We start from the raw sequence: 115,343 nt of genomic DNA, 5'->3' as shown, positions 1-115,343 counted from the left end.
CGAAAAACCCCGGGCAGATCGTCACCAACGGTCTGGGCGTCCAAGGCCAGCGCTATAGCCCGCTCGATACCCTGAATGTGGACAACGTCAAGGACCTGCGCCCGGTCTGGGCGTTCTCCTTTGGCGGCGAGAAACAGCGCGGCCAGCAGGCGCAGCCGATGATCAAGGACGGGGTGATGTACCTCACCGGGTCCTACTCGCGGGTGTTCGCGGTGGACGCACGCACCGGCAAGAAGCTCTGGCAGTACGATGCGCGTCTGCCCGATGACATCCGCCCGTGCTGTGACGTGATCAACCGCGGCGTGGCGCTGTACGGCGACCTGGTGTTCTTCGGCACCCTCGACGCCAAGCTGGTGGCCCTGAACAAAGACACCGGCAAAGTGGTGTGGAGCAAGAAAGTCGCCGACCACAAGGAAGGCTACTCGATCAGCGCCGCGCCCCTGGTGATCAACGGCAAGCTGATTACCGGCGTGGCCGGCGGCGAATTCGGCGTGGTGGGCAAGATCGAAGCCTACGACCCGAAAAACGGTGACCTGCTGTGGACCCGTCCGACTGTCGAAGGTCACATGGGCTACGTCTACAAGGACGGTAAAGCCGTGGAAAACGGCATTTCCGGCGGCGAGGCGGGCAAGACCTGGCCTGGCGACTTGTGGAAAACCGGCGGCGCGGCACCGTGGCTGGGCGGCTACTACGACCCGGAAACCAACCTGCTGCTGTTCGGCACCGGCAACCCGGCACCGTGGAACTCGCACCTGCGCCCTGGCGACAACCTCTACTCGTCCTCGCGTCTGGCGCTGAACCCGGATGACGGCACCATCAAGTGGCACTTCCAGACCACGCCCCATGACGGCTGGGACTACGACGGCGTGAACGAACTGGTCTCCTTCAACTACACCGAAGGCGGCAAAGAGATCAAAGCGGCGGCCACCGCCGACCGTAACGGTTTCTTCTACGTGCTCGACCGCACCAACGGCAAGTTCATCCGCGGCTTCCCGTTCGTCGACAAGATCACCTGGGCCACCGGCCTGGATAAAGACGGTCGGCCAATCTACAACGAAGCCAGCCGCCCAGGCGCGCCAGGCAGCGAAGCCAAGGGCACCTCGGTGTTCGTCGCTCCGGCGTTCCTCGGCGCGAAGAACTGGATGCCGATGGCCTATAACCGCGACACCGGGTTGTTCTACGTGCCGTCCAACGAATGGGGCATGGACATGTGGAACGAAGGCATCACCTACAAAAAAGGTGCGGCGTTCCTCGGTGCGGGCTTCACCATCAAGCCGTTGAACGAAGACTACATCGGCGTGCTGCGCGCCATCGACCCGAAAACCGGCAAGGAAGTCTGGCGCCACAAGAACTTCGCGCCGCTGTGGGGCGGGGTCCTGACCACCAAGGGCAACCTGGTGTTCACCGGTACGCCGGAAGGCTTCCTGCAGGCCTTCAACGCCAAGACCGGCGAGAAGGTCTGGGAATTCCAGACCGGCTCCGGCGTGCTCGGCTCGCCTGTGACCTGGGAAATGGACGGCGAACAGTACGTCTCGGTGCTCTCCGGCTGGGGCGGCGCGGTGCCGTTGTGGGGCGGTGAAGTGGCCAAACGCATCAAGGACTTCAACCAGGGCGGCATGCTCTGGACCTTCAAATTGCCTAAAGAACTGGTCGCCAAACACTGAATCTACGACCAAATGACAAGAGCCCTCCTGCCAACGGCGCATTCGCCCGGCAGCGGGGGTTCTTTACTATCGGGTCATCGCCTGTTGACCGACAGGCCCGGACCCAGACAGAGGCTTTAACATGATCTACGCACAACCTGGCACCCCTGGCGCCATCGTCAGCTTCAAGTCACGCTACGGCAACTTCATCGGCGGCGAATTCGTCGCGCCGATCAGCGGTGAATACTTCACCAACACCTCGCCGGTGACCGGTGAAGTGATCGCCGAATTCCCGCGTTCCAACGCCGCCGACATCGACAAGGCCCTCGACGCGGCCCACGCCGCCGCCGACGCCTGGGGCAAGACCTCGGCCCAGGATCGCGCCCTGGTGCTGCTGAAAATCGCCGACCGCATCGAACAGAACCTCGAAGTGCTGGCCGTCACCGAAAGCTGGGACAACGGCAAAGCCGTGCGTGAAACCCTCAACGCCGACGTGCCGCTGGCCGCCGACCACTTCCGTTACTTCGCCGGCTGCATCCGCGCCCAGGAAGGCGGCGCCGCCGAGATCAACGAACACACCGCCGCCTACCACTTCCACGAGCCGCTGGGTGTGGTCGGGCAGATCATTCCGTGGAACTTCCCACTGCTGATGGCCGCCTGGAAACTCGCCCCGGCCCTGGCCGCCGGTAACTGCATCGTGCTCAAGCCGGCCGAGCAGACGCCGCTGTCGATCATGGTGTTTGCCGAGCTGATCAACGACCTGCTGCCCGCGGGCGTGCTGAACATCGTCCAGGGCTTTGGCCGTGAAGCCGGCGAAGCGCTGGCCACCAGCAAGCGCATCGCCAAAATCGCCTTTACCGGCTCTACCCCAATCGGCGCGCACATCATGCATTGCGCGGCCGAGAACATCATTCCGTCGACCGTGGAGCTGGGCGGCAAGTCGCCGAACATCTTCTTCGAAGACATCATGAATGCAGAGCCGCAGTTCATCGAGAAAGCCGCCGAAGGCCTGGTGCTGGCGTTCTTCAACCAGGGCGAAGTGTGTACCTGCCCGTCGCGGGCGCTGGTGCAGGAGTCGATCTACGACGACTTCATGAAAGTGGTGATGAAAAAGATCGTCAAGATCAAGCGCGGCAACCCGCTGGACACCGAAACCATGGTCGGCGCCCAGGCGTCCGAGCAGCAATACGACAAGATCCTGTCCTACCTCAAAATCGCCCAGGAAGAGGGCGCCGAACTGCTCACCGGCGGCGCGGCCGAGCGTTTGGAGGGTGACCTGTCCAGCGGTTACTACATCCAGCCGACCCTGCTCAAGGGCCATAACAAAATGCGCGTGTTCCAGGAAGAAATCTTCGGCCCGGTGGTGGGTATCACCACCTTCAAGGACGAAGCCGAAGCCCTGGCCATTGCCAACGACAGCGAGTTCGGCCTGGGTGCCGGCCTGTGGACCCGCGACATCAACCGCGCCTACCGCATGGGCCGGGCGATCAAGGCCGGCCGCGTGTGGACCAACTGCTACCACCTGTACCCGGCGCACGCCGCGTTTGGCGGCTACAAAAAGTCCGGCGTGGGGCGTGAGAACCACAAGATGATGCTCGATCACTACCAACAGACCAAGAACCTGCTGGTGAGCTACGACATCAACCCACTGGGCTTCTTCTAGCCCCGACTTGAAATACAACCCAATGTGGGAGGGGGCTTGCCCCCGATAGCGGTGGATCAGTCAGGCATGTATTGGCTGACACACTGCCATCGGGGGCAAGCCCCCTCCCACATTTTGATCGGCGTACACCCGTTTCGGCACAACAAGAGGGCTTTGCCTGTTGGATCACTACCCAACCCCCTGGGCAACCCCGACTGTATTGGCTGACAAGCCGCCATCGGGGGCAAGCCCCCTCCCACATGTTGATCGGCGTACACCCGTTTCGGCACAGCAAGAGGGCTTTGCCTGTTGGATCACTACCCGCAGACCAACCCCCTGGGCCTCTTCTAACCCCGACTTGAAATGCAACCAACTGTGGGAATGCAAGTCAGGCATGTCTTGGCTGAGGGGGCAAGCCCCCTCCCACATGTTGATCGGCGTACACCCGTTTCGGCACAGCAAGAGGGCTTTGCCTGTTGGATCACTACCCGCAGACCAACCCCCTGGGCCTCTTCTAACCCCGACTTGAAATGCAACCAACTGTGGGAGGGGGCTTGGATCTGACAGCAAGAGGCTTTGCATCACTACCCGCAGACCAACCCCTGGCATGTCTTGCCCCTGGCTGACAAGCCGCCATCGGGGGCAAGCCCCCTCCCACATTTTGATCGGCGTACATCTGCTACCAAGGCATGCTTCAGGCTCGTTCGAAAGTAGCATTCGCACCCCCATCCCCCCATGCATTAATGCCATTACCGGAATCTTCCGGCACAACAAGAGGATCGCCCCATGTGGACTAAACCCGCGTTTACCGACCTGCGTATCGGCTTTGAAGTGACCATGTACTTCGCCAGCCGCTGATTCACCCCCGGCCAGCCTCGCGCTGGCCGGGGTCGTTTGGGGAATGACTCTTTGGTCTGATTGCATTCGCGCGCGGATGGGTTAGTGTGGAGCGCATCTCTCAAAAATAATAAAAACAGGCTTTCCAATGAGCCCAAATCTCAGCCTTCTGCGTAAGTTCGTTTCGCCTGAAATCATCTTTGGTGCCGGCTGCCGGCACAACGTCGGTAATTACGCCAAGACCTTCGGTGCGCGCAAAGTGCTGGTGGTCAGCGACCCCGGTGTGATCGCCGCCGGCTGGGTCGCCGACGTGGAAGCCAGCCTGCAGGCCATCGGCATCGATTACTGCCTGTACAGCGGCGTCTCACCCAACCCCCGCGTCGAAGAAGTCATGCTCGGTGCCGAGGTGTACCGCGACAACCATTGCGACGTGATCGTGGCCATCGGCGGCGGCAGCCCGATGGACTGCGGCAAGGCCATCGGCATCGTGGTCGCCCATGGGCGCAACATCCTCGAATTCGAAGGCGTGGACACCATTCGCGTGCCCAGCCCCCCGCTGATCCTGATCCCCACCACCGCCGGCACTTCGGCGGATGTCTCGCAGTTCGTGATCATTTCCAACCAGCAGGAGCGCATGAAGTTCTCCATCGTCAGCAAGGCGGTGGTGCCGGACGTGTCGCTGATCGACCCGGAAACCACGGCGAGCATGGACCCGTTCCTGTCCGCCTGCACCGGCATCGATGCGCTGGTGCATGCGATCGAGGCGTTCGTCTCCACCGGCCACGGCCCGCTGACCGACCCCCACGCGCTGGAAGCCATGCGCCTGATCAACGGTAACCTGGTGCAGATGATCGCCAACCCGGCGGACATCGCCCTGCGCGAGAAGATCATGCTCGGCAGCATGCAGGCGGGGCTGGCGTTCTCCAATGCGATCCTCGGCGCGGTGCATGCCATGTCCCACAGCCTCGGCGGCTTCCTCGACCTGCCTCACGGCCTGTGCAACGCGGTGCTGGTGGAGCATGTGGTGGCGTTCAACTACAACTCGGCGCCGGAGCGCTTCAAGGTGATTGCCGAGACGTTCGGCATCGACTGCCGCGGCCTGACTCATCCGCAGATCCGCGGGCGGCTGGTCGAGCATCTGATCGCGCTGAAGCGTGCCATCGGCTTCCACGAAACCCTCGGCCTGCACGGCGTGCGGGTGGCGGACATTCCGTTCCTGTCCCAGCACGCCATGCACGACCCGTGCATCCTCACCAACCCCCGTGAATCGAGCCAGCGTGACGTCGAGGTCGTCTATGGCGAAGCTCTCTGACGACCAGCAGCGCGCCCTGGCCGGGCTGCTGGGGCTGGGCGACCAGTCGGCGCGCAAGAGCCACTACCCGGAACTCACGGCCCGCCTCGATGAGCTGGAGGCCGAGCGCAACCGCTACATCCGCCTCAACGATGAGCTGGAGCAGCGGGTGGCGGCGCGCACTGATGAACTGCTCGAAGCCAACCGCAACCTGCAACAGCAGGTCGCCCAGCGCGAACAGGTCGAACAGGAGCTGCGCGACGCCCGCGACGCCGCCGAGGCCGCCAACCGCAGCAAGGACAAGTACCTCGCCGCCGCCAGCCATGACCTGTTGCAGCCGCTCAACGCCGCACGGCTGTTGATCGCCACCCTGCGCGAACGGTCGTTGCCGAGCGTCGAACAGGTGCTGGTGGAGCGCACGCACCAGGCCCTGGAAGGTGCCGAGGATTTACTCACCGACTTGCTCGATATCTCGCGGCTCGACCAGGCAGCGGTCAAGCCGGACGTGGCGCTGTATCGCCTGGATGAGTTGTTTGCGCCGCTGGTCTCCGAGTTCCAGTCCGTCGCCCTGGCCGCCGGACTGAATCTGCGCGCACACACCGGCCATTACGCGATCCGGACCGACCTGCGCCTGGTGACGCGGATTTTGCGCAATTTCCTCAGCAACGCCTGCCGCTACACCGACGACGGCTGCATCCTGCTCGGCGCCCGTCGTCGCGGCGATCACCTGCGCCTGGAAGTGTGGGACACCGGGCGCGGCATCCCGGCCGACCGGCTCGACGCGATCTTCCTCGAATTCAACCAACTGGACGTCGGCCGCGCCTCGGACCGCAAGGGCGTGGGCCTGGGGCTGGCGATTGTCGAGCGGATCGCTGAGATCCTCGGTTACCCGGTGGCGGTGCGCTCGTGGCCGGGACGCGGGTCGATGTTCAGCCTCGAAGTGCCGATCAGCGAAGAAATGCCGTTGGCTATCAGCCAACTGCCCACGCAACCGACCACCGGCAACCCGCTGCCGGGGCGGCGTTTGCTGGTGCTGGACAACGAAGTCAGCATCCTCGAAAGCATGAGCGCGCTGCTCGGGCAGTGGGGCTGCGAGGTGGTCACGGCCACCGACCAGGCCGGCGCGTTGCTGGCATTGCAGGGCAGGGCGCCGGAATTGATCCTGGCGGACTATCACCTGGACCACGGCGTGGTGGGCTGTGAGGTGGTCAAGTACCTGCGCGAGCATTTTGCCCAGACGATTCCCGCCGTGATCATCAGCGCCGACCGCACCGACCAGTGCCGGCGCATCCTGCGGCGGCTGGACGCACCGTTGTTGAACAAACCGGTCAAGCCCGGGAAGTTGCGGGCGGTGTTGAGTCAGTTATTGGCCTAGAGGTTTGATACCTGTCAACACCGCGTGCGGCATTTTGCGCCATGCTCCCAGCCTGATTTGACGCCGACGGAGACTCCCCCATGAGCGCCCCCGCAACAACCGCTGCATCATTCAAGTTGCCCTTGGGCCTGGTCGTCGCTGTACTGGTGATGGTCGGGGTGCTGCTGTTACCGCTGCCCGCGGATTTGCCGGTGGCCGGGCATCGCATGCTGGCGATCCTCGCGTTTGCGGTGGTGGTGTGGATCAGCGAGGCAGTGTCCTATGAGGCCAGCGCGATCATGATCACCTCGCTCATGGCGTTCTTGCTCGGCACCGCGCCGTCGCTGCAAGACCCCGCGCACCTGATCGGCTCCAGCCCGGCCATCGGCATGGCGCTGACCGGCTTCTCCAACCCGGCGCTGGCCCTGGTGGCGGGGGCGTTGTTCATCGCCGCCGCCATGACCCACACCGGCCTGGATCGGCGCATCGCCTTGGTCACGCTGACCCGGGTCGGCACCAGCACCCGCGGCATTCTGCTGGGGGCGATCGCGGTGACTATTCTCCTGAGCCTCGTCGTACCCAGCGCCACCGCGCGCAGTGCCTGCGTGGTGCCGATCATGATGGGCGTGGTGGCGGCGTTTGGCGTCGATAAACGCTCCAACATCGCCGCCGGCCTGATGATCGTGGTGGCCCAGGGCACCAGCATCTGGAACGTCGGCATCCAGACTGCCGCCGCGCAGAACCTGCTGACCGTCGGGTTCATGGACAAGATGCTCGGCCAGCGCGTGTCGTGGATCGACTGGCTGATTGCCGGCGCACCATGGGCGCTGATCATGTCGGCGGTGTTGCTGTTCCTGGTGATCAAACTGCTGCCGCCGGAAAGCGACAGCATCCCCGGCGGCAAAGAAGCCGTGGCCCAGTCGCTGGTGGACATCGGCCCGATGACCGGCCCGCAAAAACGCCTGCTCGCCGTGTCGGTGCTGTTGCTGTTGGCGTGGGCTACCGAAGGGCGCCTGCACAATTTCGACACCACCTCGACCACCTATGCCGGGCTGGTGTTCCTGCTGTTGCCGGGGATCGGCGTGATGACCTGGAAGGATGTGCAGTCGCGGATTCCGTGGGGCACGGTGATTGTGTTTGGCGTCGGCATCAGCCTCGGCACGGCGTTGCTGACCACCCAGGCCGGGCAGTGGCTGGGTTCGCAAGTGGTGGCGCACACCGGGCTGGACCAGGTCGGGCCGTTGGGCGTGTTTGCCATCCTCGGGGCGTTTTTGATCTTGATCCACTTGGGGTTTGCCAGTGCGACCGCGTTGACCTCGGCGTTGTTGCCGATCCTGATTGCGGTGTTGCAGACCTTGCCGGGGGAGTTCAACCGGTTGGGGATGACCATGCTGTTGGGGTTTGTGGTGAGCTACGGGTTTATCCTGCCGATCAATGCGCCGCAGAACATGGTGTGCCTGGGGACCGGGACGTTTACGGCGCGGCAGTTTGCCAAGGTGGGGGTGTTGGTGACGCTGATGGGTTACTTGTTGATGTTGGTGTTTGCGGCGACCTACTGGAGCTGGCTTGGCTGGATCTGATAGGGCGTGTCATGGGGTCGCCAATGCAAAGGAGATCCAATGTGGGAGGGGGCTTGCCCCCGATGGCGGTCTCTGGGCTGACCAGCTTTTTGGGTTGGGTTGAGTACATATCCATTGTTGCGGTCACGGCTGCTATGGGTTCCGCCCTTACGGCGGGTCACTTTGGAAAAGCCCCAAAGTAACCAAAGGGCTCTTGCCCCACCACTCGGTGCCTCGCCTAGGCTCGGCATGCCCTCACTCCGGCTTGAATCCGTGGGCCGCCGTCATGGGCCATCCCTGGCCCAGGACGGCTAACCCGGCGTCCTGCCGGGTTGCCCACGGATTCAAGCCTGCGTTCGGCCAGCGTGGTTTTACGGGGCGCCTAAGATCAAAAGCCAAAGCCAAAGCGAGGCTGCCTTATAGCCGACCTGATCCTGGAAGCCGAACCGAGTCAAAAATGTGGGAGGGGGCTTGCCCCCGATGGCAGTGGGTCAGTCATGCATGTAGTGGCTGACACACTGCCATCGGGGGCAAGCCCCCTCCCACAGTTGGAATGTATTTCAGGGTGAAATTGAGTTGGGTCGACTGGTTGTGCTCCAGCAGTTTCAGGCCCGGCCTGCCCGGCAAGTGATGGGCATTCACCGGATGGCTCACCGGCTCGATGCAGAAGAACCCCAGCCCCGGCGGGCAGTACAGCAAGAAGTAATCGGCGCCGGTGGCCTGGCATTCCAGGGCATAACCCAGCTCCGGCTGTTCGATCCGGCAATGCCCGTCCCATTGGCAAAAACCGTTGTCGACCAACGCTTGGGGCAATCCCTTGAGCTGTTGGAAATCCCAATCGGCGTGTACGGGTGCCAGCGCCGTCGGCAGCTTGGACGCATCACTCATCCATACCTGCCCAGCCTTGGCCTGCAACCGCGTACCCGCCCGGCGCGGGAAGTAAGGATGCAAGCCCAAACCGTGCCACGCGGCGGCTTCGGCCAGATGCGTCACGCTCAGCCCGATACTCAACACGCCGTTGCTCAACCCAAACCGCTGCTCGGCGCGATAGGCGAACGGCGTGGCGCATTCCAGCGCAAGCAGCACTTCATCCGCCGACTGGCTGACCACGCGCCACGCCTGTTGCCAGGCCGAACCGTGAATCGGCAGCGGATCGGTCGCGCTGTTGGGCGTGAGTGCCAGCCAGCCGGCGGGCGTGTCGAAACCGCCGTTGGCAATGCGATTGGACCACGGCGCGAGGGGATAGCAGCCCAGTTTGCCGGGCAGGCCGCTGTCCAGCGCCGCTTGATCGCTAGGCCGCAGCAGGGGCTGGCCGCTGGCGCGCACGCGCCAGTTGACGATGCTGCCGCCCACGGCCGGGGCGAGGGTGAGGTGGGTCAGGTGATCTTCCAGTTCAATCAGCATCACAGCACCAGCCCTGGCAGCCACAGCGATAACGCCGGAATGTAAGTCACCGCGATCAGCACCAAAAACAGCACGCCATAGAACGGCAGCAGCGCCTTCACGGTGTTCTCGATACTCACCTTGCCCACCGCCGCCCCCACGAACAGCACCGCGCCGACCGGTGGAGTGATCAGGCCGATGCCGAGGTTGACCAGCATGATCATGCCGAAGTGAACCGGGTCGACGCCGATGCCGAGCACCACCGGCAGCAGGATCGGCGTGAGGATCAAAATCAGCGGCGCCATGTCCATCACCGTGCCGAGCAACAGCAGCATGACGTTGATGCACATCAGGATCACGTAGCGGTTGTCCGACAGGGTCAGAAACAGCGTGGTGATCTTCGCCGGGATCTGCATCAGGGTCATGATGTAGCCGAAGCTGGCCGCGAAGGCGATCAGGATCATCACGATGGAAATGGTGCGTACCGTGCGGTGCATCAGCTTGGGCAGCTCGTTCCATTTGTAGTCGCGGTAGATGAACATGGTCACGAAGAATGCCCACAGCACCGCGATCGCGGCGGACTCGGTGGCGGTGAAGATGCCCGACAGGATGCCGCCGAGGATGATCACCATGGCCATCAGGCCCCACAGTGCGTCGGCGCAGATTTTCAGCGCTTGCTTGAGCGGGATGACTTCGCCCTTGGGGTAGTCGCGCTTCTTCGCGAAGATCAGGCACAGCACCATCAGGCACGCGCTCATCAGCAGGCCCGGGACCACGCCGGCCATGAACAGCGAGGCGATCGACACCGTGCCGCCCGCCGCCAGGGAGTAGAGCACCGAGTTGTGGCTGGGCGGGGTCAACAGTGCTTGCACCGAACCGCTGATGGTCACCGCCGTGGCGAACTCCCGGGGGTAGCCACGGCGCTCCATTTCCGGGATCAGCACCGAGCCGACCGAGGCGGTGTCGGCCACCGAGGAGCCGGAGATCGCACCGAAAAACGTCGAGGCCATGATGTTCACCAGGGACAAACCGCCGCGCACAAAACCCACCAGCACCCCGGCGAACGCCACCAGTCGCCGCGACATGCCGCCCTCGGCCATGATTGCGCCGGCCAGCACGAAGAACGGAATCGCCATCAGCGAAAACTTGTTCACCCCGCCAGCGATCTGAATCATCAGGGCCTGGTACGGAATGTCGATCCACCACGCGCCGATCAACGCCGACAGGCCCAGGGCATAGGCCACTGGCATGCCGATCAGGATCAAGCCGACAAAGCTGCCCAACAGAATCAATGCGTCCATATCAGGCAGCCCCTTCGCTTTCTTCAACCAGATCGAAGCGCACGACCCGTCGGTTGCTCTGGTCACCGAGCACGAGTTTTTCCACCACGAAGACCAGGGTCAGCAACCCGCCGATCGGGATCGGCATGTAGGTGATGCCCACGCGCAGGGTGGGGATGGCGCTCATGAACTGGTTCCAGGTGGACAGGCACAGCTTGCTGCCCCAAATGGTCATGAACAGGCAGATGGTGCCCATCAGCAGTTGCGAGAGGATGCCGACGACCTGGCGTTGGCGCGCAGGCAGGCGGTCGGTGACCATTGCCACCGACATATGCGCCCCGGCGCGGTAGCTGGCGGCGGCGCCGATAAAGGTGAACACCAGCATCAGCAGGATGGCGGTGGGCTCCGGCCAGCTGGAGCCGGTGCCGAGGATGTAGCGGGCGAAGATGCCCCAGGGGATGATCAGCGCGACCCCGAGGACCGAGAGGCCGGCGACCCAGATGCAGGTCATGTAGAGGCGGTCGTTGATGCGCAGCACTAGATTCTTCATGGCGTTCACCGTGACCGGGCGCGTCGATGCCGACCGCGCCGGGCCTTATGCGAGAGGCAGGGCGGGTTATTGAACGGCGTCGATGCGCGCGATGATATCGGCGTAAGGCGCGCCGTACTTGGCGCGAACCGCGGCGGTGGCGTCGTAGAAGGGCTGTTTGTCGACGCGGATGAACTCCACGCCGGCCGCCTTGAGTTTTTCCTCGCTGCTGGCGGATTTTTTATCCCACAGCACACGCTCATCGGCCTGGGCGGCCTTGGCGGCGTTTTTCACCATGAGCTGTTGCGCGGGGGTGAGCTTGTTCCAGGTGATTTTCGACATCACGATCGGCTCGGGCAGGATCAGGTGCTCGGTGAGGGTGTAGTACTTGGCGTTCTGAAAGTGGTTGTGTTCCAGCAGGGTGGGTGGGTTGTTCTCGGCACCGTCGATCACCCCGGTCTGCAAGGCACTGAAGATCTCGCCGGTGTCCATGGCGATACCGTTGGCACCCATGGCGTTGAAGGCATCGATGAACAGCGGGTTGCCCTGCACGCGAATCTTCATGCCCTTGAGGTCTTCGATCTTGCGCACCGGTTTTTTGCTGTAGAGGTTGCGCGTGCCGCCGTCCATCCAGGCCAGGGCGACCAGGCCGAATTCGGAGTCGGTGATCTTGGCGAGGATTTCATCGCCGATCTCGCCGTCGATGACTTTGCGCATATGCGCCTGGTCGCGGAACACGAATGGCAGGTTGAACACGTTCACGTCCGGCACCACCGGGCCGACGATGCCGAGGCTGACCCGGGTCATCTGGATCGCACCGACCTGGGCTTGTTCGACGACTTCTTTTTCCGAACCCAGGACGCCCCCGGGGAAGTACTTGAAGGTCAGTTCGCCGTTGCTTTCTTGGGTGAGGGCCTTGCCCATGTTCTCTTCGGCCACGACGGTGGGGTAGCCGGCGGGGTGGATGTCGGCGAATTTGATTTCCAGCGCGTGGGCGGCGCTGCTGAGGGTGAAGATTGCGGCGGCGAGCAAGGTGCGTTTGAAGTCCATGAGCGGTCACTCCTGTCTTGTTATTGTTGTATTCAAGGCACAGCGATGCAGCTAGAGGGCGAAGCGGGGTTCGGGCAGTCCTGTCGTGCCGGGGTTGAGGGCGAATACGCCGCCGGACAGCGACTGCTCGCTCTGGTCGTCACGGATCGAGGTGACGAACAGGGTGTCCAGGCGACTGCCGCCAAAGGCGCACATGCTGGGTTTTTTCACCGGCACGCGCAGGGAGCGGTCCAGGCGACCGTCGGGGGTGAAGCGGTGGATCAGGCCGGCGTCGTTGGCGCAGATCCAGTAGCCGCCGTCGACATCCACGGCCGCGCCGTCAGGGCGGCCTTGGTGTAGCTGCATGTCGACAAACACGCGGCGGTTGGACGGTGTGCCGGTGTCGGTGTCGTAGTCGAAAGCCCAGATCTGTTGCACCAACGGGTGCGAGTCCGAGACATACATCGTGCGGCCATCGGGGCTGAAGGCCAGGCCATTGAGGGTGATAAAGCCGTCCAACTGCGCATGCGGCGCGGCGCCCGACGCGTAACGGTAGAGGATGCCTGCGGGCGCATTTGCGCTCATGTCCCGCACCATGCTGCCGGCCCAGAACCGGCCCTGGCGATCGCAGCGCCCATCGTTCAGGCGCATGCCCGCGCGCGGGTGCGCGACCTCGGCCAGGGGCGTGGTGTCGAGGCTGCCGTCGTTGTGCGCGGTGAGCTGGAAAAAGCCGCTTTCCATCCCGGCGACCCAGTTGCCCGCATCGGTGCGGGCAATGCAAGCGAGCATCTGCGGGGCTTTCCACGCGTCGATATGGCCGGTGGCGGCGCTCCAGCGTTGCAGGCCGCCGTTGGGAATATCCACCCAATACAGGGCGTTTTCTTCGGGCACCCACACCGGGCATTCGCCTACGGCGTTGCGGGCGTCGACAATCAATTCAGCGGTCATGGCAACTCACTCCCTTGGGTTAGTGTGACGTCAGTCACCGAACGGCCCGGCGGCGCAGAACGCACCGCCCTGGTAGACCTTGGCCGGGTCGTCGGCGGCCAGCGGCGGCTGGCGCTCGACCTGGGCGCGGAATACTTCGGAGCTGTCTTTGGGGGTGAAGCCCAGGTGCGCGGCGTAGCGGTTGTCCCACCAGGTGTCGAGGTTGGCCGACATGCCGTAGACCACGGTGTGGCCGACGTTCGGCGTGTACAGCGCGCGTTCGAGCAGTTGGGTCAGGTCATCGAAGCTCAGCCAGGTGTGCATCATCCGGCGGTTCTGCGGCTCGGGGAACGACGAGCCGATACGGATGCTCACGGTCTCGATGCCGTAGCGGTCGAAGTAGAAGCTGGCCATGTCTTCGCCGTAGGACTTGGACAGCCCGTAGTAACTGTCCGGGCGACGCGGCGAGTGGGCGTCGAGGTGCTCGCCCTGTTGATAGAAGCCGATCACATGGTTGGAGCTGGCGAAAATCACGCGCTTGACGCCATGGCGGCGGGCGGCTTCGTAGATGTGAAAAATCCCGCAGATATTGGCGCCGAGGACTTCTTCGAACGAGCGCTCCACGGATACGCCACCGAAATGCAGGATGGCGTCGACGCCTTCGACCAGATGGTGTACCGCGTGTTTGTCGGACAGGTCGCAGGGCTGCACTTCTTCATTGGCGCTGGCGGGGGCCATGTCGGCGATATCCGACAGGCGCAGCACCTGGGCATACGGCCGCAGGCGTTCGCGCAGCACTTTGCCGAGGCCGCCGGCGGCACCGGTGAGGAGGAGGCGGTTGAAGGGCGCTGGGGTAGTGGTGGTCATCTGGATTCCAGTTTTTGTTGTAGGTTGTCGTATGACTGTGCCGAAGTATTGTTAGAGAGTCCCCGCTTGTCAATGTGGGAGGGGGCTTGCCCCCGATGGCTGTGGGTCAGTCACAGAGACATTGCCTGATACACCGTCATCGGGAGCAAGCCCCCTCCCACAATGGATGTGCCCGGGTTTTAGATCTTTAAAGCAACGAAATCGGGTAGCTGACGAAGACCCGGTTCTCATCGAACTCGTTATTGCTGAAGTCCCGGCGCATGGTCGAATTGCGCCAGCGCACGTTGAGGTTCTTCAAGACACCGCTCTGCACCGTGTAGGCCAGTTCCGATTCGCGGCCCCATTCCTTGCCATCGGTGATCGTGCCGGTGTGGACGTTACTGCCGCTGATGTAGCGGTTCATCAGGGTCAGGCCCGGAACGCCGAGCGCCGCGAAGTTGAAGTCGTGGCGCAGTTGCCAGGATTTCTCCTTGGCGTTGTCGTAGCTGGCGTTGTAGCTGTCGTTGGCCAGGGTGCCGCCGCTGGTGCCGTTGACCCGCATCCATGCGCTGTCGCCGCTGAGTTTCTGCAGGCCGACGTAGAAGGTGTTAGCGCCGTATTTGGCCGAGAGCAGGGCGAACGCGGTTTTGTTGTCGAGGTCGCCGGCCAGGGCGCTGCCGTCTTCCTTGCCGTTGAAGAAGCCGAGGTTGGCGCCCAGGGTCCAGTCGCCCAGCGGCTGGCTGTGGGTCAGGTTGAGGTACTGCTGTTGGTAGATGTCGGTCAGTTCGGCGTACCACAGGCCGACCTGGGTGCGCTTGTCGTTGAAGGTGTATTCGGCGCCGCCGAAGTTGAAGCGGTCTGAGGTGAAGGCGGCTTTGCCGTTCATGAACATGTCTTCCATGCTCGCATCGTTGCGCGGGCTGTTGCCGCGAAACTGCCCGCCGTAGAGGGTCAGGCCGGCGATTTCATTGGAGGTGACCTGGCCGCCCTGGAAGGTTTGCGGCAGGGAGCGGCCATCGTCGGAACGCAAAATCGGCAGCACGGGCATCCATTCGCCGACTTTCAGTTCGGTCTTCGACAGCTTGGTTTTCAGCGCCACGCCCAGGCGCCCGAAGTTGTCGGCGGGGCGACCGTCGTCGTGAACCGGCAGCAACTGGGTGCCAGCGGTACCTTTGCCGCCGTCGAGCTTTTGCGAGTACAGGCCCAGCACATCAATCCCGAAGCCCACGGTGCCCTGGGTGTAGCCGGATTTGGCGTCGAGGATGAAGTTCTGCGTCCACTCTTGGGCCTTGGCCTGGGGGTTGGACGGGTTGGTGAAATTGCGGTTGAAGTAGGCGTTGCGTAAGTTGAGCGTAGCCTTGGCGTCGTCGACAAACCCTTCGGCCTGGGCGATGAGGGGCAGGGTGAAAGCCAGGCTGCCGAGGCCGATAAGGCCGAGACGCGAGGAGGAATTGCGGGCGGATGGACGCACAGTGACGCTCCCTTGGGTTTGTTGTTTTTATTATTTGTCATACGTCGTCGTACAACATTGTGGCGATATTTGCGGGGTTTTTGTGGCTTGTCAATCAGAAGTTATACGATGACTACGCTTCACTGAGCAGAAGTGGTCGTGGTCCAGTGGGGAAGCTGACTATGGATTCAACCGGCCATGGCCATTGGGGGCAGGGTGCCGAGGAGGGAGACGGCGGCTACCGCTGAAATACCTAGTAACCATTCAGCCGTCACACTGGCCTTCAAGGTCTCCAGTCGTTGTTCGCAGCGCTCGATACGCAAGCGGTTCAGCAGCGCCAGGGCCAACATGCCCAGCACCAGCATCGCCTTGATCAGCAGAATCAGGGCGAAACCGTTGAACAGCGGGGTGGGCCACAGTTGCCCGGTCAATACACGCACGTTGATCAAGCCGGTGACCAGTAAGCCGGCGACCAGGCCATAACCCGCGCCGCTGAAACGCCGCAGAATCGGCTCCAGCCCATGGCGCTGCGGTTGGCGCAGGATCAATACCAACAGCAGCAGACCGCCAAGCCAGGCGCCCACGCACGCCAGGTGGACGACCTGATTGAGGATCAGCAACTGGCCGCTGAGCCCGTTGAGCATGGCGCCGTGACCGACTGGGGCCAGGGTCGCCAGCAGCAGGCCGATCAAGGGCAGGCGCAACGCCGACCAGGGTTTGATCAAGGCGATCAACAGCAGCACGTTGAGCAGCAGATGCCAGAGCCACACTTGGCCGAAAAAGGTCTTGCCCAGCACCAATTGCACAGTGGCCGGTTGCAGTGCGGCGTCCCAACTGCCGGCCATGCTGACCGTGATCAGCAGCAACCAGGCCACGCCGGAGCCGAGCCCGAGCCAGGCCAGTGCTCGGCTGATACGCAGCACTTGCCGGTCCAGCGCCAACTGCGGTGCATTGCCCATCAGCCAGGGCCTGAATACACAGGCCCCGAACATCAACAAGACGACGATGAAATGCAGGAAACGGCACAGCACCAGCAGCGTCGCCATAGGTTATTGGCCGACCTTGAAGCTGTATTCACCGTTGCTCTTGTGGGTGTCGACCGAGACCGCGTTCCACACCACTTTGTAGGTACCGGCTGCGAGGGGCGCAGCGGGCGTCACCACCAGGGTTTTCTTGTCGGCATCCGGCGTTGCCAGGCCCTTGATTGCGATTTCGGTGCCGTCCTTGCTCAGGGAAACCTTGGAAAAGGTCGCCTCCACGCCTTCGCTGAAGGTCAGGCGCACATCGTTCGGTGCCGCGACGCTGCTGTCTGCCGCAGGCGTCGCGCTCTTGAGGTGAGCATGGGCAAACGCCGCCGAGGCGCCCAGCAGCGAGGCCAGCAGAGCGACGGTGGTCAGGGTTTTCTTGATCAACATTGAACAATACCAATCAAAGGATAGGACGGGCAGTGTACGAAGTTTCGGCTCCTCCTGTCGCCCCGATCTAGAGCGGGTGGTAGTCTTTCCGTTATGTCTTTGTCGGGGAGCCCTTATGGGCAAGCACAAGATCGGAATTCGTCGGGTCAACGTCGAAAAAATCCTGCTGGCGGCGGAAAAAATCTTCGCCGAGAAGGGCTATGGCAGCACCGCCATGGCCGATATTGCCGCCGAAGTGCAACTGCCGCGTTCCAACCTGCATTACTACTTCACCACCAAGAGCGAGCTGTACAGCGCAGTGCTGTTCGATCTGTTGGAAGTGTGGAAGCAGGATGCCCTGAGCTTCGAAACCTTCGATGACCCGCGAGTGGTGCTCAGCAGCTACATCCGCGCCAAGATGCAACGCTCGCGCACGCGGCCGTATGGGTCGAAAGTCTGGGCCAACGAAATCATCCACGGCGCGCCGACGCTCGGTGAGGCGCTGGATGAAAGCCTGTACGACTGGGCCAAGATGAAGGAAGCGAAGATTCGCCAATGGGTGGAAGACAAACGCATCCTGCCGGTCGAGCCGGCGAGCCTGCTGTATATGATCTGGGCCTCGACCCAGCACTACGCTGACTTTGATCATCAGGTGAAGATTCTGAACGATCACCAGCCGTTGTCGGATATGCAGTTCGAGAGGGCGATTCAGACGGTGACCAGTGTGATTTTGCGCGGGATTGGGTTGGAGCCTTGAGGCTTGAGCCTTGAGGCTTGTGGTGAGGCTGAGGGCCTCATCGGGGGCAAGCCCCCTCCCACATTGACTGCATTTTGTCTGAAAGAATGCGGTCAACTGTTTGAGCCTTGAGTTTTTGTGGTGAGGCTGAGGGCCTCATCGGGGGCAAGCCCCCTCCCACATTGACTGCATTTTGTCTGAAAGAATGCGGTCAACTGTTTGAGCCTTGAGTTTTTGTGGTGAGGCTGAGGGCCTCATCGGGGGCAAGCCCCCTCCCACATTGACTGCATTTTGTCTGAAAGAATGCGGTCAACTGTTTGAGCCTTGAGTTTTTGTGGTGAGGCTGAGGGCCTCATCGGGGGCAAGCCCCCTCCCACATTGACTGCATTTTGTCTGAAAGAATGCGGTCAACTGTTGGAGTCTTGAGTTTTGTGGTGAGGCTGAGGGCCTCATCGGGGGCAAGCCCCCTCCCACATTGACTGCATTTTGTCTGAAAGAATGCGGTCAACTGTGGGAGGGGGCTTGCCCCCGATAGCGCTCTACAGGACTACACCGCTTCCCGGTACGGATTACGCGGATCCTGGGTCCAGTTCAAGAACGGCTTGCCGGTGTCCACCGGCACCATCTCGATGCAATCGGCCACCGGGCAGGTGATCTGGCACAGGTTGCAGCCCACGCATTCGTCATCGATCACTTCGTACTTATGCGTGCCGTCCGCCTGTTTCAAACTGGCGATGGCCTGGTGCGACGTATCTTCGCAGGCAATGTGGCAACGCCCGCAGCCGATGCAGGCGGCCTGATCGATCTTGGCGATCACCTGGTAGTTGATATCCAGGTACTTCCAGTCCGTAGTATTGCCCACGGCGCGCCCGGAAAAATCCTGCAGACTGGTGTAGCCCTGACTGTCCATCCAGCGCGACAGGCCGTCCTTCATTTCTTCGACGATGCGAAAGCCATGCAGCATCGCCGCCGTACACACCTGCACGGCACCGCAGCCGAGGGCGACGAATTCCGCCGCATCGCGCCAGTTGCCGATGCCGCCAATGCCGCAGATCGGCAGGCCGTGGGTCTGCGGGTCGCGGGCGATTTCGGCGACCATGTTCAGCGCGATCGGCTTGACCGCCGAGCCGCAGTAACCGCCGTGGGTGCTCTGGGTGCCGACCGTCGGCAGGGCGACCATGCGTTCCAGGTCCACGCTGGTGATGGAGTTGATGGTGTTGATCAGCGACACCGCATCCGCACCGCCGCGATACGCCGCACGCGCCGCCACCCGGATGTCGGTGATATTCGGCGTGAGCTTGACGATCACCGGCAGCGAACAGTACGTCTTGCACCAGCGCGTCACCTGTTCCACATACTCCGGCACCTGGCCGACCGCCGCGCCCATGCCGCGCTCCGGCATGCCATGGGGGCAGCCGAAGTTCAGCTCGATGCCGTCGCAGCCGGTGGCTTCCACCAGCGGCAGGATGTTTTTCCAGGACTCTTCGACGCACGGCACCATCAGCGACACGATCAGCGCGCGGTCCGGCCAGTCCTTTTTGACCTGGGTGATTTCGCGCAGGTTGATCTCCAAAGAGCGGTCGGTGATCAGCTCGATGTTGTTGATGCCCAGCACTTCGCGGTTGGCGCCGTAATGCGCCGAGTAACGCGACGAAACGTTGACCGCCGCCGGGTCTTCCCCGAGGGTTTTCCAGACCACGCCGCCCCAGCCCGCTTCAAAGGCGCGGACCACGTTGTAGGCTTTGTCGGTGGGCGGCGCGGAGGCCAGCCAGAACGGGTTGGGGGCTTTGATACCGGCGAAGACAATCGAGAGATCGGCCATTACGCAGCCTCCACGTTGAGTATGAGTTGGGCGTGCATGGCTTCTGCCGCCAGCTTGCCGTGTTGCACCGCCTGTACGGTGAGGTCCTGGCCGAGGCTGACGCAGTCGCCGCCGGCATACACGCCGGGGATGCTGGTGCGCAGCTGCTCGTCGACGAAGATGCGTTCGCCGACCCGCTGCAGTTGCTGGGCCAGCGGGTCGTGCAGTGCGGCGTTGTCGAAACCTTGGCCGATGGCCTTGAAGATCGCATCGGCGGCCAGTTCGAAGGTTTCGCCGGTGGGTTGCAGGCGCCCGTTGTCCAGGTGCGTGCGGGCGAAACGCATGCCGCGCACATGGCCTTGCTCGTCCAGCAGCACTTCCTCCGGCTGGGCCCAGGTCAGCAGGCGAACCTGATTGGCCTTGGCGATGTCCTGCTCATGGCTGGTGGCGCCCATGTCCGCCAGGCCCCGGCGGTACACCAGGTTGACGTCGCGGGCGCCGAGGCGGGCCATTTGCACGGCCATGTCGATGGCGGTGTTGCCGGCACCGAGCACGATGCAGCGGTCGGCCAGGGGCAATTGGGTGAGGTCGTCGGCCTGGCGCAGTTCGCGGATGTAGTCGGTGGCGGCGAGCAGGCCGGGGGCGTCCTCATGGGGCAGGCCGAGTTGCTTGCTGGCGGCCAGGCCGAGGCCGAGGAACACCGCATCGAAGTGCTGGTGCAGTTCGCTCAACGACAGGTTGTCGCCCAGGCGCTGGCCGTGACGGATCTCGATGCCGCCGATCTGCAGCAGGAACTCCAGCTCCTTCTGCGCGAAGTCATCCACCAGTTTGTACTTGGCGATCCCGTATTCATTCAGGCCGCCGGCTTTTTCCCGGGCTTCGAAGATCACCACATCGTGGCCGTGCAACGCGGCGCGATGGGCGCAGGCCAGGCCGGCCGGTCCGGCGCCGACCACGGCGATGCGCTTGCCAGTGGTGGCGGCGCGCTGGAACGGGTGTTCGCTGAAGTGCGCGTTGTCGATGGCGTAGCGTTGCAACAGGCCGATCAGCACCGGCGCGCATTCTTCGCCGTGGTTACGCACGCAGGCTTGCTGGCACAGGATCTCGGTGGGGCAGACCCGGGCGCAGCTGCCGCCGAGGATATTGGCCGAGAGAATCTTCTGCGCGGCGCCTTGCACGTTGTCGGTGTGGAGGTTGCGGATGAACGACGGGATGTCGATTTCGCTGGGGCACGCATTCACGCACGGCGCGTCGTAGCAATACAGGCAGCGCGAGGCTTCCAGTTGCGCCTGGCGAGCGTTGAGGGGCGGTGCCAGGTCGGTGAAATGGCTGGCGAGGGTCGCCCCGTCTTCATGGGGATGGGGGAGGTGGGTCAGGGTCTGGATCACGGTGTGGGCCTCACGGTTTTTTTCGGATTGCCTCTGGCGGGCATTTTTGTTGCCTGGGTTGGCCTCATCGGGGGCAAGCCCCCTCCCACAGTGATCGCATTGTGTCTGAAAGCATGCGGTCAATTGTGGGAGGGGGCTTGCCCCCGATAGCGGTCTCAGCGGTTCACCGCAACCGGCTTGGAACGCTCAGCCCGCTTGCTCAACTGCTCGAACACCGACGGATACGCCGGCCGTTCCACATACCGCCCGGCACCGCGTTCGGCGCGCAGGTCGCCGTCGGCCCAGACCAGCTTGCCCTGGCTGATGGTGTGGCTCGGCACGCCGCGCACGGTCTTGCCTTCGAAGATGTTGAAGTCGACGTTCTGGTGGTGGGTCTTGGCGGAAATCGTGCGCGTGCCCTCGGGGTCCCACAGCACCAGGTCGGCATCGGCACCGACGCGGATTGCGCCTTTGCGCGGGTAGAGGTTGAAGATCTTCGCGGTGTTGGTGGAGGTCAGCGCGACGAACGCCTGCATCGACAAGCGCCCGGTGTTGACCCCTTCATCCCACAACAGCGCCATGCGGTCTTCGATACCGGCGGTGCCGTTGGGGATCTTGCTGAAATCGTCACGCCCGGCGGCTTTCTGCTCGGCGCAGAAGCAGCAGTGGTCGGTGGCGGTGGTGTGCAGGTTGCCGGATTGCAGGCCATGCCACAGCGCCTCTTGATGCCCGCGCGGGCGGAACGGCGGGCTCATCACGTAGCCGGCGGCGGTCTGCCAGTCGGGGTGGCGGTAGACGCTGTCGTCCAGCAGCAAGTGCCCGGCGAGCACCTCGCCGTACACCGCCTGGCCTTTGCCGCGCGCATAGGTGATTTCATCCAGCGCCTCTTTGGTCGAGACGTGTACCAGGTACAACGGCGTGCCGATGGTCTCGGCGATACGGATCGCGCGGCTGGCCGCTTCGCCCTCGACCTGGGACGGACGCGACAGCGGGTGCGCTTCCGGCCCGGTGATGCCCTGGGCCATCAGTTTGCGTTGCAGGTGATACACCAACTCGCCGTTTTCCGCATGCACGGTGGGTACCGCGCCCAGCTCCAGGCAGCGTTCGAAGCTGGCCACCAGGGTATCGTCGGCCGCCATGATCGCGTTCTTGTAGGCCATGAAATGCTTGAAGCTGTTGACGCCGTGATGGCTGACCAGCTCGGCCATTTCCTCGCGCACCTGCTCGCTCCACCAGGTGATCGCCACGTGAAAGCCATAGTCGGCCGCCGACTTCTGTGCCCAGCCGCGCCATTGGTGAAAGGCTTCGAGCAAGGATTGCTGCGGGTTGGGAATCACAAAGTCGATGATCGAGGTGGTGCCCCCCGCCAGACCCGCCGCCGTGCCGCTGAAAAAATCCTCACTGGCCACGGTGCCCATGAAGGGCAGTTGCATATGGGTGTGCGGGTCGATGCCGCCGGGCATCAAATATTGGCCGCTGCCATCGAGCACTTCGGTGCCAGCGGGAATATCCAGGCCCGTGCCAATTGCGCGAATCAGACCGTCTGCGCATAAAACATCGGCGCGGTAACTTTCGTCGTGGGTAATGATGGTGGCGCCACGGATCAACAGCGACATGTCGAGTTCCTCACAGGCTTGACCGGCTGGTGCCAGTTCTAAGTGTTGTAGTTGTTTTCAGCACAGGCTTGGTAAAAACCTGTCATCGGTGACAGGAATAGAAACTAGCCGGTGTTTTTAGAATGAGCAAGAAGATTTTTCCTACGCTTAGTTGTGTTTTAACTGATTGAAATATAAGGATAAAAAATAAAAATCACCAAAATGTGGCGACTGATCACCATTTTGACGCACTTGACAGGTTCCAAATATGAACAACATTTCTTATTGCAAATCAGGCGCTTGAGACATGCCACTTGACGGCGGCGGTAAATAAAAATAATTGTGTTGCACCAGATTGAGTCCTGAACGTTCGGACAACTTGCGCGTTATCCAGCCTGCGTCACGCGGCAAGTACCGAAGGACTCATCGGCGTTTGAAATAAAGCTGATAAACATCAGCGAGTTATATATGCGGTGCAGGGTCAGGGCGGGTTGTCGGCACGTTTATTGAGTGCAGTGGCGGCTGGCCGGACCCTTGATGTCATGTTGTTTACGAGGTACTCCGGCCACCTGCACCGACCTTGCAGGTGAGCAACAATAATTCGAAAAAACCGTGGAGCGGCCATGCAACAGAACAGATCGCAAGTTATTGAACGCAACGGCCTGTACGAACTCGACGCCGGCCCCGACGTCCTCGACAGCCCTCGCTACAACCACGACATGGCACCGACCAAGGTGCATGAACGCACGTGGAACAAGTGGCACATCACCGCGCTGTGGGTCGGCATGTCGATCTGCGTGCCCACCTACACGCTGGGCGGGGTGCTTACCGCGTACTTCGGTTTGTCGGTGGGCGAGGCGCTGATGGCGATCCTCCTGGCCAATATCGTGGTGCTGATCCCGCTGACCCTCAACGCCTTCCCCGGTACCAAGTACGGCATTCCGTTCCCGGTGTTGCTGCGTTCGTCGTTCGGCATCCTCGGTTCCAACGTGCCGTGCCTGATCCGAGCGCTGGTGGCGTGCGGCTGGTTCGGCATCCAGACCATGTTCGGCGGGCTGGCGATTCACCTGTTCCTGGGCTCGATTTTCGAGGGGTGGAAGGCCTTGGGCGGCACCGGTGAGGTGATCGGCTTCATGATCTTCTGGACCCTCAACCTGTGGGTGGTGCTGCGCGGCGCCGAGTCGATCAAGCGCCTGGAAACCCTGTCGGCACCGCTGCTGGTGGCGGTGGGCATTGGCCTGCTGGTGTGGGCGATGCCGAACGTGTCCCTCAGCGAGTTGATGGCGATCCCGCCCAAACGCCCCGAAGGTGCAAGCCTGAACGGTTACTTCATGGCCGGCCTGACCGCGATGGTGGGGTTCTGGGCCACCTTGTCGCTGAATATTCCCGACTTCAGCCGCTACGCCAAGAGCCAGAAGGACCAGATCCTCGGGCAGATTTTCGGCCTGCCGCTGACCATGTTCCTGTTCGCCGCCCTCGGTGTGATCATGACCGCCGCGTCGGTGAAACTGGTGGGCGTCAGCGTGTCCGACCCGGTGACGCTGATCGGGCATATCCAGAGCCCGGTGTGGGTCGCCGTGGCCATGGCATTGATCATCGTCGCCACCTTGTCCACCAACACGGCGGCGAACATCGTGTCGCCCACCAACGACTTCCAGAACATCGCGCCCAAGCTGATCAACCGCACCACGGCAGTGATTCTCACCGGCCTGGTGGGGTTGGTGTTGATGGGCCACGAGCTGCTGAAGAAGCTCGGGCTGATCGTTTCCGATGTGAGCCTGGAGACGGTGTATTCCAACTGGTTGCTCGGCTATTCCAGCCTGCTGGGGCCGATCGCCGGGATCATGGTGGTGGACTACTTCATCACGCGCAAACAGCGCCTGGACCTCGCCGGTTTGTACCGTGACGACGTGTACCCGGCGTGGAACTGGAGCGGGTTTGTCGCGTTTGGCGTGCCGGTGGTGCTGACCTTGCTGTCATTGGGCAGCGACGTGTTCAGCTGGTTCTACAGCTATGGCTGGTTTACCGGTTCGGCGTTGGGCGGCGTGTTGTATTACGGGCTGAATGCCAGGCGTGGCCTGACGCCGATGCCGGCCAAATCCCTGCTGTAACGCGATGGAATGCAGTCAAACAGGTGGTCATTCCACCACTGCATGGGTGACTGACCCACTGCAATCGGGAGCAAGCCCCCTCCCACCTTTGAACTGCATTCCATTCATAACATGTAGCCTGAGGAGATCCCCATGAACGCTGCCCTGGACGTTCTGCAATCGACCCATCAGCACATCAACCGCGACCGTTTGTGGCAGTCGTTGATGGAGCTGGCCAAGCTCGGCGCCACCGCCAAGGGCGGCGTGTGCCGCCTGGCCCTCACCGACCTCGACCGCCAGGCCCGCGACCTGTTCGTGCAATGGTGCGAAGAGGCCGGGTGCAGCGTGACCGTCGACGGTATCGGCAACATCTTCGCCCGTCGCCCCGGGCGTAACCCCGACCTTCCGCCAGTGATGACGGGCAGCCATATCGACACCCAGCCCACCGGTGGCAAGTTCGATGGCTGCTTCGGCGTGCTGGCCGGTGTGGAAGTGTTGCGCACCCTCAACGACCTCAAGGTGCAAACCGAGGCGCCGCTGGAAGTGGTGGTGTGGACCAACGAAGAGGGCTCGCGCTTCCCGCCGTGCATGATGGGCTCGGGGGTGTTTGCCGAGAAATTCAGCCTGGCCGACACCCTCGCCAAGGTCGATGCGCAGGGTATCAGCGTCGGCGCGGCACTGAATGCGATCGGCTATGCAGGGACGCGGCCGGAGAGTGGGCACAAAGTCGGCGCCTATTTCGAGGCACATATCGAACAGGGGCCGATTCTTGAGGATGAAAAGAAAACCATCGGCGTGGTGCTCGGTGCCCTCGGGCAAAAGTGGTTCGACTTGACCCTGCGCGGCGTTGAAGCCCACGCGGGGCCGACGCCGATGCACCTGCGCAAGGACGCCCTGGTCGGCGCAGCCGCGGTGGTCGCGGCGGTGAATGCGGCGGCATTGGGGCATCAGCCGCATGCGTGTGGCACTGTCGGTTGCTTGCAGGCTTATCCGGGCTCACGCAACGTCATCCCGGGTGAGGTGCGTATGACCCTGGACTTCCGCCACCTGGAACCGGCGCGCTTGGATTCGATGATCGCCCAGGTACGCCAGGTGATCGACGAGACCTGCGCCAAGCATGGGTTGAGTTTTGAAATGACACCCACCGCCGACTTCCCGCCGCTGTATTTCGACAAGGGTTGCGTCGACGCAGTGCGCGATGCGGCGAATGGGTTGGGGTTGTCGAACATGGACATCGTCAGCGGGGCAGGGCACGACGCGATCTTCGTCGCCGAACTCGGCCCGGCGGGGATGATCTTCGTGCCATGCGAAGGCGGCATCAGCCACAACGAAATCGAAAACGCCGCGCCGGATGACCTGGCGGCGGGGTGTGCGGTGTTGTTGCGGGCGATGGTGGCCGCCTCGGCCGCCATTGCCAGCGGCAAACGCGCGGCCTGAAACGCGGTAAAACCTGTGGGAGGGGGCTTGCTCGCGATAGCAGTGGTTCAGCCGATACACATGTGATTGACCCACCGCCATCGCGAGCAAGCCCCCCTCCCACAGTTGAACTGTGTCTATACCCAAATGGCATCCCACAACGGGTAGTCGCCAATCCGGCTAACCAATCCCGCCCGCAATGGATTGGCCACCACATACCGGGCCATTTTCACCAAGTCGTCTTCCTTGCGCAGCGCCCGGTCATGGAAACTTTCCTGCCAAAGCCTCCCCTTGCGTTCGCTCGCACCGTTGACGCTCCGTGTGCTTTTGGACTTCACCTGGCGCGTCAGGTCAGCCAGCGAGCCTTTTTTCAGTTCGAGCAGCCAATGGAAATGGTCCGGCATGGTCACCCATGCCAGGGAGTTCGCCAGCCCTTGGTACTGAGCTAATCGAAACTGCCAGACCACCAAGCGACCGAGATGGAAATTCTTGAATATCGGGATGCGTTCGTGGGTGTTGGTGGTGATGAGGTAGATACGGTTGGGTTCGCTGAATCGACCGATACGCAGGCGGTGTGAAGCGGGTAAGTCGGGCATTCCCTGGCCTCTCTCTGGGTGTGTTTTGAGAGGCTAGATGGGTGAACTGCAGGTTGAAGGGCAGGCTTTTGGCAGGATGTGTCTGTGCGAACGCTATCGGGAGCAAGCTCCCTCCCACATGGGCTCTGCGGTGTTCATACATTGTGTGTCTGGCGCCGGACCAGTGTGGGGTTGGCTTGAATCCTCCCACATGGGCTCTGCGGTGTTCATACATTGAGTGTCTGGCGCCGGACCAGTGTGGGAGGGGGCTTGCCCCCGATGAGGCCGGAACTGACGCCGCCGCTATCACAGCAATACCGCGTACCGACACGCCAATGACAGTGATTACACGGCAGTGACCGTGTTTCTCAACAGTCGGCCGGAAGACTGAATATGCGCTGGATCAGTCGATGATGTTTGGCTGATCCAGCCTCATCAAAGGCAAACCAGCTCCCACCTTTGAGCTGGTTTGCACAAAAAAAGCGTCAGGCGCCAGGTTGCCAGCCGCCGCCCAGCGCGGTGACCAGCCCCACACTCGCCTGCAACTGCCGTGTCTGCACCGCCTGCAAGGTCCGCTGTGCCTGTAACGCCGCTGTCTGCGCGGTCACTACATCCAGATAGCTCACCGCGCCGGCCTGGTAGCTGTTCATCGCCAACGCTTGCGTATGCTGCGCCGCATCCGCCGCGGCTTGTTCATCCTGTGCCTCCTGCTGCAAATCCCTTAGCTGTGCCAGGTTGTCTTCGACCTCGCGCACGGCTTTCAGTACCTGGCTGCGGTACTGTGCCGAGGCTTGTTCGAACTCGGCCTTGGCCTGGCGTTCGTTGGCGCTCAAGCGACCGCCATCGAAGATCGGCAAGTTCATCAGCGGCCCCAGCGCCCAATACCGATTGCCCTCCGACAGTAAATTCCCCACGCCTTGGGTCTGCCCGCCAATCAACCCGGTCAGACTGAAATCCGGGTACCACGCGGCCTTGGCCACGCCGATATTTGCGTTGGCCGCAAACACTCGGCGCTCGGCCGCCGCAATGTCCGGGCGACGTTGCAGCAGGTGGCTCGGCAGTTGCGACGGAATCCCCGGCAGGGCGATCAGTTGTTGGCTCGCCGGCAGTGTGAAGTCGCTGGCCGCCACGCCGACCAGTTCACCGATGGCATGCTCGGTGAGGTTGCGTTGCCCGCGCACTTCATCCAGTTGCGCCTTGGCTTGGGCGAGCTGGTTTTGCGCGCGGGTCAGGTCCAGTTCCGAAGCAATCTGGCCCTCGTAGCGGCTGCGGGTCAGTTGCAGGGCCTGGCTGAAATCCTCCAGCGAGCTGTTGAGAATCCGACTTTGCGCATCCAGCCCATTGAGCTGCACGTACAAGGTCGCCAACTGATGCTGCAAGCTCAAGCGCGCCACCGCCAGATCGTCGCCCGACGCTTGCGCCTGCGCATCACCCGCCGCCACCTGGTTGCGGATTTTGCCCCACAGGTCCAAGTCGTAGCTCAATGAAAGCCCCGCCGTGTTGCTGTTGTAAACCGACGGCTGCGTGGTACTGCGCAGCGGACGCGAGTCGGATTGGCGCTGACGCAGCGGTTGTGCGCTGGCCGTGATCTGCGGGAACAGCCCGGCATGCAATTGGCTGGCATACGCCTGGGATGCATCGAAGTGCGCCAGCGCTGCCGCCAGGTCCGGGTTGGCCTTGAGCAATTGCTGTTGCAACTGATCCAGGCGCGGTTCGCGGTAGAGCGTCCACCACTGCGGCGCCAGTTGGTCGGACGGCTGCGCGCTGTGCCAGGGGCCATCGCTGGTCTGTTCGCGATAGTTGGCCGGCAGGTCGATCGCCGGCACGTTGTAGGTCGGTGCCAGCGAGCAACCTTGCAACGCCAGCAGCATCACCGCGGCAAGCGGTTTAAGCCTTGGGCGCATGGGCACCTCCGGAGGCGTCGGCCAGTTGCACGGGGTCGCCTTCGCGCAGGGCGTCGGGCGGGTTGTCGACCACGCGGTCGGCGGGTTTCAGGCCCTGGTCGATCACCAGGCGTTCACCTAGGTCCAGGCCGATATGGATGGCCTGCAGGTGTATGTGGTTTTGCGCATCCAGCACCGCTACCTGAGTGCCTTGGGCACGGAAGATCAGCGCGCTGGCCGGGATGCTCACGCCATGGGTGTCTGCCGGAATCGGCAGGGTGGCTTCGGCGTAATCGCCCGGCAGCAACTCGCCGTTGGGGTTGTCGGCGACAAACTGCGCGAGCAGGGTGCCGGAGCGGCGGTCGATGGCGGTGGAGTCGCCGATCAGGTGCGCCTTGAAGTGTTCGCCAGGGTGCTCGGGAACACTCAGCTCGGCTTCAAGCCCGGGGTGGATGACGGCCGCGTAGTTCTGCGGCACCGGCACGTAGAGGCGCAACTGGTGGGTGTCGGCGATGTTGAACAGCTCCGGGTCGCTGTCGGTATCGGCCTTGATCAACTGGCCGATGTCGGTGTTGCGCGCGGTGATGGTGCCAGCGAACGGCGCGCGGATAGTCTTGTAGCTTTCCAGCGCCGACAAGCGTGCGTAATCGGCAGCGGCGGCTTCGGCGTTGGCTTTGGCCGCTGCGGCGTTGGAGGTTTTTTCATCGGCCTCCTGGCGCGACACCGAATGGCTGGCCAGCAGGTTCTGCCAACGCGTCGCGGTGGTGGCGGCCAGCCGCGCATTGGCCTGTTGCTGCACCAGGCGCGCATGGGTCTGCGCCAGTTGTTGATCGAGATCGGGGCTGTCGATTTCGGCGAGGATTTGCCCGGCTTTGACCTGGCTGCCGATGTCGACTTTCCAGTCCTTCAAGTAGCCGCTGACCCGCGCATGGATCGGCGCCTTGCTCCAGGCTTCAAGGTGAGCGGGCAGGCGCAGGGTGTCACCGGCCACGTTCTGCTGCGGCTGGAACACCATCACCTGCGGCACGGCGGCGGTTTCGGTCCAGGCGGTGACGGAGCGCTCGTGCATTGTGCGGGCGTACAGGCCGTTGGCGACCAGCAGGGCGGCCAGGGTCAGGCCGCCGACACCCATGAGCATCAGACGCTTGCGCGAGGGTTTGTGATCAGACGACATGGAGCGTTTCTCCAACAGTTGCGCGAGTAGGCTGACGACCGTGGACCAGGCTGAAGACCACGGGAACAAATAACAGGGTGGCGGTGGTGGCGAGGATCAGACCACCGATCACGGCGCGGCCGAGCGGCGCGTTCTGCTCCTCGGACAAGGCCAGCGGCAGCATGCCGATGATCATCGCCAGGGCGGTCATGCACACCGGACGAAAGCGCGTGTAGCCGGCTTCCAGTGCGGCCTTGAGCGCATCGCCATGTTCGGCCAGGCGTTCCCGGCAGAAGCTCACCACCAGGATCGAGTTGGCGGTGGCCACGCCCATGCACAGGATGGCCCCGGTCAACGCCGGCACCGACAACGACGTGCCGCTGAGGAACAGCATCCACACGATCCCCGCCAATGCCGCCGGCAACGCGGTGATGATCACGAACGGGTCGACCCATGACTGGAAGTTGACCACGATCAGCAGGTAGATCAGCACCACCGCGCCGAGCAGGCCGACGCTCAAACCGCTGAAGGCTTCATGCAGCGCATCGATCTGCCCGTGCAGGCTGATCGTCGCGCCTTTGGGGCGCATGGACGCGGTGTCGTCCAGCACTTTTTGCACGTCGCGGGCCACGCCACCGAGGTCGCGGCCTTGCACGTTGGCGTAGAGGTCCAGGGTCGGTTCGATGTTGTAGTGGGTCACCACCGCCGGGCTTTGCACGCGGGAGATGCTGGCCACACCGCCGAGGATTTGCGATTGACCATCGGCACCGGTCACTGGCAGTGCTTCCAGCGCCGGCAGGCTGTCGAGGCGGTATTGCGGGGTGGCGGCGACGATGGAATAGGACACGCCGTTGGCCGGGTTGAGCCAGAACGTCGGTGCGGTTTGCGAGCTGCCCGCGAGGGAGGCGACCATGCTGTTGGTCACATCGCGCTCGGTGATGCCCAGGCCGTTGGCGCGCAGGCGGTCGACATTCACTTGCAGCGACGGGTAGCCGGTGGACTGCTGGATGCGCAGGTCGGCGATGCCCGGTACGTGTTGCAGACGGCGTTCCAGTTCCACGGCGTAGGCGCGGTTTTCGGCATCGCTGCGCCCGGAGATTTTCACGTCCAGCGGCGCCGGCGCGCCGAAGTTGAGGATCTGGCTGCTGATGTCCGCTGGCAGGAACGCAAAGTGGCTGCCAGGGAAACTTTGCGGCAGCGCCTCACGCAGTTTTTTCACGTAGTCGGCGGTGGGCGCGTGGTGTTGTTTCAGGCTGACCTGGATATCGCCGTCCTGCGGGCCGATGGTGCCGCTGCTGCTGTAGGCCATGTCGATGCCGCTCAGCGGAATGCCGATATTGTCGACGATGGTGTCGAGTTCGTCGGCCGGGATCACTTCGCGTATCCGCGCCTCGATCCGGTCGAACGCCGCAGCGCTTTCCTCGATCCGCGTACCCAGCGGCAAACGCACATGCAGCGCCAGCGCCCCGGCGTCGGTGGCCGGGAAGAAATCCTGGCCCAGGCTGGGCAGCAGCAAAAACGAGGCGAGCACACAGGCTAAAAAGCCGACGATGAAGCGCTTGCGATTGCCCAGGGCCAACGTCAGCAGGCCATGGTAGGTGTCGCGGATGTTCGAGAAGTGCCGCTCGAAACCCTGCTGGAAATTCAGCACCGACTGCAGCGCCGCGTTGCGTGGCTTGGTGTGCTGCTCGCCTTCGTGGTGGTTGATGAACGCATCTTCCGGGTGGTGGCCGGTGCCCGGTTCCGGCGTGTGCGGCTTGAGCAGGTACATCGCCAATGTCGGCACCAGGGTGCGCGAGAGGATGAACGAGCTGGCCATGGCGAAGATCACCGCCAGGGCCATCGGCCGGAACAGGTACCCGGCGATGCCTTGCAGCAAGAACATCGGCACGAACACGATGCAGATGCACAGCAGCGAGACGAACGCCGGGCCGACGATCTGCGCGGCGCCGTCGAGGATCGCAGCCTTCACCGCCTTGCCCTGTTCCAGGTGCCAGTTGATGTTTTCGATGGTCACCGTGGCGTCGTCCACCAGAATCCCCACCGCCAACGCCAGCCCGCCGAGGGTCATCACGTTGAGGGTTTGCCCGCTGACCGCCAGCAGCGCGATGGCCGACAGCACCGCCAGGGGGATCGAGGCGGCGATGATCAGCGTCGAGCGCCAGCTCCCGAGGAACAGCAGGATCATCGCGCTGGTCAGCAGCGCGGCGATGATGCCTTCCTGGGCCACGCTGCCCACCGATTGTTTGACGAACACCGACGCATCGCCGAGCAATGAGGTCTTCAGCGACGGCGGCAGGGTTTCGTTGATGCGCGGCAGCATCTGGCGGATGCCGTCGATGATCGACAGGGTGGAGATGCTGCCGTTTTTCAACGCTGGCATCAGCACCGCGCGATGGCCGTCGACGCGCACGATGTTGGTCTGCGGTGGCGAACCGTCACGCACGTGGGCCACCTGGCCGATGGTGATCAGCGCACCGTCGACGGTCTTGATCGGCAGGTCGTTGAGTTCATCGATGGCCTTGGGGCTGTTGTTGAGCAGGATCGTGTATTCGTTGGGGCCGAGCTTGGCGGTGCCCACCGGGATGATCTGGTTTTGCAACGCCAGGGCATTGCCCACGTCCTGCGCCGACAAGCCTTTGGCGGCCAGCGCCTGCGGGTCGAGGTCGAGGGTGATCTGCCGCTGCTTGCCACCCATGGGCGTGGGCATGGCCAGGCCGGGCAGGGCGCTGAGGGGCAGGCGGATATTGTTCTGCACCAGGTCGCGGATCTTGGCTTCCGACAGTGTCGGGCTGGAGAACGCCATTTGCAGGATCGGCACCGTCGATGCGCTGTAATTGAGGATCAGCGGCGGCGTGATGCCGGGGGGCATTTGCTTGAGCACGGTTTGTGACACCGCTGTCACCTGGGCGTTGGCGGTGCGGATGTCGACGCCGGGCTGGAAGAAGATCTTGACGATGCCCATGCCCGGCAGGGATTGCGATTCGATGTGTTCGATGTCGTTGACGGTGGTGCTCAGGGAGCGTTCGTAGGTGTAGATCACCCGCCCGGCCATGGCGTCCGGCGACAGGCCGTTGTACTGCCAGACCACTGCAACGACGGGGATGCCGATATCGGGGAATACATCAGTGGGGGTTCGCAGGGCCGCCATCGGCCCGATGATGCAGATGAATATGGCCAACACGATAAACGTGTACGGCTTTTGCAGTGCGGTCTTTACCAGCCCGAGCATGCGTGAACCTCCGAGGGAGCAGGATTGCAAACCCCGGCAGTCTTGCCCGACCCACCTAACACGCACCTTTCAGCCAGGTGAAGGAAGATTTAGGTATGGGCTGAAGATCGTTTCATGTGTATTCATTTGTTCTACAAAGGGTGGCTCTCCAAGCTTGTGACCCATCGGATGCGATGCGTCTTTTAACTGAAATCCTTTGGAGCTCTGCCATGTCACTCAAACCGTTATTGCTGATTCCCGCCTTGAGCGCTGTGTTGTTACTGTCGGCCTGCGCCGGCCCGATGCCCAAAGCCGACCCCAGCGAAGCCTGGATCGGATTGAAAGAAGAAGCGCCGAATGACCTGATGGCCGAGCGCGTCGACGGCAAGCGCGTGGATGACGGGCGCTTTTTCGAAGTGCCGCCGGGAGCCCATCGTTTGGATGTGACGTTGTTCGAGGAAGAGCCGGGCGACGATAACCAGCAGGACTGCCAGGGCCGCGTGGAGTACGAGAACTTCAAGGCGGGTGAACACTACACCCTGATCGAATCCAGCCTGGGCACCACCGTGCGCGCATCGCTCCTGGATGGTCACGGTAAGGAAGTCGCGGCAACGCAGGACTTCAATTGCATGCCTGGCTAGGCGTGATGCACCGCCGTCTTGTGCGGCTTGGCGGATGCAGCCGCTTTGACGTGGGGGTGATGGTGCCGACGGGTAATGCGCAACACCCCCCACAACATGGCGGCGGCCACTGCGAGCCAACCGCAGATCAACAGGAAAATCGTCGTTGCAAGGCTCATTCTGGCCTCCTTTCGCCCAGCAGGGCGCACACACAGTCTTCTCAATGGACAGTCTAGTCAGACGACGGTTGCCTGCTATTGACCAATGGTCGTGTCGATCCAACTTCTTTGCTCTATCCCGGGCGTTTTACTGCGGTTCAAGGCTATACCCGAGCGGAAGAGCGTCCTATGATCAGGGCCCTTACCGGCAGTTGATCAAGAGGGTAGAAAATTGCGGTTACGGTCCAACGTTACAACGTCCTTGCTGCTGGCCTGCACCCTGGGGCTCGCGGCCTGTTCCGGGCAGCCGTCGAAACTGCCGGGCCTGCCGGAGCGTGTCGAGCTCAATGGCGTGCCGACGTTTCGCAGCGACGCTTATCAAAGCGGTCCCACCGCGTTAGCCAGCATGCTGTCGCAACAAGGCATTGTCATGACACCGGGCTTGCTGGATAAGCCGCTGCACTTGCCGGGCGGCGAAGCGAACCTGGAGCGCAACATGCAGGTGCTGGCCCGTGAATACGGGTTGATGGTGTATCCGCTCGACGCCAAGCTCACCTCGGTGCTGGCGCAGGTGAGCGCGGGTTACCCGGTGATGGCGCGGATCGGCGGCGGCCTTTTGTCCAGCACGCACTACGTGGTCGTGGTGGGTTTCAACCAGCAGAAAAGCACGGTGCTGCTGCGCTCAGGCATGGATCGGCGGTTGTTGATGAGCTTCAGTGACTTTGAGTCGAAGTGGAGCAGCGCCGGTCACTGGGCAATCCTCACCCAGCGCCCGAGCCAGTTGCCGGCCAATGTGGATACGCAGCGCTGGCGCGAAGCGGCCAATGCCACCGCCCAGGCCGGGCAAGAGCAGGCTGCGGCGCAGGCACTCAAGGTATTGGCCGAAAGAAAGTAAGACACACCGCGCCCGCCACGTTGGGGCGCGGTGTGTTTTCGCGCTACACCACAGCGCCGAACAATGCCCCGACGCTGGCCGTAATGCCCATGGCCAGCACGCCCCACAGGGTTACGCGCCAGGCGCCGACGAAGACTTTCGCCCCGCCGGCCCTGGCCGCCACGGCGCCAAGGCTGGCAAGAAACAGCAGGGACATGCCGCAGATCCACGGCACCACGCTGTGCTCTGGCGCGATGAGCGTCACCGCCAGCGGCAACGCGGCACCGACCACGAAACTCGCCGCCGAGGCCAGCGCCGCTTGCAGCGGTTTGGCGGTGAGGGCTTCGCTGATGCCCAGCTCGTCCCGGGCGTGAGCCCCCAAGGCGTCGTGCGCCATCAATTGGTCGGCGACCTGATGAGCCAATTCGGGTGATACACCACGCTGCATGTAGATGTTGGCAAGTTCACGGTGTTCGGCTTTCGGGTTACTCGCCAGTTCCGCGCGTTCCCGTGCCAGGTCGGCGTGCTCGGTATCGGCCTGGGAATGCACCGAAACGTATTCGCCGGCCGCCATCGACATCGCCCCCGCCACCAGCCCGGCCATGCCGGTGACGATCAGCGAGGCGTGGCTGGCGTTGGCGGCGGCGACACCGATCAACAGGCTGGCGGTGGAGACGATGCCGTCATTGGCGCCCAGTACCGCGGCGCGCAGCCAGCCGATACGGTCGCTGCGGTGGGATTCGGTGTGCCGGTGCATGAATTTCATCGGTGTGCGGGACTCACGTTCGTGGACGGGGTTGGGGCGGACGGCTTTCAATCTGCGCCTGCAGAATACCGCCGACAATCGATATTTCTTTGAGTTGTTCACCCTCGCGCAGCACGAACAACGCGTCCACCCCGCGTGCCTGCGCCAGGCGTGGGCCTTCGACTTCGCCCAGCACCATCAACGCCGTGGCCCAGGCATCGGCGAGCATGCACGAGGCGGCCACCACCGTGACGGCGGCGACGGTATTGCACAGCGGGGCGCCGGTGGCCGGGTTCATGGTGTGAGCATAGTGTCGGTCTTTCACGTCAATCCAGTGTCGGTAGTCGCCGGAGGTGGCGATGGCGGCGTCGCTGAGTTCCATGACCCCCATCACTTCACGCTGGCCACGGCTTGGTTTTTCAATGGCCACGACCCACGGTTGAGCATCCGGCTTGACGCCGCGGGCACGCATTTCGCCATCGATGCCGACCAGGTAGCGGGTCAGCCCGAAGCCGTCCAGGCAGCGCGCCAGTTCGTCGACGCCAAAGCCTTTGGCGATCCCGTTGAGGTTGAGGTGCAGCGGCGCGCGTTTGCGCACTTGGTGGCGTTGCGTGTCCACCGTCAACGCCGCAGTGGCCGACAGACCGCTGCGTGACGGCAGGGCGTCGATGGTCTGTTCTGTGACTGAGGGTGCGCCGGGACCGAAGCCCCAGGCGTCCACCAGATCACCGACGGCGATGTCGAAAGCCCCGCCGGATTGCTGGCTGACCCGCAACGCGGCGGCCAACACCGTGGCCAGTTCCTGGGGCACCGGCAACCATGTTTGCTCGGGGCCGGCGTTGAGGCGGTTGAGGTCGGAATCGGCCTTCCAGGTGGACATCTGCTGGTCCACCCGGCCCACGGCCTGCGCCAGGCCGCGGTTGATCGCGTCGGTGTCGACGCCGGCCTCGGCATAGAACACGGCGGTATAGCGCGTGCCCATGGTCTCGCCGTTCAGGCTGTAGCGTTGGGCCTCAGTAGACATCTTCACGGTAGCGTCCTTGTGCTTTCAGGGCCAGCACACTCAGGTGGAGCGGGGCCAACACGTTATCCAGCGCTTGCATCACGCCTTTGGCCATCTCGCGGCTGCCGCACACCAGCACTTGGGCGCCGTTTTCGATCAGGGCGCGCAACGCCAGGGCATCGCCGAGCAACCGGTCTTGCACATAGCTGCGCTCCTGAACCTGGGAGAACGCCGCGCGCAATGCGGTCAGGCGGCGGTCGGCCAGGTAACGCTTGAGCTCCGGTTCATAGAGAAAATCCGAAGCCGGGTTGCGTCCGCCCCAATACAGGTGCATCGGGTGTTTGGCGGTGTTATGGCGAATAAAACCGGCCAGGGGCCCGATACCGGTGCCGGCACCGATCAGAATCACCGGGTGCGCGCCCGACGCCGGACGAAATTGCGGATTGGGCTGGATGAACGCTTCGACCGACCCGCCGATCTTCAGCTCATGCAGGAACCCCGAGCATAGGCCACCTTCGTGTTTGCGCACGCAGATTTCCAGCGTGCCGTCTTCAGAGGAACTGGCCAGCGAGTAAAAGCGCGGCACCGGGTTGTCCGGCGGCAAAATACCGACCAGATCGCCGGCCTGGAAGCTCGGTAGCGCGCCTGCGGCCTTGAAGCGCAGGACGTGGGTCGGTGCGTTCACGGCTTCGCCATAGACGATGCGTTCGGTCAATTCCAGACGACGGCTGCGCGGGCGCTGCGCCGTGTGGATCAGCGGCAGGTCGTGGCCCAGTGGCGCCGCCAACGCATCGCCCCAGCGCGCAAATTCCTGCGAGGATTGACGGTTCACGGTTTCCAGCCCCAGCAATGGCGTGCCGCCGGCTTGTACCATCGCGTCCTGCACCTGATGGGCGTACTGACAGAATCGCGGAAACTGCCGGTCGCCAAACCCGAGTACCGCAAAGGGCAGGCCGGGTTTGAGGCCCACTTGCTGCAGCCGTGCCAGGAACTGCGCGGCCGACGCCGGTGCATCGCCGTCGCCGTGGGTGGCGGTGAGGATGAACAGGCGCTGGGCAGCGCGGTACTCGCCCTTCCAATCGTTCATCGCGGCGCTGTGAACCCGGTGCCCGGCCTGGTGCAACGCCGCGTGCAAGGTATTGGCAAAACCCCAGGTGCTGTTGGTTTCACTGCCCACCAGAATCACGCTGTCGGCGGCGTGGGCCGGGCTGTTATGGCGAATCTTCGGCGCGGCCTTGCGGCGGCGCCACCACAGCAGGATGCCGGTCACGCTCATCAACGGCACGCTGAGGGCGCTAACCCCGAGGATCAAGCCCAGCCACCAGAGGCCTTCGCCGGTGTGCAATTGATAGATCAGTTGATACAGGTTGTGCATTGAATCGTGGGCCTGATACGACAACAGCGTGCCGCTGACCGGGTCCACGTAGCCGTCACCCTGGGCGGTGCGCAGGGAAAACACGTCCTCGGGGTTACCGGGGCTCGGGTAAACCAGTTCGCGCAGGTCGTTCAGATCGATGGCCTGCAAGGCTTGCAGGTTGGCCACCGGCTGCGCCGCGCCGACGCTGATATGCGCGGGGAAGGCCGGCTCAGCCTGACTGCCGTCGGCGATCAAACCGAAGGTCGTGGCGCACATGTACAGCCCAGTCAAGGCCGACAGCAGCAGCCCGAGCACGGCCAGGCGCCCGACTTCGGCGTGCCAGCGCTGGCTGAACGAGCCGCGCAGCGGCCGCAACAGGTTGCGCAGGCCACCCAGGCGGCGCGCCAGCAACAGCGCGCCGGACACGCAAAGCATCAACATGAAGAGTGCGCCGACGCCCGCGATCCCATGCCCGGTGGTACCCATGAACAGCGAGCGGTGCAGGTCTTTTACCCAGCGCGAAACAACGGATGGCTCATAGGGCCCGAGGCCCTGGCCGGTCAGTGGATCGACGGTTTGCGCACCCGCCTGGCCGTCCTGGTTGTAGTAGATGATCACTGTTCCGGAGGCGCTGCGCTGGATCTGCTCCACCCCCGGAAAGTGGTTGGCGATGCGTCCCGCCAACTGGCCGACATTGAGCTGCCCGGCCGCGGTTGACGTGCCGTGCAGGCGTTCCAAGGCCGGATTGACGGACAGCACTGCGCCGCTGATGGCCAATATCATGACCAACAGGGCGGCGATCAGACCGGGCAGTGAATGGAACTGGCGAAGCATGTTCAGCCTCCAGAAGTCGCAGGTGTTACAGGTCGTAGGTAAAGGACTCGACATAAGTGCTGCCGCTGACCGGCTTGCCCGACCCGGCCGATGTCAGCGGAACACTGACGTCGGCGCGGCTGTCGCGCTTGTCTTCCACGGCGCTGTCGATACGGATCTGATACCCGGCGTCGATCAAGGTGTCGGCCAGTTCCACGCTGACGGTGAGGCTGCGGCCGCTGCCGACACTGGCGCCGCTGAGGCCGTCAAACTCGCTCGGCTTCATGGCGCTGCCACGCGCCCAGTCGCTCAGGTGCCGGTAGTACTTGGCCTTTTTGCCGGCGACCCAGAGGGTTTTCTGGTACTGGCCGTTGGCGTCGGTAACATAGATCGCCAGGTACGCGCCGTTGCCGCTGTAGTCCTTGAGTTGGGTGGTCAGTGTCACTTCGCGGGCCTGGGCCAGCCCCGGCAGGGCAATGGCGCCGGCGAGGCAGGTTGCAGCAATGATCTTTTTCATGATGATGTCCTGGTTGAACGTTGTGGCGAGAGCCTGGACCTGCTGGCTGACAGCAACCTGAAAGCCGTGGAAAAACCGCTGATCATTCCGATCCAGGGCGGTTGAGGTAATCCCGGGCGTCGCCGTTGGCGCCGAAATGGATTTCCAGTTTGCGCAGACGAAGCGAGGCGGGTGCGTAGCTGGCTTCGATCGCATTGCCTTTGCGGTCGGTGCCCCTGAGTTCATAGCAGCCGTCGTCGACCTTGATGCGTTGCACGCTCCAGCCGTATTGCTGTTCCACTTGCTGGCGCAGGGTTTCGCGTGGTTGCCAGTCGCTGACCGGCTCGCTGCAGTCGTCGTCGGCCAAGGCGTTTGCGCCGAGCAGGACGCCCAGCAGTGCGGTGCTGACAATAAAAGCTGATTTCATGATCTGTCTCCGGCCGGATTGGCATTTGCGGCTTACCCTAAAGGGCATTCCTGACAACCAGCTGAATCTTCAGATTCACGTCAGGTAAGCTCGGTAAGGTGCGGCACGACAACCACCACAGGAGGTGCCAGATGCGGGTTTTATTGGTCGAGGATGCACCCGGGCTGGGCGAGGCGGTGCGCGAACAGATTGCCGACGACGGCCATGCGGTCGATTGGGTGCAGCGCCTGGAGCATGCGAACAACAGCGTGCGCAGCACGCCGTATGACCTGATCCTGCTGGACCTGATGCTGCCCGACGGTCGCGGGCTGGACTTTCTGCGCCAGCAGCGTTCGGCCGGCAATGTGACCCCGGTGATCATCCTCACCGCCCAGGACCAGATATCCGATCGTATCGCCGGCCTCAACGCCGGGGCCGACGATTACCTGGTCAAACCGTTCGACCTGTTCGAGCTGTCGGCCCGGGTGGCCGCCGTGGCCCGCCGTTACAGCGGCAACCCCAACCCGCAGATCAAACTCGGTGAGTTGCAGATCGATATGAACGCGCGCACCGTGCAGCGTGCCGGCGTCACCGTCGACCTGACGGCGCGCGAATGGGCGCTGTTCGAGGCGTTTGTGCAGCGCCCCACGGCGTTGCTGTCGAAGTCGCAGCTCGAAGAGCGCCTGTACGCCTTCGGTGCGGAAATCGAGAGCAACACCATCGAGGTCTATATCAGCCGCCTGCGCAAAAAACTCGGGCGCGACCTGCTGGAAACCGTGCGTGGCATGGGTTATCGGTTGATGGCCGGATGAAGTCGCCGATCAGCCTGCAAAAACGCCTCGGCCTCGGGTTGACCCTGGGCATGACCTTGCTCTGGCTGGGGGCGACCGTCGGCGCCTGGCTGGTGGTGCAACACGAATTGAACGAGGTGTTCGACAGCGCCCTGGAAGAGACCGCGCAACGCATCCTGCCCCTGGCCGTGCTGGAAATCAGCAACCGCGAAGAACCGCGCACCGCCCAGCACGTCGCCACCCTGAAGATGCACAAGGAATACCTGACGTACCTGGTGCGCGATGCCCAGGGCCAGATTCTGATGCAGTCCCATGACGCCAACCCGAAGATCTTCAGCGAACACCCGAGCGAAGGGTTTTCCACTACCCGAAAATACCGGCTGTACGGCGCGAGTGCGCTGCGCGATACGCTGTTCATTGAGATCGCCGAGCCGCTGGGGCATCGCCGTGAGGCGGCGCGGGAAGCCTTGTTGGCCCTGTTGATGCCGTTATTGGCGCTGATCCCCATCAGCCTGTTGGGCACATGGTTGTTTGTGCGCTTCAGCCTGCGCAGCGTATTGGCTTATCGCCGTGCCGTGGAAGCGCGTGGTGTGGGGGATTTGTCGCCGATCAGCGTGGCCCGGCTGCCGGCTGAAATCGACCCGTTGGCCGACGCGGTCAACCACCTGCTGGAGCGCTTGCGCAAGGCCTTGGAGGCCGAGCGCAGCTTCACCGCCAACAGCGCCCACGAGTTGCGCACGCCATTGGCGGCGACGCTGGCGCAGATCCAGCGTTTGCGCCAGGAAGCGCCGGAAGGCCCGTTGCGCGTGCGTGCGGCGAAGATCGAACACGCCTTGCGCGAACTGGCGCGGCTTTCGGAAAAACTCATGCAGTTGGCCAAGGCCGAGGGCGGCGGGTTGTTGTCCGAGGCGCCCCAGGACCTGATTCCCTTACTGGCCCATGGGGTCGATGAGTGGAACCGCAGCAGCGGGCAGCGCATCCGCTTGCAACTGCCGAGCGAGGGCAGCGTGTATTGCGCGATCGACCCGGACGCGTTCGGCATCCTGCTGCGCAACTTGATCGAGAATGCGTTGAAGTACGGCGCGGTGGATCAACCGGTCGACGTCAGCCTCACGGACGATGCGTTGCTGCGGGTGGTCAACGGCGGACCGGCCGTGCCGGCGCCGGTGTTGCAGCGCCTGACCGAACGCTTCGTGCGCGGCAGCAGCGAAGCCAGCGGCAGCGGGTTGGGCCTGGCGATTGCCAAGACCATCGTCCATGGGGTCAAGGCGCACATGACCCTGGCGTCGCCGGCCACAGGCCGGGACGACGGGTTTGAAGTGAACGTTCAGTTTTTGCGCTTGCCGGCCTGAACGTTCATCGCGCCCCGGCGGCGCTGCCGATCAGAAGTCGACGGTGACGCCGCTGTACAGCGCGCGCCCGTCGCCGGGTGAGTGCAGCGAGGCCTGGGCGCCGTCCGGGTCATACCAGACGTATTCGTAGTAGCGGTTGGTGAGGTTTTTCAACTGCAGGTCGACACTGACCGATTCGGTCACCTGGTAAGTCGCGCCGAGGTTCATCAAGACGTAGCCGCCGTAAGTGCCCTTGGTGTTCTCGCGTTCCAGGTAGTAATTCGTCTGGCCGTTCATCCACGCCGTCAACTGCAGCGCCCGCGTGGCCTTGTAGCTGACGCCGGCGTTGTACAGGTGATGCGGGATGTGGTCGATTTCCTGGCCTTTGCTGTTGGGCAAAGTCGCGCTGGGCTGGAGGATTTTCGAGTACTGCCAGGAGTAGGCCATCCAGATTTCGGTGCGTTCGTCCGGGTGCAGATTGACTTGCGCGTCGTAACCCCAGCGCCGGGTTTCGCCGACGTTGTCCGACTCGCCGCTCGGGTCGTTGAGGCGGCGACTGACTTCGCCGCTGGCCTCTTGCTGCCAATAGGCGATGCGGCCGTCGATCCAGTCCGCCGGGGTGAACTTGACCCCGGTTTCCCAGCCGTCGTTGATCGACGGCGCCAGGTTGGTATCCCGCGGTGGAATCTTATAGGCCGCCGCGCCGGTGCCGACCTGGAAGGTCCGCCCCCAGTTGGCATAGATGCTGGCCACGTCCCACGGTGAATACACCACGCTGAGCTTGGGTTGTTTGATCAGCCCATAGTCGTTGATGTCGTAGTCCATGCCGGTCATTTCGTTGGTGAAGTCGCCCTGGATCTTATCGACGCGATACGCCGGGACGATTTTCAGCGACTCGAACGGCTTGATCTCGGCCTGGACATAGGCGCCGTAGGTGTCGAAGTCGAATCGCTGGTCGCGGGTTTGGGCCAGGCGCAGGCGGTCCTTGGTGCGGTAGCGCTCGCTCTTGTTCTGCTGCTGCTGCATGTCCGCGCCGCCTTCCAGGGCGAAGTCGTACAGCCAGCTGACTTGCGGGCGCCAGGTCAGGGAGGTGAGGGCGCCATACTGGGTTTCGTAGGCGTCGCGCTCCTGCTGGGCGCTGGTGCGCCAGTATTGCGTCCAGCGCCGGTCGTCGAAGGTGTTGACGTAGGTTTTTGCCGACCAGGCCAGCGTTTCGGCCAGGTCGGTGTCGAAGTGCAGGCTGACCTGGTTCATCCGCCGCGTGCCTTTGTCGGTGGCGTTGTAGCTGTTGGTCATGGTCGGGTGCTGGTGGGCGTCCTCTTCACTCAAGTAGCCGGGTTCCTGCGCCTCGGTTTCGTAGTGACGGGCGATCAGGCCGATGCGGTAGCTGTTGTCGTCCGGGGTGTAGAACCATTTGCCGGACATGGAAAACCTGTCCGCCTCGGCGTGATCGCGGTAACCGTCGGATTTCTGGTAGGCGAAGAAGTAGTTCTGCGTCCAGTTGCTGCCTTCGATGCCTTTGGCCAGCTGGGTTTCCTGGGTGTTGTAACTGCCGTAGCGCACCCGCGCCTTGGTGTAGTCGCCGCCGGTGCGGGTCAGCATATTGACGTTGCCGGCGATGTTGTTCAGGCCGTAGCGCGCATCGCTGGTGCCGCGCACCACTTCGATGCTGTCCAGCTCCATGGGGAAAATCATGTCCATGAACGGCATGTTGCCGTCGTTGCTGTTGCTCGGGATGCCGTCGATCAGCAACTTCACTGCGTTGACTTCGCCTTCGCCGTTGAAGCCGCGAAAGGAAATCTTGCCGGAGGTGGTGCCTTGGTTGAACTCGGTGAGGATCACCCCTGGCGCGCGACTGAACAGTTCCCAGCTGTAGTTGACCGGCATTTTTTCGAGGATGTCGGCGCCGAGAATGTCCACCGAGCTGAGCACGCTGCTGGTGCTCAGCGGGCCGCTGCTGGCGCTGGCGCCCTGGACCGTGACGGTGCCCAGGGTGAGGGTGGAGTCTTCGGTTTTACCGGTTTCGGCCAGTGCCGAGGACAGCGGGTTGAGGGCGAACAGGCCGATGGACAGCAAGGGCCATAGCGGGCGGGACACAGAGACACGCTTTGCGCGAGGCAAAGTCATTCGAGCAGGCATAACGCACCATTCCTGATGATCAAGACACTTCGAGGACGCCCAGGCGGGCGGCTGACAAGCAGATCGCGCCGCCTATGGGGCGGCGCGGGTGTCGATCAAACGGTAGGGGAGGCGCGCGGGCTCAGGCTCGGCCAGCGAATTCTGGGGTGCAGCGTCGGCAACTCGGGGTTGTCGAGGGTGGTGTCGGGGGCGTATCGCGGTAGGAAATGCCTGTAGTAGTCGGACGGCAGCGCCGCCAGTCCGGCATGACCGCAGCAGCAATCGCTGTGTTTCATGGCGGATTGCGACGGCGCCGACTGGAGCGGGTCGATCAGCTTGCTCAAGTTGGGAGGCAGCGCTTGCGAGGCGCCCCCCGAGCAGAATCCGCCCCACATCAACAGTCCCATGTCCGGCGTCTGCATGGCGCGGCTGAGCGGCATGGCCAGCATGTTCAGCACGATGGCCAGGCAGGCTAGCCAGGGACTGATGCGTTTGAGACGAGCCATGAACGAAGTCGACTGAAAGGGGTGAACATTTAGCGGCAGTTCAGGCGCAAAGTAAAAGCCTGTCTGTGCGCTATTTTGCCGCAGATCGTGGGCGTGATCCGCAACCCCGGTTAGCGATGCAACGGCCTGTTTTTGCGTGGCTTATGCCGAAAAAAATGCCCCGAGCATGTCGGGGCATTGGTCAGGCGGGCGTTTTGGGGGTGGCGCCGTTCAGCGACGAACCTCTGTCGCGTTCGGGCGGTTCTTCAGGTTCTTGTCGGCCTTGTAGCGCAACGCAACGTCCGGCACCGAACCGCCCTTGCCGGTCTCGACCCAGTTGCGGATTCGGCTGGCATCGGCGAAGTGGGTGAACTTGCCGAAGGCGTCGAGGATCACCAGCGACACCGGGCGGTTACCCATGCTGGTCACCAGCACCAGGCAGTGGCCGGCCTGGTTGGTGAAGCCGGTCTTGGTCAGCTTGATGTCCCAGTTGGCGCGGTTGATCAGGTGGTCGGTGTTGGAGAAACCCAAGGTGTAGTTGGGCTTGCGGAACGCCACGGTTTTTTCCTTGGTGGTGCTCAATTGGCTCAGCATCGGGAATTTGCGCGCGTAGGCCAGCAGCTTGCTCAGGTCCCTGGCGGTCGACACGTTATGGATGGACAGGCCGGTAGGTTCGACGTAATGGGTGCTGGTCATGCCCAGCGCCTTGGCCTTGGCGTTCATCGCCGCAATGAAGGCTACGTAGCCGCCCGGGTAGTGGTGAGCCAGGCTCGCGGCGGCGCGGTTTTCCGAGGACATCAGGGCGATCAGCAACATCTCTTTGCGCGGCATCTGGCTGCCGATTTTCACCCGGGAGAACACGCCTTTCATTTCCGGCGTGTCGGTGATGTTGATGTCGATGTATTCGTCCATGTTCTGCTTGGCTTCCAGCACGATCAGGCCGGTCATGAGCTTGCTCACGGAAGCGATCGGCACCACCACGTCCGGGTTGCTGGAATAGATGACTTTGTTGGTTTGCAGATCGACCAGCATGGCGCTGCCGGAAGCGATTTGCAGTTTTGAGGTGTCACGCGGGGCCAGGGTGGTTTCGGCGGCGTGCGCAAAGGTGCCGGTGAAAGCAAATAAAAGGCTGACGAGAGAGAGACGAATTTTCACGCGGATGAACTCGCTAAAAAAAGTAAGAAATACCGTTCTGCAACGGGCTTTATGAAAAATGACGTTACATTTTAGGAGTATGGATCAGAAAACGATAGAGAGCCTTTAAATAAAGGCTGTAAGGCGATGATTGGTTAGGCTTGTAGCCCATCGCGGGCAAAAAAAGGCCCGCTATGAGGGCGGGTCTAATGGGGATTTTCAAAGGAGTAGAGGTAAGTTGCGCCCGATCCTGTCGATGGCGGGTGAAAAGGATGTCGAAGAAACGCGAAACCGGGTGCTGCGCCTGGGTGAACGAGCCGGATGTTCGGGTGCGTGTTCTATTGGGCAAGCCCGTCAGCGTCGGCAGTTCAAGGCGGCTACCTGCATTTTGCCAGCGTCCTCCACATTGACGATGCTCAGGCTGTCAGCGCCAGCCTCGGCGGCTTTATTGAATGCGGTGTTCAGAGCGTCGCCGTTGGATGAGCCCTGCACCGTGAAGGCTTTGACGACGTGGCAAGCGTGGGCGGATGAGGCCGTGACGAGGTTGACCTGTTTGCCCGCTTCAGTCAGTTGGGTGGTGCAAGCGGGGATCAATACCGCGATGAGGATCAGCAGAGGGGCGGCATGTAGGTTGCGCATGGCTAAAGCACTCCTGGGGTTCCTGCGGCATCTGGCGGGTGCCGAACATGTCAGCCGCGGATGCACGATAGCAGAGCGTGAGGTTCATCAGAAACCAAAAGCCCTGCGACAAGGCAGGGCTCTTTTCAGCGCGGCTGTCGATCAGCCGTGCAGGGTTTCCGCTGCATACAGCGTGTTTTCCAGCAGGCACGCACGGGTCATCGGGCCAACGCCACCCGGTACCGGGGTGATCCAGCCGGCACGGGGCAGGGCGGTTTCGTACACCACGTCGCCGACCAGCTTGCCGTCTGCCTGACGGTTGATGCCGACGTCGATGACGATCGCGCCTTCCTTGATCCACTCACCTTTGACCAGGCCCGGCTTGCCGGCAGCCACTACCACCAGGTCGGCGCGGCCGACGTGACCGGCGAGGTCCTTGGTGAAGCGGTGGGTCACGGTCACGGTGCAGCCGGCGAGCAGCAGTTCCATGGCCATCGGGCGCCCGACGATATTGGAGGCGCCGACGATCACGGCGTCGAGGCCGTAAAGGTTGACGCCGGTGCTTTCGAGCAGGGTCATGATGCCTTTCGGCGTGCATGGGCGCAGCAGCGGGATGCGCTGGGCCAGGCGGCCGACGTTATACGGGTGGAAACCGTCGACGTCTTTGTCCGGGCGGATGCGTTCGAGCAACTGGGAGGCGTCCAGGTGCGCGGGCAATGGCAGTTGCACCAGGATACCGTCGATGTTCGGGTCATCGTTGAGGCCGTCGATCAGGTCGGTAAGGGCCTGCTGGGTGGTCTCGGAAGGCAGGTCGTAGGCCTTGGAAATAAAGCCGACCTCTTCACAGTCTTTACGCTTGTGCGAGACATAAACCTGAGACGCAGGATCGCTGCCGACCAGGATCACCGCGAGGCCAGGCGTGCGCAAGCCTTGCTGGCTACGCTCGGTGACGCGTTTGGCGATCTGCTGGCGCAGGCTGGCGGCGATTGATTTGCCGTCGATAAGTTGTGCAGTCATTACGCGTGATTAACCATCGAGAGGGGGAAGAAAAGTGCGCGCATTCTCGCATGCCAAGACGTGGGGGCAAAGGCGCTTGGTCTGCAAATTGGCCTAACCCCTTAAATAAAATGAATTTTTTTCAAAAAAGATTTGACGGCTTTCCGGCGCGTCTATACTATTCGTCGCACTTGTCGGGCACAGCCTAGCACTGGTTAAGAAGGTCTAGCAGGATTGTTGTTCTGCAAGGCTGGAAGCACTTAGTTTGTAATCCTCCAAGAGTACAGATTAATCAGGCGCCCGTAGCTCAGCTGGATAGAGCATCCGCCTTCTAAGCGGATGGTCGCAGGTTCGAGTCCTGCCGGGTGCGCCATTAGGCAGCTTTGGCACAAGTAGCGTTAGATGGTGGGCGTAGCTCAGTTGGTAGAGCACGGGATTGTGACTCCCGTTGTCGAGGGTTCGATCCCCTTCGTCCACCCCATATTTTGAAAAGGCGCCAGATTAATCATCTGGCGCCTTTGCTTTAAGAGCTTCAAGCGCGGATGTGGTGGAATTGGTAGACACACTGGATTTAGGTTCCAGCGCCGCGAGGCGTAAGAGTTCGAGTCTCTTCATCCGCACCAATTAAAGCTTTGCCCGGCCGGAAGGCGGGGTCAGGCTCGACAAAGAAGTGGTTTGGTTTCTTTGTTAACGCAATATGGTGGGCGTAGCTCAGTTGGTAGAGCACGGGATTGTGACTCCCGTTGTCGAGGGTTCGATCCCCTTCGTCCACCCCATATTCGAAAGGCGCCAGATTTAACAGTCTGGCGCCTTTTTTGTTTTAGTGGTTCGAGTATTCCGCGGCTGCAGGTTCTGGGTCGCAAGGCAGGGCGTTTCGTCGTATTTATGTGTCTCGATGATGCCGCGCTGCCTGCCGGTCCTGTTCGCAGGGGCGGCCGTCAGGGAGATGATTGGCGACTTCTTCTATATATAGAAGGGTCGGCGCAGAGCCCTGGCGCGATTGGCTGTATTTGTCACCGGGGCGAGGCGCAACAGTGTCTTCGTACCGATAAATTGCCTGCTGTTTTTTTACCCGTTTCCAGTAGGGTGACTTCTTGAGTTTGACCCACTAGAATGCATGCCCTTGATTCTGGGGTCGGAAACGGCCGGCTAACGTCTGTGCAACGAGGAATATCCATGCAAGTTTCTGTTGAAAATACTACTGCTCTCGAGCGCCGCCTGAGCATCACCGTGCCGGCAGAGCGCATCGAGACTGCGGTCAACAAGCGTCTGCAGCAGACTGCCCAAAAGGCCAAGATCGCTGGCTTCCGTCCAGGCAAAGTGCCAATGAGCGAAATCAAGCGCCGTTTTGGTGCTGATGCGCGTCAGGAAGCGGTAGGCGACGTGATCCAGGCGTCGTTCTACGAAGCGGTTGTCGAGCAAAAGCTGAACCCGGCTGGTTCGCCTTCGATCGAGCCTAAGTCCCTGGAAGCGGGCAAGGACCTGGAATACGTTGCTGTATTCGAAGTGTTCCCAGAGTTCGAAGTTGCCGGCTTCGACGGTATCGCGATCGAGCGCCTGAGCGCCGAAGTGGCTGATGCCGACCTGGACAACATGCTGGAAATCCTGCGCAAGCAGAACACCCGTTTCGAAGTGGCCGAACGTGCTGCCCAGAACGAAGACCAGCTGAACATCGATTTCGTGGGCAAGGTTGACGGCGAAGCATTCGCTGGCGGCTCCGCCAAGGGTACTCAGCTGGTGCTGGGTTCCAACCGCATGATCCCGGGTTTCGAAGACGGCCTGGTTGGCGCAAAAGCCGGCGAAGAGCGCGTTCTGAACCTGACTTTCCCGGCTGACTACCAGAACCTGGACCTGGCCGGCAAAGCCGCCGAGTTCACCGTGACGGTCAACAGCGTGTCCGAGCCTAAGCTGCCAGAGCTGAACGAAGAGTTCTTCGCTCAATTCGGCATCAAGGAAACCGGCATCGACGGCTTCCGCACCGAAGTTCGCAAGAACATGCAGCGCGAGCTGCGTCAGGCCATCAAGTCCAAGGTCAAGAACCAGGTCATGGACGGTCTGCTGACCGCCAACCCGATCGAAGTGCCTAAGGCTTTGCTGTCCAACGAAGTGGATCGCCTGCGCGTACAAGCCGTTCAGCAGTTTGGTGGCAACATCAAACCTGACCAGCTGCCGGCCGAGCTGTTCGAAGAGCAAGCCAAGCGCCGCGTCGTGCTGGGCCTGATCGTGGCTGAAGTGGTCAAGCAGTTCGACCTCAAGCCTGACGAAGACCGCGTTCGTGAAATGATCCAGGAAATGGCTTCGGCCTACCAGGAGCCTGAGCAGGTTGTGGCTTGGTACTACAAGAACGACCAGCAACTGAACGAAGTACGTTCGGTTGTGCTGGAAGAACAAGTTGTGGATACTGTTCTGCAGAAGGCTAAGGTGACCGATAAAGCGGTCTCTTACGAAGAAGCAGTCAAGCCGGCGGAAGCAGCACAAGCCGACTGATTGTCCAACTCGTTTGAAATACAACCATAAGCCAGCCTCGCGCTGGCTTATGCGTTTTCAAGACATGACTATTTGGGAGTAACTGCAGAGCATGTTCCGTAATTCCTATATTCAGCAGAACTCTGATATCCAGGCCGCAGGCGGCCTGGTCCCGATGGTTGTCGAGCAGTCCGCTCGTGGCGAACGCGCCTACGACATCTACTCGCGCCTGCTCAAGGAGCGAGTGATCTTTTTGGTGGGGCCGGTAGAGGACTACATGGCCAACCTGATTTGTGCGCAACTGCTGTTCCTTGAAGCGGAAAACCCGGACAAGGACATCCATCTTTACATTAACTCGCCGGGCGGTTCGGTGACCGCGGGCATGTCGATCTACGACACCATGCAGTTCATCAAGCCAAACGTGTCGACCACCTGCATCGGCCAAGCCTGCAGCATGGGCGCTTTCCTGCTGACCGCAGGTGCCGAAGGCAAGCGTTACTGCCTGCCGAACTCGCGCGTGATGATTCACCAGCCACTGGGCGGTTTCCAGGGCCAGGCATCGGACATCGAAATCCATGCCAAGGAAATCCTCTTTATTCGTGAGCGTCTTAACACGCTGATGGCCAAGCACAGCGGGCACACCTTGGAAGAAATCGAGCGTGATACCAACCGTGACAATTTCATGAGCGCCGAAGCCGCGCGTGATTACGGGTTGATCGACGCAGTGATTGACAAGCGCCCCGCTTAATATAAGCAGCTCAAAATAGGCCAGGTCGGCAAGTCCGATCACCTGCGGGCTTGAAAAAGCCCGCATAAGCCTTCATCTTGTGTTGCAAGCCTATCGGATTTGGATCGAACGAATGACTGACACCCGCAACGGCGAGGACAACGGCAAGCTGCTCTATTGCTCCTTCTGTGGCAAAAGCCAGCATGAAGTACGCAAATTGATTGCCGGCCCCTCGGTCTTTATCTGCGACGAGTGCGTCGACCTGTGCAATGACATCATCCGTGAGGAGGTGCAGGAAGCCCAGGCCGAAAGCAGCGCGCATAAATTGCCTTCGCCTAAAGAAATCAGCGGCATCCTTGATCAGTACGTGATTGGTCAAGAGCGTGCAAAAAAGGTTCTGGCCGTAGCGGTGTACAACCACTACAAGCGTTTGAACCAGCGTGACAAGAAAAACGACGAAGTCGAGCTCGGCAAGAGCAACATCTTGCTGATCGGTCCTACAGGCTCGGGTAAAACCCTGCTTGCGGAAACCCTCGCTCGCCTGCTGAACGTTCCGTTCACCATCGCCGACGCCACCACCCTCACCGAGGCTGGCTACGTGGGTGAGGACGTCGAGAACATCATTCAGAAGTTGCTGCAAAAGTGCGACTACGACGTAGAGAAGGCCCAGATGGGTATCGTCTACATCGACGAAATCGATAAGATTTCGCGCAAGTCCGACAACCCGTCGATCACTCGGGATGTTTCCGGTGAAGGCGTGCAGCAAGCCTTGTTGAAACTGATCGAAGGCACGGTTGCTTCCGTACCGCCACAAGGCGGCCGCAAGCATCCACAGCAGGAATTCCTTCAGGTTGATACGCGCAATATCCTGTTCATCTGCGGCGGTGCGTTCTCCGGTCTGGAAAAGGTTATTCAAAACCGTTCCACCCGTGGCGGCATCGGCTTCAGTGCGGAAGTGCGCAGCAAGGAAGAAGGCAAGAAGGTGGGCGAGTCCCTGCGTGAAGTCGAACCTGACGATCTGGTCAAGTTTGGTCTGATCCCGGAATTCGTTGGTCGTCTGCCGGTCCTGGCGACATTGGACGAGCTGGATGAGGCTGCTCTGATTCAGATCCTCACCGAGCCGAAAAACGCCCTGACCAAACAATATGCCAAGCTGTTCGAAATGGAAGGCGTAGACCTCGAGTTCCGTACCGACGCACTCAAATCAGTGGCCAAGCGGGCACTGGAGCGCAAAACCGGTGCGCGTGGCCTGCGTTCGATCCTCGAAGGCGTATTGCTCGACACCATGTACGAAATCCCCTCGCAGTCCGAGGTGAGCAAAGTGGTGATCGACGAAAGCGTTATCGAAGGCAAGTCCAAGCCACTGTATATCTATGAAAACAGTGAGCCGGCTGCCAAGGCTGCGCCAGACGCGTAAGCGTCCGGCTGCTGCATAACAACAAGGGGCCTTTAGGGGCCCCTTTTGTTTTAAGGGCGTGTTTTTCCTGCATTTAACTGCTGGCATTGAGCTTGTTTTTTTTGCCGGCAGCCCCCATCTTGGTTTCATGCTTACTTTTCAACTGTCATAGAGGCGAAATCATGAAGACAACCATCGAATTGCCTCTCCTGCCGTTGCGTGATGTCGTCGTCTATCCGCACATGGTTATCCCGCTGTTCGTGGGGCGCGAGAAGTCTATCGAAGCCCTCGAGGCCGCGATGACGGGCGACAAGCAGATCCTGCTGTTGGCCCAGAGAAATCCTGCTGATGATGATCCAGGCGAAGATGCCCTGTATCGCGTCGGTACCGTTGCGACTGTCCTGCAATTGCTCAAGCTGCCCGACGGCACTGTCAAGGTGTTGGTGGAAGGTGAGCAGCGCGGTGCGGTCGAGCGCTTCATGGAGGTGGACGGCCACCTGCGCGCCGAAGTGGCACTGATCGACGAAGTCGAGGCCCCGGAGCGCGAGTCCGAAGTATTTGTACGCAGCCTGCTCTCGCAATTCGAGCAGTATGTGCAGTTGGGCAAGAAAGTCCCGGCTGAAGTCCTGTCTTCCCTCAACAGCATTGATGAGCCTAGCCGCCTGGTCGACACCATGGCCGCGCACATGGCGCTGAAAATCGAGCAGAAGCAAGACATCCTCGAAATCATCGACCTGCCGGCCCGTGTCGAACACGTCCTGGCGCTGCTCGATGCCGAAATCGACCTGCTGCAGGTTGAAAAGCGCATCCGTGGTCGCGTGAAGAAACAAATGGAGCGCAGCCAGCGCGAGTACTACCTGAATGAGCAGATGAAGGCCATTCAGAAGGAACTCGGCGACAGCGAGGAAGGCCACAACGAAATCGAAGAGCTGAAAAAGCGCATCGATTCCGCCGGCCTGCCGAAAGACGCCCTGACCAAGGCCAACGCCGAGCTGAACAAGCTCAAGCAAATGTCGCCGATGTCGGCCGAAGCCACCGTGGTTCGTTCCTACATCGATTGGTTGGTGCAGGTGCCGTGGAAGGCTCAGACCAAGGTGCGCCTGGACCTGGCTCGCGCCGAAGATATCCTCGATGCCGACCATTACGGCCTCGAAGAAGTCAAAGAACGCATTCTCGAATACCTCGCCGTGCAAAAGCGCGTGAAGAAAATTCGTGGCCCGGTGTTGTGCCTGGTCGGTCCGCCGGGTGTGGGTAAAACCTCCCTGGCCGAGTCGATTGCCAATGCCACCAACCGTAAATTCGTGCGAATGGCCCTTGGCGGCGTGCGTGATGAAGCGGAAATCCGTGGTCATCGCCGCACATATATCGGTTCGATGCCAGGAAGATTGATTCAAAAGATGACAAAGGTCGGCGTGCGCAACCCGCTGTTCCTGCTCGATGAAATCGACAAAATGGGCAGCGACATGCGTGGCGATCCGGCATCGGCCTTGCTCGAAGTGCTCGATCCGGAGCAGAACCACAATTTCAACGACCATTACCTGGAAGTCGACTACGACCTGTCCGACGTAATGTTCCTGTGTACCTCCAACTCCATGAACATTCCGCCAGCGTTGCTGGACCGGATGGAGGTGATTCGTCTGCCGGGTTACACCGAAGACGAGAAGATCAACATCGCCGTCAAATACCTCGCGCCCAAGCAGATTTCGGCCAATGGCCTGAAGAAAGGCGAGATCGAATTCGAGGTCGAGTCGATCCGCGATATGGTGCGTTACTACACCCGCGAGGCCGGTGTACGGGGGCTTGAGCGCCAGATTGCGAAGATTTGCCGCAAGGCGGTCAAGGAGCATGCGCTGGAAAAACGCTTCTCGGTGAAGATTACCGCCGATGTGCTGGAGCACTATCTGGGCGTGCGTAAATTCAGCTACGGGTTGGCGGAACAGCAGGATCAGGTAGGGCAGGTGACTGGCCTGGCGTGGACCCAGGTGGGTGGCGAATTGCTGACCATCGAAGCCGCGGTGATCCCGGGCAAGGGCCAATTGATCAAGACCGGTTCCCTGGGTGACGTGATGGTCGAATCCATCACCGCCGCGCAGACCGTGGTGCGCAGCCGCGCCCGGAGCCTGGGGATTCCCCTGGACTTCCATGAGAAGCACGACGTCCATATCCACATGCCGGAGGGGGCGACCCCGAAAGACGGCCCTAGCGCTGGCGTAGGCATGTGTACGGCCCTGGTATCGGCCCTGACCGGCATTCCGGTACGCGCCGATGTGGCCATGACCGGGGAAATCACCCTGCGTGGCCAGGTATTGGCCATCGGTGGTCTGAAAGAAAAATTGCTCGCCGCACACCGGGGTGGAATCAAGACCGTGATCATTCCTGAAGAGAATGTCCGCGACTTGAAGGAAATTCCTGACAATATCAAGCAAGATCTTCAGATTAAACCGGTTAAATGGATTGACGAGGTCCTGCAAATTGCGCTGCAATACGCGCCGGAGCCCTTGCCGGATGTGGCTCCGGAGATAGTCGCGAAGGACGAAAAGCGCGAGTCTGATTCCAAGGAAAGAATTAGCACGCATTAATGCGTTAAAGCCTGGGGGCTTCCTTGACAGCTTTTTAGAGCCCTTGTTATAAAGCGGCTCTTAAGTGTCTGTAGGCCATTCAGCACTGGTTTTTGCTTTCACCAAAAAACTTAGAATCATACTCAATAGATATATAAGGGGACTTAGAGTGAACAAGTCGGAACTGATTGATGCTATCGCCGCATCCGCTGATATCCCGAAAGCTGCTGCTGGCCGTGCGCTGGACGCAGTAATCGAATCCGTCACTGGCGCTCTGAAGGCCGGCGATTCGGTGGTACTGGTAGGCTTCGGTACTTTTTCTGTGACTGACCGCCCAGCTCGCACTGGCCGTAACCCACAGACTGGCAAAGCACTGCAAATCGCTGCTGCCAAGAAACCAGGTTTCAAAGCCGGTAAAGCCCTGAAAGAAGCCGTTAACTAAGCCTCGATCAAGCCTTTACCTACCCGGGTCCGACGCAGGTCTGGCCTGGCAGCGGAGCGGCAGCTGACCCACGTATCCATCGGGTCACCACGCCGGGGGTGTGGGTTCTAACCCCCGTCCGCTCCGCCAGTTACGAGAGAAGGCGCATCCTCGGATGCGCCTTTCTTCTATCCGGACTCTACCCACGCTCCACGGTTGCCAATTTTTGAAGTTCAACCGTTTCTGGGGGACGCATGCTGCAAAATATCAGGGACAATTCACAAGGCTGGATTGCCAAGACCATTATCGGGATCATCGTCGCATTGATGGCGTTCACCGGTATCGAGGCTATTTTTCAGGCTTCGACCAACACCAAGCAGGACGTGGCCAAGGTCAACGGTGAAGCAATCACCCAGACCGAACTGAGCCAGGCCGTCGACATGCAACGTCGCCAACTGATGCAACAGATGGGCAAGGATTTCGATGCTTCCCTGCTGGACGAAAAACTGCTGCGCGACGCGGCGCTCAAGAGCCTGATCGATCGCAAGCTGGTACTGCAAGGTGCCGCTGATTCCAAGTTTGCCTTCTCTGACGCCGCGCTGGACCAAGTGATCCTGCAGACGCCGGAGTTCCAGGTGGACGGCAAGTTCAACGCCGAGCGTTTTGACCAGGTGATCCGTCAACTGGGCTACAGCCGTCTGCAGTTCCGTCAGATGATGACCCAGCAAATGCTGATCGAGCAGACTCGCTTGGGCATCCTCGGCAGCGCCTTCGTGACTGACGCGCAGGTGCTGGCATTCGCCCGCCTGGAAAAACAGACCCGCGATTTCGCCACCGTCAATATCAAGGCCAACCCTGCGGCGGTGAAACTCACCGACGACGAGGTCAAGGCTTACTACGACCAGCACGCCAAAGAGTTCATGACCCCGGACCAGGTGGTCATCGACTATCTGGAGTTGAAGAAGTCGTCTTTCTTCGACCAGGTCACCGTCAAGGACGATGAACTGCAGGCAGCGTATGAGAAAGAAACCGCCAACCTCGCTGAGCAGCGTCGTGCCGCGCACATCCTGATTGAAGTCAACGACAAGGTCACCGACGCCCAAGCCAAGGCCAAGATCGAGGAAATCCAGGCGCGCCTGGCCAAGGGTGAGCAGTTCGAAGCCCTGGCCAAGGAGTTCTCCCAGGACCCGGGTTCGGCCAGCAATGGCGGTGACCTTGGTTTTGCCGGTCCTGGCGTCTACGATCCGGACTTCGAAGCTGCCCTGTACGCCTTGAATAAGGACCAGGTCTCGGCACCGGTGCGCAGCACCTTCGGTTGGCACCTGATCAAGCTGTTGGGCGTTGAAGCGCCAGAAGTGCCATCGTTCGCCAGCCTGAAAGATAAGCTGACCCACGAGCTCAAGAACCAACAGGTTGAACAGCGTTTTGTCGAAGCGACCAAGCAATTGGAAGATGCGGCGTTCGAAGCCTCCGACCTGGCTCAGCCGGCCTCCGATCTGAAGCTGACCGTTCACACCTCTGCGCCGTTTGGTCGCGAAGGCGGTGAGGGTGTCGCGGCCAACCGTGCCGTGGTCACTGCCGCGTTCAGCCCGGAAGTGTTGGATGAGGGTGCCAACAGCACCGCCATCGAGCTCGACCCGGAAACCATCATCGTGCTGCGGGCCAAAGAGCATCTGAAGCCTACGCAACTGCCGCTGGAAAGCGTGGCAGCGGCGATCCGCACCCAGATGACCAAGGAACGCGCCAGCGCGGCCGCCAAGACTCACGCTGACGAGTTGATCGCCAGCCTGCGTGATGGCAAGACCCCGCTGAACCAGCCCGTTGATGGCCAGGCCTGGAAAGTCACCGAAGCGGCTACCCGTAGCCAGGAAACGATCGACCCGGTGGTGCTGCAAGCCTTGTTCCGCATGCCCAAGCCTGCGTCCAAGGACAAGCCGACCTTCACCACCGTGACCCTCGCTGATGGCAGCCTGGTGATCGTGCGCTTGAACGGCGTCACCGAAGCGGCGGCTCCATCGGACGATGAGAAGGCGCAATACCGCCGTTTCCTCGCTTCCCGTGTTGGGCAGCAGGATTTCGCGGCGTACCGCAAGCAGCTGGAAACCAAGGCTGAGATCAAGAAGTACTGATCTCGGTTTGAATAAAAAGCCCCCGGCCTGAAAAGACCGGGGGCTTTTTCATGGGCGTTTGCAAAGGGCCAGCAACATCAACGCCACTACCGCCCAGGGAAACGCGAGCACGCCCCAGCTCTGCAGCAACAACCCGCCCGCCAGACCGCCGCCGGCAATGCCCAGGTTCCATACCGTCACCAGCATCGACTGCGCGGCGTCCGCCGACTCGCCCGCCGACTTGGCCAGGGCGGTTTGCAGTAAGGCTGGTAGGCCACCGAATGCCAGCCCCCAGGCCGCGATGGCGGTGTAGATGATCGCCGGCGAGTCGATCCAGAACGCCAACGCCAGCGCCGACAGGCCAAACAGGATGCAACTGAACAGCACCAACGGGCGCAGCCATCGATCGATCAGCAGGCCCACCAGCCAGATGCTCAACAACGCCGTCAGGCCAAACACCAGCAGTACCCGGTCGATATCGGCCTGGATGCCGGCGGGCTCCAGCAGGGGGGCGATGTAGGTGTAGAGAATGTTGTGGGCCAGCACGTAGGTAAAGGTCACCCAAAGCACCGGACGAATACCGCGCAACCTCATCACCTGGCGCAGGCCCAGGCGCTGTTGTGCTGCTTGGCCGGCAAAGTCCGGGAGTTGCCAGCGCGCCCAGAGCAGTAATGCCAACGTCAGCCCGGTCATGATCGCAAAACTCAAGCGCCAGCCAACGAGGGTACCCAGCAGGGTGCCGGCCGGCACGCCCAGGGTCAGGGCCAGCGGTGCGCCAAGCATTGCGATGGCAATCGCCCGGCCTTGCAGGTGAGGGGCGACCATACGACTGGCGTAACCGGCCAACAGGGCCCAAAGCAGCCCGGCGAATACCCCGGCGAAAAAGCGCGCTACCAGGGTCAGCCCGTAGTGGCTGGATACGGCCGTCACGCTGTTGACCAGGGCGAAGCCAGCAATGGCCACCAGCAGTAGGGGGCGTCGGCGCCAACCCCGCGTCAGCAGCGTCAAGGGGATGGCCGCGAGCAATGATCCGAGTGCGTAGAGCGTGACCAGTTGGCCAACCAGGGCGGGCGACACGCCCAGGCCTGCGCCCATCTGCGGCAAGAGCCCCGCAGGCATGGCTTCGGTGAGGATGGTGATAAAACCCGCGCAAGCCAGGGCCAACAAGCCTCCCAGCGGCAGCACGTCAGGCTCGGCGTTCGCCGGGCAATGGGTAAGTGAAGGGTTGTCGCTCATGACGCTTGATCCATATAAAAGGGGCAAGGCGGCAGAGTAAGGGGCTGTGCTGTGCGGAAAAACAGGCTAAGGTTCCGAACTTAGCGGACGTAGGTGTCCGTAATCAGTCGAGACGTGATCATGGACAGCTTGAGCAGCCTGTCGGTATTTGTGCAGGTGGCGGAGACGCGCAGCTTCACCGTCGCCGGTCGCGTGCTGGGGGTATCGTCGTCGGCCGTGGGCAAAAGTATCGCGTGCATGGAAGAGCGCCTGGGCGTCAGGCTGTTTCACCGCAGCACGCGCAGTATCACCCTGACCAGCGAAGGCTCGCTGTTTCTTGAGCGTTCGCGGCGCATTCTGGCCGAGGTCGAGGCGGCCGAGCAGGAATTGACGGACGCCAGCGCTACGCCCCGCGGCAAGTTGCGCGTCAGCCTGCCGCAGGTACGCGGCTTGTTGATGCCGGTGCTCAGTGACTTTATGCGCGCCTACCCGGATATCGAGTTGGATGTGGATTTTTCCGACCGCATGGTGGACGTGATCGAGGAAGGTTTCGATGCGGTGATTCGCACAGGCAAGCCCGAAGATTCGCGCTTGATGGCGCGGCATCTGGGCTATTACCAGTTGGTACTTGTGGGCACGCCGGGCTACTTCGCTCAACACGGCACCCCGCAGCAACCGCAGGATCTCAATGATCACGCGTGCCTGCGGCACAAATTCTGCGCCACCGGCAAGCTGGAAAACTGGCCGTTGCGTCACCTGCCGGGCGCCGCCGAACCGACCTTGCGTACACCGCTGGTCAGTACCACCATTGAGTCCCTCAACCATGTGGTACACGAGGGATTGGGCATCGCCTGTCTGCCCGACTACATGGTCAACGAGGCCGTGGGGCAGGGGCGCTTGCTACGGGTGTTGGATGATTATCTCGAACACCGTGGCAGTTTCTGGATATTGTGGCCGTCAAGTCGTCATGCATCTGCCAAGTTGCGCGTGTTTATTGACCATATGTGCGCCGGGCTTTTCCCTGCGGGCACCGCTGTGTAGGCTTGTGACGTTTTATCGACAGGAATGCGCGCGCCAAGGCCTCGTTCTGTTGCACAATACCGCCCAGACCGTTTTCCTCAGGATTTTCAATGTCGACATCATTTCACTTGCGTAGCCTCGGGTTGGCGCTGGTGTTGGCGGGCGCCACGGGCTGCTCGTCACCCAAGACCGCTGTTTACGAGCACGAGAATTTCGACGACTCCGGTACGTTCTCCCGTAATTACCCGGTCAGTGACATCGCCGCGTGCGAGGCCGCACGCCGTGCCTTGCTGAGCCAGGGCTACATCATCACCAGCAGCGATCCTAAGCTGGTGGTGGGTAACAAGAGTTTCCAGCAGACCGGCGAAACTCACATGCAGATCAGCTTCAATGTGGTGTGTGCCAATGATGGCAAAGGTAAAAGCCACTCGACGATGTTTGCCAACGCCCTGCAGGATCGTTATGCGCTGAAGAAGGTCAACAACTCCGCCAGCCTGGGTGTGGGTGTGCTGGGCTCGGTGTCGATGCCGATCGGCTCCACCGACGACTCGATGGTGAAGGTGGCGAGTGAGACTGTCTCGGCGCCGAAGTTCTACGAGCGCTACTTCGCACTGGTGGATGTGTTCCTGCCCCAAGAGGTGAAGAAGACCGAACATATTCCCGAACAGCCCAAGGCTGAACTGGGGGTGCCGGAACCCAAAGTTGCCCCGGCAGCGGAGAAGGTGCCAGCGCCGAAGGAAGAACCTGTAGCGCCGGCCGTCTCGACGCCGGTTACACCGGCACCGGAGCCTGCGCCGATCGTCCCGCAGGCAGAACCGAGCCCTGCGCCGGCACCGGCACCTGCGCCAACCACGCCGGACCTGCCGCCGCCGACAGAGGCGATTCCGCCCCTGCCGACGCCCGCGCAGTAAGTCAGACCGCTACGGGATTGGTCTTGTCGACATTGATCCCGTAGCGACTGATCGCCTCACTGATTTTCTCGCGACCTATCAGCCCGTCATCGGCCAGCGCCTTCAGTGCCGCCAGCACAATGAAATGCCGGTCCACCTCGAAGAACTCGCGCAAGGCCTCCCGAGTATCCGACTGCCCGAAGCCGTCCGTGCCCAGCGCTACAAAGCGTCGGTTCGGCACAAAGGGGCGGATCTGGTCGGCGAACAGCTTCATGTAGTCAGTGGCCACCAGCACCGGACCCGTATGCCCGGCCAAGCATTGCTCGACGTAACTCAAGCGCGGCTCGTGTTCCGGGTGCAACAGGTTCCAGCGTTCGGCTTCATGCCCGTCACGGCGCAGCTCGGTCAGGCTGGGCGCACTCCATACGCTGCTGTGTACGGCAAAATCCTTGTCGAGCAACGCTGCCGCGGCGATCACTTCCCGCAGGATCGAACCGCTGCCCATCAATTGCACCTGTGCCTGCTGGTGTGTGCTCAGCGGATACAAGCCCTTGAGAATGCCTTCTTCCACGCCTTCGGGCATTGCCGGGTGCGGGTAGTTCTCGTTGAGCAGGGTGATGTAGTAGTAAATGTCCTCCTGCTCGACATACATGCGCCGCATGCCTTCGCGAATGATCACCGCCAGTTCGTAGGCAAAAGTCGGGTCATACGATACACAGCACGGAATCACCGACGCCAGGATATGGCTATGCCCATCGTCGTGCTGCAAGCCTTCGCCCATCAGGGTGGTGCGCCCGGCCGTGGCACCCAGCAGGAAGCCGCGTGCCCGGGCATCGCCTGCCGCCCAGGCCAGGTCGCCGACGCGCTGGAAGCCGAACATCGAGTAGAAGATGTAGAAGGGCACGGTCATCAGAGCATGGTTGCTGTAGGACGTACTCGCCGCGATCCAGGAGGAAATCGCACCGGACTCATTCAGACCTTCCTGCATGATCTGTCCGTCCTTGCTCTCTTTGTAGTAGCTCAGTTGCCCTGCGTCCTGTGGGGTGTAGAGCTGGCCGACGGCGGAGTGAATGCCGATCTGACGGAACAGGCTTTCCATGCCGAAGGTGCGTGATTCGTCCGGCACGATGGGCACGATCAGCTTGCCCAGGTGCGGGTCCTTGAGCAGTGTGCCGAGGATCCGCACAAAGGCCATGGTGGTAGAGATGGCGCGCTCGCCGGTGTCTTTGAGCTGGGTCGCGAAAGCGCTCAGTTCAGGAATCTGCAGCGATTCGACGGCGCTGTGGCGCGCCGGCACGTAGCCACCCAACGCCTGGCGCCGGGCGGCGAAGCAGCGCGCCTCTTCGCTGTCGGCAGCCGGCTTGAGGTAAGGAATTTCAGCCAACTGCTCGTCGGGGACTTCCAGGCCGAAGCGATCACGGAACGCTCTGACGGCGTCGGCGCCCATTTTTTTCAGCTGATGGTTGATGTTCTGGCCTTCGCCGGCTTCGCCCATGCCGAAGCCCTTGACGGTTTTCGCCAGGATCACCGTGGGTTGGCCTGAATGACTCATGGCGGCAGCATAGGCGTTATAGACCTTGTCCGGGTCATGACCGCCGCGTGAGAGTTTCCAGATGTCCTCGTCTGAGAGGTCCGCAACCAATGCCAGTAACGCCGGGTATTTGCCGAAGAAATGTTCGCGCACGTAGGCGCCGTCCTGGGATTTGTAGTTCTGATAATCACCGTCCACGCACTCCATCATGCGTTGGCGCAGCAGCCCGCTCTGGTCTTTTTCCAGCAGCGCATCCCAGCCGCCGCCCCAGATAACCTTGATCACATTCCAGCCGGCCGCGCGGTAGAGGCTTTCGAATTCCTGGATCACCTTGGCATTGCCGCGTACTGGGCCGTCCAGGCGCTGCAGGTTGCAGTTGACCACGAAGATCAGGTTGTCGAGTTTTTCACGCCCGGCCAGGGAAATGGCGGCCAGGGATTCCGGCTGGTCCATTTCGCCATCACCAAGGAACGCCCAGACCTTGCGGCCCTGGTGCTGCTTGAGCGCACGCAACTCCAGGTAGCGCATAAAGCGCGCCTGGTAGGCGGCGGTGATCGGTCCGAGCCCCATGGACACGGTGGGGAATTGCCAAAAATCCGGCATCAGCCGTGGGTGCGGGTAGGACGACAAGCCTGCACCGCCCGTTTCGCGGCGGAAGTTGTCGAGCTGAGCCTCGCTGATGCGGCCTTCGAGATACGCGCGGCCGTAGATGCCGGGGGAGGAGTGGCCCTGGATGTAGACCAGATCGCCATCGAAGGTGTCGGTGCGCCCACGGAAAAAGTGGTCGAAGCCGACGTCATACAGCACGGCGGCCGACGCGTAGGTGGCGATATGCCCACCGACGCCGGAGTGTTTACCGGCGCGCAGCACCATGGCCATGGCGTTCCAGCGGATAAACGCACTGGTGCGGCGTTCGAGGGCCAGGTTGCCAGGGTAGGGCAACTGGCGGTCCAGCGGGATCGTGTTGATGTAGGGCGTGGTTACCCGCCCGTAGACGTCACCATGTTGCGCCACGTCGAAATCCAGCAACTGGTCGATCAGGTAGTGGGCACGCGGGCGGCCTTCGGTGGACAGCACCGATTCGATGGCTTCCAGCCATTCGCGGGTTTCCTGTGGGTCGTCGTCCAGTCTTACTGCGGTATTCGGGGTCATGTGAGGCTCCAGGGTCGGCGAATATCAAGCAGCGTGCTCCTTGTGGGAGCGGCGCGCATATAGTTGCAATTGCAACTACATGTCTGAATCTAGCGCGGGATGAGCTACTATTGCAACCTTCTTGAAATTCCCCGGATGGTGTTGCATGTCGTCGAAAGAGCCTGATGTCTGGTTCCGTTTTGTCAGGGCCCACAGGACGGTCATCCGTGAAATCGAGCGGCGCCTGGCTGCGGCCGACCTGCCGCCCTACGCCTGGTACGACGCATTGTGGGGCCTGGAAAGCGGCCCCGAAGGTACTCGGCGCATGCATGAATTGGCCGATGTGCTGGCCATCGAGCGCTACAACCTGACGCGCCTGGTGGACCGCCTGGAAAAAGACGGCCTGGTGGTGCGCTCCCGTTCCGACGGCGACGGCCGTGCCGCGTTTGCCACGATCACCGAGGCCGGCCGGGTGTTGCGCAAAAAGATGTGGGGCATCTACGAAAGCACGGTAGATGAGCTGTTCCTGTCGCAGATCGCACCGGAGCAGCGCCAGGGGTTTGCCGAAGCCCTGGAACGTACTGCCGGGTTGGCGATGGAGGCCGGTGTGCAGGTCCGTAACCGGCGCAAATCCTGAGACACGACGATTCAACGTGGAAGATGACTGGGTCCCGAAAGCAGACGGCTGTCGACTGACCCACCGCTATCGGGAGCAAGCCCCTTGCGCCGTTGTTCGCATTCCGGCTCATTGCAGTGAGTAGCGCTTCATCGCCCGTTCGACCTGCTGTGCAGCGATGAGCCCGTCCTTCGCCAGGGCGCTCAATGCAGACACCGCAATCCAATAGCGACTGGGCGCCGATGCCTGCACCGAGCCCGCGCCCAGCCCCACGAACCGCGCATCCACGTAAGCCGCCAACGGGTCGACAATCGGCTGTGCATAGCCGGTCACTGCAATCACCGGCGCGGCATTCCCGGCCAGGCACTCGCGCAAGTGGCTGCTGCGTCTGGGGGCGGTGGGGTGCAGGCGATTCCAGCGTTCGGCGGCTGCGGCCTCTCGGGCCAGCCGCGTGTAGCTGGGGCAACTCCACAGCTGCGCGGTGATATTCCAGTCCTCTGCCAACAAGCGTTTGGCCTGCACGACCTCTTCAAGCGCCCGACCTGCGCCGAGCAAGCGCACGTCCCCTGGGGCATCGCGCTGGAGCGGATACATACCCTTGAGCGCATCTTCACGGTCCTGCTCGGTCAACGGTACTGCGTTGTCGTCGTCATGCAGCGCCAGGTAGTAAAACCCGGGCTTGCCGTCGATATACAAGGTGCGCAGTCCCGCCAGCACAATCGCCCGGACTTCCTCACCCGTGGCAGGATCGTAGGGTGTGCAATGCGGATTGCTCGCCAGCCACAGCGGGAGAGAAGGCTGTGCGCCCTTGGGCCAGGCCGAGGGTTGGGTTTCGATGTCGTTGCATAGGATGCCGCGCTGTGCCGTCTCGGCCGATAAGGCACACAGTTGTGCCGACGACACCGCGCTGTGCAGGTACAGCAACGGTTTTTCCGCAGTTTTGCGCGCAAACCAGACGGGCCAACTGCCCACGCGCCGGGAACGGGACTGGCCGCGAATCACCCAGGCCTGCCGGCTGGCTTCCAGGGTGTTGGCCATGCTCATGACGGTGTGCAATGGCGAACTTCGTGTATGTCCGGCCTGGTTCAACGCATCACAGCAAAGCTGTGCGGCGTGCGCGGTGGTGGCAATCATCGGTCTGACTCCTCGGCAAGGGAGGCTTACCCTAAGGGAAATCGACTTATAATTGCAATTGCAATGGTTGCAATTGTTTTTCGATGACCCAGTGCTAAATCCGCACAACGCTGCTACGTTTAATCTGAACGTGCAGGAACGTCATGACACCGACATTTTTCCGTCATCACGGCACATTAGGCTGGCTGTGCAGGTCATTTACCTGCGGCTGCTTTCAACTCAAGAAGGAGTTCACCATGGACGATTACCAAGAAGAACTGCTGGAGTACCAGGCCTTTGAATGGGACCCTTTGGACCCTGCCGACGACGCTACTGAGCTGTAAGACCGGCTTCAGGCGGATTGCCGCTGACTGCGGCGAAATTCCCCTGGGGTTTGGTTATTCCATCGCCTGAACGCCCGTTGAAAGGCCTGGGCCGAGGCAAAACCGAGCAAGTAGGCGATCTCGCCGAATGCCAGTTCCGTATCGCGGATATAGGTCATGGCCAGGTCGCGGCGGGTATCGTTGAGGATCGCCCGGAACTGAGTGCCTTCATCGGCCAGTTTGCGGCGCAGGGTCCAGGTCGGCAGCTTCAAGCGCGCCGCCACTTCTTCCAGGTCGGGTTCCCGGCCGCCATTGAGCATCGGCCCGAGCAAGCGGGTAATGCGCTCGCGCAGGCTGCGGGTGCGGGTCAACTGCTCCAACTCCCTTTCACACAGTTGTAACAGCAGTTGCCAGGTACTCGGGCAATGCTCCGGGTTGCGCAGCGCCAGGGTTGTCTGGCTCAGGCGCAGTTGATTGGCCTCGGCGCCGAAGTGGACCGGGCTGTCACCCAGCACGCTGTATTGTTCGCTGTAGTCCGGTGCTTCGAATTCGATCTCGATGCGCTGCGCCTGCACCGGCTGCTGGGCCAGGCTCGACAGTTGGTGCAGCCAGCCGGCGATGATCGAGTCGACCACAAAGCGGTTATAGGCGTTATACGGGCTGATGGAGTAGAAACGCAGCCACGCGCCTTCGGCGTCTTCATGAAAGCTCGACTGCCCGCGATAGTTGGAGCCGTACAGCGCTTCAAAGCGCGTGAGGGTGCGGGCCGCTTCGCGCACGTTGGGCGCCTGGGCGGCCGTGACGCCGGCCAGGCCGGCCTGGCTCAAGCGGCTCGACTGGCCCATGCGCAGGCCGAGGCTCGGATCGCCAGTCAGTTGAATGGCGGCATGGCCCAGGCGCATGTAACGCGGGATCGACAAGCGCGCGCCGGCTTCGGCGAGCCGTACCGGGTCCAGGCCGTATTGCAGCAACAGCGGTTGCGGGTCCAGGCCGTGGCTGCTGATGGCGTCGGCCAGGGTGTGCACGAAGCCCACCGACAGATCCCCCAGGCGTACCGGCTTCACGGCGTTACAGCCAGATATTCAGCAAGCGCGCGCCACGGGCGTCGCCGTCGGCGAACACCTGGCCGTTGCTGCTGAGAAAGCTCTGGCCGGCGCTGCCCAGGTCCCAGAACTGCCCGCGCAGAAATACGCTCATGCCCGCAATGGCCTGGCTGATGGGCGGCTGGCTGATCAAGGTCAGGCGTCGCCAGGCTTCGCCTTCGCTGAGTTCTTCGGGTTTGAGGCTGATTTCCGCGGGCGTCGACACGCTTTTGAAGCCGCGCCAAGGGCGGCCCCAGGTGTCGCGGCCGATAACAAACGCGGGGACGGCGATCAACCTTGCACCTTGCTCATTGAGCTTGCGGTAGTTGTCCGGGTACCAGCTGTCGCTGCCGATCAGGATGCCCAGGCGTCCGGCCGGGGTGTCGACCACGCTGACGGTGTTTTCATCCCCGGGCGCAATGAAGCCGCGCTCGTCGTAGATCGGGTAGAGCTGACGCTGCGGCTGGCCCAGGGGCAGGCCATCGGCCGCAAATACCAGGCTGGCGTTGTACAGCGCGCCATGCCCGACCTGCAGTTGCCCCTCGCTCACGCTGGGGTTGGGCAACGCGATGGAACCGGCCACCAGGGTCACGCCAAACTCCTTGGCCAGGCCGCCGAACAGCGCTTGGTAGTCCCGCGCCATTGCCGGGGCTTTCATGCGCAAGTATGCGTCGTCCATGCGGTTGTCGCCGGTGGCGCTGATCCAGGCGCGCATGAACTGCAGCGGGTTGCTGATCGACAGCCAGTTCATCGCATCTTTCAGGTGGGTCGCCTGATACAGCTCGTTTTTTTCGCCGCGGAGCATCAGCCAGGTGCCGATATGTTCCGGCAGCACCACGATGGTTTTTTCATTGATCAGCCCCTGGTTTCGCGCCGTTTGCAGGTAGGCCGCGAGCTTCAGGTGCAGGCGTTCCAGGCTCTGGTAGTCGCCAGGGAACAGCTCCGGCTGAATGCCCAGCAGGTTGCCGCGATCGGCAGGCTGGCCTTCGTTGACGGCCAGGGTGATGCGCAGGTCGGACAGGTAATGCGCCACGGGGCGTTCCTGGGTCCAGACCAGATAGGCGGCGACGGCGGCAACCAGCGCCAGGGTGACGGTAAAAGCGAGAAGTTTACGCATGGGGAAACAGACAACGGACCGAGTGCGGGGTTCGCGACTAGGGTAGGGCCCGCGGCTCGGCTTGCCAAGGGGCGCTGTGCATTTGGATCAATAACTTGTCAGTTTCGGTCATTGAGTGCTAGCCGAACGCCTCTTAGTCTGTGGGACATAAACCGATGGCAAGCCGTAAGAGCGTGCCACGTCCCGTGATGATCCGTTGTGGAGCTTGACCATGACCGCTGCTGCGTACCCGCACCTGCTGGCCCCGTTGGACCTGGGTTTTACCACCTTGCGCAACCGTACCCTGATGGGCTCGATGCACACGGGGCTGGAAGAAAAACCGGGCGGTTTCGAACGTATGGCGGCCTACTTCGCCGAGCGCGCCCGTGGCGGCGTGGGCCTGATGGTCACCGGCGGCATTGGCCCGAACGATGAAGGTGGGGTGTATTCCGGCGCGGCCAAGCTGACCACCGACGAAGAGGCGCAGAAGCACAAGATCGTGACCCGCGCCGTACACGAAGCCGGCGGCAAGATCTGCATGCAGATCCTCCACGCCGGCCGTTATGCCTACAGCCCCAAGCAGGTGGCACCGAGCGCGATCCAGGCGCCGATCAACCCGTTCAAGCCCAAGGAACTGGACGAAGCGGGCATCGAGAAACAGATCCAGGATTTCGTCACCTGCTCGCTGCTGGCGCAGTCCGCCGAATACGACGGCGTGGAAATCATGGGTTCCGAAGGCTACTTCATCAACCAGTTCCTCGCCGCCCACACCAACCACCGCACCGACCGTTGGGGCGGCAGCTACGAAAACCGCATGCGTTTGGCGGTAGAGATCGTGCGCCGGGTGCGCGAAGCCGTCGGCCCGAACTTCATCATTATCTTCCGCCTGTCGATGCTCGATCTGGTGGAAGGCGGCAGCAGTTGGGAAGAAATCGTGCAACTGGCCAAGGCCATCGAGCAGGCCGGTGCGAGCATCATCAACACCGGGATCGGTTGGCACGAAGCGCGCATTCCGACCATCGCCACCAAGGTGCCGCGGGGCGCGTTCAGTAAAGTCACCGCCAAATTGCGCGGCGCGGTGCAGATCCCGCTGATCACCACCAACCGCATCAACACCCCGGAGATTGCCGAGCAGATCCTCGCCGCAGGCGATGCCGATATGGTCTCGATGGCGCGGCCGTTCCTCGCCGACCCGGAGTTCGTCAACAAGGCCGCGGCCGGTCGTGCCGATGAAATCAACACCTGCATCGGTTGCAACCAGGCCTGCCTCGACCACACCTTCGGCGGCAAGTTGACCACCTGCCTGGTCAACCCGCGCGCGTGCTACGAGACCGAGCTCAACTATCTGCCGGTCAAACAGATCAAGAAAATCGCCGTGGTCGGCGCCGGTCCCGCGGGCCTGGCCGCTGCCACGGTGGCGGCCGAACGCGGCCATCAGGTGACGTTGTTCGATTCGGCCAGCGAGATCGGTGGCCAGTTCAACATCGCCAAGCGCGTGCCGGGCAAGGAAGAGTTTTTCGAGACCCTGCGTTATTTCAACCGCAAATTGCAGACCACCCATGTGGAGGTGTGCCTCAACACCCGCGTCGACGTCGCGCAACTCACGGCAGGCGGGTACGACGAGATCATCCTCGCCACCGGTATCGCCCCGCGCACGCCGGCAATTGCGGGCATCGATAACCCGAAGGTGCTGAGCTACCTCGACGTGATCCTCGAGCGCAAACCCGTGGGCAAGCGCGTCGCGGTGATCGGTGCCGGCGGTATCGGCTTCGACGTGTCGGAGTTCCTCGTGCATCAAGGCGTGTCCACCAGCCTGGACCGCGACGCGTTCTGGAAAGAGTGGGGCATCGACACGCAGTTGCAAGCGCGTGGCGGCGTCGCCGGGATCAAGCCGCAACCGCACCCGCCGGCGCGCGAGGTGTTCCTGCTGCAGCGCAAGGCTTCCAAGGTCGGCGACGGGCTGGGCAAGACCACCGGCTGGATTCACCGCACCGGGTTGAAGAACAAGCAGGTGCAGATGCTCAACAGCGTCGAGTACCTGAAGATCGACGACGCGGGCCTGCATATCCGCATCGGCGCCGAGGGCGAGCCGCAGTTGTTGGCGGTGGACAACATTGTGATCTGCGCTGGCCAGGACCCGTTGCGCGAATTGCAGGACGGCCTGGTCGCTGCGGGCCAGAACGTGCACCTGATCGGCGGTGCCGATGTCGCCGCCGAACTCGACGCCAAGCGCGCCATCAACCAGGGCTCGCGCCTGGCAGCTGAGTTGTAAAACGCCGAGAAGGGGCAGTGTTAGACTACTGCCCCTTTTTCATACGGACTTGCGCCGATGGGCCCTTTCGACTGGCTCCCCCATGCGCCCCTGGAACCGCTGCCGCTGGATTGGCTGAACGGGGTCGAATTGGCCGTGCTGCGCCTGGACCGCATCGACCCGCTGATCAGCGGCAACAAGTGGTTCAAGCTCAGCGAACACCTGGCCCTGGCGCAACAGGCCGGTGCCGACGGGATCATCAGCCTCGGCGGGGCGTACTCCAACCACCTGCATGCGCTGGCGGCGGCCGGCAAGCGTTTTGATTTTCCCACCGTCGGCCTGTTGCGCGGCCATCCCCAAGACACACCCACCGTTCTCGATCTGAAAGCCTTCGGCATGCAGTTGCATTGGCTGGGCTATGGCGGCTACCGCGCGCGGCATGAACCCGGTTTCTGGCAGCCGTGGCACGAACATTATCCCCATCTCTACCCGGTGCCCGAAGGCGGCGGGGGCATCGCCGGGGCGTTGGGTTGCGGCGTATTGGTCGAGCAGGCGCGTGCGCAATTGAGCAACGTGGGGTGGGACGATTACGACGCATGGTGGCTGGCGGCAGGCACCGGCACGACTGTGGCCGGGCTGGCGTTGGCCGAGGCGGGGGGACATCCGGTGTACGGTGCAATGGCGGTGCCGGACGATCACGGCGTGGCGCAGAACGTGCGCGCCATCGTGCAGGACGGCTTTGCGTTGTTGGACGCCAGCCGGGGCGGCTTCGCCAAGGTCGACCCGTGGTTGCTCGACTTTATCGAGACCACGCAACGGGCCTGCGGCCTGCCGCTGGAGCCGCTCTATACCGGCAAGGCACTGCTGGCGTTGAAGCAACAGGTCGAAGCCGGACGCTTCCCTCCCGGCACGCGTCTGATCTTCGTCCACACCGGCGGCTTGCAAGGCCGCCGAGGGTTGGCTGCCTAACGCTTGGGCAGCATGCGCAACACAGTGTTATCGCGGATGAAGTAGTGGTGGTACAGACCCGCCACGGCATGCAGGCCGATCAACCAATAACCGATGGAGCCGCCCAGCTCGTGCCACTCTTTGATCTGCTTGGACAAGTCCTTGTTTTCGCCGATCAGGGGCGGTAACTCGATCCCATAGAACATCACGGAATGCCCTTGGGCGCTGACGATCAGCCAGCCGGCGATCGGCATACCGATCATGAAGGCATACAGTGCAAAGTGCATCAGGGTCGCCAGCAGGCTCTGCCATTGCGGCGGTGCCGGTACGATTTTCGGTGCGACCCCCAGCGAGCGGGCAAACAGGCGCAGCCAGACCAGCACAAACACGGTCAGGCCGAACATGAAGTGCATTTCCACGATCAGCGCTCGCCCGCCACTGCCTTTGGGGAAGATCCCGCGAAACTCAATACAGGCGTAGACCACCGCCAGCAGCACCACCATCAACCAGTGCAACGCAATCGACATGGTGCTGTAACGTGAATCGGAATTTTTCCACGGCATCGCTTGATTCCTCACTCATCAGGGCAAACCTCCGTTCTTTGGCGACGAAGTCCTTTTACTGTAAGCCTGTTTTGCAGGGTTTGCTCGGCGCGAATGCCGTTGAGTTGACCTCGATCAGTGGCTTTGCGGCATTTCACCGCGGGCCAGGCGCTGGTTGATGTCGGCGATCACCGCTGGCAGGTCGCTGATGGTGTCGATCATGTAGTGCGGGCGCGAACCTTCGAACATCGCTTCGATACGCGTGCGCTCATGGGCCAGGCCGGCGCTGTCCAGGGCGCGGAACTGCGCGTAGGTCAGGCCCAGGGCGTTGCCGGAACAGGTCAGCGCCACGGTCCACATCCCGGCGCGACGGCCTTCGAGAATGCCCGGTACGGTGTCGTCGACCTTGACGCATGCCGCCACATCGTCAACGCCCAGGGCGATCACGTTGGCCAGGGCCTGCGCCGGCCATGGGCGGCCGTTGGGCACTTCGTCGGTGGCGACCACATGGTCGGCGACGTAGCCGTTGGTGGCGGCCAGCGCGACGACCTTGTCCATCACTTGCTTGGGATAGCCGGAACAGGAACCGATCTTGAGCCCTTGCGCACGCAGCACAGCGATGCAGTCGAGGGCGCCGGGGATCAGCGCCGAGTGCTCGGCGATCTTTTCGATCTGCAGCGGCATGAAGCGCTGGTAGATCGCGGTCACGTCCTCGTCGCTGGGCATGCGGCCGAACGCCTGGCGGTAACGCTCGGCGACCTGCGGCTGGTTGCACAGGGTGCGGATATGGTCCCATTTGCCCATGCCCATCGGGCCACGGGCTTCTTCGATGGAGACCTGTACGCCGAACTCGGCGAAGGCTTCGACAAAAATCTGCGTCGGCGCGAACGAGCCGAAGTCGACCACGGTGCCGGCCCAGTCGAGGATGACAGCCTGCAGGGTATCGGGGTGTTGATAGTTCATGGTTCAGATCCTGGGGGTAAAAAGGGCAATCAGATGTCCAGCACTTGCATCGCGTGCAGCGCCTGCGCAATGGCCGCGACCGCCGCGCGCATCTCGGCCGCATCGACGTGGCCGATGCAGCCCACGCGAAAGGTGTCCACTTCGGTCAATTTGCCGGGGTATAGAATGAAACCCTTGGCCTTGACCCGTTCGTAGAACGCCTTGAACTGGTAGTGCGGGTCTGTCGGCGCATGGAAGGTGACGATGATCGGTGCCTGGATCGCCGTCGGCAGGAAGCTGCGCAGGCCCAGTTCGGCCATGCCGTCCAGCAGCACCTGGCAATTGTTGGCATAGCGTCGCTGGCGCGCGGGCAGGCCGCCGTCTTCGTGGTATTGCAGCAGCGCTTCGTGCAGCGCGGCGACCACGTGGGTCGGTGGGGTGAAGCGCCACTGGCCGGTCCTGGTCATGTATTCGTGTTGCTCGAACAGGTCCAGCGTCAGGGAGTGGCAGTTGCCTTGGGCGGCGCCCAGCGCGTGTTTTTCAGCGAAGACAAAGCCCATGCCCGGCACGCCTTCCAGGCACTTGCCCGAGGCGGCGATGAGGGCGTCGAACGGTACTTCGCGGGCATCGATCGGCAGCGCGCCGAAGGAACTCATCGCGTCGACGATCAGGCGCTTGCCATGCTCTTTGACCGCCTGGGCGATCTGCGGCAGCGGGTTGAGCAGGCCGGTACTGGTTTCGCAATGGATCAACGCGACGTGAGTGATGGCCGGGTCGGCGTGCAGCAGGCGGTCGACGTCGGCGGCGCTGCAGGGTTCGTCTTCGGCGGTTTCAAAGGTGCTGAAATCGCGGCCGAGCACTTCGCAGATCTTCGCCAGGCGCTTGCCATAGGCGCCGTTGATCAGCACCAGCACCTTGCCGTTGCGTGGCACCAGGGTGCCGATGGCCGCTTCGACGGCGAAGGTGCCGCTGCCTTGCAACGGCACGCAATGGTGAGTGGCGGCGCCGTTGAGGATCGCCAGCAGTTGCGAGCAGACGCTGGCGGTCAGTTGATTGAAGCGCTCATCCCATGAACCCCAGTCCACCAGCATTGCCTGGCGGGTGCGGGCAGAGGTGGTCAGGGGGCCTGGGGTCAGCAGGATCGGCGCGGCGCTGCTCATTTCAAGTCCTCGCAAAGTGTTCGGGGTGGACGTTACGGCGCCTAAATTGCAGTTTGGCTTGTCATCAATCAAATTGTTTGTTGTTATGCGAGCTATCAGTCAGGCCGATAGAAAGGTCACTCAACATGAATTTGTTCCAACTGCGCGCATTCGACGCAGTGGCCCGCGAGGGCAGCTTTACCCGCGCCGCGGCGCGGTTGTTCATCAGCCAGCCGGCGGTGACCGGGCACATCAAGGCCCTCGAAGAGCACTACCAGATCCCCTTGTTGCGCCGCACCGCGCGGCGCGTCGAGTTGACCGAAGAGGGGACACGCCTGGCAGCGATCACCCGGGCGATCTTTGGCCTGGTGGACGAAGCCCAGGCCCTGCTGGAGGCCAATCGGCAGTTGCTCAGCGGGCGCCTCGAAGTGGCGGCCGATGGCCCGCACCTGGTGATGCCGATGATCGCCAGCCTGCGCGCGCGTTACCCAGGGATCACCGTGAACCTGCGCCTGGGCAATGCCCAGGAAACCCTGGCAGCGCTGCTGTCCGAGCATGCGGATGTGGCGGTGCTCACCGAAGTCGAACCACGCAACGGCCTGCACTTGCAGGCGCTGGGCGAATCGCGGATCTGCGCGTTGGTGCCGGCCAGCCACCCATGGGCGACGCTGGCCCAGGGCATTCAGTTGGAGCAATTGCATGAGGTGATCATGGTGCTGCGCGAGCCAGGCTCCATTACCCGGCGCACCTTCGATCACGCCTGCCTCGGCGCCGGGGTGCAGCCGAAAGTGCTGCTGGAGCTGGACAGCCGTGAAGCGGTGACCGAAGCCGTTGCCGCCGAGTTGGGGGTTGGCGTGGTGTCCTCGATGGAGGTCAGCCCGGACCCGCGCGTGTGTGCGCTGCCGATCCACGGGCAGGGGCTGCTCAACCGACACATGTTGGGGTGCATGGAGCGCCGTCGGTCGCTGCGTTTGATTCAGGCGTTTTTCGAGCTGGCGCCGTGAAGGTTTTTTGGTGGAACGTTGCGTTTTTGCCCTATAAACTCTGCCCCCAAAGCGCCGGCCAGTAGACGTCTCGGCGCGATGGATGAGGAAGAGAGCAAGTCATGGGCGCACAGTGGAAAGTCAAACATAAAGAAGCGGCAGCCAATGCCAAGGGCAAGATCTTCGGCAAACTGGTGAAAGAGATCACCATCGCTGCCCGTAACGGTGCCGACACCGCGACCAACGCCCACTTGCGTCTGGTGGTGGAGCAGGCCAAAAAAGCCTCGATGCCCAAGGAAACCCTGGACCGCGCCATCAAGAAAGGCGCCGGTCTGCTCGGGGAAACCGTGCAGTACCACCGCGTGACCTACGAAGGGTTCGCCCCGCATCAGGTGCCGCTGATCGTTGAGTGCGTGACCGACAACATCAACCGCACCGTGGCGGAAATCCGCGTGGCGTTCCGCAAGGGCCAACTGGGCGCTTCCGGCTCCGTGGCCTGGGACTTCAACCACGTCGGCCTGATCGAAGCCGCGCCGGACAGCCCGGACGCCGATCCTGAAATGGCGGCCATTGAAGCCGGCGCCCAGGATTTCGAAGAGGGCGAAGAAGAGGGCACCACCCTGTTCATCACCGAAACCACCGACCTCGACGCCGTGCAGAAAGCGCTGCCGGAGCAGGGTTTTACCGTGCTGTCGGCCAAACTGGGCTATATCGCGAAGAACCCGGTGACGGGGTTGACCGACGAGCAGATGGCTGAAGTCGAAGCCTTCCTCGAAGGCCTGGACAACCATGACGACGTGCAGGATATGTTCGTCGGCCTGGCCGGCTGATCCATGCCTGAATAAACGCGCTCAAAACTGTGGGAGGGGGCTTGCTCCCGATAGCGGTGTGTCAGTCAACGATGATGTTGAATGGGCCACAGCCATCGGGACCAAGCCCCCTCCCACATTGGGTTCAGTGCTGTGGAATAGATTGCAGCAGCGCTTCGACTTCCTCGAAGCCCGGCCGCGCCAGCACTTCGGGCTGACAGCAGCGCGCCTGCAAGCCTTCCAGGATCTGGCGTGTGGTGTCGCTCAAGCCTACGTCGATCCGCTGCAACAACTCCCCGAGCAACACTCCGAACGCACGCACTTCAATGCGTTGCAGTGCCCGGGTTTCCAGGGTGTCGGCGGTGGCATGGAACGACGCCGCGCCGAAATCCCCGAGCAAGCAGTCGCCCGCCGCGTTCCACAGAATATTGTGGCCGTACAGGTCGCCATGGGTGATGCCATGGCGGTGCAGGTGCGCGCCCACCGAGGCGATGCCGCGAGCCATGCGCAATGCCACCGCGAGGCTGAAGCGGGTAGCCGGTTCGTAGATGTCGCGGGTGCAGGACGCCAGGCTCGGCAGGGCGGCGAGGTTGCGGTAGCTCGGCTCGATCAGGTCCATCACCAGCGCGGCCTGGTCGTCGGGGTGGCCAACCACGCGGCCTTCCACCTTGATCAGGTTGGGGTGCAACCCGGCGGCAATGCATGCCTGCATTTCGTGCAGCGGTGAGCCGTCGCTGGTGATGCTGCCTTTGTACAGCTTGACCGCCACCGGCTTGGCCGAGGGCTGCCAGAGCGCCTTGCGGATCACCCCGGAGGCGCCTTCCCCGAGCACCTCGGCCAGTTCCAGCGCCGACCATGGAATGTCGGGCGTCGCATCGTCGGCGGCCACGTCCGCCGCCGTTTCCACCGGGTTGCCGGCGTAGGCCAGCCAGGTCAGGCTGGGCAGCGCCAGGAGCCAATCGGGCAGGCCGGTGAGGCGGTTGGAGGCGATGCGGATCAGCTCCAGGTTGTGACAATTGGCCAGGCTTGGCGGCAGGTGCGCCAGGTGGTTGCCGGCCAGCATCAGTTTTTGCAGCAGCGGCCGCTCGCCCAATTCGTCGGGCAGTTGGCTGATGCAGTTATCGGTGAGGATCAACCAGCGCAACAGCGGCGGCAACGCGGCGGCCGGCACGTGGCGGATACGGTTGGCCTTGAAGGCGATCATGCTCAGCTTTGCGCATTGGCCCAGGCAGGCCGGCAGTTCGGTAAAGGCGTTGTCCGAGCAGAACAACACACGCAGGTGCGGCAGGCGATGCAGGTCGTCGGGCAGGCTGCTCAGGGCATTGCCGCTGAGGTTGAGGATTTCCAGGGAGTCGGCCAGTTCGAATATTTCCCGGGGGAATTCGGTCAGCCCACAGGACAGGTCCAGGCGCTGGATGCCGGCCAATTGGCCGGCCTTGAGTTGGGCGAGGGTATTCATGAACGGCGCGGTCACTCGGCAAGGGGGCGTAAAAAGGCGCTCATGATACCGGGTCGGGTGTGTGTTGCGGGTGGACCGCCTGCAATTGGTTCAGGCGACTGGCGGTGCGCGCCAGATCGATGGCCTGGCCGCTCAAGGCCTGCTCCAGCGGGTGCGCGCCGATCAGGATCAGCTGTTTATCCTGGTCGTAGAGCACGTCCACCAGGTTGATAAAGCGCTGTTGCACGGCGATCGGGCAGTCTGCCAGGTGCGGCAGCCCGTCGATGATCCACTCGTCGAAGTCCTGGCACAGCAGCAGGTAATCCATCACCGCCGTGAGTTGTTCGCAGAGGTCATGGAAGGTGAAGGCGATGCGCCGTGCCTGCTGGCTGCGGCAGCGCAACTGGCGGTTGCCGACCGTCAGCACCTGCGCCGGGCAATCCGTGGCCGGCAGCCCGAGCGCGGTTCGCTGCGCCGGTGTACCCGGCCACACGTACCGACCGCTGCTGAAGCGCTGTTCGGCATGGGCCTGGGGCAGGCTGCGGAAGTCCTTGGGCGAGCTGACTTCCAGCACGTCCATGCGCGCCGCGATCAGGTCGATCACCGGCTTGAATCGCTCGTGGTACAGCGGGTTGGGCAACAGCCCTTGCGGCGGATAATTGGACGTCACCAGCACCAGGACGCGACGTTGGAACAACGCCTTGAACAGGCGGTTGATCAGCATCGCATCGCCGATATCGTGGACATGGAATTCGTCGAAACACAGCACGCGGCAGCCGTCCAGCAGCGCATCCAGGGTCACCGCCAGTGCGTCGTGGTGCTGACGGTGGGCGAACATGCCCCGGTGCAGGCGGGCGAAAAAATCATGGAAATGCACGCGTTGTTTTTCGGCGATCGGCAATGCCTGGAAAAACCCGTCCAGCAGCCAACTTTTGCCGCGCCCCACCGGCCCGTGCAAATACAGGCTGCGGGTGGGCTGGCCGGCGAGCAGGTGGTGGGTCTCGCGCGCCATCGCCGCAATCGCCCGGGCCTGTGCGGCGCTGAGGGTATAGCCGTGCTGCTCGGCCTTGGTCTGAAAGAAGGTGGGGATGGGGGAGTCGTCGTGGGTGGGGTGTTTTTTACCGAGCAAACGACGGATCAGGGAACGCGGCGCCAAGGGGAGTCACTCTGTGTGCGGTGGTCGCTCACTTTAGGGCGACAATCGGGATTTGACCAATAGCGAAGCGCGCCGCCAGCCATCTCGAAAACGCATGGCCTTTACGGGGCGTGGGCTTCAGAACTGCAGCAGCGGCGTGGTCGGCAGCCCCTGCGGGCTGACCATTGCGTAGTTGTACCCGCCTCCGGACCAGTACTCGGCGAGCAAACCATCGGCGCTGCGGCTGCCGCGGGGCAGGAAGTTATTTTCCGGGCCCGGCGGGCGGATGTAGAAACTGATGTGCCGGCCTTGCCGATCCTCGTACAGCACCATCGCCGCTGCGCCTTGTTCGGTGCTGAGCAAGCGCCCGCTGACGGCGGTGAAACCCGCCTGGCTCAAGTCGGGTAGACGCTGGGCCTGGTTGAAATAGCGGTCGAGCCAGGTTTGCATCGTGGCGTTGCCCTGGGCGTGATAGTCGGCGGGCAGCACACCGTCCTGGGCAAACAGGCGGTAAGCCTGCATGGCATCGGCCATGGGCAGCATGGGCGGTTGCGTGGCTTCGCGCGCCTGCCAGCCACCCAGGCCGCCGAGGCTGACCGCCATCAGCAACACCGCCGCCGTGGCGAAATGGCGGCGCGACTGCTGCTTGATGCGCTGGCGGATCAGCGCCGGGTCCAGGGCCGGGTTGGCCGGCTGCTGCAACGCGCCACTCAAGGCGGCGCGCAATACGTGCGCGTCCTGCTGCCAGGCATGCACCTGGGCGGCGACCTCGGGGTGGGCGGCCAAGTAGGTTTCCAGCACGCGTCGATCGCTCTCCGGCAGTTGCTGGTCGACGTAGGCATGCAAATCGCGTTCGCTGGGGGGCAGGCTGATCATTTGAGTATCCGCAGGGAAGGGCTGGTCATTTCGCCATCGCTGAGTTGACGCAGGGCTTGGCGCGCCCTGGACAGACGCGACATCACAGTGCCGATGGGCACGTCGAGAATCTGCGCGACTTCCTTGTAGCTCAAGCCTTCGACCGACACCCACAACAGCAGGGCGCGCTGTTCGCTGTTGAGCCGGTCGAAGGCTTGCAGGGTCGACTGGGCGATTACCGTGCGTTCGACCGACGGCTGCACATCGTCGCGGCCGGTGAAGAACTCGAGCATGCGCGCATAGCGCCGGGTGCGCCGATGGGCATCGAGGAACTGCCGGTAGAGGATCGAGAACAGCCAGGCGCGCAGGTCGCCGTCGACGGTTTTGTCGGCCCAGCGGGTGATCGCCCGTTCCAGGGTCGATTGCACCAGGTCGTCGGCGCTGCTGGCGTTACGGCTCAGGGACAGGGCAAAGCGCCGCAGCCTGGGGATGAGTTCACGTAACTGTTCGTCGAGTTCATGCATGGGGAGTCGAGTCTAACCGGTTGTGTGCAGGTAGACGCTGCTCCCTGTAGGTTATTCCACTCGCGATGAAAAGAAACTTTACGCGTGTCGGTGAGAAGTTTCTGTAAAGCCTGAGCGCCTGTAATCGCAGGCTCGTACCTCAATCCACCCTCGTACCTGCCAGCCATTTTTCGGCAGTCAACCGATGAGGGTGTATCCATGATGTTTTCACCGACCGAAAAACCGCTTTTTTCCCCGCCCATGCTGGCGCCTCTGCCTGTCCTGCAGCGCGCCTTGGTTGAGCAATGGGGCTTTGGCCCATCGACCCCGCCGAGCGCCGCCTGTATCCACCACGCCATCGAAGCGCAAGCGGCGCTGGCACCGCATGCGACGGCGGCAGTGTGTGCGGGGCAGCGCATCAGTTATGAACAACTCAACCGCCAAGCCAATCGTTTGGCCGCGGGCTTGATCGAGCAGGGCGTCAAACGCGGCGACACTGTGGCGCTGTTCGTCGAGCGTTCGATCCCCATGCTGGTGGGCCTGTTGGCCGTGTTGAAGGTCGGCGCCGCGTATGTGCCGCAGGACGCCAGAATCGTCCCGCCCCTGCAACTGGCCATGGTCCTCGAGTCATTGACCAGCCCGCTGATCCTGACCCTGTCGCACCTGGCGGATCGCATCCCGTCAGACGCCGCCCATCGCAGCTTGTGCCTGGACACGTTCCTGGCCGAAGTGCCCTGGATCACCCAGGACAATAAGCCGGTGGGCGCCGTCGTCGACACCCACGACCTGTGTTTCGTGCTGTTCACGTCCGGCACCACGGGGCGCCCCAACGGCGTGTGTGTCAGTCACCGTAACGTATGCAACATCCTGTTGACGCAGCCCGGGCGGATGGGCATGGCGCCGGGCCGCAACGTCGGGCAGATCCTCAATATCGGCTTCGACATGGCGGCCTGGGAAATACTCGGCTGCCTGGCCCATGGCGCGACGTTGCTGATTCGCGGCAAAGCCATTGCGCAGACCGCTGCACAGTGCCATGTGTTGATCGCAACCCCTTCGATCCTGGCGGGCCTCGATCCTCGGCAGTGCCCCGATCTCCAGGTGGTCGCGGTCGCCGGAGAACCCTGTTCCCAGGCCCTGGCCGAGCGTTGGGCGGCGCATTGCACGTTCTACAACGGCTGCGGCCCCACCGAAACCACCATCGTCAATACGCTGCATCGGCATGTGCCTGGCACCCCATTGACCATCGGCCAGCCGACCCCCAACAACAGCGTGTATGTGCTCGACGAACAGGGCCGCCCCTGTGAGGCGGGGCAAGCCGGGGAAATGTGGGCGGGCGGCGCCGGGGTAACGGCGGGCTACCTGAACAACCGCGCATTGACCCACGAACGGTACCGCCCGGACCCCTTTGTGGGCGGCGACGCCATGATGTTCCGCACGCGCGACCTTGGGCGCTGGACGGCCGATGGGCAACTCGAGCACATGGGGCGCGTCGATGACCAAGTGAAAGTCCGCGGGTTCCGGGTAGAGCTGGACGCGGTGTCCAGCGCCCTGGAAGCCGGCGATGGCTGCACGCGGGCCGTCACGCTAAAACTCGACAGCCGCACCTTGGTCGCCTTTGTTTCGCCGGCCAGCGCCGACGTGGCGTCCTGCCGACGCCAATGCGAGCAGCGCCTGGCCTACTACTGCGTGCCGGCGCTGATCGACGCAGTGGAGCATTTTCCACTGACCGCCCGCGGCAAGATCGACAAGGCGCTGTTGCTGCAACGGGCGCGTGAAAGGTGGGTGGCCGTGCAGGCGTTCGCGGTGCAGGAGCCTGGCCATGCTTGATGCCCTGAGCCAAACCGTGGTGCCGCCCAAACCGGCGCTCTGGCGGCGCTGGACGGCGTTGCCGGTGTTTTCCTACTACAACCGCCTGGCGGCGTTGGTGTTGCTCAGCAACCTGGCGTTTGCGGTGCTGGGCGTCGGCCTGCAGGGCGTCAGCGCCCAGACGTTGTCGTCGCTGGTGCTGATCAACCTGTCGCTGGCCATCCTGATTCGCCAGCAATACCTGATCAATGCGTTGTTCTGGCTGGCGACGCGCATCCCCGTCACCTGGCCGCTGCGTGTGCGGCGCAGCGCGGCCAAGGTGTACCACGTCGGCGGGCTGCACAGTGGCGCGGCCCTGGCGGCCACGGGCTGGTTTGCGGGGTGGGTCGGTGTGCAGGCCGCGGACTATCTGCAGCGGCCGGGCAGCGTTTCGTCCGCTGGGTTGTGGCTTGGCGCGACGCTGCTCGGCGTGTTGCTGTTGATGGTGGGCATGGCGCAACCGCGCATCCGGGGGCGATTTCACAATGGCTTCGAGCGGGTTCATCGGTTTGCGGGGTGGGCCGCGCTGCTGTTGTTTTGGGCGCTGACCTTGCTGGCGTCCGTCGAACGCGGTGCGAGCCTGCTGCACAGTGGCGCGTTCTGGATGCTGGTGCTGTTGACGCTGAGCATCGCACTGCCCTGGCTGCGGCTGCGCAAGGTCGCCGTTGAGCACACGCGGCCTTCCGGGCATGCGGTGATTACGCGCTTTACCCACACCACGCCATTCGCCGGCTCGTCGACTGCGATCAGCCGACATCCGCTGTTGGAGTGGCACTCGTTTGCCAACATCCCCACACCGGGCCAAACCGGGTTTCGGCTGACCATTTCCCGCGCAGGGGATTGGACGGGGCGGTTTATCGAGGACCTGCCGCGCCATGTGTGGGTCAAGGGCATCACCACCGCCGGCGTGGCCCATGTGGAAACCCTGTTCAAGTCGGTGGTGTACGTCGCCACCGGCAGCGGGATCGGCCCGGTCATGCCGCATTTACTTGCGGCGCGGCTGCCGATCCAGCTGATCTGGTCGACCCGCAGCCCGCGCAAGACCTACGGCGACGAATGGGTCGACGAGATCCTGGGTGCCCAGCCCGACGCGTTGATCTGGGACACCGATGAGCGCGGCAAACCTGACCTGGTGCAGTTGGCCTACGGCGCGGTGCAAGCCTGTGGCGCGGAGGCCGTGATCTGTATCGCCAACCAACGACTGACGCAGCAGGTCGTGCAAGAGCTGGAAGCCCGGGGGATACCCGCCTATGGCGCGATCTGGGATTCGTGAAGTGCGTGTGTTCATTAAACGATATCAATCAATGGAGGTGCCTATGAATGTAGTGATCGAGCGTCAGGGTCGGGTGGTCCTGGTCAGACTCAATCGTCCCCAGGTCAAGAATGCGCTGAACTCGGCGCTGATGACCGAGCTGGTTTCCTGTCTGGAGGCCCTGGACCAGGACCCTCAGGTCGGGTGTTTTGTCATCACTGGCGGTGCGCAGTATTTTGCCGCCGGAGCCGATATCAAGGAGATGAGCGGCAAGACCTATCAGGACATGCTCAACGAGGATTACTTCGTCGGCTGGGAGGCATTTACCCGCCTGCGCACGCCGACCATCGCCGCCGTCAACGGTTACGCCTTCGGCGGAGGGTGCGAACTGGCGCTGATGTGCGACATGATCTTTGCCGCCGATAGCGCCGCCTTTGCCCAGCCGGAGATCAAGCTCGGCGTGATCCCTGGCATGGGGGCGACCCAACGTCTGACAGGGTTGATCGGCAAGGCCAAGACCATGGATCTGGTGCTGACCGGGCGGCCGATGACGGCTCATGAGGCTGAACAGGCCGGGTTGGTGTCGCGTGTCTATCCGGCGGCGAGCTTGCTGGAGCAGACGCTGGCGGTGGCCGCGCAAATCGCCGGTTTTTCTCGCCTGGCCACCCGGGCGGCGCGCGAGGCGGTCGAGCAATCCCTGCAGCTCGGGCTGCACGAGGGCGTGCGGCTGGAACGCCGACTGTTCCACAGTCTGTTCGCCACGCCCGATCAGCAGGAGGGCATGCAGGCGTTTCTCGACAAGCGACCGGCCGCGTTTAATCGGGTGTAGGAGGGCCAAGGACTCGGCGCTGGGCTGCTCTGAAAAAAACTACAGTGAAGGAGGAATAAACCTACATGGGATTCGTCTCATAGCTCAATTTCCCCTTGGCCATGTGCCCTGGAGCTTTTCATGGTAGATCACTCATCACCGCCCCGTCCGCCACTCAGCACGGCCAGCCTGGCGATCAGGCTGGCGTGTATCGGTGGCGTGGTAGCGGCTGTCGCCGGGGCGTTTGCCTACGTCAACGGCACCTTCGACCCACAACGCCTGCAGCCCAAAACCCTGGTCAATGCCCTGGAAACCAATAACGGCATCCACCCGGGGTTTCGGCGCAACCATGCCAAGGGCGTGTGTGTCGCGGGGTACTTCGAGAGCAGCGCCGAGGCGCGTGCCTACTCCAGTGCCCAGGTATTCAATGCGGCCAGGACCCCATTGATCGGCCGGTTTGCCTTGCCCAGCGGTAACCCCTACGCGCCGGACAGCAGTGTGCCGATCCGCAGTTTTGCCGTGCAATTCAGCCAGGCCAACGGCCAGCAGTGGCGCACCGGGATGAACAGCATGCCGGTGTTTCCGGTGGGCACCCCCGAGGCGTTCTACCAACTGCTCAAGGCCGGCGCGCCCGATCCGGCCACCGGCAAGCCCAACCCGGCGAATATGCCGGCGTTCTTTGCGGCCCATCCCGAGGCCGCGCCGTTCCTGGCGTGGGTCAAGACGGCCAAGCCATCCGCCAGCTATGCGACGGAAACCTACAACGGCATCAACGCGTTTTTCCTGGTGGGCGCCGATGGCAAGCGCCAGGCCGTGCGTTGGGCGGTTGTCGCGCAAAGTCAGGATGCTGTGGGCGATACCGCGCCAGCCGGCAGTGACTTCCTGGAAAAAGACCTGGTGCAACGCCTGGCTTCCGGACCGCTGCGTTGGCAGTTGAACCTGACCCTGGCCAACCCCGGCGATCCGCTCGACGATGCAAGCAAACCCTGGATCGGCGAGCACAAAATACTCAACGCCGGCACCCTGGTGCTGCAAAGCAGCCAAGCGCAAGCAGACGGCGATTGCCGCGACATCAACTTCGATCCGCTGATTCTGCCAAGCGGCATCGAGGCTTCGAATGACCCGCTATTGGCCGCGCGTTCGGCCGCCTACGCCAGTTCCTACCTGCGCCGCGCCGCAGAAGTCAGCCCGTTGCACCGCCCCCCTCAGGAGTCGAAGCCATGAATGCCCAACCACGGTTTTTCGCCCCTCTGGCGCGCCTGCTGCACTGGCTGATGGCGCTGATGATCATCGCCATGCTGTTCATCGGCGCGGGCCTGGCAGCGTCGGTTTCCGAACGGCATGAATGGTTGATCCACCTGCACAAGCCGCTGGGTATCGCGATCCTGGCGTTGGTGATCGTGCGTTTGGCGGTGCGTTTTTCCACGCGCCAACCGCCGTTGCCTGGCGATTTGCCGCGATGGCAAGTGTTGGCGGCCAAGGCGTCCCATTGGCTGCTGTATGCCTTGATGCTGGTGTTGCCGCTGCTCGGTTGGGCGATGATTTCGGCGGCGGGCGACCCGGTGATGCTCAGCCATTCGGTGCAACTGCCGGCGCTGGTGTCGGCCAACGCACCGCTGTTCGCGGTGCTGCGCAAGGCCCACGGCTATCTCGCCTATGTGCTGTTTCTCACGGTGCTGTTGCACCTGGCGGCGGCGCTGTTCCATGGGTTGATTCGCCGTGACGATGTGCTGCAGAGCATGACGGGCACCCAGGACTGAGGCCCGCGCTTGATCCGTGTGGCGAGCACGCTCGCCACATTCAGCGCAACAGGCTGACGATATCGGCCACGCTGCTCAACACATCCTTGCCCAACTGCATCGAGCGTTTGCCCGACCAGCCGGTGTTCGGGTTGGGCGCGTCGTCGTTGTCCTTGAAGGGCATCTCCAGGGTCAGCGACAGGCAGTCGTACTTCTCACCGACGGCATTGCAGGCCAGGGTCATATTGGCTTCGCCCGGCAGGTCGCGGGTGTAGCCGTGGGTGGTCTGGAAGTCACGGGTCAAGGCGCTCAGGTGGCTGCGAAAGTGCTTTTCCAGGGCTTCGATACGCAGGGTGTAACCGGGGTTGCCTTCGCAGGCGGCGGCGAATACGTAGGGGATTTCTTCGTCACCGTGGATATCGAGGAACAGGTCGACGCCATACTTTTCCATTTGCGTCTGGACGAACAGCACTTCCGGGCTGATCTCCTGGCTGGCGCTCTGCCAGGCGCGATTGAGGTCCTGGCCCATGGCGTTGGTGCGCAGGTGGCCGTGAAACGCGCCGTCGGGGTTCATGTTCGGCACCAGGTACAGGTCGGCGACGGCCAACAGCTTTTTCAGCTCGGCGTCGCCGTCCTGCTGCAGGCGTTCGATGATGCCTTCCATAAACCATTCGGCCATGTGCTCGCCGGGGTGCTGCTGGGCGATGATCCACACCTTGCGCCGACCTTCGCCACCTTTGCCACGGCGCAACAGTTGGATATCGCGGCCTTCGACACTTTTACCGGTGGCCAGCAAGCGGGTGCCGGCATGGTTCAGCGCCTGGTCGATGAGCCAGTCGTGGCGCTCGCGGCTGTAGGGTTCGAAGTAGGCAAACCAGGCGTGTTTCTCACGGGTTTCGAGACTGATGTGCAGGGTTTCGCCGTCGAAACGCGTAGGCACCCGGAACCAATTGACGTGGTCATACGACGCCACGGCGTTGTAGCCGCTCCAGGCGTGTTTATAGGACGATTGCCCGGCATTGCTCAGGCGGAAGGTGTGGGTGTGGCCCACGTGCATGCCTTCGGCCTTGAAGTGGAACCATTGGAAATGGTGACTGCGGGTATCGGGTTTGATTGCCAGCAACAAGTGATAGGCATCGCTGGCATCCAGAACCTGGATGTTACCGCTGTCGAAGTTGGTGCTGATTTTGATGGAGGTCAAGGCCACGGTCATAGTCTGGCTGCCTGAGTATGAGTGTTGTGGCGGTTATCTTACACAGAGGCCGGGCAAAATCCGGATGCAAAATTGTTGCGGGAGGAGGGGGGCGTCATCCTTGACGCCGCAGCAGCTTAGAATCTATGAGATTGATTCTCAAGTGCTATTTCGCAAAGGTCTGAGCCTGAGCGGTCGTCCGACTTTCTTTTGACGATGGTCTTTTGCTATCATGCGTGCCATCAAGCAACACACAGTCTTCATTAGCCTGAAGCCAAGCCAGAAACACTGGCAAAAAAAAGACCCGGCCAAAGAGCCGGGTCAAAAACCGTGATTAGCCTGATGAGGAGATATTCCAAGAGTCCGACCTAAGGTCCCTTGGTCTATCGACTGATCTCGCGATCAGCTTGGTCCAATAATAATCATTATCATTTGCAAGTCAAATGTTTTTATCCGTGGGATAGAAATATTTTTCTTTCGCGTGGCTCATGCACCGTCCTGAGCCTGCGGCGCCTGCAACGATCGCTCCACCATCGCCTTCGCCATATCAATCAAATACACCACTGAAAATGCCAGGTCACGCTGGTTGCCTTGATGGCTGCTCGCCGATTCGTAGGCTGTGGCAGCCGCGCTGCGCAACAGGTCCGAGGCATGCACCAGGGCTTCCTCCGGGCTGACACCGGGCTTGATGCTGAAGAAGGCGTCGTTCGGGGCCGAGGCGCACATCTCTTCTTTCAAATAGTAATCCAGCGCACGTTGGGCGGCGCCGCTGCTGCGCATGTCGAGCAGCTCATGGGATTCGGGTTCGCAGGGCAGGCGATACGGGCTTGTCGTCATAGGGCGGTACTCGGGTTGGGTGTCGAAACGCTGATACCCGATGATAGTACGTATCGTATTTATGTCGTTTTATGGATTACTACAAACTGTTTATTGCCCTGAAAAATACGCGACGTATTGTCAGGCCCCATGGATAAATGGATCGCGTTGGTCAGGGCCAACATGAAAGACCGCAAGGTCACGCAGGATGAACTGGCCGAACGCCTGGGCATGTCCCAGGGCGGTGTCGGGCATTGGCTGAACAAGCGCCGGGTGCCAAGCCTGGCGGACATGAACCGGGTGCTGGAAGCGCTGGGGCTGGGCTCCCTGGAAGTCGCGCTGGATATTCGTCGCAAGGCCGATGCGCTGCCGGTTGGGCCACCACACTACAACCCGTACTTCCGCTACCCGGTCAGCGATTGGAAAGGCGTGTGCGAACTTCGCGAAGAGCGCCCGGCCTACGGCGCGGCGCGATTCGAACTGACGGACTACCATGCCCGGGGCGAGGCTTACTGGCTGCCCGTGGTCGGCGACGCGATGACCGCGCCCAGTGGCCTGAGCATCGGTGCCGGGATGATGATCCTGGTGGACCCGGCCATCGACGCCGAACCCGGCAAGCTGGTGGTCGCGCAGTGGGCGCACAGCCCGCAGGCGACCTTCCGCCAGTTGCGCGAAGAGAGCGGCCAACTGTACCTGGTGCCGCTCAATCCGACTTACCCCAAGCGCCTGTTCAGCGACGATTGCCGCATCCTCGGCGTCGTCGTGCAGGCCACGGCGAAGTTCTAGTCCGCGGGTTCAAGCTCGACCAGCGCGCAACCTTCGGCAACCATTTCGCCTTCCTGGCAGAACAGTGCCTTGACCACGCCGGCCTGGGGCGCGCGGATGCTGTGTTCCATCTTCATCGCCTCCAGCACCACCAACTGCGTGCCGGCTTCGACGGTCTGGCCGACATCCACCAGCACCCGCACGATGCTGCCGTTCATCGGCGCGGTGAGGCCGCCTTGGTGGGATTGGTTGGCTTCGACTGCCGCAATCGGATCGAACAGGCTGACGGCATGCATGTCGCCCTCCCAGCGCAGGAACAGCGTGCCTGCGCTACGCACGGCCAGATGGGCACGGCGCACGCCCTGATGGTCGATCAGCAGCTGTTCGCCTTGCAGTCGCGGCGTGTGTTGCGCCAACGTCACCAGGCGATCCTGGCCGTTGCAGCTCAAGTGCAGTGAGACTTCGGCGGGCAGCCCTGCGCGAAAGCCGCGAGTGTCTGCCCACGGCCCGTCGCCGGCCGGCAGGCTCTGCATGAAGGCCGAACCCGCGGCCTGCCAGAATTCGTCGCTCAACGCTCCGGGCAGCGGCAGCAGTTCGTCCTGATAGCGCGGAATAAAGCCGGTATCCAGCTCGGCGGCGGCAAACGCCGGATGGGCGATGATGCGTCGCACAAAGCCCAGGTTGGTCTTGAGTCCGCCGACGGCGAACTCGTCGAGCATGCTCAACAGCCGCAGCCGCGCTTGTTCGCGGTCCTCGCCCCAGGCAATCAGCTTGCCGAGCATCGGGTCGTAGAAGGGCGAAACGCTGTCGCCTTGCTCGACGCCGCTGTCCACGCGGCGGCCCGGGCCGGGTGCGGATTCGCGGTACAGCGTCAGGTGGCCGGTCGCGGGGAGGAAATCATTGGCCGGGTCTTCGGCATACAAGCGCACCTCGATCGCATGGCCGATCAACGGCACCTGTGCCTGGGTGATCGGCAGCGCTTCGCCCTGGGCCACGCGAATCTGCCAGGCCACCAGGTCGAGGCCGGTAATCGCCTCGGTCACCGGGTGTTCCACTTGCAGCCGCGTGTTCATCTCCATAAAGAAAAACTCGCCACGGGCATCCAGCAAAAACTCCACCGTGCCCGCGCCCACATAACCGATGGCCTGGGCCGCACGCACCGCGGCTTCACCCATCGCCCGGCGCTGGTCGCCGCTCAAGCCGGGCGCCGGGGCTTCCTCGACGACTTTTTGGTGGCGCCGCTGGATCGAACAATCGCGCTCGTTGAGGTACAGGCAGTGCCCCTGCTGATCGGCAAATACCTGGATCTCCACATGGCGTGGCTTGAGCAAGTACTTCTCCACCAGCATCTGCGCGTTGCCGAAGGACGACAGCGCCTCACGTTGGGCGGAAGCCAGTGCTTCGGCCAGTTGACTGACGTCCTCGACCACTTTCATGCCCTTGCCGCCGCCACCGGCCGTGGCCTTGAGCAGCACCGGGTAGCCGATGCGCGCGCAGGCGGCGTGGAAGGTGTCCAGGTCCTGCGCTTCGCCGTGGTAGCCCGGCACCAGCGGCACGCCGGCGGTTTCCATCAGTGACTTGGCGGCGGATTTGCTGCCCATGGCGTCGATTGCCGAGGCGGGCGGGCCGAGGAAGATCAACCCGGCCGCCTCGACGGCGCGGGCAAAACCGGCGTTTTCGGAAAGGAAGCCGTAGCCCGGATGAATCGCCTGGGCGCCGCTGGCCTGGGCGGCGGCGATCAGTTTGTCGATTTGCAGGTAACTGTCGGTCGCTTTGCTGCCGCCCAGGTCGACGCGGATATCGGCTTCGCGGCTATGGCGCGCATCGCGATCGGTGGCGCTATGGACCGCCACGGTGGTCAACCCCATCGCCTTGGCGGTACGCATCACGCGGCAGGCAATTTCGCCACGGTTGGCCACCAGTACGGTGGTCAGTGTGCTCATGAGCGTGGCTCCTGCGACTGCCAACTGGGCGGGCGTTTTTGCAGGAATGCGCGTAAACCTTCCTGGCCTTCGGCGCTGACGCGGATCCGGGCGATGGCATTTTCGCAATAGCGCCGCAGCGCCGGGGTGAGGGCGCCGTTACCGACTTCGCGCAGCAGATCCTTGCTTGCACGCATCGCTGCCGGGCTGTTTTGCAGGAGGTTGGCAATCCAGTGGTCGACCTGTTGATCCAGGGTTTCGGCCGGATAGCTTTCCGCCAGCAGGCCGATGTCGCGCGCACGTTCGCCGCCAAAGCGTTCGGCCGTGAGCGCATAACGACGCGCCGCGCGTTCCCCGATGGCTTGCACCACAAACGGGCTGATCACCGCAGGCGCCAAACCGATGCGTACTTCCGACAGGCAGAACTGCGCGTCATCGGCCCCGATCGCCATGTCGCAGCAACTGATCAGGCCCAGCGCGCCACCGTAGGCTGCGCCTTGCACCACTGCCAGCGTCGGGATTTTCAGCTTGGCCAGGTTGTACATCAGCTCCGCCAGTTCGCGTGCGTCGTCGAGGTTGGTGGCGTAATCCAGTTCGGCCGACTGTTGCATCCAGGCCAGGTCGGCGCCGGCGCTGAAGTGTTTGCCGCGCCCGCGCAGGACCAGAAAGCGCAGCGACGCATTGCCCTGCACCTGGTCGAGGGCGATGATCAGTTCGCGGATCATCTCGGCGTTGAAGGCGTTGTGCTTGGCTTCGCGACTGAGCCACAGCGTGGCGAAACCACGGCTGTCGGTGATCAGTTCGAGGGTGTTGAAATCGTTCATGGGGTACAGCTCCATTTACATGCGGAACACGCCGAAGCGGCTCGGCTCGATGGGGGCGTTCAGTGCGGCAGACAGGGCCAGGGCCAGCACGTCGCGGGTCTGCAACGGGTCGATGACGCCGTCATCCCACAGGCGGGCGCTGGAGTAATACGGGTGGCCCTGGGTTTCGTACTGGTCGAGGATCGGCTGTTTGATCGCCGCTTCCTCTTGCGCGCTGAAGCCGTTGCCGGCGCGTTCGGCCTGCTCGCGCTTGACCTGCACCAGCACGCCGGCCGCCTGTTCGGCGCCCATCACGCCGATGCGCGCGTTGGGCCACATCCACAAAAAACGCGGGTCGTAGGCGCGGCCGCACATGCCGTAGTTACCCGCGCCAAAACTGCCGCCGATGATCACGGTGAATTTCGGCACCTTGGCGCAGGCCACCGCCGTGACCAGCTTGGCACCGTGCTTGGCGATACCGCCGGCCTCGTACTTCTGGCCGACCATAAAACCGGTGATGTTTTGCAGGAACAGCAACGGAATCCCGCGCTGACACGCAAGCTCGATGAAGTGCGCGCCTTTTTGCGCGGCTTCGGCGAACAGAATCCCGTTGTTGGCCAGGATCGCTATCGGGTAGCCGTGCAAGTGTGCAAAGCCGCAGACCAGGGTGGTGCCGAACAGCGCCTTGAACTCATCGAACACCGAGCCGTCCACCAGTCGCGCAATCACTTCGCGCACATCGAACGGCTGCTTGGCATCGGCCGGGATCACGCCGTACAACTCTTCGCCGCTGTACAGCGGCGCCACTGGCGTGCGTTGCAGCAACTGGCCTTGTTTGCGCCAGTTGAGGTTGGCCACGCTGCGCCGGGCCAGGGCCAGGGCGTGTTCATCGCTGTCGGCATAGTGGTCGGCCACGCCGGAGATCTTGCAGTGCACGTCGGCACCGCCGAGGTCTTCGGCGCTGACCACTTCGCCGGTGGCGGCCTTTACCAGCGGCGGGCCGGCGAGGAAGATGGTGGCTTGCTGGCGCACCATGATTGCTTCGTCCGCCATCGCCGGCACATAGGCGCCGCCAGCGGTACACGAGCCCATCACCACCGCAATCTGCGGGATGCCCTGGGCGCTCATGTTGGCCTGGTTGAAGAAGATCCGCCCGAAGTGCTCGCGGTCGGGGAAGACCTCATCCTGGCGCGGCAGGTTGGCGCCGCCGGAATCCACCAGGTAGATGCATGGCAGGCGGTTCTGTTCGGCGATGGTCTGCGCGCGCAGGTGTTTCTTGACCGTCAGCGGGTAGTAGGAGCCGCCTTTCACCGTGGCGTCGTTGGCGACGATCATGCATTCGACGCCTTCCACGCGGCCGATCCCGACAATCACCCCGGCGGCCGGCACGTCTTCGCCATACACCTGATGGGCGGCCAGTTGGCTGAGTTCCAGGAACGGCGAGCCCGGGTCGAGCAAGCGGTTGATCCGCTCGCGTGGCAGCAGTTTGCCGCGCGAGGTGTGGCGCTCCTGGGCCTTGGCGCCGCCGCCTTGCTGCACCTGGGCGAGCAGGGTGTGCAGGGCGTCGACCTGTTGGCGCATCGCCGCGCTGTTGGCGGCGAACTCCGCCGAGCGCGGGTTGAGCAGGGTGTGCAAGGTGGCCATGGCGCGCTCCTTCAGCGGGTTTCGTTGAAGAGTTCGCGACCGATCAACATGCGCCGGATCTCACTGGTGCCGGCGCCGATTTCGTACAGCTTGGCGTCGCGCAGCAGGCGTCCAGCGGGGAATTCATTGATGTAGCCATTGCCGCCCAGGATCTGGATCGCGTCGAGGGCCATTTGCGTGGCGCGTTCGGCGCTGTAGAGGATCACCCCGGCCGCGTCCTTGCGCGTGGTTTCGCCGCGCTCGCAGGCCTGGGCCACCGCGTACAGGTAGGCGCGGCTGGCGTTGAGTTGGGTGTACATGTCGGCGACCTTGCCCTGGATCAGCTGGAATTCGCCGATGCTCTGGCCGAACTGCTTACGGTCGTGGATGTACGGCACGATCAGGTCCATGCAGGCTTGCATGATCCCGGTCGGGCCGCCGGACAGTACGACGCGTTCGTAGTCCAGGCCGCTCATCAGCACTTTGACGCCGCCGTTGAGCACGCCGAGGATGTTGTCCTCCGGCACTTCCACGTCATCGAAGAACAGCTCGCAGGTGTTGGAGCCGCGCATGCCGAGCTTGTCGAACTTGTTACTGCGGCTGAAGCCTTTCCAGTCGCGCTCGACGATGAACGCCGTGATGCCGTGGGCGCCTTTCTCCAGGTCGGTCTTGGCGTAGATCACGTAGGTGCTGGCGTCGGGGCCGTTGGTGATCCAAGTCTTGCTGCCGTTGAGCACGTAGTGGTCGCCGCGCTTGTCGGCGCGCAGTTTCATCGAGACCACGTCGGAGCCGGCATTCGGCTCGCTCATGGCCAGGGCGCCGACGTGTTCGCCGCTGATCAGCTTCGGCAGGTACTTGAGTTTCTGTTCATGGCTGCCGTTGCGGTTGATCTGGTTCACGCAGAGGTTGGAGTGGGCGCCGTAGGACAACGCCACCGACGCCGAACCACGGCTGATCTCTTCCATGGCCACCACATGGGCCAGGTAGCCCAGGCCGGCACCGCCGTATTCTTCGGCCACGGTAATGCCCAGCAGGCCCATGTCACCGAACTTGCGCCACAGGTCGGCGGGGAACAGGTTGTCGATGTCGATTTGTGCCGCGCGCGGAGAAATCTCCTTGGCCACGAAGGACTGCACTTGGTCGCGCAGCATGTCGATGGTTTCGCCGAGGGCGAAGTTCAGGGAGGGGTAACTCATGGACAGGCACCTTTATTGAGCTTTGTTGTTGTGGGGTGACGGCACCGGGGGAGGGGATGCTCACCTTTACGTTAACGTAAGCTTGCGTTGCGGCGCTGTCAATCGTAGTTTACGTTTACGTCAACCTACAAAAAAGACAACAGGGGTCGTTATGGATCAACCGAATCAGAGCTACAGCCGTGGCTCTCAGGACAAGACCTTGTTGGCCATGACGATCGGTCAGGCCTTCGATCACACGGTTGCGCAGTATCCCGATGGGGAAGCCTTGGTGGTGCGTCACCAGCAACGCCGCTACACCTGGCAGCAACTGGCGGAGACCGTCGACCTGCACGCCCGCGCGCTGCTGGCGTTGGGCCTGCAGCGCGGCGATCGCCTGGGCATCTGGGCGCCGAACTGCGCCGAGTGGTGCATCAGCCAGCTGGCCAGCGCCAAGCTCGGGGTGATCCTGGTCAATATCAATCCGGCCTATCGCAGCACTGAGCTGGAATACGTGCTCAAGCAATCCGGCTGCCAATGGCTGGTGTGTGCCGGTTCGTTCAAGACCTCCGATTACCACGCGATGTTGCAGGAACTGCTGCCCGAGCTGGCGGAGCAACCCGTCGGCCGCTTGAACTGCGAAAAACTGGCGGACCTGCGCGGCGTGATCAGCCTTGCGCCGCGCCCGCCCACGGGCTTTTTGCCCTGGTCGCAACTGGCGGCCCTTGGTGCGGGCATCCCGCCTGAGCGATTGATCGCGCGCCAAGCCAGCCTGCACTTCGACCAGGCCGTCAATATCCAGTACACCTCCGGCACCACCGGCTTCCCCAAGGGCGCCACCCTTAGTCATCTCAATATCCTCAACAACGGCTACATGGTCGGCGAAAGCCTGGGCTTGACCGCGCAGGACCGCCTGGTGATCCCCGTGCCGCTGTATCACTGTTTCGGCATGGTGATGGGCAACCTGGGCTGCATCACCCACGGCACCACCATGATTTACCCGAACGACGGCTTCGACCCGCTGCTGACCCTGGCCGCCGTCGCCGAAGAACGCGCCACCGCCCTGTACGGCGTGCCGACCATGTTTATCGCCATGCTCGACCATCCGCAACGCGGCGAGTTCGACCTGTCCAGCCTGCGCACCGGGATCATGGCCGGTGCCACCTGCCCGATCGAAGTGATGCGCCGGGTCATCGGCGAAATGCACATGAGCGAAGTGCAGATTGCCTACGGCATGACCGAAACCAGCCCGGTGTCCCTGCAGACCGGCCCCGATGACGACCTGGAGCGCCGCGTCACCACGGTCGGCCGCACCCAGCCGCAATTGGAAAGCAAGATCGTCGACCTCGCCGGTCACACCGTCGCGCGTGGCGAGATCGGTGAGCTGTGTACCCGTGGCTACAGCGTGATGCTCGGTTACTGGAACAACCCCGACGGCACCCGCGACGCAATCGACGACGCCGGCTGGATGCATACCGGTGACCTGGCGACCATGGACGAGCACGGCTACGTGTGCATCGTCGGGCGCAACAAGGACATGATCATTCGCGGTGGCGAGAACGTGTACCCGCGCGAGCTGGAAGAGTTTTTCTTCACGCACCCGGCGGTGGCCGATGTGCAGGTCATTGGTATTCCGGATGAGCGTTATGGCGAAGAGATTGTTGCCTGGGTCAAGTGTCACCCCGGGCATGTGGCCAGCGCGCTGGAGTTGCACACGTGGTGCAAGGGGCGTATCGCGCACTTCAAGACGCCCAAGCATTTCAAGTTCGTGGATGAATTCCCGATGACGGTCACCGGCAAGATCCAGAAATTCCGCATGCGCGAGATCTCGATCGAAGAGCTGCGAACGCAGTCTTAGTCGTTTCGCTGAAAACTTGTGGGGGTAGGGAGCAAGCCCCTCCCACAGTTTAAATTGCGTAATCCCAGACAGCACAAAGGGGACCCGAAGGTCCCCTTTAATTTGTTGTTACGTGCTCTTTTTTTATTATTGAGGGGCGGTCTATTGTTGTTTTTGGCAACCGTTACCCTTTACCGCTGTTTTTGGCGACCCCATCCAGGGTCAAGAGCAAACGTATTTTTTTGAGCGCTGATCTGCTTCTTCGTACACGATCCAACCAGTGGGTAGCTACCTGAGGTAGTTTTATTTTTCTCTATCCGGTTGCGGGTTTCGGCATGCCGTACCCTGCGAAGCACATCTTCTCCAAAAAAATCTGTTAGCTGCGTCTCTGCCGTGTTGTTTTTGTTATGTCAGAGTCGTTTCGTCTTATTTTTATTAGGTTTGGCGCTTTTTATTCTTGTTATGCCATAGAGATAGCAGAAGCCGTGCCAACTTTTAAAAATCGTTTAAAATCAATGAGTTGAGTTTTTTGTGGGAAATGCCCTACGGTAAACACGGGAAAATATGTTCCCGTGTTACTCGTCCGGCCGGCCTGCGGTAACACATTGTCACGGCTAAGTTACTCAACTGGCGTTACGCGCCCTGGCAACGCGCGAGCCGCTGGGCCGGCCGAGCACGTCGCTGATCTGCCGGCCCGCGAGAATCAATCGCTCCAGGTCGATGCCGGTCTCGATCCCGAGGCCGTTGAGCAGGTACACCACATCTTCGGTGGCGACGTTACCGCTGGCGCCCTTGGCGTATGGGCAACCGCCTAGGCCGGCGATAGAGCTGTCGAACACGTTGATCCCTTCCAGCAGGCTGGCGTAGACGTTGGCGACGGCCTGCCCATAGGTGTCATGGAAGTGCCCCGCCAACTTGTCCCGTGGCACGTGCGCGCCCACCACCTCGAACAGCCGGCGCGTGGCTCCCGCGGTGCCGGTGCCGATGGTGTCGCCCAGGGACACTTCATAGCAGCCCATGGCAAACAGCTCGCGGGCCACCGCCGCCACTTGTTCCGGGGCGACCGCGCCTTCGTAAGGGCAACCCAGCACGCAGGACACATAGCCGCGCACACTGACACCCTGCTGTTTGGCGGCCGCCATGATCGGCACGAATCGCTCCAGGCTTTCGCTGATCGAGCAGTTGATGTTGCGCTGCGAAAACGCCTCGGACGCCGCAGCAAACACCGCGACCTCCTTGACCCCGGCGGCCAGCGCATCTTCAAAGCCGCGCAGGTTCGGCGCCAGCGCGCCGTAGGTCACGCCGGGCTTGCGCTGGATCTGCGCAAAGACTTCGGCGGAACCGGCCATCTGCGGCACCCATTTGGGCGAAACAAAACTGCCGACTTCGATGTAGCTCAGGCCCGCGGCGCTGAGGGCATCCACCAACCGCACCTTGTCGGCCACGCTGATGGGTTGGGCTTCATTCTGCAAACCGTCGCGCGGGCCGACTTCGACCAGGCGCACGTGGGAGGGGAGGGACATGGCAACTACCTTATGATCAATGGCCAGCCTGGCCTTGGATGGTTTCGGCCAGGGCCTGGGTACAGCGCTCTTCGGCGGTGTCCAGTTCCAGCTTCATTTGTTCGATGTCCAGCAACTGCTGCTCCAACTGTTCGCGACGCTCGGCGATTTTCACCAGCATGCTGTTGAGTTGGACATGGTTGCCGCTGGTGGGGTCGTAGAGTTCGATCAGTTCACGGCATTCGGCCAGGGAAAAACCGATGCGCTTGCCGCGCAGGATCAGCTTGAGGCTGACCTTGTCCCGCGCCGAGTAGATGCGTTCCTGGCCCCGGCGTTCCGGGGCCAGCAGGCCTTGTTCCTCATAGAAGCGAATGGCGCGGGTGGTGATGTCGAGCTCGCGGGCGAGGTCGGAAATGCTGTAGGTCGTGCTCATGAAGGCGCTCAAGAAAGTCTTGGCGCTAAGCTAATGTCAGGTTGACGTAAACGTCAAGGTCGATCGTCAATCCCTGTAGGAGCGAGCTTGCTCGCGAAAAACGTCAACGAGAACGCGGTAGCCCTGATACCCAAAGGCGCCCTCGGGTTTTTCGCGAGCAAGCTCGCTCCTACACGGCGACAGGTTCAGGCTTGCAGCTTGTCGAGTTTCTTCTCGTGCGCCGTGACCTGCTGGCACAACTCGATCATTTGCTCGCGCATCCAGCGGTTGGCGGGGTCCTGGTCGGTGCTCTCGTGCCAGTACAGGTGGGTTTCCACCGGCGGCACGTCGTTGACCGGCAGGTTGAACCAGTGCAGTTCATGGCGGCGGGCGAAGCGCTCGGGCACGGTCATCACCATGTCGGTCTGTTGCAACACTTGCGAGGCCATCAGGTAATGCTGGGAGCGCAGGGCGATCTTGCGCTGGATGCCCATCTTGCCCAGGGCCAGGTCGACATGGCCCAGGCCGTTGCGGCGGCTGGAGATATGGATATGGGTCAGCGACAGGTAATCATCCAGGGTGAACTTGTCCTTGCCCGCCATCGGGTGGCCCTTGCGCATGGCGCACACGTAGCGGTCTTCCATCAGCTTGACGTGGCGCACCTGCGGGTCGGTGTTGAGCGGTGCGTCGACGGCAAAATCCAGGCGCCCGGCGGCCAGTTCCTTGGTGGTCTCGCGGCGTTTGGACAGGAAACTCTCGATCACCACCGTCGGCGCCAGGCGACGCAAGCGCTGGAACAGCAGTGGCAGGATCACCGCTTCGGTCAAGTCGGTCATGCTGATGCGGTAGGTCTTGGCCGCCTGTTGCGGGTTGAAAATCCGGCTTTCCTGCACCGACACGCGCAGCAATGACAGTGCGTTGCGCACCGGGCCGATGATGTTCTGCGCCATCGGCGTGGGCACCATGCCTTGGGCGGTCCGCACGAACAGCGGGTCGTTGAAGGTCTCGCGCAGGCGTGCCAGAGCGTTGGACACCGCCGGTTGGGTGATGCCGACAATCTGCCCGGCACGGGTCAGGTTGGCTTCGGTGTAGATCGCGTCAAAGACGATAAACAGGTTGAGGTCGACCTTGCTCAGATTCATTTCGTTGCGCTCTTATTGTTAGGTGGCCATGCCCCGATCATATATCGGTGATGAATGTTAATACACGCCGAGAATAGGCTAGGTAAATTATCAACGCTGTTCTAGCATCGATTGCATGACCTAAACAACCTCTCAAAGAAGGGAGCTGCTCATGGATTTCGCCTATTCGCCCAAGGTTCAGGAACTGCGTGAACGCGTCACTGCGTTCATGGACGCTTACGTTTACCCGGCCGAACCGGTGTTCGAACGCCAGGTCAGCGAAGGCGACCGCTGGCAGCCCACCGCGATCATGGAGGAGCTCAAAGCCAAGGCGAAAGCCGAAGGCCTGTGGAACCTGTTCCTGCCCGAATCCGAACTGGGCGCTGGCCTGACCAACCTTGAATACGCGCCGCTGGCGGAAATCATGGGCCGTTCGCTGCTGGGCCCGGAGCCGTTCAATTGCTCCGCCCCGGACACCGGCAACATGGAGGTGCTGGTGCGCTACGCCAACGCCGAACAGAAACAGCGCTGGCTCGAACCGCTGTTGCGCGGCGAGATCCGCTCGGCCTTCGCCATGACCGAGCCCGACGTGGCCTCCTCGGACGCGACCAACATGGCCGCCCGCGCCGAGCGCCAGGGCGATGAATGGGTGATCAACGGCAAGAAATGGTGGACCTCCGGCGCCTGCGACCCGCGTTGCAAGATCCTGATTTTCATGGGCCTGAGCAATCCCGATGCGCCGCGCCACCAGCAGCACTCGATGATCCTGGTGCCGGTGGACGCCCCTGGCGTGAAAATCGTGCGCCCGCTGCCGGTGTTCGGTTACGACGATGCGCCCCACGGCCACGCCGAAGTGCTGTTCGACAACGTGCGCGTGCCGTATGAAAACGTCCTGCTGGGTGAAGGCCGCGGCTTTGAAATTGCCCAGGGGCGTCTTGGCCCGGGCCGCATTCACCACTGCATGCGCTCCATCGGCATGGCCGAGCGTGCGTTGGAACTGATGTGCAAACGCGCGATCAGCCGCACCGCGTTCGGCAAACCGTTGGCGCGCCTGGGCGGCAATATCGACAAGATCGCCGACTCGCGCATGGAAATCGACATGGCACGCCTGCTGACCCTGAAAGCCGCCTACATGATGGACACCGTGGGTAACAAAGTGGCGAAAAGCGAAATCGCCCAGATCAAGGTGGTGGCGCCGAACGTGGCGTTGAAGGTGATCGACCGCGCGATCCAGATCCATGGCGGCGCTGGCGTCTCCAACGACTTCCCGTTGGCCTACATGTACGCCATGCAACGCACCCTGCGCCTGGCCGATGGCCCGGACGAAGTCCACCGTGCGGCGATCGGCAAGTTCGAGATCGGCAAGTATGTGCCTAAAGAGTTGATGCGCGGCGGGCAGTAACACCGCGTCGCCTGCCGTCGCGGGCAAGCCCCCTCCCACACTAGACCGCGTTCTCATGCACAACTCGGTCAACTGTGGGAGGGGGCTTGCCCGCGACGAGGCCCGTGCGAACAACACAAAACACAAACCTCAGTACACCCAAACCTCCACCCGCCGATTCTTGATCCGGCCCTCATCCGCGGTATTCGCCGCCACCGGCATCTGCGCGCCGAACCCGCGGATATCGCGGAGCACCACGCCGCTCTTGACCAATTCCCGACGCACCGCCATCGCCCGCAGCTTGGACAACAGCGCCGCGCGTTCGGGGTCATTCTTGATATCGCCAAACCCTACCAGTGTCACCTGCTTGTCGAGCTTGCCGTGGCCTTTTATATACGCCACCACGCGCTGCACATCCTGGCGCGCCTTGTTGTCCAGGCTCGCGCTGCCTTCTTCGAAGCGGAAATTCACCGTCAGGCGCTGGGCCTCGCGGGCAATTGCCTGATAGTCCTCGGGCATGGACGGGCGCGGCTCCACGCTTATCGCCTGGACCCGCTGCGCGATAAACCCGTTGGCCGCCACGATCGCCTGGCCCTTGCTGCTCTGGGTGAAGTCCACCAGCGCCTTGGCCCACGGATTGTGCGTGGTCGGCGGTAGGTAAAAGAACAGGCGGCGCGACAGCGGGTAGTCCTCGGTGGCTATCAGGCTGTTCAGCGGCAGCATCGGTTGCGAGTCACCGTCGACGATCGCCACCGCCTTGGCCTGGCGCACATAGGGCAGGCCGATGAAACCGATGCCTTGCGGGTCCTGGCTCACCGCGTCCGACAGTTGCTCGCTGGCCTCGAACCGCTTGGCCGACGCGGCGAGGGGCTTGCCGCGACGGCTCAGGACCAGGTCCTTGAAGGTGTCATAGGTGCCCGACCGATCATCCCGCGCATATAAATGAATCGCCCCGCCGATGCCGCCGAGTGCTTCCCAGGTGCTGATCTCACCGTTGAAGATTTGCGCCAGTTGCTCGGTGTTCAGCGTATTCAGCGGGTTGCGCGGGTTGAGGATGATGGCCAGGCCGTCGATGGCGATCACCTGTTCGGCCTCGGGGCTTTTCAGGTCGCCCAGGGGTTCGAGGTCCACCAGTTCGCTGTCTTTGATCGGGCGGGAGGAGGCGGCGAGGTCGGCGCTGGCTTTGTGCAGGGCGGCAAAACCGGTGCTGGAACCATGGGCGTCGACCTCGATGGTCAGCGTCTTGCCCTGGCGGGTCTTGCCGATCACGCGCTGTTCATTGGCGCCTTCGGCGGGTTCAGCGTGGACCCCTTGCAGCCCCTGCTGCTCCATCAACCCCTTGACCAGCGCCGGGCCAAGCGCCGCGCCGATCGTGTTGGAGCCCTGGATGCGCAACGCGGGGCCCTGATCGGGGATGGGCAGCGGCGCGCTAACGGCACTCAGGGGAAAAAGGGTCAGCAGTAACAGAACGCGCAGGATCATGCCGGCACCGTCTCAAGGCAAAGGGAGTGCCGCGAGATTAAGTCAGTTGGGTTTCAGTAATATGACTGTCACTCAACCGTAAAAATGTGAGAGCGGGCTTGCTCCCACATTGTTTAAGCGTGCCGTCCGTGAAGTCAGCTCAATTCCAGCCAGATCGGTGCATGGTCCGAGGGTTTTTCCAGGCCGCGCAGTTCGTAGTCCACCCCTGCATCCTTGACCCTGGGCAGCAAGCCGTTGGACGCCAGGATCACATCGATACGCAGGCCACGCTTGGGTTCATCTTCAAACCCGCGACTGCGGTAGTCGAACCAGCTGAAGCGGTCGGTCACGTTGGGGTTGAGGTGGCGGAAGCTGTCTACCAGGCCCCAGTTCTTCAGGCGGGCCATCCACTCGCGCTCTTCCGGCAGGAAGCTGCACTTGCCGGTTTTCAGCCAGCGCTTGGCATTGTCGGGGCCAATGCCGATGTCGCAGTCTTCCGGGGAAATATTCACATCGCCCATTACCACCAGCGCCTGGTCGTTGCTGAACTGGCTTTCCAGCAACTGTTGCAGGTCTGCGTAGAAGCGCTGCTTGGCCGGGAACTTGGTGGGGTGGTCGCGGCTTTCGCCTTGGGGGAAATAGCCGTTCATGATGGTGATCGGGTTGCCTTGTGCATCGGCGAAGGTGCCCCAGATAAAGCGACGCTGGGCGTCTTCTTCATCGCTGGCAAAGCCTTTGTGTACGCTCAGCGCTTCCTGGCGCGAGAGCAGGGCCACGCCGTAGTGGCCTTTCTGGCCGTGGTAGTACACGTGATACCCCAGGGCCTGCACTTCGGCCAGCGGGAACTGGTCGTCGTGGACCTTGGTTTCCTGCAGGCCGATCACATCGGGTTGATGCTTTTCAATCAGCGCCGCCAACTGATGCGGGCGAGCCCGTAGCCCGTTGATATTGAAAGAGACGATTTTCATGGTCGGCTGTCCAGTCTGGCAAAAGGGCGATGCTAGCCGACAAGTCGGACGGGGGCCAGCGTGGCGGTAGGACGGATGCGCTGCTAATGTCTGGGAACGACTCGCGCTGCGTAAGTTCGTACCCATAAGAACGCCGTCTTTTGAATGGCGCCCAGGGAGATTCACTGTATGTCTGACACTTCAACTGCGATTGCCGAAATCCGCCTGCTCAATAGCGACTATTCCAGCGAAGCGCGCTCCCTGCTGTACCAGGCTTATCGCCATGAGCCGACGTTCGCCTACATCTTCGAAGCTGAGCGGCCGGGGTATGAGCAGCGGGTCCGTGCCACCGTGCGCGAGTTGGTCAAACAGCATTTCTTCCAGAAGCTTCCCGCCATCGGCCTGTTCGTCGACGACCGACTGATCGGCGTTGCGTTGATCGCGCCACCCCAGCGGCGTCTGGGCATCACCGAGAGCTGGGCGTGGCAATTGCGCATGTGGTTGAGCACCGGTGTGCGGGGGACACGGCGTTACCTGGATTATCACCAGGCGGTGCTGGCGTGCCTGCCCAGCGATTCGGTGCACGTGTTGCCGTTGCTGGGTATTCACCCGCAATTCCAGGGCAAGCACTTCGGTGAGCAACTGCTCGGCGCGGTACACAACTGGTGCGCCGAGGACCCGCATTCGTCCGGTGTGGTGCTCGATACCGGCAACTCACGTTACCTGGAGTTCTACAAGCGTCAGGGTTATGAGGAAATCGGCGAAGTTGCTGTAGGACCGATCCTGGAGCATGTGTTTTTTCATGCCAATCCACAGCCGTTACAGGCTGTAACGACTTGAGTCAGGATTTTCAGATAAATCTGAGTTCAAAGAGTCTCTCCAGCTCGTGTAGCATCCGCGCCTATGAAGTTTCCAGGAAGATTCACCAGCGGCTTGATTCTGCTGTTCACAAGCTGCGGCGCTTTGGCGCAAAGCGAACTGGACGTGCGAGTCAAACCCTCAAACGACGCGTTGAAAGCCAACATCGAAGGCTACATCGGCGGGGTAGGCGATCGCGATGAAGAAGCGTTGCTGCGCTTCAGCCGTGGCGCCGAGGAGCAGGCGCGCAAAGCGGCCCAGGCCTTGGGCTTCTATCAGCCGCAGATCAGCAGTGATGTGCAGGGCGGCAAGAACCCGCGCCTGACCCTGACCATCGAGCCCGGCGAACCGGTGCATTTGCGCGACGTGACCATTCGGGTCGACGGCCCGGCCGCCGCCCTCAAAGCCTTTCGTGTGCCTGCCAGCCGCGACCTTGAATCCGGTGCCGTGCTCAACCACGGCCATTACGAAGACGCCAAGCGTCTGATCCAGAACCAGGCCTCGCGCTACGGCTTTTTCAATGGGCGCTTTACCCGCCAGACCCTGTCGGTCGACCCCAAGGCGGGCGTCGCCGATATTGAACTGGTGTATGACAGCGGCCCGCGCTACACCTTGGGCAAGGTCAATTTTGCTGGCGATACGCCGTTCGATGAAGAACTGTTGCAACGCATGGTGCCGTTCAAAAACGGCGCGCCCTACGATTCCGAACTGATCGCCGAGTTGAACCAGAACCTGCAAGCCAGCGGCTTTTTCGAGGGCGTGCGGGTGGACGCCGCGCCGGCTGCGTCGGCCAACGATGTGATCCCGGTCGCGGTGCAACTGGAAACCCGCAAGCCACGCACCATGGGCCTGGGCCTCGGCTTTTCCACCGACGTCGGCCCGCGCGGCAAAGCCAACTGGACGCGGCATTGGGTTAATCCGCAGGGCCACAGTTACGGCTGGGAAGCCGAATTGTCGGCGCCACGGCAGAACGTCGGCCTGTGGTACGACATCCCGCTCGACCCACCGCTTACCGACAAACTGCGTTTTGCCGGCGGCTACCAGAATGAAGAACTGGCCAACACCGACACCCTGAGTAAATTGCTCACCCTCGGCCCGGAATGGCACAGCAAGTTGCCCAGCGGCTGGACCCGGGTGGTCTCCCTCAAGTGGCAGCGTGAAGAATATCGCCTGGGCGATGACTCGGGCCTGAGCAACCTGTTGATGCCGGGGCTCAGCTATTCCTATTTGCGCAGCGACAACCGCATCGATCCCCACCACGGCTATCGCCTGCAATTCGACACCAAGCTGGCCAAGGAAGGCTTCGGCTCCGACACCAACCTGCTTTACGGCACGGCCATGGTCAAAGGCCTGACCACCGTGTGGGACAAGCACCGTTTCCTCGCGCGGGCGCAGATCGGCGGCAGCGCCACCAACGGCTACAAGTCGGTGCCGCCGTCGCTGCGTTTCTTTGCCGGTGGCGACCAGAGCGTGCGTGGTTACGAGTACCAGACCCTGTCGCCGGAGAACGACCGTGGCGACCGCATCGGTGGCCGCTACATGGTGGCCTTGAGCGCCGAGTATCAATATTCCATCGCCGAAAAATGGCGGATCGCGACCTTTATCGACCAGGGCAACTCCTTCAACACCCTGGAAATGCCAAGCCTGAAAACCGGCGTGGGCGTCGGCCTGCGCTGGGTGTCGCCCGTCGGGCCGATTCGCCTTGACCTGGCCCATGCCCTGGAAGACCCGGGCGGTATCCGTTTGCACTTTTCCATGGGGCCTGAGCTGTGATGCGTGGTTTGAAAATAGCCGGGCTGGCTGCCGTTGCCCTCCTGGCCATGGTGTTGCTGGCGCTGTGGACCGTACTCGGAACCCAGGCGGGCAGCCGTTGGGCGTTGGGCCAGGTGCCGGGCTTGAGCGTGGACAATTTCCAGGGCCGTTTGGGCGGCCAATGGAGTGCCGAGCATCTGCTGTGGCAGCAGGGCAGTGACCGTGTCGAACTCAACGCGCCGACGTTCGACTGGTCGCCGGCCTGCCTGCTGCGCCTGACGCTGTGCATTGACCGGTTGGCGGTGGATCAAGTCAGCCTGCAATTTGCGCCGAGCACGGAGCCGAGCAGCGGGCCGATCCAGCTGCCGGCGCTGAAGTTGCCGGTTGCGCTCCAGTTGGGCGACGTTCGCGTCGGCAGCCTGCTGTTTAACGGCAGCGAGGAACTCAAGGGTATGCAACTGGCGGCGCATTGGACCGCCGCGGGCCTGCAGATCGATTCCGTGCATCTGCAACGCGATGATCTGGTGCTGGACCTGTCCGGGCTACTCCAACCCAGCGGTGATTGGCCGTTGACCGCCAGCGGCAACCTGAGCCTGCCTTACGCCCCCGGCGGCGCGCCGTGGACGGTGGCGTTCAGGGCCGATGGCGACCTGCTCAAGACCCTCAAGCTCGACGCCGACAGCAGCGGCTACCTGCCGGCCAAGCTCAGCGGCGAGTTGCAGCCGCTGGTGGAAAACCTGCCGGCACAGCTGCACATCACCGCCGACGCCTTCAAACCCAGCGCCGATTTGCCTGACACCCTGCAACTCAATCAACTTGACCTCACCGCCAAAGGCGACCTGGACAGCGGTTACCAATTGCTCGGCAAAGCCATACTGCCCGCAGAAAAGGGCCCGGTGGACTTACTGCTGCAAGGTAAGGTCGATGCCAAGGGCGCGCAAATCGCCGGCCTGGATCTGAGCGCCGGTGACAAGCAAAGCCTGAAACTCACGGCACAGCTGGACTGGCAGCAGGGCTTTCAAGCCGATGCGAAAATCGATTGGCTGGACTTCCCCTGGCATCGCCTCTACCCCTTGATCGACGAGCCGCAAGTCACCTTGCGTACCTTCAATGGTGAAATTTTCTATAAAGACGGCAGCTACCTCGGCAACCTCAAGGCCGACCTCGATGGCCCCGCGGGCAAATTCAACGTGGTCACGCCGTTCAGCGGCGACCTCAAACAAGTGTTCCTGCCCGAGCTGAAACTGACCGCTGGCCAAGGCAAGGCCGAAGGCCACCTCAACCTGCAGTTTGCCGATGGCATCGCCTGGGACACGGCGCTCGACCTGTCGGCGCTGAACCCGGCGTATTGGGTCGCGGAGTTGCCGGGCACGCTGGCCGGACCGCTGCGCAGCAAAGGCGAGTTCAAGAACCAGCAGCTCAAACTGAGCGCCGACCTCGGCCTCAAGGGCCGTCTGCGCGGGCAGCCCGCCGTATTGGCCGCCAAGGCCGAAGGCGCGGGTGAGCAATGGACCCTGGCCAACCTGGATATCCGCCTGGGCGACAACCGCATCAACGGCAGCGGCAGCCTGCAACAACGCCTGGCCGGGCAGATCGATATCAAACTGACGCGGCTGGCCCAGCTGTGGCCGCAGTTACGCGGGCAGGTCAATGGCCGACTCGATGTGGCCGGTAGCCTCAAAGCGCCTCAAGGCAAACTCGACCTCAAGGGCCAGCAACTGGCGTTTGCCGACAATCGCCTGCAAAGCCTGAGCCTCGACGCCACGCTCGATAACGCCCAGCGCGCAAAGATCGACCTCAAGGGCAGCGGCATCCAAAGCGGCGACACCCAAGTCGGCACCCTGACAGCCAGCGCCCAGGGCGATGTCAGGCAACAGAAGGTCCAGTTGGATCTGGCCGGCCCACTGGTCAAGCTGGCCCTGGCCCTGGATGGCAACCTCGACCAAGGCAACTGGCGCGGACGCCTGGCCAGCGGTGACGTGCAGGCCGGCGGCCAGGACTGGAAGCTGCAGGCCCCGGCGAAAATCGAGCGCCTGGCCGATGGCAGGCTGACCTTCGCCGCCCACTGCTGGGTCGCGGGCCCGGCCAGCCTGTGTGCTGAAGATCAGCGCCTGATGCCTGAACCGAAGCTGCGTTACCACCTCAAGCAATTCCCCATCGATAGCCTGGCGGCCTGGTTGCCCAAGGACTTCGCCTGGCAGGGCACGCTCAACGCCGACGTACAGCTCGACCTGCCGGCCAGCGGCCCCAAAGGCGTGATCGCAGTGGATGCCAGTGGCGGCACGTTGCGCGTCAAGGACAAGCACCAGTGGCTGGATTTCCCCTACGACACGCTGCAATTGGACGCCACCCTCAACCCCAAGCGCATCGACACCCAGCTCAACTTCCAGGGCGGCAAGCTCGGTGAGTTGCGGTTGCAGGCACAGATCAACCCGCTGGCGAAAAACAAGCCGATCACCGGTACTTTCAGCCTCACCGGTCTGGACCTCACCGTGGCGCGGCCGTTTGTGCCGATGGTGGAAAAACTCAACGGCAAGCTCAACGGCAATGGCCGCATCTCCGGTGGCCTGCTGGCGCCGCTGGTCAACGGCAGCATGAACCTGGTGGGCGGCGAGATTTCCGGGGCGGAACTGCCCATCAGCCTCGAAGGCTTGAACGTACAGGCGCTGATTGCCGGCGAAAGCGTGCAACTCGATGGCCGCTGGCACAGCGGCAAGGCCGGGCAGGGCAGCCTCAAGGGCCACATCGACTGGGGCCGCGCCCTGGCGGTCGACCTCAGCCTGCAAGGCTCGCACCTGCCGGTCACCGTCGAACCTTACGCGGTGCTGGAAGTCGCGCCCGACCTGAAGATCAGCCTGAAGAACGACAAGCTCGCGATCGCCGGCAAGGTGCAGATCCCGCGGGGTGACATCACCGTGCGCGAACTGCCGCCGTCGACGGTCAAGGTCTCCGATGACACGGTGATCGTCGGCAGCCAGACCGAAGAGGGCAAGCCGCCGATGGCGATGGCGATGGATATCGACGTGGCGGTGGGTGAAGACCAGCTCAACTTCTCGGGCTTCGGCCTCACCGCCAAGGTGCAGGGGCATGTGCATATCGGCGACAACCTGGACACCCGCGGCGAGCTGTGGCTCAACGACGGCCGCTACCGTGCCTACGGCCAGAAGCTGGATGTGCGCCGTGCGCGTTTGCTGTTCGCCGGGCCGCTCGACCAGCCTTATCTGGATATCGAAGCGATCCGCAAGACCGGCGATGTCGTCGCTGGTATCCGCCTGAGCGGCAGCGCCGAACAGCCCACTACGCAGATCTTCTCCGAGCCGGCCATGAGCCAGGAGCAGGCGCTGTCCTACCTGGTGCTCGGCCGTCCGCTGAGCACCACCGGTGAAGATAACAATATGCTCGCCCAAGCCGCCCTGGGCCTGGGCTTGATGGGCAGTGCCGGCGTGACCTCGGACATTGCCAAGAACCTCGGCATCCAGGACTTCGAACTCGACACCCAAGGCAGCGGCACCAACACCGCCGTGGTCGCCAGCGGCAAGATCTCGGAGAAACTCAGCCTGCGTTATGGGGTTGGGGTGTTCGAGCCGGCCAGCACCATTGCTTTGCGCTACCTGTTGAGCAAGAAGGTGTATCTGGAGGTGGCCAGTGGTGTGGCCAGTTCGTTGGATATTTTCTATAAGCGGGATTTCTAGATCCGCCCTCGATGAAAAAGTGCGAGCGGGCTTGCTCGCTCGCACATACCAAGCAAGCTAATCATTTCATTTGACATTCGCTGCCTAAGCAGTAATATCTCGTCACACATTCGCTGCCTAGGCAGTAATAAGGTGACTTTCGATGAAGCACTTCACCCCGGACAACTTCCACAACTGCCACCTCGGGCTGTTGTTGGGGCGTGCCGCCATCCTTAAAGACAAGATCATCGACACCCATATGGAACCCCACGGCATCACCGCCGCGCAGTTCAAGGTGTTGATCATCATGGCGCAGTTCGGTGTCGACACCCCGGCGGAGCTGTGCCGCCACCTGTCCCTGGACAGCGGTTCGATGACCCGCATGCTCGATCGCCTGGAGCAAAAAGGCCTGCTTGATCGCAAGCGTTCGGCGCTGGACCGTCGCCAAGTGCAACTGGTGTTGACCGACGACGGCCAGCGCCTGGCGGACAGGCTGCCGTACATCGGCGCCGAGGCGTTGAACCAGTTGGCCTGCGCACTGGAGCCGGGTGAATTGCAAACCCTGGAAAAGATCCTCATGAAAATGCTGATAGCTGCCGGTGATCCCATCACCCTTCAGCGGGTAGGTAAAGAATGAACACACGTGCCCTTTGCCTGGTGCTGGCGGCCATGAGCATGGCCGGTTGCGCCAACTTCAGCGGCCTCGATACCCAGGGCCAGCGCCTCGACGCCAACACCCTGCAGACCGGTCAGTCGTTGACCGGCGTGACCCTGTCGAGCGCCGCCTGGCCCAGCGCCGACTGGTGGAAAAGCCTCGGCGACCCGCAACTCGACGGTTTGATCCAGGAAGCCCTGCAAAACAGCCCCGACATGCAAGTGGCCAGCGCCCGTGCCCACCAGGCGGAAGCCGCCGCCTATGCGGCGAACGCCGCACGCATGCCGACCCTGGACGCCAGCGCCGGTGTGAGCCGGTCGCGGCTGGCCAGGGACCAGGACCCGCGGCTGCAGGGCGATACCTACTCGACGGTGCGAAGCCTCGGCGCGAGCTTCAACTACAACTTCGACCTCTGGGGCGGCCAGCGCGCCGCCTGGGAAGCGGCCTTGGGCCAGGCCCGCGCCGCCGAAATCGACCAACAGGCCGCGCGCCTGACCCTGGCGGCCGATGTGGCCAAGGCCTACAGCGATCTGGGCCAGGCCCATATCGTGTGTGACCTGGCCAATGACGACCTCAAGCGTGCCCGGCAAATGCTCAACCTGAGCCAGCGCCGCCTGAACTCGGGCATCGACAGCCAGTACCAGTTCCAACAGACCGAAAGCCTGGAAGCCAGCTCCCAGTCGCAACTGATCGATGCGGAAAAACAACTGCAGAGCGCGAAAATCGCCCTGGCGGTGTTGCTCGGCAAAGGCCCCGACCGGGGTAACGAGCTGGCGCGTCCGAATGTACTCAAGCCCAGCGCCGTCGCCGTACCCTCGGTGCTGCCCGCCGAACTGCTGGGTCGTCGCCCGGACCTGATCGCCGCACGTTGGCGTGTAGAGGCGGCGAGCAAGAATATCGCCGCCGGTAAGGCCAACTTCTACCCCAACCTCAACCTGAGCGCGAGCGCCGGGGCCGAGTCGTTGCTGGGTGACGCGATGTTCGGTTCGGCCAGCCGCTTCTTCAACATTGCGCCGACGATCTCGCTGCCGATCTTCGACGGCGGTCGCCTGCGCGCCAACCTCGATGCGCGCGATGCCGACTATGACCTGGCCGTGGCCCAGTACAACAAAACCCTGGTGCAAGCCCTCGGCGATATCGGCAACAGCCTTTCACAACTGCGCGAAACCGGTCGGCAGATCCAGGCCCAGCAACACGCCGCGGACATTGCCCAGCAGTCCTACGACACCGCGATGCAGCGTTACAGCTCCGGGATCGGCAACTACCTGGACGTGCTCAGCATCGAGCAGCAATTGCTGCAGGCCCAGCGTCAGCTGGCGACCTTGAACGCCGCGCAAATCGATCTGTCGATCCAATTGATGCAAGCCCTGGGTGGCGGCTACGACGCCGCAAATGTGGCATCGACCACCCCAGCTACACGCACGGAATAATTTGAGGTAACTGACATGGCCACTGCCGAAAGCAACAACGCAACGGGAACGCCCGATAACAACCCGCGCAAACGCAAAGTCATGCTGGTCGGCCTGGTGCTGATCGTCATCCTCGGCGTGGTCGGCGTGTGGGGTTGGTATGAACTCTACGGCCGCTTCAATGAAAGCACCGACGACGCCTACGTGAACGGCAACGTGGTGGAAATCACCCCGCTGGTCACCGGCACCGTGGTCAGCATCGGCGCCGACGATGGCGACCTGGTCCACGAAGGCCAGGTGCTGATCAACTTCGACCCCAACGACGCGGCGGTCGGCCTGCAAAGTGCGCAGGCCAACCTGGCCCGCACCGTGCGCCAGGTGCGGGGCTTGTACAGCAACGTCGACGGCATGAAAGCCCAGGTCAATGCGCAGAAAGCCGACGTGCAAACTGCCGAGGACAACTACAACCGGCGTAAGACCCTGGCCCAGGGCGGGGCGATTTCCCAGGAAGAACTGTCCCACGCCCGCGACAGCCTGACCGCGGCCAAGAATGCCCTGACCAACCTTGAGCAGCAGCTCAAAAGCAGCAACGCCCTGGTCGACGACACGGTGATCTCGTCCCATCCGGACGTGCAAGCCGCCGCCGCGCAACTGCGCCAGGCCTACCTGGCCAATGCGCGCAGCACCCTGATCGCCCCCGTCACCGGCTATGTGGCCAAGCGCACCGTGCAACTGGGCCAGCGCGTGCAGCCGGGGACGGCGTTGATGGCGGTGATCCCGCTGAACCAGTTGTGGATCGACGCCAACTTCAAGGAAACCCAACTGCGCAATATGCGTATCGGCCAACCGGTGGACATCGAAGCGGACATTTACGGCAGCGATGTGAAGTTCAGCGGCACCATCGACAGCCTCGGCGCCGGCACCGGCAGCGCGTTTGCCTTGCTGCCTGCGCAGAACGCCACGGGCAACTGGATCAAGATCGTGCAACGGGTGCCGGTACGCATCCACGTCAATGCCGAAGAACTGGCCAAACACCCGCTGCGGGTGGGCTTGAGCACGGTGGTCAGCGTCGACCTGCATGACCAGAGTGGCCCGGTACTGGCGCAACAGGCGCCGCAAAAGGCCTCGTTCACCACCAACGTGTATGACCGCCAGTTGGCCGAAGCCGATGCCATGATCACCCAGTTGATTCATGACAACAGCCTCGCCGCGCCCAAGGCTGTGCAACGCTGATGAGCCATAACGCGTCCTTCTCGCCACCCAGCTTGGTGATGGCCACGATTGGCCTGTCGCTGGCGACCTTCATGCAGGTGCTCGATACCACGATCGCCAACGTGGCGTTGCCGACCATTTCCGGCAACCTTGGCGTGAGTTCGGAGCAGGGCACCTGGGTGATCACCTCGTTTGCGGTGAGCAACGCCATTGCCCTGCCGCTGACCGGCTGGTTGAGCCGGCGCTTCGGCGAGGTGAAGCTGTTTCTCTGGGCCACCGTGCTGTTTGTGCTGGCCTCGTTTCTCTGCGGTATTTCCACGTCGATGCCCGAGCTGATCGGCTTTCGGGTGTTGCAAGGCCTGGTGGCGGGGCCGTTGTACCCGATGACCCAGACGTTGCTGATCGCGGTCTACCCGCCGGCGAGGCGCGGCATGGCCCTGGCACTGCTGGCGATGGTCACGGTGGTGGCGCCGATTGCCGGTCCCATCCTCGGCGGCTGGATCACCGACAGCTACAGCTGGCCGTGGATCTTCTTCATCAACGTGCCCATCGGCATCTTTGCGGTGATGGTGGTGCGTTCGCAGTTGAAGAAACGCCCGGTGGTCACCAGCTACCAGCCGATGGACTATGTGGGGTTGTTGAGCTTGATCGTCGGGGTCGGCGCGTTGCAGATCATCCTCGACAAGGGCAACGACCTGGACTGGTTCGAGTCCAACTTCATCATCGTGGGGGCGGCGATTTCGGTGATTGCCCTGGCGGTGTTCATCATCTGGGAGATGACCGACAAACACCCGGTGGTCAACCTGCGGCTGTTCGCCTACCGCAACTTCCGCATCGGCACCATCGTGCTGGTCCTCGGCTACGCGGGCTTCTTCGGCATCAACCTGATCCTGCCGCAGTGGCTGCAAACCCAGATGGGCTACACCGCGACCTGGGCCGGCCTGGCCGTGGCGCCGATCGGTATTCTGCCAGTGCTGATGTCGCCGTTTGTCGGCAAGTACGCGCACCGATTCGACCTGCGCGTACTGGCGGGCCTGGCGTTCCTGGCGATTGGCTTGAGCTGCTTCATGCGCGCCAGCTTCACCAATGAGGTGGACTTCCAGCACATCGCCCTGGTGCAGCTGTTCATGGGCATCGGCGTGGCGCTGTTCTTCATGCCGACCTTGAGCATCCTGATGTCCGACCTGCCGCCGCACCAGATCGCCGACGGCGCCGGCCTGGCGACGTTCCTGCGGACCCTGGGCGGCAGCTTCGCGGCCTCGCTGACCACCTGGATCTGGATTCGCCGCGCCGACCAGCACCATGCGTACATGAGCGAGAACATGACCACCTACGACGCGGCGACCCGCGATGCGTTGAATGCGTTGGGCGGCGCGGGGCAAAAGGCCTACGCCCAACTCGACCAGATCCTCACCAGCCAGGCATACATGATGTCCACCGTGGATTACTTCACGTTGCTGGGGTGGATGTTCATGGGCTTGATGCTGCTGGTGTGGCTGGCCAAACCGCCGTTTACCGCGAAGGCGGGGCCGGCTGCATCAGGGCACTGATCGGCCAAGGCTGGAATGCAATCAGCCAGGGCTGAAATGCAATCAGCCAGGGCTGAAATGCAATCAGCCAGGGCTGGAATGCAATCAACTGTGGGAGGGGGCTTGCCCCCGATAGCGGTGTCTCAGTCAACCTATTTGAAGCTGACCCACTGCCATCGGGGGCAAGCCCCCTCCCACAGTTGATCAGGCGCCCGGCAGTGCCAGTTGCGGATTGACGAAGTCAAACGCCGCCAGCTGAAACCCTTGCTCATCCACCTGCAATGCCCAGCCTTGCTTGTCCCAATCCCCCAGCACAATACGCTTGGCCGCCTGATCGCCGATCTGCAACTTATGAATGGCGGGGCGGTGCGTATGGCCGTGGACCAGGGTACGCACGCCGAACTGCTGCATCACCCGCGGCACTTCCTCAGGGGTGACGTCGACAATGTCGTTGGCCTTCATCCGCGTCTGCGCCCGGCTTTCGTTGCGCAGCTTGCGCGCCAGTTTGTGGCGGGTGCGCAAGGGCAGGTGACGCAGGATAAACAGCACAATCGGGTTGCGCAGGATGCGCCGCAGCTTCATATAGCCGACGTCGCGGGTGCAGAGGCTGTCGCCGTGCATCAGCAGCACGGGCTCGCCGGCGAGTTGCACGATGCTCGGGTCCTTGAGCAGCTTGGCGCCTGCGGCTTTGCAGAACGTCTTGCCGATCAGGAAGTCGCGGTTGCCGTGCATGATGAAAATCGCGGTGCCGCTGTCGCTCAGTTCGCGCAGGGCCGCGCAAATCGAGCGCTGGAAAGGGGTGATCCCATCGTCGCCAACCCAGGCTTCAAAGAAGTCCCCGAGGATGTACAACGCCTGGGCGCCACGGGCGCGGCCGTGGAGTAAATCCAGAAACGCCCGGGTAATGTCCGGGCGTTCCTCTTCCAGATGCAAGTCTGAAATCAGCAATATCACTCAATGATCTCGGCTTTCTCGATGATCACGTCGTCTGCTGGCACGTCTTGGTGGCCGGCTTTGCTGGTGGTGGCAACGCCTTTGATCTTGTCGACGACGTCAGTGCCTTCGGTGACTTTACCGAACACCGCGTAGCCCCAGCCCTGCACGTTCTTGCCGCTGTGGTTGAGGAAGGCGTTGTCGGCGACGTTGATGAAGAACTGCGCGGAGGCCGAATGCGGCTCCATGGTACGGGCCATGGCGACGGTGTATTTGTCGTTGGAAAGGCCGTTGTCCGCTTCGTTCTGGATGCTTGGGCGCTTGTCTTTCTTTTCTTTCATGCCAGGCTCGAAACCGCCGCCCTGGACCATGAAGTTGCCGATGACACGGTGGAAAACGGTGTTTTCGTAGTGGCCGGCTTTCACGTATTCAATGAAGTTGGCGACGGTGATCGGCGCTTTCTCGGCGTTCAGCTCGATGACGATGTCACCGTGGTTGGTGGTCAGTTTGACTTGAGTCATGTGTACTACTCTTTTCAGGGAATTCGTGGGTTCGGGCGCTGTGCGCCTGACCTGTTTGGCTAAACGTTGGCCAAGACGCGCAGTTTAGCGTGCCCTGCGGGAATTTCGAGGTGGTTTTTTACCGCCCGGGCAATTAAAGCAGCAGTTTTTGGCCGCACCCTGTCAGGCGGTTGACCGCTTCGGCTATGATAAGCCCTTTGTTTTATCTGGCCTGCCCAAGGCCACGTACTCGTCTGTTCAAGGATAATATGAGCAAGCCCACTGTCGACCCTACCTCGAACGCCAAGGCCGGTCCTGCCGCCACGGTCAATTTCCTGCGCCCGATCATCCAGGCGGACCTGGATTCGGGCAAGCACACGCAGATCGTCACGCGCTTTCCGCCGGAGCCCAACGGCTACCTGCACATCGGTCACGCCAAGTCGATCTGTGTGAACTTCGGTCTGGCCCAGGAGTTCGGTGGCGTCACGCACCTGCGTTTCGACGATACCAACCCGGCCAAGGAAGACCAGGAATACATCGACGCCATCGAAAGCGACATCAAGTGGCTGGGCTTCGAATGGTCCGGTGAAGTGCGCTATGCGTCCAAGTATTTCGACCAGTTGTTCGACTGGGCCATCGTGCTGATCAAGGCCGGCAAGGCCTACGTCGACGACCTCACCCCTGAACAGGCCAAGGAATACCGTGGCACGCTGACCGAGCCGGGCAAGAACAGCCCGTTCCGCGACCGTTCGGTGGAAGAGAACCTGGACTGGTTCGCCCGCATGCGCGCCGGTGAGTTCGCAGACGGTGCCCGTGTACTGCGTGCCAAGATCGACATGGCCTCGCCGAACATGAACCTGCGCGACCCGATCATGTACCGCATCCGCCATGCCCATCACCACCAGACCGGTGACAAGTGGTGCATCTACCCGAACTACGACTTCACCCACGGCCAGTCGGACGCCATCGAAGGCATCACCCACTCCATCTGCACCCTGGAGTTCGAAAGTCACCGTCCGCTGTACGAATGGTTCCTGGAGCACCTGCCGGTTCCGGCACACCCGCGCCAGTACGAATTCAGCCGCCTGAACCTGAACTACACCATCACCAGCAAGCGCAAGCTCAAGCAACTGGTGGATGAACAGCACGTCAACGGCTGGGACGACCCGCGCATGTCGACGCTGTCGGGCTTCCGCCGTCGCGGCTACACGCCCAAGTCCATCCGCAACTTCTGCGAAATGGTCGGCACCAACCGTTCCGACGGCGTGGTCGACTTCGGCATGCTCGAATTCAGCATCCGTGACGACCTCGACCACAGCGCCCCGCGCGCCATGTGCGTGCTGCGCCCGCTGAAAGTCGTGATCACCAACTACCCGGAAGGCCAGGTCGAGAACCTCGAACTGCCACGCCACCCGAAAGAAGACATGGGCGTGCGCGCACTGCCGTTCGCCCGTGAAATCTACATCGACCGTGACGACTTCATGGAAGAGCCGCCAAAAGGCTACAAGCGCCTGGAACCTACCGGCGAAGTGCGCCTGCGCGGCAGCTACGTGATCCGCGCCGACGAAGCGATCAAGGACGCCGCGGGCAACATCGTCGAACTGCGCTGCTCGTATGATCCAGAAACCCTGGGCAAGAACCCTGAAGGCCGCAAGGTCAAGGGCGTGATCCACTGGGTGCCGGCCGCCGCCAGCGTCGAGTGCGAAGTGCGTCTGTACGACCGTCTGTTCCGTTCGCCGAACCCTGAGAAAGCCGAAGACAGCGCGAGCTTCCTCGACAACATCAATCCGAACTCCCTGCAAGTACTCACGGGTTGTCGTGCCGAGCCATCCCTTGGCAATGCACAGCCGGAAGACCGTTTCCAGTTCGAGCGCGAAGGCTACTTCTGCGCGGATATCAAGGACTCGAAACCTGGCCATCCGGTATTCAACCGTACCGTGACCTTGCGTGATTCGTGGGGCCAGTGATTTAAGGAACCGTCGTGCTAACGATCTACAACACGCTCAGCAAGAGCAAAGAAGTCTTCAAGCCGCTGGATGGCAACAAGGTACG

Annotated in this window: 96 protein-coding genes and 4 tRNA genes (2 of these 100 running past the window's edge); 48 read left to right on the top strand and 52 right to left on the bottom strand. The window is 62.3% G+C overall.

Annotation, left to right across the window (positions count from 1 at the left end; translation table 11 throughout):
• The 6 genes from LQ249_RS20305 to LQ249_RS20280 form a co-directional block, all read left to right on the top strand.
• On the top strand, nt 1-1,664 hold the 3' portion of the coding sequence (locus LQ249_RS20305; protein WP_046382819.1) for a PQQ-dependent methanol/ethanol family dehydrogenase. It extends 112 nt beyond the left edge of the window; 1,664 of the gene's 1,776 nt are visible here — the last part of the coding sequence; the start codon falls outside the window, past its left edge; it ends in the stop codon at nt 1,662-1,664.
• Nucleotides 1,665-1,785: 121 nt separating this feature from the next.
• Nucleotides 1,786-3,306 carry an acetaldehyde dehydrogenase ExaC gene (gene exaC, locus LQ249_RS20300; RefSeq protein WP_017847476.1) on the top strand — a complete coding sequence of 507 codons (1,521 nt, stop codon included), beginning with the start codon at nt 1,786-1,788 and terminating at the stop codon, nt 3,304-3,306.
• Between the two features lie 765 nt (nt 3,307-4,071).
• On the top strand, nt 4,072-4,143 hold the full coding sequence (gene pqqA / locus LQ249_RS20295) for a pyrroloquinoline quinone precursor peptide PqqA (protein ID WP_010209364.1): 72 nt from the start codon (nt 4,072-4,074) through the stop codon (nt 4,141-4,143).
• A gap of 127 nt (nt 4,144-4,270) precedes the next feature.
• A complete protein-coding gene (gene ercA, locus LQ249_RS20290; protein WP_017847475.1) occupies nt 4,271-5,434 on the top strand; it encodes an alcohol dehydrogenase-like regulatory protein ErcA in 1,164 nt (387 codons plus the stop codon).
• Nucleotides 5,418-6,788, top strand: a complete 1,371-nt coding sequence (locus tag LQ249_RS20285) for an ATP-binding response regulator (protein WP_017847474.1) — start codon at nt 5,418-5,420, stop codon at nt 6,786-6,788. Before ercA ends, LQ249_RS20285 begins: the two co-directional genes overlap by 17 nt.
• An 80-nt stretch (nt 6,789-6,868) precedes the next feature.
• Nucleotides 6,869-8,347 (top strand): DASS family sodium-coupled anion symporter, encoded by a 1,479-nt coding sequence (locus LQ249_RS20280; protein WP_079444249.1) that lies wholly within the window; start codon nt 6,869-6,871, stop codon nt 8,345-8,347.
• A gap of 474 nt (nt 8,348-8,821) precedes the next feature.
• On the opposite strand, the gene LQ249_RS20275 is transcribed toward LQ249_RS20280, so the two are convergent.
• From LQ249_RS20275 to copC, 9 genes are all read right to left on the bottom strand, one after another.
• The gene (locus tag LQ249_RS20275; protein ID WP_232565847.1) at nt 8,822-9,730 is read right to left on the bottom strand and encodes an aldose 1-epimerase; all 909 of its coding nucleotides are present in this window, start codon (nt 9,728-9,730) and stop codon (nt 8,822-8,824) included.
• Nucleotides 9,730-11,010: a TRAP transporter large permease gene (locus LQ249_RS20270; protein WP_046382820.1), complete on the bottom strand. Its 1,281-nt coding sequence runs from the start codon at nt 11,008-11,010 to the stop codon at nt 9,730-9,732. Before LQ249_RS20270 ends, LQ249_RS20275 begins: the two co-directional genes overlap by 1 nt.
• Before the next feature lies 1 nt (nt 11,011).
• The gene (locus LQ249_RS20265) at nt 11,012-11,539 is read right to left on the bottom strand and encodes a TRAP transporter small permease (RefSeq protein ID WP_046382821.1); all 528 of its coding nucleotides are present in this window, start codon (nt 11,537-11,539) and stop codon (nt 11,012-11,014) included.
• A 66-nt stretch (nt 11,540-11,605) separates the two neighbouring features.
• Complete coding sequence (locus tag LQ249_RS20260; protein ID WP_193039815.1) at nt 11,606-12,568, bottom strand: TRAP transporter substrate-binding protein; 963 nt, start codon at nt 12,566-12,568, stop codon at nt 11,606-11,608.
• Between the two features lie 51 nt (nt 12,569-12,619).
• On the bottom strand, nt 12,620-13,495 hold the full coding sequence (locus tag LQ249_RS20255; RefSeq protein ID WP_232565846.1) for an SMP-30/gluconolactonase/LRE family protein: 876 nt from the start codon (nt 13,493-13,495) through the stop codon (nt 12,620-12,622).
• Nucleotides 13,496-13,525: 30 nt separating this feature from the next.
• Nucleotides 13,526-14,341 (bottom strand): NAD-dependent epimerase/dehydratase family protein, encoded by an 816-nt coding sequence (locus tag LQ249_RS20250; protein ID WP_079444245.1) that lies wholly within the window; start codon nt 14,339-14,341, stop codon nt 13,526-13,528.
• Between the two features lie 187 nt (nt 14,342-14,528).
• On the bottom strand, nt 14,529-15,791 hold the full coding sequence (locus tag LQ249_RS20245; protein ID WP_046382825.1) for an OprD family porin: 1,263 nt from the start codon (nt 15,789-15,791) through the stop codon (nt 14,529-14,531).
• Between the two features lie 167 nt (nt 15,792-15,958).
• Complete coding sequence (gene copD / locus LQ249_RS20240; protein WP_057004479.1) at nt 15,959-16,816, bottom strand: copper homeostasis membrane protein CopD; 858 nt, start codon at nt 16,814-16,816, stop codon at nt 15,959-15,961.
• 3 nt (nt 16,817-16,819) lie between these two features.
• Nucleotides 16,820-17,185, bottom strand: coding sequence for a copper homeostasis periplasmic binding protein CopC (gene copC / locus LQ249_RS20235; protein WP_017847464.1), 366 nt, complete (start codon nt 17,183-17,185; stop codon nt 16,820-16,822).
• Nucleotides 17,186-17,300: 115 nt separating this feature from the next.
• Between copC and LQ249_RS20230 the strand changes: the two genes are divergently transcribed.
• Nucleotides 17,301-17,921, top strand: a complete 621-nt coding sequence (locus tag LQ249_RS20230) for a TetR/AcrR family transcriptional regulator (RefSeq protein ID WP_017847463.1) — start codon at nt 17,301-17,303, stop codon at nt 17,919-17,921.
• A gap of 526 nt (nt 17,922-18,447) precedes the next feature.
• On the opposite strand, the gene preA is transcribed toward LQ249_RS20230, so the two are convergent.
• From preA to hydA, 3 genes are all read right to left on the bottom strand, one after another.
• A complete protein-coding gene (gene preA / locus LQ249_RS20225) occupies nt 18,448-19,722 on the bottom strand; it encodes an NAD-dependent dihydropyrimidine dehydrogenase subunit PreA (protein ID WP_017847462.1) in 1,275 nt (424 codons plus the stop codon).
• Entirely contained in the window at nt 19,722-21,089 is a 1,368-nt protein-coding gene (locus LQ249_RS20220; protein ID WP_232565845.1) for an NAD(P)-dependent oxidoreductase, read from the bottom strand. The genes preA and LQ249_RS20220 overlap by 1 nt, the downstream gene beginning before the upstream one ends.
• 155 nt (nt 21,090-21,244) lie before the next feature.
• A complete protein-coding gene (gene hydA, locus LQ249_RS20215; RefSeq protein ID WP_046382829.1) occupies nt 21,245-22,684 on the bottom strand; it encodes a dihydropyrimidinase in 1,440 nt (479 codons plus the stop codon).
• Nucleotides 22,685-23,286: 602 nt separating this feature from the next.
• On the opposite strand from hydA, the gene LQ249_RS20210 reads away from it, so the two are divergent.
• Together LQ249_RS20210 and LQ249_RS20205 are read left to right on the top strand one after the other, a co-directional pair.
• A complete protein-coding gene (locus LQ249_RS20210) occupies nt 23,287-24,774 on the top strand; it encodes an NCS1 family nucleobase:cation symporter-1 (RefSeq protein WP_232565844.1) in 1,488 nt (495 codons plus the stop codon).
• Nucleotides 24,775-24,906: 132 nt separating this feature from the next.
• Nucleotides 24,907-26,190 (top strand): Zn-dependent hydrolase, encoded by a 1,284-nt coding sequence (locus tag LQ249_RS20205; protein ID WP_046382831.1) that lies wholly within the window; start codon nt 24,907-24,909, stop codon nt 26,188-26,190.
• A gap of 116 nt (nt 26,191-26,306) precedes the next feature.
• Here the strand turns inward: LQ249_RS20205 and LQ249_RS20200 are convergent, their stop codons facing one another.
• The 4 genes from LQ249_RS20200 to LQ249_RS20185 all read right to left on the bottom strand — a co-directional run bounded on the left by LQ249_RS20200 (nt 26,307) and on the right by LQ249_RS20185 (nt 33,012).
• Nucleotides 26,307-26,765 carry an REP-associated tyrosine transposase gene (locus LQ249_RS20200; RefSeq protein ID WP_232565843.1) on the bottom strand — a complete coding sequence of 153 codons (459 nt, stop codon included), beginning with the start codon at nt 26,763-26,765 and terminating at the stop codon, nt 26,307-26,309.
• A gap of 464 nt (nt 26,766-27,229) precedes the next feature.
• Complete coding sequence (locus LQ249_RS20195) at nt 27,230-28,648, bottom strand: efflux transporter outer membrane subunit (protein ID WP_232565842.1); 1,419 nt, start codon at nt 28,646-28,648, stop codon at nt 27,230-27,232.
• Entirely contained in the window at nt 28,632-29,801 is a 1,170-nt protein-coding gene (locus tag LQ249_RS20190) for an efflux RND transporter periplasmic adaptor subunit (RefSeq protein WP_046382834.1), read from the bottom strand. The genes LQ249_RS20195 and LQ249_RS20190 overlap by 17 nt, the downstream gene beginning before the upstream one ends.
• Entirely contained in the window at nt 29,791-33,012 is a 3,222-nt protein-coding gene (locus tag LQ249_RS20185; RefSeq protein ID WP_232565841.1) for an efflux RND transporter permease subunit, read from the bottom strand. The genes LQ249_RS20190 and LQ249_RS20185 overlap by 11 nt, the downstream gene beginning before the upstream one ends.
• A gap of 209 nt (nt 33,013-33,221) precedes the next feature.
• Here LQ249_RS20185 and LQ249_RS20180 point away from each other — a divergent pair, with 209 nt between their 5' ends.
• Nucleotides 33,222-33,632: a PA0061/PA0062 family lipoprotein gene (locus LQ249_RS20180; RefSeq protein ID WP_057004473.1), complete on the top strand. Its 411-nt coding sequence runs from the start codon at nt 33,222-33,224 to the stop codon at nt 33,630-33,632.
• Here the strand turns inward: LQ249_RS20180 and LQ249_RS20175 are convergent.
• Nucleotides 33,629-33,790 carry a hypothetical protein gene (locus LQ249_RS20175; protein ID WP_164887010.1) on the bottom strand — a complete coding sequence of 54 codons (162 nt, stop codon included), beginning with the start codon at nt 33,788-33,790 and terminating at the stop codon, nt 33,629-33,631. The genes LQ249_RS20180 and LQ249_RS20175 overlap by 4 nt on opposite strands.
• Nucleotides 33,791-34,001: 211 nt before the next feature.
• Here LQ249_RS20175 and LQ249_RS20170 point away from each other — a divergent pair, with 211 nt between their 5' ends.
• Nucleotides 34,002-34,664, top strand: coding sequence for a C39 family peptidase (locus tag LQ249_RS20170; RefSeq protein WP_057004472.1), 663 nt, complete (start codon nt 34,002-34,004; stop codon nt 34,662-34,664).
• 43 nt (nt 34,665-34,707) lie between these two features.
• On the opposite strand, the gene LQ249_RS20165 is transcribed toward LQ249_RS20170, so the two are convergent.
• The 5 genes from LQ249_RS20165 to LQ249_RS20145 all read right to left on the bottom strand — a co-directional run bounded on the left by LQ249_RS20165 (nt 34,708) and on the right by LQ249_RS20145 (nt 39,484).
• Nucleotides 34,708-35,409 (bottom strand): VIT1/CCC1 transporter family protein, encoded by a 702-nt coding sequence (locus tag LQ249_RS20165; protein WP_046382838.1) that lies wholly within the window; start codon nt 35,407-35,409, stop codon nt 34,708-34,710.
• Nucleotides 35,410-35,422: 13 nt separating this feature from the next.
• Nucleotides 35,423-36,412, bottom strand: coding sequence for an FAD:protein FMN transferase (locus tag LQ249_RS20160; protein ID WP_232566620.1), 990 nt, complete (start codon nt 36,410-36,412; stop codon nt 35,423-35,425).
• A complete protein-coding gene (locus tag LQ249_RS20155) occupies nt 36,402-38,582 on the bottom strand; it encodes a PepSY domain-containing protein (RefSeq protein ID WP_232565840.1) in 2,181 nt (726 codons plus the stop codon). The genes LQ249_RS20160 and LQ249_RS20155 overlap by 11 nt, the downstream gene beginning before the upstream one ends.
• A 25-nt stretch (nt 38,583-38,607) precedes the next feature.
• Nucleotides 38,608-39,078 carry a DUF2271 domain-containing protein gene (locus LQ249_RS20150; RefSeq protein WP_017848221.1) on the bottom strand — a complete coding sequence of 157 codons (471 nt, stop codon included), beginning with the start codon at nt 39,076-39,078 and terminating at the stop codon, nt 38,608-38,610.
• Between the two features lie 82 nt (nt 39,079-39,160).
• On the bottom strand, nt 39,161-39,484 hold the full coding sequence (locus LQ249_RS20145) for a PepSY domain-containing protein (protein WP_017848220.1): 324 nt from the start codon (nt 39,482-39,484) through the stop codon (nt 39,161-39,163).
• 131 nt (nt 39,485-39,615) lie between these two features.
• Between LQ249_RS20145 and LQ249_RS20140 the strand changes: the two genes are divergently transcribed.
• Complete coding sequence (locus LQ249_RS20140) at nt 39,616-40,275, top strand: response regulator transcription factor (protein ID WP_046485615.1); 660 nt, start codon at nt 39,616-39,618, stop codon at nt 40,273-40,275.
• A complete protein-coding gene (locus LQ249_RS20135; protein WP_232565839.1) occupies nt 40,272-41,606 on the top strand; it encodes a sensor histidine kinase in 1,335 nt (444 codons plus the stop codon). The genes LQ249_RS20140 and LQ249_RS20135 overlap by 4 nt, the downstream gene beginning before the upstream one ends.
• Nucleotides 41,607-41,636: 30 nt before the next feature.
• On the opposite strand, the gene LQ249_RS20130 is transcribed toward LQ249_RS20135, so the two are convergent.
• From LQ249_RS20130 to folD, 5 genes are all read right to left on the bottom strand, one after another.
• Nucleotides 41,637-43,724, bottom strand: a complete 2,088-nt coding sequence (locus LQ249_RS20130) for a TonB-dependent receptor (protein WP_090235000.1) — start codon at nt 43,722-43,724, stop codon at nt 41,637-41,639.
• A 95-nt stretch (nt 43,725-43,819) separates the two neighbouring features.
• The gene (locus LQ249_RS20125; protein ID WP_057004468.1) at nt 43,820-44,209 is read right to left on the bottom strand and encodes a DUF2946 domain-containing protein; all 390 of its coding nucleotides are present in this window, start codon (nt 44,207-44,209) and stop codon (nt 43,820-43,822) included.
• Nucleotides 44,210-44,419: 210 nt separating this feature from the next.
• A complete protein-coding gene (gene pbpG / locus LQ249_RS20120) occupies nt 44,420-45,343 on the bottom strand; it encodes a D-alanyl-D-alanine endopeptidase (RefSeq protein ID WP_057004467.1) in 924 nt (307 codons plus the stop codon).
• 333 nt (nt 45,344-45,676) lie between these two features.
• On the bottom strand, nt 45,677-45,961 hold the full coding sequence (locus LQ249_RS20115; RefSeq protein ID WP_057004466.1) for a hypothetical protein: 285 nt from the start codon (nt 45,959-45,961) through the stop codon (nt 45,677-45,679).
• Between the two features lie 141 nt (nt 45,962-46,102).
• Nucleotides 46,103-46,957, bottom strand: a complete 855-nt coding sequence (gene folD / locus LQ249_RS20110; RefSeq protein ID WP_017848149.1) for a bifunctional methylenetetrahydrofolate dehydrogenase/methenyltetrahydrofolate cyclohydrolase FolD — start codon at nt 46,955-46,957, stop codon at nt 46,103-46,105.
• Between the two features lie 275 nt (nt 46,958-47,232).
• On the opposite strand from folD, the gene LQ249_RS20105 reads away from it, so the two are divergent.
• The 10 genes from LQ249_RS20105 (at nt 47,233) to LQ249_RS20060 (ending at nt 56,633) form a co-directional block, all read left to right on the top strand.
• Nucleotides 47,233-47,309: transfer RNA gene (locus LQ249_RS20105), tRNA-Arg, on the top strand.
• Nucleotides 47,310-47,341: 32 nt separating this feature from the next.
• A tRNA-His gene (locus LQ249_RS20100) sits at nt 47,342-47,417 on the top strand.
• Nucleotides 47,418-47,474: 57 nt separating this feature from the next.
• Nucleotides 47,475-47,559 (top strand) — tRNA-Leu (locus LQ249_RS20095).
• A 77-nt stretch (nt 47,560-47,636) separates the two neighbouring features.
• A tRNA-His gene (locus tag LQ249_RS20090) sits at nt 47,637-47,712 on the top strand.
• 400 nt (nt 47,713-48,112) lie between these two features.
• Nucleotides 48,113-49,423: a trigger factor gene (tig, locus tag LQ249_RS20085; protein WP_046382846.1), complete on the top strand. Its 1,311-nt coding sequence runs from the start codon at nt 48,113-48,115 to the stop codon at nt 49,421-49,423.
• 91 nt (nt 49,424-49,514) lie between these two features.
• Nucleotides 49,515-50,150 carry an ATP-dependent Clp endopeptidase proteolytic subunit ClpP gene (gene clpP / locus LQ249_RS20080; protein ID WP_017848147.1) on the top strand — a complete coding sequence of 212 codons (636 nt, stop codon included), beginning with the start codon at nt 49,515-49,517 and terminating at the stop codon, nt 50,148-50,150.
• Between the two features lie 112 nt (nt 50,151-50,262).
• Nucleotides 50,263-51,546, top strand: coding sequence for an ATP-dependent Clp protease ATP-binding subunit ClpX (clpX, locus tag LQ249_RS20075; protein WP_017848146.1), 1,284 nt, complete (start codon nt 50,263-50,265; stop codon nt 51,544-51,546).
• A 161-nt stretch (nt 51,547-51,707) separates the two neighbouring features.
• Nucleotides 51,708-54,104 (top strand): endopeptidase La, encoded by a 2,397-nt coding sequence (gene lon / locus LQ249_RS20070; protein WP_046382847.1) that lies wholly within the window; start codon nt 51,708-51,710, stop codon nt 54,102-54,104.
• Between the two features lie 148 nt (nt 54,105-54,252).
• The gene (locus tag LQ249_RS20065) at nt 54,253-54,525 is read left to right on the top strand and encodes an HU family DNA-binding protein (protein ID WP_003174819.1); all 273 of its coding nucleotides are present in this window, start codon (nt 54,253-54,255) and stop codon (nt 54,523-54,525) included.
• A 233-nt stretch (nt 54,526-54,758) separates the two neighbouring features.
• Nucleotides 54,759-56,633 (top strand): SurA N-terminal domain-containing protein, encoded by a 1,875-nt coding sequence (locus tag LQ249_RS20060; protein ID WP_057004465.1) that lies wholly within the window; start codon nt 54,759-54,761, stop codon nt 56,631-56,633.
• Nucleotides 56,634-56,681: 48 nt separating this feature from the next.
• Here LQ249_RS20060 and LQ249_RS20055 read toward each other — a convergent pair whose 3' ends face one another.
• Nucleotides 56,682-57,848, bottom strand: a complete 1,167-nt coding sequence (locus LQ249_RS20055; RefSeq protein ID WP_169864398.1) for an MFS transporter — start codon at nt 57,846-57,848, stop codon at nt 56,682-56,684.
• A 120-nt stretch (nt 57,849-57,968) separates the two neighbouring features.
• Between LQ249_RS20055 and LQ249_RS20050 the strand changes: the two genes are divergently transcribed.
• The gene (locus LQ249_RS20050) at nt 57,969-58,868 is read left to right on the top strand and encodes a LysR substrate-binding domain-containing protein (RefSeq protein WP_232566619.1); all 900 of its coding nucleotides are present in this window, start codon (nt 57,969-57,971) and stop codon (nt 58,866-58,868) included.
• 89 nt (nt 58,869-58,957) lie between these two features.
• Nucleotides 58,958-59,758, top strand: a complete 801-nt coding sequence (locus LQ249_RS20045; protein ID WP_057004463.1) for a DUF2242 domain-containing protein — start codon at nt 58,958-58,960, stop codon at nt 59,756-59,758.
• Between the two features lies 1 nt (nt 59,759).
• Here LQ249_RS20045 and aceE read toward each other — a convergent pair whose 3' ends face one another.
• On the bottom strand, nt 59,760-62,420 hold the full coding sequence (gene aceE / locus LQ249_RS20040) for a pyruvate dehydrogenase (acetyl-transferring), homodimeric type (protein ID WP_232565838.1): 2,661 nt from the start codon (nt 62,418-62,420) through the stop codon (nt 59,760-59,762).
• A 145-nt stretch (nt 62,421-62,565) separates the two neighbouring features.
• Here aceE and LQ249_RS20035 point away from each other — a divergent pair, with 145 nt between their 5' ends.
• A complete protein-coding gene (locus tag LQ249_RS20035) occupies nt 62,566-63,036 on the top strand; it encodes a MarR family winged helix-turn-helix transcriptional regulator (protein ID WP_017848139.1) in 471 nt (156 codons plus the stop codon).
• Between the two features lie 108 nt (nt 63,037-63,144).
• On the opposite strand, the gene LQ249_RS20030 is transcribed toward LQ249_RS20035, so the two are convergent.
• Nucleotides 63,145-64,149 carry a transketolase-like TK C-terminal-containing protein gene (locus LQ249_RS20030; RefSeq protein ID WP_079444228.1) on the bottom strand — a complete coding sequence of 335 codons (1,005 nt, stop codon included), beginning with the start codon at nt 64,147-64,149 and terminating at the stop codon, nt 63,145-63,147.
• A 143-nt stretch (nt 64,150-64,292) separates the two neighbouring features.
• Between LQ249_RS20030 and LQ249_RS20025 the strand changes: the two genes are divergently transcribed.
• The gene (locus tag LQ249_RS20025; RefSeq protein WP_126585751.1) at nt 64,293-64,472 is read left to right on the top strand and encodes a hypothetical protein; all 180 of its coding nucleotides are present in this window, start codon (nt 64,293-64,295) and stop codon (nt 64,470-64,472) included.
• Nucleotides 64,473-64,480: 8 nt separating this feature from the next.
• On the opposite strand, the gene LQ249_RS20020 is transcribed toward LQ249_RS20025, so the two are convergent.
• A complete protein-coding gene (locus LQ249_RS20020) occupies nt 64,481-65,515 on the bottom strand; it encodes an AraC family transcriptional regulator (RefSeq protein WP_057004460.1) in 1,035 nt (344 codons plus the stop codon).
• Nucleotides 65,516-65,519: 4 nt separating this feature from the next.
• Entirely contained in the window at nt 65,520-66,650 is a 1,131-nt protein-coding gene (locus LQ249_RS20015) for a carbon-nitrogen hydrolase family protein (protein WP_057004459.1), read from the bottom strand.
• Nucleotides 66,651-66,861: 211 nt separating this feature from the next.
• On the opposite strand from LQ249_RS20015, the gene LQ249_RS20010 reads away from it, so the two are divergent.
• Both LQ249_RS20010 and LQ249_RS20005 read left to right on the top strand, forming a co-directional pair.
• Complete coding sequence (locus tag LQ249_RS20010) at nt 66,862-68,901, top strand: NADPH-dependent 2,4-dienoyl-CoA reductase (RefSeq protein WP_017848135.1); 2,040 nt, start codon at nt 66,862-66,864, stop codon at nt 68,899-68,901.
• Nucleotides 68,902-68,958: 57 nt separating this feature from the next.
• Nucleotides 68,959-69,849 carry a 1-aminocyclopropane-1-carboxylate deaminase/D-cysteine desulfhydrase gene (locus tag LQ249_RS20005; protein ID WP_169864394.1) on the top strand — a complete coding sequence of 297 codons (891 nt, stop codon included), beginning with the start codon at nt 68,959-68,961 and terminating at the stop codon, nt 69,847-69,849.
• Here LQ249_RS20005 and LQ249_RS20000 read toward each other — a convergent pair.
• From LQ249_RS20000 to LQ249_RS19990, 3 genes are all read right to left on the bottom strand, one after another.
• On the bottom strand, nt 69,846-70,391 hold the full coding sequence (locus LQ249_RS20000) for a cytochrome b (RefSeq protein ID WP_046382858.1): 546 nt from the start codon (nt 70,389-70,391) through the stop codon (nt 69,846-69,848). The two genes, LQ249_RS20005 and LQ249_RS20000, sit on opposite strands and share 4 nt — an antisense overlap.
• A 114-nt stretch (nt 70,392-70,505) precedes the next feature.
• Nucleotides 70,506-71,333: a phosphonoacetaldehyde hydrolase gene (gene phnX, locus LQ249_RS19995; RefSeq protein ID WP_079444226.1), complete on the bottom strand. Its 828-nt coding sequence runs from the start codon at nt 71,331-71,333 to the stop codon at nt 70,506-70,508.
• Nucleotides 71,334-71,362: 29 nt separating this feature from the next.
• The gene (locus LQ249_RS19990; protein ID WP_232565837.1) at nt 71,363-72,472 is read right to left on the bottom strand and encodes a 2-aminoethylphosphonate--pyruvate transaminase; all 1,110 of its coding nucleotides are present in this window, start codon (nt 72,470-72,472) and stop codon (nt 71,363-71,365) included.
• A 125-nt stretch (nt 72,473-72,597) separates the two neighbouring features.
• On the opposite strand from LQ249_RS19990, the gene LQ249_RS19985 reads away from it, so the two are divergent.
• Nucleotides 72,598-73,455: a LysR substrate-binding domain-containing protein gene (locus LQ249_RS19985; RefSeq protein ID WP_046382861.1), complete on the top strand. Its 858-nt coding sequence runs from the start codon at nt 72,598-72,600 to the stop codon at nt 73,453-73,455.
• 101 nt (nt 73,456-73,556) lie between these two features.
• Nucleotides 73,557-74,264, top strand: a complete 708-nt coding sequence (locus LQ249_RS19980) for a YebC/PmpR family DNA-binding transcriptional regulator (RefSeq protein WP_017848129.1) — start codon at nt 73,557-73,559, stop codon at nt 74,262-74,264.
• Between the two features lie 124 nt (nt 74,265-74,388).
• Here the strand turns inward: LQ249_RS19980 and LQ249_RS19975 are convergent, their stop codons facing one another.
• The 4 genes from LQ249_RS19975 to LQ249_RS19960 form a co-directional block, all read right to left on the bottom strand.
• A complete protein-coding gene (locus tag LQ249_RS19975) occupies nt 74,389-75,702 on the bottom strand; it encodes a leucine-rich repeat-containing protein kinase family protein (RefSeq protein ID WP_232565836.1) in 1,314 nt (437 codons plus the stop codon).
• 40 nt (nt 75,703-75,742) lie between these two features.
• The gene (zapE, locus tag LQ249_RS19970) at nt 75,743-76,837 is read right to left on the bottom strand and encodes a cell division protein ZapE (RefSeq protein WP_232565835.1); all 1,095 of its coding nucleotides are present in this window, start codon (nt 76,835-76,837) and stop codon (nt 75,743-75,745) included.
• Nucleotides 76,838-76,954: 117 nt separating this feature from the next.
• Nucleotides 76,955-77,692 (bottom strand): anti-sigma factor family protein, encoded by a 738-nt coding sequence (locus LQ249_RS19965; protein ID WP_017848126.1) that lies wholly within the window; start codon nt 77,690-77,692, stop codon nt 76,955-76,957.
• The gene (locus tag LQ249_RS19960; protein ID WP_046382864.1) at nt 77,689-78,195 is read right to left on the bottom strand and encodes a sigma-70 family RNA polymerase sigma factor; all 507 of its coding nucleotides are present in this window, start codon (nt 78,193-78,195) and stop codon (nt 77,689-77,691) included. Before LQ249_RS19960 ends, LQ249_RS19965 begins: the two co-directional genes overlap by 4 nt.
• A gap of 198 nt (nt 78,196-78,393) precedes the next feature.
• On the opposite strand from LQ249_RS19960, the gene LQ249_RS19955 reads away from it, so the two are divergent.
• From LQ249_RS19955 to LQ249_RS19935, 5 genes are all read left to right on the top strand, one after another.
• Nucleotides 78,394-80,001 carry an amino acid adenylation domain-containing protein gene (locus tag LQ249_RS19955; protein ID WP_232565834.1) on the top strand — a complete coding sequence of 536 codons (1,608 nt, stop codon included), beginning with the start codon at nt 78,394-78,396 and terminating at the stop codon, nt 79,999-80,001.
• Nucleotides 79,994-81,292 (top strand): hypothetical protein, encoded by a 1,299-nt coding sequence (locus LQ249_RS19950; RefSeq protein ID WP_126588691.1) that lies wholly within the window; start codon nt 79,994-79,996, stop codon nt 81,290-81,292. Before LQ249_RS19955 ends, LQ249_RS19950 begins: the two co-directional genes overlap by 8 nt.
• 43 nt (nt 81,293-81,335) lie before the next feature.
• The gene (locus LQ249_RS19945; RefSeq protein WP_232565833.1) at nt 81,336-82,100 is read left to right on the top strand and encodes an enoyl-CoA hydratase-related protein; all 765 of its coding nucleotides are present in this window, start codon (nt 81,336-81,338) and stop codon (nt 82,098-82,100) included.
• 120 nt (nt 82,101-82,220) lie between these two features.
• Entirely contained in the window at nt 82,221-83,303 is a 1,083-nt protein-coding gene (locus LQ249_RS19940) for a catalase family peroxidase (protein WP_017848121.1), read from the top strand.
• The gene (locus LQ249_RS19935) at nt 83,300-83,839 is read left to right on the top strand and encodes a cytochrome b (RefSeq protein WP_232565832.1); all 540 of its coding nucleotides are present in this window, start codon (nt 83,300-83,302) and stop codon (nt 83,837-83,839) included. The genes LQ249_RS19940 and LQ249_RS19935 overlap by 4 nt, the downstream gene beginning before the upstream one ends.
• Before the next feature lie 40 nt (nt 83,840-83,879).
• On the opposite strand, the gene LQ249_RS19930 is transcribed toward LQ249_RS19935, so the two are convergent.
• Both LQ249_RS19930 and LQ249_RS19925 read right to left on the bottom strand, forming a co-directional pair.
• A complete protein-coding gene (locus LQ249_RS19930) occupies nt 83,880-85,031 on the bottom strand; it encodes a M14 family metallopeptidase (protein WP_232565831.1) in 1,152 nt (383 codons plus the stop codon).
• Nucleotides 85,032-85,496: 465 nt separating this feature from the next.
• The gene (locus tag LQ249_RS19925; protein ID WP_026140171.1) at nt 85,497-85,847 is read right to left on the bottom strand and encodes a DUF6124 family protein; all 351 of its coding nucleotides are present in this window, start codon (nt 85,845-85,847) and stop codon (nt 85,497-85,499) included.
• 129 nt (nt 85,848-85,976) lie between these two features.
• On the opposite strand from LQ249_RS19925, the gene LQ249_RS19920 reads away from it, so the two are divergent.
• Nucleotides 85,977-86,612 (top strand): LexA family protein, encoded by a 636-nt coding sequence (locus LQ249_RS19920; RefSeq protein WP_017848116.1) that lies wholly within the window; start codon nt 85,977-85,979, stop codon nt 86,610-86,612.
• On the opposite strand, the gene LQ249_RS19915 is transcribed toward LQ249_RS19920, so the two are convergent.
• Genes LQ249_RS19915 through LQ249_RS19900 form a run of 4 tightly spaced genes read right to left on the bottom strand, consistent with a single transcriptional unit; the run spans nt 86,609 to nt 92,135 of the window.
• Entirely contained in the window at nt 86,609-88,534 is a 1,926-nt protein-coding gene (locus tag LQ249_RS19915) for an acetyl/propionyl/methylcrotonyl-CoA carboxylase subunit alpha (RefSeq protein ID WP_057004450.1), read from the bottom strand. The genes LQ249_RS19920 and LQ249_RS19915 overlap by 4 nt on opposite strands.
• Nucleotides 88,531-89,337 carry a gamma-carboxygeranoyl-CoA hydratase gene (locus LQ249_RS19910; protein ID WP_017848114.1) on the bottom strand — a complete coding sequence of 269 codons (807 nt, stop codon included), beginning with the start codon at nt 89,335-89,337 and terminating at the stop codon, nt 88,531-88,533. Before LQ249_RS19910 ends, LQ249_RS19915 begins: the two co-directional genes overlap by 4 nt.
• A 15-nt stretch (nt 89,338-89,352) precedes the next feature.
• On the bottom strand, nt 89,353-90,960 hold the full coding sequence (locus LQ249_RS19905; RefSeq protein ID WP_057004449.1) for a carboxyl transferase domain-containing protein: 1,608 nt from the start codon (nt 90,958-90,960) through the stop codon (nt 89,353-89,355).
• 11 nt (nt 90,961-90,971) lie between these two features.
• Nucleotides 90,972-92,135, bottom strand: a complete 1,164-nt coding sequence (locus LQ249_RS19900; RefSeq protein WP_046382870.1) for an isovaleryl-CoA dehydrogenase — start codon at nt 92,133-92,135, stop codon at nt 90,972-90,974.
• A gap of 151 nt (nt 92,136-92,286) precedes the next feature.
• Between LQ249_RS19900 and LQ249_RS19895 the strand changes: the two genes are divergently transcribed.
• Complete coding sequence (locus LQ249_RS19895; protein ID WP_232565830.1) at nt 92,287-93,969, top strand: AMP-binding protein; 1,683 nt, start codon at nt 92,287-92,289, stop codon at nt 93,967-93,969.
• Between the two features lie 602 nt (nt 93,970-94,571).
• Here the strand turns inward: LQ249_RS19895 and LQ249_RS19890 are convergent.
• From LQ249_RS19890 to LQ249_RS19875, 3 genes are all read right to left on the bottom strand, one after another.
• Complete coding sequence (locus LQ249_RS19890; protein WP_126588686.1) at nt 94,572-95,471, bottom strand: hydroxymethylglutaryl-CoA lyase; 900 nt, start codon at nt 95,469-95,471, stop codon at nt 94,572-94,574.
• A 16-nt stretch (nt 95,472-95,487) separates the two neighbouring features.
• The gene (locus tag LQ249_RS19885; RefSeq protein ID WP_017848109.1) at nt 95,488-95,883 is read right to left on the bottom strand and encodes a MerR family transcriptional regulator; all 396 of its coding nucleotides are present in this window, start codon (nt 95,881-95,883) and stop codon (nt 95,488-95,490) included.
• Nucleotides 95,884-96,068: 185 nt separating this feature from the next.
• Nucleotides 96,069-97,004, bottom strand: coding sequence for a LysR family transcriptional regulator (locus LQ249_RS19875; RefSeq protein WP_017848108.1), 936 nt, complete (start codon nt 97,002-97,004; stop codon nt 96,069-96,071).
• A 151-nt stretch (nt 97,005-97,155) separates the two neighbouring features.
• Between LQ249_RS19875 and LQ249_RS19870 the strand changes: the two genes are divergently transcribed.
• Entirely contained in the window at nt 97,156-98,385 is a 1,230-nt protein-coding gene (locus LQ249_RS19870; RefSeq protein ID WP_017848107.1) for an acyl-CoA dehydrogenase, read from the top strand.
• Between the two features lie 129 nt (nt 98,386-98,514).
• On the opposite strand, the gene LQ249_RS19865 is transcribed toward LQ249_RS19870, so the two are convergent.
• Nucleotides 98,515-99,846 carry a substrate-binding domain-containing protein gene (locus LQ249_RS19865; RefSeq protein ID WP_232565829.1) on the bottom strand — a complete coding sequence of 444 codons (1,332 nt, stop codon included), beginning with the start codon at nt 99,844-99,846 and terminating at the stop codon, nt 98,515-98,517.
• Between the two features lie 134 nt (nt 99,847-99,980).
• Nucleotides 99,981-100,793, bottom strand: coding sequence for an exodeoxyribonuclease III (gene xthA, locus LQ249_RS19860; RefSeq protein ID WP_017848105.1), 813 nt, complete (start codon nt 100,791-100,793; stop codon nt 99,981-99,983).
• Between the two features lie 168 nt (nt 100,794-100,961).
• Between xthA and LQ249_RS19855 the strand changes: the two genes are divergently transcribed.
• The 7 genes from LQ249_RS19855 (at nt 100,962) to LQ249_RS19825 (ending at nt 111,879) form a co-directional block, all read left to right on the top strand.
• Nucleotides 100,962-101,612 (top strand): GNAT family N-acetyltransferase, encoded by a 651-nt coding sequence (locus LQ249_RS19855; protein ID WP_017848104.1) that lies wholly within the window; start codon nt 100,962-100,964, stop codon nt 101,610-101,612.
• 63 nt (nt 101,613-101,675) lie between these two features.
• Nucleotides 101,676-103,403: an autotransporter assembly complex protein TamA gene (locus LQ249_RS19850; protein WP_017848103.1), complete on the top strand. Its 1,728-nt coding sequence runs from the start codon at nt 101,676-101,678 to the stop codon at nt 103,401-103,403.
• Nucleotides 103,403-107,074 carry a translocation/assembly module TamB domain-containing protein gene (locus LQ249_RS19845; protein ID WP_232565828.1) on the top strand — a complete coding sequence of 1,224 codons (3,672 nt, stop codon included), beginning with the start codon at nt 103,403-103,405 and terminating at the stop codon, nt 107,072-107,074. Before LQ249_RS19850 ends, LQ249_RS19845 begins: the two co-directional genes overlap by 1 nt.
• Before the next feature lie 142 nt (nt 107,075-107,216).
• Complete coding sequence (locus LQ249_RS19840) at nt 107,217-107,690, top strand: MarR family winged helix-turn-helix transcriptional regulator (protein ID WP_232565827.1); 474 nt, start codon at nt 107,217-107,219, stop codon at nt 107,688-107,690.
• The gene (locus LQ249_RS19835) at nt 107,687-109,138 is read left to right on the top strand and encodes an efflux transporter outer membrane subunit (protein WP_232565826.1); all 1,452 of its coding nucleotides are present in this window, start codon (nt 107,687-107,689) and stop codon (nt 109,136-109,138) included. The genes LQ249_RS19840 and LQ249_RS19835 overlap by 4 nt, the downstream gene beginning before the upstream one ends.
• Nucleotides 109,139-109,153: 15 nt before the next feature.
• Nucleotides 109,154-110,350 carry an HlyD family secretion protein gene (locus LQ249_RS19830; protein WP_057004442.1) on the top strand — a complete coding sequence of 399 codons (1,197 nt, stop codon included), beginning with the start codon at nt 109,154-109,156 and terminating at the stop codon, nt 110,348-110,350.
• Nucleotides 110,350-111,879 carry a DHA2 family efflux MFS transporter permease subunit gene (locus LQ249_RS19825; RefSeq protein WP_046382879.1) on the top strand — a complete coding sequence of 510 codons (1,530 nt, stop codon included), beginning with the start codon at nt 110,350-110,352 and terminating at the stop codon, nt 111,877-111,879. The genes LQ249_RS19830 and LQ249_RS19825 overlap by 1 nt, the downstream gene beginning before the upstream one ends.
• 183 nt (nt 111,880-112,062) lie before the next feature.
• Here LQ249_RS19825 and lpxH read toward each other — a convergent pair whose 3' ends face one another.
• Both lpxH and LQ249_RS19815 read right to left on the bottom strand, forming a co-directional pair.
• Nucleotides 112,063-112,812 carry a UDP-2,3-diacylglucosamine diphosphatase gene (lpxH, locus tag LQ249_RS19820; protein WP_232565825.1) on the bottom strand — a complete coding sequence of 250 codons (750 nt, stop codon included), beginning with the start codon at nt 112,810-112,812 and terminating at the stop codon, nt 112,063-112,065.
• On the bottom strand, nt 112,809-113,312 hold the full coding sequence (locus LQ249_RS19815) for a peptidylprolyl isomerase (protein WP_017848096.1): 504 nt from the start codon (nt 113,310-113,312) through the stop codon (nt 112,809-112,811). Before LQ249_RS19815 ends, lpxH begins: the two co-directional genes overlap by 4 nt.
• Nucleotides 113,313-113,560: 248 nt before the next feature.
• Between LQ249_RS19815 and LQ249_RS19810 the strand changes: the two genes are divergently transcribed.
• Both LQ249_RS19810 and cysS read left to right on the top strand, forming a co-directional pair.
• Nucleotides 113,561-115,258 carry a glutamine--tRNA ligase/YqeY domain fusion protein gene (locus tag LQ249_RS19810; RefSeq protein ID WP_017848095.1) on the top strand — a complete coding sequence of 566 codons (1,698 nt, stop codon included), beginning with the start codon at nt 113,561-113,563 and terminating at the stop codon, nt 115,256-115,258.
• Between the two features lie 14 nt (nt 115,259-115,272).
• On the top strand, nt 115,273-115,343 hold the 5' portion of the coding sequence (cysS, locus tag LQ249_RS19805; RefSeq protein ID WP_017848094.1) for a cysteine--tRNA ligase. It continues 1,318 nt past the right edge of the window; the window shows 71 of its 1,389 coding nt (coding positions 1-71); it begins with the start codon at nt 115,273-115,275; its stop codon lies beyond the right edge, outside the window.

The sequence above is a fragment of the Pseudomonas sp. 7-41 genome, assembly GCF_021233075.1.
Taxonomy (GTDB): domain Bacteria; phylum Pseudomonadota; class Gammaproteobacteria; order Pseudomonadales; family Pseudomonadaceae; genus Aquipseudomonas; species Aquipseudomonas veronii.
The sequence above is the reverse complement of the archived record's forward strand: the minus strand, read 5'-3'. Positions and strand labels throughout refer to the sequence as shown.

Coding starts and splice junctions, on each gene's coding strand:
- LQ249_RS19950 (WP_126588691.1), top strand. CDS start 79,994: ATGCTTGATGCCCTGAGCCAAACCGTGGTGCCGCCCAAACCGGCGCTC.
- LQ249_RS19905 (WP_057004449.1), bottom strand. CDS start 90,960: ATGGCCACCTTGCACACCCTGCTCAACCCGCGCTCGGCGGAGTTCGCC.
- LQ249_RS19975 (WP_232565836.1), bottom strand. CDS start 75,702: ATGAATACCCTCGCCCAACTCAAGGCCGGCCAATTGGCCGGCATCCAG.
- LQ249_RS19925 (WP_026140171.1), bottom strand. CDS start 85,847: ATGACGACAAGCCCGTATCGCCTGCCCTGCGAACCCGAATCCCATGAG.
- LQ249_RS19945 (WP_232565833.1), top strand. CDS start 81,336: ATGAATGTAGTGATCGAGCGTCAGGGTCGGGTGGTCCTGGTCAGACTC.
- LQ249_RS19910 (WP_017848114.1), bottom strand. CDS start 89,337: ATGAACGATTTCAACACCCTCGAACTGATCACCGACAGCCGTGGTTTC.
- clpP (WP_017848147.1), top strand. CDS start 49,515: ATGTTCCGTAATTCCTATATTCAGCAGAACTCTGATATCCAGGCCGCA.
- LQ249_RS20155 (WP_232565840.1), bottom strand. CDS start 38,582: ATGCTTCGCCAGTTCCATTCACTGCCCGGTCTGATCGCCGCCCTGTTG.
- LQ249_RS20205 (WP_046382831.1), top strand. CDS start 24,907: ATGAACGCTGCCCTGGACGTTCTGCAATCGACCCATCAGCACATCAAC.
- LQ249_RS20180 (WP_057004473.1), top strand. CDS start 33,222: ATGTCACTCAAACCGTTATTGCTGATTCCCGCCTTGAGCGCTGTGTTG.
- LQ249_RS19895 (WP_232565830.1), top strand. CDS start 92,287: ATGGATCAACCGAATCAGAGCTACAGCCGTGGCTCTCAGGACAAGACC.
- LQ249_RS20015 (WP_057004459.1), bottom strand. CDS start 66,650: ATGCGTAAACTTCTCGCTTTTACCGTCACCCTGGCGCTGGTTGCCGCC.
- LQ249_RS19850 (WP_017848103.1), top strand. CDS start 101,676: ATGAAGTTTCCAGGAAGATTCACCAGCGGCTTGATTCTGCTGTTCACA.
- LQ249_RS19835 (WP_232565826.1), top strand. CDS start 107,687: ATGAACACACGTGCCCTTTGCCTGGTGCTGGCGGCCATGAGCATGGCC.
- LQ249_RS20050 (WP_232566619.1), top strand. CDS start 57,969: ATGGACAGCTTGAGCAGCCTGTCGGTATTTGTGCAGGTGGCGGAGACG.
- LQ249_RS20045 (WP_057004463.1), top strand. CDS start 58,958: ATGTCGACATCATTTCACTTGCGTAGCCTCGGGTTGGCGCTGGTGTTG.
- LQ249_RS20280 (WP_079444249.1), top strand. CDS start 6,869: ATGAGCGCCCCCGCAACAACCGCTGCATCATTCAAGTTGCCCTTGGGC.
- xthA (WP_017848105.1), bottom strand. CDS start 100,793: ATGAAAATCGTCTCTTTCAATATCAACGGGCTACGGGCTCGCCCGCAT.
- LQ249_RS20140 (WP_046485615.1), top strand. CDS start 39,616: ATGCGGGTTTTATTGGTCGAGGATGCACCCGGGCTGGGCGAGGCGGTG.
- aceE (WP_232565838.1), bottom strand. CDS start 62,420: ATGACCCCGAATACCGCAGTAAGACTGGACGACGACCCACAGGAAACC.
- LQ249_RS19930 (WP_232565831.1), bottom strand. CDS start 85,031: ATGACCGTGGCCTTGACCTCCATCAAAATCAGCACCAACTTCGACAGC.
- LQ249_RS20185 (WP_232565841.1), bottom strand. CDS start 33,012: ATGCTCGGGCTGGTAAAGACCGCACTGCAAAAGCCGTACACGTTTATC.
- copD (WP_057004479.1), bottom strand. CDS start 16,816: ATGGCGACGCTGCTGGTGCTGTGCCGTTTCCTGCATTTCATCGTCGTC.
- LQ249_RS20275 (WP_232565847.1), bottom strand. CDS start 9,730: ATGCTGATTGAACTGGAAGATCACCTGACCCACCTCACCCTCGCCCCG.
- LQ249_RS20270 (WP_046382820.1), bottom strand. CDS start 11,010: ATGGACGCATTGATTCTGTTGGGCAGCTTTGTCGGCTTGATCCTGATC.
- LQ249_RS20175 (WP_164887010.1), bottom strand. CDS start 33,790: ATGAGCCTTGCAACGACGATTTTCCTGTTGATCTGCGGTTGGCTCGCA.
- LQ249_RS19870 (WP_017848107.1), top strand. CDS start 97,156: ATGGATTTCGCCTATTCGCCCAAGGTTCAGGAACTGCGTGAACGCGTC.
- LQ249_RS20150 (WP_017848221.1), bottom strand. CDS start 39,078: ATGAAAAAGATCATTGCTGCAACCTGCCTCGCCGGCGCCATTGCCCTG.
- LQ249_RS20060 (WP_057004465.1), top strand. CDS start 54,759: ATGCTGCAAAATATCAGGGACAATTCACAAGGCTGGATTGCCAAGACC.
- lon (WP_046382847.1), top strand. CDS start 51,708: ATGAAGACAACCATCGAATTGCCTCTCCTGCCGTTGCGTGATGTCGTC.
- LQ249_RS19955 (WP_232565834.1), top strand. CDS start 78,394: ATGATGTTTTCACCGACCGAAAAACCGCTTTTTTCCCCGCCCATGCTG.
- LQ249_RS20035 (WP_017848139.1), top strand. CDS start 62,566: ATGTCGTCGAAAGAGCCTGATGTCTGGTTCCGTTTTGTCAGGGCCCAC.
- LQ249_RS20010 (WP_017848135.1), top strand. CDS start 66,862: ATGACCGCTGCTGCGTACCCGCACCTGCTGGCCCCGTTGGACCTGGGT.
- LQ249_RS20145 (WP_017848220.1), bottom strand. CDS start 39,484: ATGAAATCAGCTTTTATTGTCAGCACCGCACTGCTGGGCGTCCTGCTC.
- LQ249_RS19825 (WP_046382879.1), top strand. CDS start 110,350: ATGAGCCATAACGCGTCCTTCTCGCCACCCAGCTTGGTGATGGCCACG.
- LQ249_RS19965 (WP_017848126.1), bottom strand. CDS start 77,692: ATGATCAGCCTGCCCCCCAGCGAACGCGATTTGCATGCCTACGTCGAC.
- LQ249_RS20025 (WP_126585751.1), top strand. CDS start 64,293: ATGACACCGACATTTTTCCGTCATCACGGCACATTAGGCTGGCTGTGC.
- LQ249_RS19810 (WP_017848095.1), top strand. CDS start 113,561: ATGAGCAAGCCCACTGTCGACCCTACCTCGAACGCCAAGGCCGGTCCT.
- LQ249_RS20285 (WP_017847474.1), top strand. CDS start 5,418: ATGGCGAAGCTCTCTGACGACCAGCAGCGCGCCCTGGCCGGGCTGCTG.
- copC (WP_017847464.1), bottom strand. CDS start 17,185: ATGTTGATCAAGAAAACCCTGACCACCGTCGCTCTGCTGGCCTCGCTG.
- LQ249_RS19890 (WP_126588686.1), bottom strand. CDS start 95,471: ATGTCCCTCCCCTCCCACGTGCGCCTGGTCGAAGTCGGCCCGCGCGAC.
- LQ249_RS20030 (WP_079444228.1), bottom strand. CDS start 64,149: ATGATTGCCACCACCGCGCACGCCGCACAGCTTTGCTGTGATGCGTTG.
- LQ249_RS20135 (WP_232565839.1), top strand. CDS start 40,272: ATGAAGTCGCCGATCAGCCTGCAAAAACGCCTCGGCCTCGGGTTGACC.
- LQ249_RS20210 (WP_232565844.1), top strand. CDS start 23,287: ATGCAACAGAACAGATCGCAAGTTATTGAACGCAACGGCCTGTACGAA.
- LQ249_RS20195 (WP_232565842.1), bottom strand. CDS start 28,648: ATGCGCCCAAGGCTTAAACCGCTTGCCGCGGTGATGCTGCTGGCGTTG.
- LQ249_RS19855 (WP_017848104.1), top strand. CDS start 100,962: ATGTCTGACACTTCAACTGCGATTGCCGAAATCCGCCTGCTCAATAGC.
- LQ249_RS19985 (WP_046382861.1), top strand. CDS start 72,598: ATGAATTTGTTCCAACTGCGCGCATTCGACGCAGTGGCCCGCGAGGGC.
- LQ249_RS20160 (WP_232566620.1), bottom strand. CDS start 36,412: ATGTCTACTGAGGCCCAACGCTACAGCCTGAACGGCGAGACCATGGGC.
- LQ249_RS20165 (WP_046382838.1), bottom strand. CDS start 35,409: ATGAAATTCATGCACCGGCACACCGAATCCCACCGCAGCGACCGTATC.
- LQ249_RS19990 (WP_232565837.1), bottom strand. CDS start 72,472: ATGAGCAGCGCCGCGCCGATCCTGCTGACCCCAGGCCCCCTGACCACC.
- LQ249_RS20115 (WP_057004466.1), bottom strand. CDS start 45,961: ATGCGCAACCTACATGCCGCCCCTCTGCTGATCCTCATCGCGGTATTG.
- LQ249_RS20130 (WP_090235000.1), bottom strand. CDS start 43,724: ATGCCTGCTCGAATGACTTTGCCTCGCGCAAAGCGTGTCTCTGTGTCC.
- LQ249_RS20260 (WP_193039815.1), bottom strand. CDS start 12,568: ATGGACTTCAAACGCACCTTGCTCGCCGCCGCAATCTTCACCCTCAGC.
- exaC (WP_017847476.1), top strand. CDS start 1,786: ATGATCTACGCACAACCTGGCACCCCTGGCGCCATCGTCAGCTTCAAG.
- LQ249_RS20230 (WP_017847463.1), top strand. CDS start 17,301: ATGGGCAAGCACAAGATCGGAATTCGTCGGGTCAACGTCGAAAAAATC.
- LQ249_RS20125 (WP_057004468.1), bottom strand. CDS start 44,209: ATGGCTCGTCTCAAACGCATCAGTCCCTGGCTAGCCTGCCTGGCCATC.
- tig (WP_046382846.1), top strand. CDS start 48,113: ATGCAAGTTTCTGTTGAAAATACTACTGCTCTCGAGCGCCGCCTGAGC.
- LQ249_RS19920 (WP_017848116.1), top strand. CDS start 85,977: ATGGATAAATGGATCGCGTTGGTCAGGGCCAACATGAAAGACCGCAAG.
- LQ249_RS20005 (WP_169864394.1), top strand. CDS start 68,959: ATGGGCCCTTTCGACTGGCTCCCCCATGCGCCCCTGGAACCGCTGCCG.
- phnX (WP_079444226.1), bottom strand. CDS start 71,333: ATGAACTATCAACACCCCGATACCCTGCAGGCTGTCATCCTCGACTGG.
- LQ249_RS19815 (WP_017848096.1), bottom strand. CDS start 113,312: ATGACTCAAGTCAAACTGACCACCAACCACGGTGACATCGTCATCGAG.
- LQ249_RS19845 (WP_232565828.1), top strand. CDS start 103,403: ATGCGTGGTTTGAAAATAGCCGGGCTGGCTGCCGTTGCCCTCCTGGCC.
- ercA (WP_017847475.1), top strand. CDS start 4,271: ATGAGCCCAAATCTCAGCCTTCTGCGTAAGTTCGTTTCGCCTGAAATC.
- LQ249_RS20190 (WP_046382834.1), bottom strand. CDS start 29,801: ATGTCGTCTGATCACAAACCCTCGCGCAAGCGTCTGATGCTCATGGGT.
- LQ249_RS19885 (WP_017848109.1), bottom strand. CDS start 95,883: ATGAGCACGACCTACAGCATTTCCGACCTCGCCCGCGAGCTCGACATC.
- LQ249_RS20255 (WP_232565846.1), bottom strand. CDS start 13,495: ATGACCGCTGAATTGATTGTCGACGCCCGCAACGCCGTAGGCGAATGC.
- clpX (WP_017848146.1), top strand. CDS start 50,263: ATGACTGACACCCGCAACGGCGAGGACAACGGCAAGCTGCTCTATTGC.
- LQ249_RS19900 (WP_046382870.1), bottom strand. CDS start 92,135: ATGAGTTACCCCTCCCTGAACTTCGCCCTCGGCGAAACCATCGACATG.
- LQ249_RS19840 (WP_232565827.1), top strand. CDS start 107,217: ATGAAGCACTTCACCCCGGACAACTTCCACAACTGCCACCTCGGGCTG.
- preA (WP_017847462.1), bottom strand. CDS start 19,722: ATGGCCGATCTCTCGATTGTCTTCGCCGGTATCAAAGCCCCCAACCCG.
- LQ249_RS19935 (WP_232565832.1), top strand. CDS start 83,300: ATGAATGCCCAACCACGGTTTTTCGCCCCTCTGGCGCGCCTGCTGCAC.
- LQ249_RS20265 (WP_046382821.1), bottom strand. CDS start 11,539: ATGAAGAATCTAGTGCTGCGCATCAACGACCGCCTCTACATGACCTGC.
- LQ249_RS19865 (WP_232565829.1), bottom strand. CDS start 99,846: ATGATCCTGCGCGTTCTGTTACTGCTGACCCTTTTTCCCCTGAGTGCC.
- LQ249_RS20250 (WP_079444245.1), bottom strand. CDS start 14,341: ATGACCACCACTACCCCAGCGCCCTTCAACCGCCTCCTCCTCACCGGT.
- LQ249_RS19980 (WP_017848129.1), top strand. CDS start 73,557: ATGGGCGCACAGTGGAAAGTCAAACATAAAGAAGCGGCAGCCAATGCC.
- LQ249_RS20200 (WP_232565843.1), bottom strand. CDS start 26,765: ATGCCCGACTTACCCGCTTCACACCGCCTGCGTATCGGTCGATTCAGC.
- LQ249_RS19940 (WP_017848121.1), top strand. CDS start 82,221: ATGGTAGATCACTCATCACCGCCCCGTCCGCCACTCAGCACGGCCAGC.
- LQ249_RS19830 (WP_057004442.1), top strand. CDS start 109,154: ATGGCCACTGCCGAAAGCAACAACGCAACGGGAACGCCCGATAACAAC.
- LQ249_RS19875 (WP_017848108.1), bottom strand. CDS start 97,004: ATGAATCTGAGCAAGGTCGACCTCAACCTGTTTATCGTCTTTGACGCG.
- LQ249_RS19915 (WP_057004450.1), bottom strand. CDS start 88,534: ATGAGCACACTGACCACCGTACTGGTGGCCAACCGTGGCGAAATTGCC.
- LQ249_RS20000 (WP_046382858.1), bottom strand. CDS start 70,391: ATGCCGTGGAAAAATTCCGATTCACGTTACAGCACCATGTCGATTGCG.
- folD (WP_017848149.1), bottom strand. CDS start 46,957: ATGACTGCACAACTTATCGACGGCAAATCAATCGCCGCCAGCCTGCGC.
- hydA (WP_046382829.1), bottom strand. CDS start 22,684: ATGTCGCTGTTGATCCGTGGCGCCACCATCATTACCCACGACGAAAGT.
- LQ249_RS20055 (WP_169864398.1), bottom strand. CDS start 57,848: ATGAGCGACAACCCTTCACTTACCCATTGCCCGGCGAACGCCGAGCCT.
- LQ249_RS19960 (WP_046382864.1), bottom strand. CDS start 78,195: ATGCATGAACTCGACGAACAGTTACGTGAACTCATCCCCAGGCTGCGG.